This is a genomic window from Aminobacter sp. 01T433 (genome assembly GCF_056398585.1).
This window is the reverse complement of record NZ_JBFTPR010000021.1, coordinates 1-95019: the sequence shown is the minus strand read 5'-3', so window position 1 is coordinate 95019 and position 95019 is coordinate 1. Positions and strand designations below refer to the sequence as shown.

Sequence of the window (95019 nt, the reverse complement as noted above, 5' to 3'; positions counted from 1 at the left end):
GCCTGTTCGTCAAGCGCTCGCTCGGCTCCGGCTATGCCGGCATCGACAACACGCTGTTTTACAAGGACGGCACCATGATGCTGCTCGGCGACGCCAAGAAGATGACGGAAGAAATCGTCAAGGCCATGGATCACTGAGCCAAGCGCTCAGGCGATCTCGCTGCAGCCAGAACTGAAAAAAGCCCGGCAAATGCGCCGGGCTTTTTTGTCGCCATCAGCTGGGTCCTATTGCACCAGTATGTCCGGGCGGCCAAATCTGGCTTCATCCGCTCGACCTTGCCGATGGTGATGCGCGCCGAGCCGGCTGATATCGTCGAACCCATACGGTCGTGGCCGATTTGGAACGAAATTCGCACCACCTAGGGGCATCCGACCTCCGTATCCTTAGTTGTCCCGCTTTTGCCAAGCTGCCTTGGACTTAAGGCTCTGCTGTTGGATGAATGAAATCTGGGGCTCAGTCACAGATGCCGGGCGCTGGTCGAGCTTTGACAACTACGTCTACCAACGTGGTAAGAGGCCAACGAGAACTACGCCGGTGCCAGATGAATCGTAGCCAGGGCTCAGGACAGCCAGTACCGCGTGTCGTGTAATTTTTGTCGAGCCGCGGTCGAACACCCCGTTTGTTCCGTGGCTGGAGACCGCCGAATGGCATTTCGATTTGTACATACAGCCGATATTCACCTCGATTCACCTCTCCGTTCTCTGGCGATGCGAAACCCGGCTCTTGCCGAGCTCGTCGGAGACGCCAGTCGCCAGGCTTTTGTCTCCATCGTGGATCTATGCCTAACAGAAGGTGTCGATGCCCTCGTCATTGCCGGCGATCTTTATGATGGCGATCAGACCTCGATGAAAACCGCGCGGTTCCTAGCATCGCAGATGACACGTCTTCACCAAGGCGGCATCAGGGTTTTCAAGATCCGCGGCAATCACGACGCCATGTCGCGGATATCGAAACAGCTGGTGTTTCCGGACACAGTAACGATTTTCGGCGGTCGTCCCCAGCCCGTGCTCCAAACAGCTGGCGGGCTGGATGTCATGTTTCACGGATTGAGCTTCGCGAGCCCTAAGGCACCGGAAAGTCTGCTCGCCAAATATTCCGCTGCACGCGAAGGAGCGGTCAATGTGGGCATCATGCACACCAGCCTGGCTGGATCGCCCGGTCACGACGTCTACGCGCCGTGCAGCGTCGCTGATTTGCACAACCACGGCTTTGATTTCTGGGCGCTCGGGCACATTCACGTCCGCAAAATCCATCCAGGAGCAAGCACGGTGGTGATGCCAGGAATGCCGCAAGGCAGGGACATCAACGAGGCCGGAGAAAAATCCGTCACTTTGGTAACGATACGTGACGACCGTTCCGTCGAGATTGAGGAAAGGCTGACGAGTGTCGCGCAATTCGAGCGCGTGAACATCGATGTGACCGGGACGATGGAAGGCCCTGAAGTCATCGGACGAATCCGATCCGCACTTGAAGATATCCGGGCGTCGGTCAGATCCCGGCACGTTGTGGTCCGTCTCGGTCTGACAGGGGCGACGCCTTTGTCGTGGGCACTGATCCGCGACAGGGACCTGCTGCTGGCGGAAGCCGAGCAGGTCGCGGAGCAGGCAGGCGACACATGGGTGGAAAAGCTGGAGCTGGACCTCTCTCCGCCCAGGACGGAGGCTTTAGAAGGTATCGCGGATCCGATTTTCGAACTCGCTGAATCCATGCGCGCCAACGCCAGCTCGGAAGCCTTCCGTGCCGAAGCGAGGGCATTGGTCCAAAAAACGATTGCGGATCTTCCCCCCGACGGGCGCGACTTCGCCGGCAAGGATGAGGCTGCGCTCGAATTGTTCCTCGATAGTGTCCTTGCCAGCGGCACTGACCTGGTCACGGCCCGCCTCAAGGCAGGTGGATTGCAATGAGGCTCCGGCGGCTCGATCTCATTCGATATGGAAAGTTCACTGACAGGACGATCGAGTTCGGCCCAAGACCGGAGTCTGGGCCAGACCTGCACATTGTGTTCGGGCTGAACGAAGCCGGCAAGTCGACTGCGCTTTCGGGCTATCTGGACTTGCTGTTCGGCATCGAAGAACGCAGCCGCTACAATTTCCTTCATGAATATAGCGCCATGCGCATAGGCGGCGTGCTCGAATTCGGGGGAGAGGAGCATACATTCTCGCGCACGAAACAACGAAACAACTCGCTGTTGAACGCTCTGGGGCAACCGGTGAGCGAGGTGGCGATAACGGCCCATCTCGCAGGTCTGTCCCGGGACGCATACGGCACCATGTTCTCGTTGGACGACGAGACGCTGGAAGCAGGCGGAAAATCGATCCTGGAGTCGCGTGGGGACCTGGGCAAGCTGCTGTTCACGGCCAGCGCCGGTCTCGGGCAGGCCAGTGACACATTGAACGCGCTCGAAGCTGAAGCGGACGGGCTCTATCGCAGACAGGCACACGGAACCGAACTTGCGCTTCTAAAGAAGCGACTTGCGGAACTGAAGTCTGGGAAGGATGCAATCGACACATTGGCGTCGACGTTCGAGACCCTTGAGGCCGAACGTCTTGACGCGACTGAAAAATACGATGGCAGCATCGCCGAACGGTCGGTGCTGTCGGCTCGGCTCGATACCATTGCGAAGTATCTGCGCGCGGTTCCTATCCTCGCGGATATCCGACGCAAGTCAGCCCGGCTGACTGAATTGCCTGACATCGCTTCACCCCCACGGACTTGGACAGGCAGTGTCGCCGAGATGATCGATGACGACGCAAGCCTGAGAACGCGGCTGTCAGCGAACGTCGACGAGGTCGACCGAGTGACAATGAAAATCGCGTCGGTCGAGATGGACGATATGATTCTTGCGATCTCCGAGCGAGTTCGCGGACTGGCGGATCGCAAGGTGCGATACATCTCGGCCGGCTTGGACCTGCCCAGTCGCAGGACGGACCTGCAAATACTGGATATCGCCGTGGCGACCTGCCTTGCTGCTCTGGGACGGTCCTCCGAGTCGGACCCTGCCGCGCTGCTTTTGCCTGCTGCCATTGTCGGCGCCGTTCGCAATATGGTCGAACAGCGATCAGGGATCGCCACGAGCGTACGCGTCGCACGCGATGAAGCGGCCGCAGCCCATGATGCGCTTCAGACAGCACGAGATCGCGTTGGCGAAGAAAGGGCTGTGCCCGAGCCTGCCAGGGCAAGGCTGACCTCGGCCTTGTCGAAAGCGAGGGGGAGTGGGCACATACGGGAAATCAAGACAGCACGAGAGGTGGAGGACGAGCGCGGAATTCGATGGGAGGCCGCGATCCGCCGCCTGCATCCCTGGGCGGGAGATGCTCAGGCGCTGGCCAATATTTCGGTTCCTAGCGCCCGCCAGCTTGGCGCATGGAAAAGCCGCTCGGGAGAGCTCAAGACGAACAGGGAGGTTCTCTGCGAACGTCTTGGAGAATACCAAGGCAATCACGAATTGCTCTCGGCGCGACTGGAGGCTCTTCGCGCCTCGGTCGATGTAACAGACGATGAAGCCGCCACCGCCATTCGGCGTGCCCGGGACGAGGCTTGGGCAAGGCATCGGCATGATCTTAAGGGTGAAACGGCCGACGATTTTGCGGCAGTGCTGGCTCGTGACGACAATGTTGGAGCAGTTCGCCTGGCCAATGCGCGCGAGCTCGCTGAAATCCGGACGACGATTCGCAGCCTCGCTGAAACCGCGGCAGTCATCTTGCGGGTGCGCGATCAACTTTCGCAGATCGACTTGGACGTGGACGCAATACTTTCGGAAATCCGCGTTGCGGCGAGAGATCTGCTCGGCGAATGCCTGGAGTCGTCGCCTGAGCGTCTGATCGAACTGATCGAGGACCGTATTTCTGCCCGGACCGATGCGCTCGCGGCGTGGGAGGAGATCGAGGTCGCGCGTAAGAAGATTGGTCGGGTGACCGACGAGGAAAACCGCATACGCCTGGAGCTGAGCGGGGCGCTGGAGAGTGTCGGCATAAGGTCGGATGCCCGCGAGAGTTTGGAGACGATCATGGTCGTCACAGAGCTGTTCCTCGACAGGCAGGTCAAAGTCGACGCTGAACGCGCCGAGGCGATCAAAACAGTTAGCGCGCAGGAGGAGTATCTGGCAGCCAGACGACGGGCTGTGGACGTGGCCGAAAGGCGTGAGGACGAATGGCTGGCCGGCGTTGCGGAGGCGCTTAAAGGCACCTGGCTAGAGAATGGGCTTTCGGCGCCCAGTGTCGGCAACGTACTTGATCAACTGGCCGAACTGTCCAAGACCATCCAGGATCGGGATGCGATGCAGCTCCGCATCGCAAAGATGGAGGCAGACAGAGATAGTTTCATTGCCGAGGTTACCGCTGCAGCAGCCGAGGCGGGTGACCTGGCGGACGACGAGCCGGAACAGTTGGTGATCCGGCTTGCTGAGCGCCTGGAACGCGCTGACCGCAGTCGCGAGGCGAAGGCAAGCCTCGTCAACGACCTACAGCGCCTGCGAGATGCTCGTGACACCCTCGATGTCGAAATCGCCGCGCATGAACGCCGCAAGAATGAGGTGTTGGGCGTCTTTGGTGTAACCACTTTATCCGAAGTCGTGGAACGCGACGAGCTGCTGCGCGACAGGGATCGTCTGCGCATGGCCGTGGCCGAACTTGAAGAGCAGTTGTTGGCCGAACTCGCGGTGGAGGAGATCGCGCAGGCGCGTTCGATGTTGGACGCTCTCGACTTAGATCGCCTCGCAATCGAGAAGGCTGAAAGCGAGCAACGGCTCCAGGGTGTCGACGAAACGATCCAACAACAGCTTATCCGGCAGACGCGAGCGGCCGACAAGCTGGACGCCATTGGCGGCGACAGCGCTGTTGCCCGAATAGATGCCGAACGTCGCACCGTCCTTCTGGAAATTGAGGAAAAAGCTGTCCGTTACATCGAGCTGAAACTGGGCGTTATGTCCGCTGGAAATGCTCTGCGCGCATACCGCGAGCGTCATCGCTCCGCGATGATGGCGCGTGCATCGGACGCTTTCGTGCTCATCACGCGCGGTCAATACTCTGGCCTGGCAACCCAGCCTGTGAAAGGCGGCGAGGTCCTGATCGCATTGCAACGCGACGGGCAGTCCAAGGTCGCCGACGCCTTGTCAAAGGGTGCGCGTTTTCAGCTCTATTTGGCCCTGAGGCTTGCCGGCTACTACGAGTTTGCCCAGTTTCGACCCTCAGTGCCATTCATTGCCGACGACATCATGGAAACCTTCGACCATGTCCGATCCGAAGAGGTTTTCAGGTTGTTCGGAGAGATGGCGAGCGCGGGCCAGGTAATCTACCTGACCCATCACCAGCACCTGTGCGAGATCGCCAAAACGGTTGTGCCGGGCGTAACGATCCACGAGCTCGGATAGGCAGACAGAAGGGGCAATCAATGCAGACCGGCCTCACGACCGCACTTGATATTGGCCCCAACGCCGCCAGCGTATCTCGTTTAGAACACTGCCAAATACTTGAGCAGCGATATAATGCCGATAATAATCACGATTATTTGGACGATCTGTCGCGTTCTGCCGTCTATGGGCAGCCGCTGGACGAGGTAAAGGACCAACACGATCACGAGAAATGTGATCAGAATGCCGATTAGGACTGATGACGCCATTTGGCTCTCTCCTTGGAAACCGAACTGTGCGCTGCAATAGCTATGGTCGGATGGTCAATTGTTGCGATCAGGACCAGCGACCACTTGTTTCACTCGAAGCCTTTGCAGCGGCCAAGCCGATCAAAATGCCGACAAAGGCGGCCATGCCGACCAAGGCAGCGGTTGTCCGCGGGTTCTCGCGGGAAGCCTCTGATACCGACTGCGCTTGCGTACGGAGCTGCTGCGCTGCCTGCGACGCACGCCCTGATGCGCTATCATAGACTTCGCTCGCCGTGTCGCGAGCATCGTCCAAAAGTGCCGCACTTCGCTTCGAAATGGATTTGTTGATCTTGGTTATCTCCTTGCGCAGTTCGGAGATCTGCTTTTCGAGCGTCTTTTGGATATCGGCGATGTCAGGGGGATCAACCTTCGGTGCGTCAACCATCATTTTTTCCTTCAATTACAACCTGATAACAACGTAGCGGCGCAGCAATCGTTCCCATCCGCTTTCTCCAAATTCCAGCTCTCGGATGCGGTGGCCAGAGGAACAGGGACGCGGGCTCAATCCTTCATCGGCGCGTCAGCCAAAATCCAGCCTCCCTGCAGGACGTCTCAAAGGGCTCCCCTGCCTTATCGGTCTGGATCCAGTGATGCCGCCTGCAGAGCGTGGGACGGTTGAATAACGCGCAGCCGCCGTTTGCGCGTTGCCGCCTATCGAAATGGCTATGTCGGAAAATTCTCGCGCGGTTTGAGAGGCGCTGGAGCAACAGAAATCGGGATTGTAGTTGATCGAAAAATGCCGGCCGAACGAGCGAAGCCGATAAATGCCAGTCGCCCATCGCCACAGGGCAACTGTGCCTCCTTTGAGGCCCTACAGGCCCTCAATGCCGTCTGATAGATAGGGCCGCGACGTTCTTGGGGCCATCTTTCGAGAAATGTCAGCGCGTCGTGAATAGTGGAAATTTCCCACTCGACGTTGTCCACGTCGCCGACATGAACTGGCAGATTGAAGGGAAGGGCGTTCAAAAAGGGCAACCTCCGCAAATGGTATAGAACAACGCACGCGTGCCCAGTTCGTTGCGGTGGCGAGAAAAATTGATCATTGGAGCTAAATCTGCGCTCTCGGTCGGTCCCCACGGAGTTGCCCGACTATTGTGCGGGTATGATCGTTGCTCGTGGGACGATTTCCCCGCCAGGGACGTTGTTGAGTGTGAGTTGCGGAAAAGTGGGCCGCACGCTCCGCAACCAGAGCGTGGAACCGCGCCGCCAGCTTGAACGTTCTGATATATGTCGGCGTGGCCTGGATGCTCGCATCAGCGCCAAATGCAATTTCGACCACACAATCAGACAGTACAGGTCAGGAATATGGCCATGTCGTCAGACGCCTATGTGAACCGTGTCGCAACCGCTGTGCCTGAACACGAGGTGCATCGTTTTTTTCTCGATTTTGCGGCCTCACTGCTCACCGACGACCCGCGGCGACAGGCAATTTTCGCTCGCATGGCGGACAAGGCAGGCATTGAGCACCGCTATTCATGCTTTGCCCCCACCGCCGATCCCAAAGGCGCGATGCTCGACGTCGGTGAAGTCTTTGCTCGCGGCGCTTTTCCCGGGACGCGCAAGCGCATGCAGATGTTCGAGGCTGCTGCGCCCCAGCTCGCGCGACAGGCCATAGACCGTCTGCTGGTTGGCGAGGACCGTGGACGCATCACCCATCTTCTTGTTACGACATGCACGGGCTTTTCCGCCCCAGGTATCGATCTCGATCTGGTGGCAATGTGCGGGCTGCCGACATCCGTCGAGCGCACGATGATAGGCTTCATGGGTTGTTATGCGGCTATCAGCGCCCTGAAGCTCGCGCGCCACATCGTTCGGTCTGACCCCAAGGCCCGGGTTCTTGCCGTAAACATCGAAGTCTGCACGCTCCATCTCAACGAGACCACCGATTTGGAGAAGTTGCTATCATTCTGTCTTTGGGGCGATGGTTGCGCAGCAGCACTTGTTACATCCGAGCCCCACGGAATCCGCCTCCAAAGTTTCCACGCGGTCGTGGCTGCCGACAAGCGGGATTTGATGACCTGGGGCATCCACGACAACGGCTTCGACATGTTCCTTTCCGGCCAGGTTCCAGCCGCCATCCACGAAGCCTTGACCAACAATGTCAACGACATCCTGGCACACGCCTCAATTAGGGACGTCGGGCTTTGGGCTGTACACCCGGGTGGACGGTCTGTTCTCGACGCGGTTGAGCGGGCGCTGGGCCTCGGCCCGGAAGCATTGAATGCTTCGCGCCAAGTGCTTCGCGAGTACGGCAACATGTCGTCGTCCACAGTGATGTTTGTCGTCGAAAAAATGCTCCGTGGAAGCCGCTCGGGACTGCTGGGCTGCGCCATGGCCTTTGGTCCTGGGCTGACGGCGGAGACCATGATGTTCCACACGGTCAACTGAGCAACACATGTCGACAGAACTCGCATGTCGTCGGATCGCACCGGAAATTCTAGACGGCCTTTCAGCCGACGACCCGAGGGCGATAGCCTCCAGGCGTGACCTCATTCGCATCAACGCGCTGATGTTTCAGGTTGGCGTGATGGTTCGGCTGCTTCGGCGCCATGTCTCGGTGCTGCCAGCGCATATCCTCGAGGTAGGAGCAGGTGACGGGACATTCATGCTGAAGGTTGCGCGCAGGTTGGCGACGCACTGGCCCCGGGTGAAGCTGACGCTTCTGGACCGCTCCGACCTCGTTACTCAAGACTGCCGGGACGACTTTGCAAAGCTTGGCTGGCAGGTCGAATCCGTGACGGCCGACGTCTTCGAGTGGCTGGCTCGTGAGGACCATCCTTGTTTTGATGTCACTACGGCAAATCTGTTCCTGCATCATTTCACGGATGCGGACCTGGCTACTTTACTCTTGAAGTTGCGACCGCAAACAAGGGTTTTCCTCGCCACCGAGCCGCGCCGATGCCGCCTTGCCCTGACCGCATCCCGCCTGCTGCGGGCGATTGGCGCCAACGAGGTCACCCAACATGATGCGCCGGCCAGCGTCCGCGCAGGATTTCGCGGAGCTGAACTCTCCAGTCTGTGGCCAGACGCATCGGGAAGCTTTGTCGAAGAGTGGCGTGCGGGACCATTCACCCATGTCTTCGCAGCGACTGACATTTCGTCGGGGGCGCGCACATGAATTACGATGCGATAGTGATTGGGGCAGGCCCCGCAGGCTCTTCCGCAGCACTGGGCCTTGTCCAACAAGGTTGGACTGTGGCGATCATTGAAAGAACTGAATTCCCGCGTCGCAAGGTCTGCGGTGAATTCATTTCCGCAACCAACCTTGCCTTGTTGGACCGGTTCGGCGTGGGTGATGCTTGGCGGGCCGAGGCGGGCCCCGAAGTTCACCGCATTGGGCTGTTCGTTGCCGAGAGAATGATCGAGGCACCCATGCCGCGCGCTTCGGCGGGAGGGTACGGCCGAGCCTTGGGTCGGGATCTGTTGGACACGCTGCTTCTGAACGCGGCTCGAAAGGCGGGAGCTGAAGTCTTCCAGCCATGGCATGCCGTTGAAATAGTCGCAAACGGCGAGTGCCAGGCCATCCGGATCACGTCGGGGGACAAGGATTTGATGCTTCGCGCTCCCGTGGTCATCGCGGCACACGGGTCATGGGAGCCAGAGAAACTGCCGAGTGGATTGCGCAAGACGCACAGTCCATCTGACCTTTTCGGGTTCAAGGCCCATTTCTGCGGCGCCCAACTTCCCCAGGACTTGATGCCCCTGTTTGTCTTCCTTGGCGGCTATGGCGGCATTGTCTGGTCCGACAATGATCGCCTGTCGATCTCCTGCTGCATCCGGCGCGATGTCCTCGCAAAAGTACGAGCCGCCTCTGGTAGCCAGCCTGCGGGAGATGCGGTGCTGAGGCATATCGTGGCGACTTGTCGAGGCGTGGAGAACACGATCGGCGGAGCAGCTCTTGAGGGCAATTGGCTTGCTGCGGGACCGATACGACCGGGCATCCGTTCCTGCTATACAGATGGCATCTTTCGCGTTGGCAATTTGGCGGGAGAGGCTCACCCAATCGTTGCAGAAGGAATCTCGATGGCGATCCAATCCGGATGGCTGCTCGCTTCGGAACTCACTCGCACCGGTGCCCACGACAAGGTATTGCGAGAGAGTGCAGGTCGAAGATATTCCGCCCTGTGGCGAAGGCAATTTCTTGTCCGCATCCATGCTGCGGGCGCTTTGGCCCGGATCGTTGCGCGCCCGAACCTGGCTGCGGTTGCCGGATCTCTGGTGCAGAACTTTCCGGCACTTCTGACCTTCGGCGCCAAGTTGAGCGGCAAGACCAAGCGTGTTCCAGGGTTCCGCAATGTATGAGCCGTTCCCCAAAACTCCGCTCGGCGCTGTGTGCGAAATCCCTTGCCAGACCGCAAAGACGTCCGGGGGCCTTCGGATGCCGCTCGGAGATGGACGCGCGCCCTAGCGGTTCGCTGTGTGACGCCTACCACTGTGAATGTACCAAAGGAGGCTTACATGACTAAGGTAATTCTTGCATGGATAGCAGTCTTCACAACCATCACATTGGTTTACGCTGGCAGCGGTTCAGGAAGAGAGTGTCGTGAAGTAAACGGCCACAGATCCTGTGTTAAGACGAATGATTCTGAGGGGCGTTGAGGGGAGTCGTCACCGTCGTTGCCTCACCCTGGCGCTAGAAATCGGTCGCGTTGCTTTGCTGCATTTCGTTCGCCAACATCAGGCTCGGATGCAGGGCTATCCGGCTTCAGGGATCGGATGATCTTCAATCCCAGTCGCGAGGCTTGTAGCGGTCTTCCCTCAAACCTTGGGGACTGCCATGCAAGACTATCTCCTGCTGCTGATGCGACGCATGTCGACAACACGGCCATTGCTTTGTCTAACAGCGATCTCAAACCGAATGTTTCCGCGCCATGCCCGATAGATGAAGAACCTACCGCGGCAGTCGACACGGCGGATATCTCGGAAGCCACGATTGCGAAGTAGCCTTTCGCCCTGACTGCAGGTTATCCCCCTGCCTCTGTTGAGATTGGTGCCAATGCTGATGTTAACATTGACATTGGACTGGGCGCTTGCCTCAGGTGGGAGCGCCATTGGTGAGGCTAGCAGGACGATAGCAAGTCCAGTCGACAGATACCAAGATCTAAGCATTGCAATCTCCTGATAGGCTTCCATCGAAGGTAATCAGACGTGGGGCCAACTGACAAGCAGCAGCGCTTCGTCGCCGAATGCGCGGAATGGACCGCTGGGGATCAATTGAAGATGCTCCCAAACGTTGCGCTAGGCAGCGTCAAGGATGAAGGACACGCTGGAATAGGCACTCATCCTGAACTCGCTCGGGTTTCTTCGCTTCCGTCGGTTTCGTGGGCGAGTTCTCCGGCAACGCCCAAAGCTATTCGGGCAAGGCCAAGTTCGGGGTCAACTAGTGAAGCGACGGGAAAAGGTGCCCCACCTGAGAGCCATTGGGAGAGGCGTCGGCGCGGGAGTATTACGCGAGCGGCTTGCGAACTCGACAATGCAAAAAACCATGGGCGGGGCGGGCGCCCATGGCTTCGCGGCAGCCTGGCAGGCCGCCTGCAGCGGAGATCCGTGGGGATCAGATCTACCGCAGTACGCTGGTGACCTTGTCACCTTCGTCGTTGAGCTGAATCGAAACTTTTTCGCCGACCTGCAGGGCCGGAAGGGCAACATCGCGCGGAATGGTGAAGCTCTTGCCGCTCTCGAGCGTAACGACGCGCGTATACGGGTTGAACTTGGCGATCATACCGTTCGAGGACGACGCCAAGGCGGCGCCGGACATGAAGGCGAGTGAAGCGGCTGCGAGAACAAGGGTCTTCATTGAGTGTTTCCTTCTTGGGAGGTGACGCCAACATCGGCGACGTCTCATTTCTAGCGGGCCTCTGTTTCGTGCCGTTTTCTGGGCTGGGCAATAAATGTTTCGTTTGTTTCAATCGGGCTAAAAACGAAGAAAAATGAAAGGACAGGCCGTCACAAAGATGTTTCTGTAGGATCCGGAAATGATCTCACGCCGAGCTTCGCGTCGGAGCCAAGCATCATGGCGGCCGAGCGGACGTGCGGCGCGGCGGGCCGTCAGATTGGGCGAATTGGCTGTGTCGCTGGGTGCGTCTGCGGCGGGGCAGTGGCCCCGCAGGCATGTCGGTTTGGCGCACGAGCCGTTGTGTAGACTGGTGGCTGGATGTGCAATCGCTGGGAGGCAATTCAGGCGACGGGCTTTGCGCTGTCAACCAAACGGCGTGCGGCCGTTAGGTTCCTTTTATCGCGCCGCTGAACTCCAGGCGCGGGCCGTGTGCCACGCCTGCAAATCGCGCCTTGACCGATCGGCAGCTGTCAAATGAGCGGCGATCATGGGATCGATGATATGGGGATCGGTTAGCGGCGCCATATGTCCCGCATCCGGGACCATCACCAGGCGCGCGTCTGGAATCGTTTCCGCGACCATCTCTGTGACCCGCAGACTGGCGAGCGGGCTTTCAAGCGCCATCACTGCCAGCGTCGGGCAAACCAGTTGGGCGCAATTCCCCAACGGCCATGATTTGGTAAGCGAAGCGGCGAGATCCGAGGCCACCTGCGCCGCTTGCGCGGCAAGTTTGTGGCGAAGGGCGCCACTGGAATTCTCCCAGGCGCCTTGGCCATGCCAGAAGTCGATATATACGCGCATGGCCGCAGCCGGCTCATTGGCACCGACAGCGGCATCAATTTCTTCCGCCAGTTCGGTAAGCTTGGCAAGCAAGGCCACGTCGTTTGGATCGCCGTCGCGCAGCAGATGATAAACCGCGGGCTCGATGAGCGTAAGGCTACGCACTAGATCCGGCCTTGCCATGGCGATTTGCATAGCGAGTGCCGCGCCGTGCAGATGGCCGACGACGTGAATTGGCGTGTCGTTGCGCTGCATGACTGCGATCAAGCTTGCCGCGATTTGCCCGAGGCTGTGCGCAGCATGCGTATCGCCATATCCGGGCAAATCTGGTGCGTGCACCCAATAGCGGCCCCTGAGGTAATCCGAGAGCCCGTGCCATTGCTGCCCGCTGCTGGCAGCACCGTGGAGCGCCAGCACAGGTGGCCTGAAGTCAACCTCAGCGACATCAAGCCTGTTCAAGTCAGCCCAGGTCGTCTTCATGGCCACGCCTCCGGCCGGCGGAAGAACCATGGGCAAGCCAATCTATTTCGCACCTGGGAACGCCAATATCCTTCAGCAGGAAGTCGTCCAGTTCGGACAGATGCTTGACGGCGCGGTAATGTGCCTGCCTTGCGCGGTATGCCTGAAAGGCAAGGCGAAGTTTTGCAACCCAGGTTGGGGCAAGAGCCGAAGCTGGGGATCGAATGGTGAGCGTGGGCATTTTGGGACCTCCGTCCGTGAACGACGCCAGACCAGCGACATTTCTGTTCTAGTTCATTCCTATTTCAGCTCGTTTTCTGGAATTGGTGAGCAGTGTTTCGTTTGTTTCAAACAGGTGACGGGCGCGCCTTTCGCTATCGGGCTTAGTCAGCACGCGGCGTGCTGTCGGTGCACGGAATGAGCGGCTTGGCGCTAAGACGTGCAGCGCTATCGGTCAGCGTGTCGGAGGACGTGAGGCCGAAGCTGCGCTGTGCACTGCGGGTCGTCGAACGTACCGGTGCTTCCCAAAACAGGTATCGCATCCTTCCCGGCGAACTTCCCAGCGAGGCTTGAGAAGAGAAATCCGAGACCTCGCCTGGCATGGCTCTGTAAGGTGCCGAGTGCGGCTGCCTTACGGACAATCCGTCAAAGCTGGGAAACTGCATGAGCGAGCCGAAATCGTTGGCTTGTGCTGCGCCGAATGTCGGCAAGATTGCGGATAAGGCGAAAAGGGTCAGTCTCATCGTCCATCTCCTCGTGGGTGTAGTCGGTTGACTTCGTGCGCGCCCTGTCGTTCGCGTGCCCCATCAACAGAGCTCAGGTTTTTTGGTAGACTCCTTCGGCTGCAGCGCGGCCGAGCGAAGTCGACGCAGTGAAAGCTAACCCAGCCTTGTTTCAGCTAGCCCTCCAAAATGGAGGAAAAATGTTTCGTTTGTTCGCGTAGTTGGCGCGCATATCGGAACAATTGAAACAAAACAGAAGAGGTTCGACCTAAAACCGAAACACAGGGCTTGTATTCAGCGAGCGGCTTTCACGCCGCCGTGAAGACGATGCGGAGGCTTCTGCCTGATGTCGAGGAGATGACGCATGCAAGCTGACGGCAAGAAGGCCGAGGCGGTTGAACGCGAAGCGACTGTCCTCATGCAAAGGGTGCTCGATGCCTGCCCGGTGCCGACGCGCATGTCGACCATTGCCGGGGAAACGCTCTATCGCAATCCAGCCAGCAAGGAGCTTTATGGCGACCGCTCGCACATCGGCGACTATTACGTTGATCCCGACGACCGCCAGACGCTGGTAAGCGTCCTGCTGGAAAAAGGCTGCATCGATGATTTTCGCGTGCGGCAGTACGATGCCAACGACAATATCTTCTGGGGCTCGATCTCGGCGCGGCTGATCGATTTCCAGGGACGGTCGGTGATCGTCTCCAACGCGACTAACATCACCGACATGATCGTCGCTCAGGAGCAGACCCGGCAGGCCAACGAGCGGTTGGCTGACGGCATCGAATCCCTGGCGGAAGGTTTTGCGCTCTACGACAAGGACGATCGCCTGGTTCTGGCCAACAGCCAGTACCGAAAGATGCATTCCGTCAGCGCCGACGTGCTGGTTTCGGGAGTCAATTGGTTCGACTTCCTGCGGGTGACCGCGCAACGCAACCAGTTTCCCATTTCACAGGATAGAATCGAAGACTGGCTGGCCGAACGGGCTAAGGATCGCCGGGAATTCCGCCAGCAGGAATTCCAACACAGCGATGGAGGTTGGTTCTTCGTTTCGAATTGTCCGACACGCGAGGGCGGCTTCGTTGTCACCCGGGTCGACATTACTGAGCGCAAGCGCGCCGAATTGGCGGCGAAGGAGGCTGACGAACTGGTACGCCGCGTTCTCGAGGCGTGCCCCGCCAGCATCCAGATGACCCGGGCGGATGATGGCAGGGTGCTCTATCGCAGTCCGGCCTCGGAGGAGTTGCTCGGCGATGTCGAGCGCGCCTTCGACAGTTACATCAACCCGTTGCATCGGAAACAATTCGTCGAGCGCCTGTTGCGCGAGGGGGTGGTCGACGATTTCGTGACTCAGCTCAAGCGCAAGGACGGGCAACCGTGCTGGTGCTCGATCTCGGCCAAGCTGATCGAATTTCATGGCGAGCAAGTCATTGTCTCGCACACCTACGACCTTTCTGATCGTATGGAGATGCAGCAGCAACTGGAGCGCCAGCGCGAAACGCTGCACCAAAACGAGAAGCTATCGGCGCTCGGCGGGTTGCTTGCGGGCGTAGCACACGAGTTGAACAACCCGCTGTCGGTGGTGCTCGGTATGTCCTTGACGCTGAAGGAGATGGCGTCGGATCCCAAGACTGTCGAGCGGGCCGACAAGATCAGCAAGGCCGCGGAACGTTGCGCAAGGATAGTCAGGACATTCCTGGCGATGGCCAGGCAGCAGCCGGCAAGGACATCGAATGTTGCGATCGACGACATCGTGACGGCGGCGACGGAGGTCGCGGGCTATTCCATCAAGTCTTCCGACATCAAGCTGGTACTTCGGCTCGAGCCCAACTTGCCTGCGGTATGGGCCGACCCCGATCAGCTCAGCCAGGTTTTGATCAATCTGCTGGTCAATGCCGAGCATGCGCTGCATGACTGGGATGGCCAAAAGCAGATTACGGTCTCGACCCAGCTCCACCCGGAGAGCGGCAATATCGTCCTCAGGGTCGCTGATACTGGTCCTGGAATATCAGCTGAAATCCTGCCGCGTATCTTCGAGCCCTTTTTCACGACCAAGGATGTTGGGGCGGGCACCGGTATCGGCTTGTCTTTCTGCCATCGCATCGTCCAATCCCACCAAGGTACTATCCGGGTCGAAACCACTCACGGTGGCGGTTCAACCTTTGTGGTTTCGCTTCCAGCTTCCGACCGGCTCGTTGAACGTGCCGGGTCCATCGCAGCCGAACCGTCCAAATCGACAGGGCGCGTCTGCCTGGTGGTGGAAGACGAAAAGGATGTGGGCGAACTGATCGCTGAGATTCTCGCCCAGGACGGGTTCACGGTGATCATCGCCAAGTCAGGAAAAGAGGCGCTGATGCAGCTGAGGCTGCGCAAATTCGATATCATCCTCAGCGACCTCAGGATGCCCGATATGGATGGCCGCAGGCTCTACAATCATGTCTCTGACTTTCATCCGGCGCAGGCGGACAGGCTCGCTTTCCTAACCGGTGACACAATCAGCCCGGATGCGCAGGCCTTCTTGCGCGCGACAAGGCGGCCTTACCTCGAGAAGCCCGTAAAGCCGTTCGAACTCCGGATGTTTGTCTCAAAACTGGTCGACAGGGACGGCTGAAGCGCGATGGATTTGCCTGCCCTTGCGAAGAGGGGTATTTTCAACCCGAGGTGAGGACGCGTTGAACGCCAACCCGCACATCGTTGTCTGCGATGACGAGCCGGATATACGCGACACGGTCGCGGAGTATCTGGAGCGCAATGGTTTCGCTGTAACAACCGCCGATGCAGGTCCCGCCCTGCGCGCGCTCATCGACGCCCAGCCTCCTGTTGATGTCGTCATACTCGATATCCGCATGCCTGGCGAAGACGGCCTCTCGCTGGCGCGTTTTCTGCGCGAACATTCCAAGGTTGCCATCATCATGCTGACGGGCTCCGCCGAGATCATTGACCGGGTGGTTGGTCTCGAGATTGGTGCCGATGACTATATCGCCAAGCCCGTCGACTTGCGGGAGTTGCTTGCCCGGGTGAAGGCAGTGCTGCGCAGAACCTCAGGACAGGAGCAGGCGAAGGGGGATCATCTGGGTCCGCATATAGCTCAGTTCGGCAGCTGTCGGCTGGACCTGGAAACTCACAAGTTGCTCGACGCCGATGGTGCCGACATTGCTATTACGCCAATGGAGTTCCAGCTCTTGAAAGTGTTTGCCGACAATCGCGGCCGAACGCTCAATCGTGACCAGTTGCTGGAGCTTGCCCATGATCGCGGATGGGATCCCTACGATCGCAGCATCGACATCAGGATTTCTAGGCTGCGAAAAAAGATCGAGCACGATCCCTCCAAGCCGGAGGTGATCAGAACTATCCGCGGCGTGGGATATCTCTACTCGTAGTCAATGAGTGGAGGGTCGTCCGATCGTTGAGGGTATCGGCGCTGTCAGCACGCACTCGACCCCCTCCAGGTTGAAGATGTATTCAACCACGCCGCCGAAATCGACGCCGAGCACGCGTTCAATCAGGAAGGTGCCGAAGCCTTTCCTATCTGGTAGAGCCACGCTAGGCCCGCCGATCTCACGCCACTTCCAGACGAAGGTGGAATCTTCAGAAATAGAACCTGGCTGCGCAACAGACCAGTCGATAGTCACTTTTCCGCCCAAGGTGGACAGAGCTCCATATTTCAGCGAGTTGGTTCCCAGCTCGTTTACGGCAAGCGCCAATGTTAGTGCCATCTTCGGATTGATGGCTATTTGCGGGCCCGAAATTGTGATCTGTCCAAGCGGAAATACTGCTACCGCACCTTCAACGACCTTGCCGATCGATGCATTTGTCCAGCGCGTGTCGTTCAAAAGATCATGGGCGTTCGCTACCGCCCGGATGCGTTCGTTGAGTGCGATGCGTGCCACCTCCACATTTGCCGCATTCCGAAGCGTCTGAGAGGCTATCGCGCCTACCATGGCAAGGATGTTCTTGATCCTGTGCTCCAGCTCGTATTTAAGCATCTCCTGCCGCGCTTCAGCTTCTTTCCTGTCGGTGATGTCTTGCATAACGCCAAACATCTTGATCGTCTTTCCAGAGGCGTCCCGGACAAAGTCGATGTGGCGAGAAAGCCAGCGCAGTTCACCTGTATCGGGGCGCCGAATACGATATTCGACATTGGCAAGTGCTGTCCCCTGTTCGCGCGTCTCGGGATTCGAACGAATGTCCTTGTCGGCTTCCAAGACGATGGATTCGAGTTCGCTGACATGAACGAAGGGCTGAGGGCTCAAGCCCCATAGATCCCAAAAGCCGTCGGACCCGAAGACGTGCCCTGTGGCGATATCAACTTCCAATGAAACGATCCCCGCCGCGTTCTGCGACAGCTGCAACCGCCGCTCGCTCTGAGCAAGGGCCTGTGCAGCGCCCTTTTGGTCGTCAATGTCTGTATTCGTCCCGATCCATTGGAGACGATTGCCATTCTGGTCGAGAATGGGAACTGCTCGTGCAATGTGCCAGCGAAAAACTCCGTCGTGGCGGCGCAGTCTGAATTCGGTCTCATAGAAGACGCCGTGCAGGATGGCTTTTTCCCAATTCTCGGCTGCGTCAGCTATGTCATCGGGGTGGACGATTTTTGCCCAGCGGTCACCGTCAAGCTCACCAGGGCCAGCCCCACTGTACTCATAGACGCGCGGATTGAACCACGTCAGTTGTCCGTCGGCTGTCGAGGTCCATACATGGTTCGGCATTGCCTCGGCGAAAGTGCGGAATTGCGCCTCGCTGTTTCGCAGGGCCGTTTCAGCGACGAGACGCTCGGTAACGTCGTTGCCTTGTACGAATATCCCAATGATTTCCCCACTGGGGCTTCGGACCGGTTGATAGACGAAATCGATGAGGCGGTTCTCTTCAGGGGCACCTTGCATGCGCTGCAACGAGGCCTTCACCGACGATCCAAAGAAGGGCTCACCGGTGACATAGACTTGATCCAGGAGCTCGATGAAACCTTGGCTCGCAATTTCAGGCAACGCATCTCGTACCGTCATGCCCAAGACGTCCCGATGGCCGATGAGTTGCCTATAGGCTGCGTTGGTGAGTTCGAATACGTGATCTCGGCCAGCCAGCATGGCAATGAAGCCGGGGGCTTGTTCGAACAATTGACGCTTGCGGTCGAGTTCGCTCATACGCCAACGCTCCGCAGCCACCTTGGCCGTTGTCTCCACAACAATGGCGATCACGCCGGCGGGGCGGCCGCTTTCGTCGAGGATTGGCGAGTAGTCCAAGTTCATCCAGACTTGTTCGGCTTTTCCTGAACGGTTGAGCGTGAGTTCCTGATCACGATATGCGAGCGTCTCGCCAGCGAGTCCGACTTTCATGACATGATCGTTGAATTCGGCGACTTCGGGCCAGCCCTCGCGCACCTTGCTGCCCAGAATTTGAGGATGGCGGCGATCAGCAAATACTGAGTAAGCGTCATTGTAGATCATGACGCCGTCCTCCCCCCACAAAGTGACGATTGGCACTGAAGAACGGAGTATGAGTGAAACCGTCGATTTCAGTCCCTGGGACCAATTTTCAATCGGCCCAAGCGATGTACGCTCCCAGGCAAGCGCGGCAATCAGTTTCCCAACTTCTCCACCGCCCGACAAAAATGCCAATCGTATCTCCTCTGGAGCGGCAGCGGCGACACCTAGCATGTTGTATCCATTATTTGATTTTCTATGTGAGGATCATTGCTAGTAATTGAATTGAAGGCAAAATTCTTTTTATGGTGACAGGATACTTGGATATTATCCCACGCAGTGGAGCAATTATAGAGCTGTGTTTATGACAACCTCTACAGGGGCGTCGAGAGTCCAAATATCCCCACTGGTTGAAAGATCAAAAGGTCGAAGCCGCCAAGTGCCTACGGTGTCACACGCTCGAGCACAATTTTTCCTAAACCGCTTCGTGACGCCTTCTCTACTGTACGTAAGTGATCCACCTCTAGGCGTCGGTGAGATAGACCGCTGTTGGTAGCGCGCCGCGCAGGTCATGGCGTGGGGTGCCGGCATCCGATGTTTTCATACTCTCGACGACAAAAAAATTGCCCGAAGTCACACTTCGGGCGCTTATCAGTGATGCTCAAGATCATAAATGTACAAGGTCGTTTAATGTTCCGCAGGAATTTTCAAAACTTCGTCTCGCTCGAACGCGGGATCTAGCGCCCACTCTTCCCGGTGAAAGCACGCGGCCAGCCTTGCAATCCGCATTTGCGACGATTGCCATGTAGATGGCGGCTTTGACGATGCCTTGAGCCAAAAGCGGCTTGGCCTCCCCGGTGGATATTCCGCTCGGGGGGAGCCTGTCGTCAATTTGTTGCAGCTTTGTGGTCGGCTGTAGGTTATCTGATTGCCGACAGTTTTCGACAAGGAGTCCTGACCGATTGAGCGTAGCATTTGCCAAGGATGAAAGCGCGGAGGCAGCCTCGGAAACCATCCTGCCGGCGCGCCCTATCTCCGATCGGATCAATCTCGTCACGGAGGCGGGCCTCAAGATGCTGCAAGATGAATTGGCCCGCTCTCGGCAGGCTCTCGAGGCCGCTAACGTGCTGGAAGATGTTAACGAGAGGCGACGGCAGTCGGCGGTCCCGGTTCGAGACATGCGCTACTATGCCGAGCGCATCCGTACGGCTCAGCTTATGTCGGTGCCCACGTCCAATGAAGTGATCGCCTTCGGTCATACGGTTACCTTCGAGCGTGAAGATGGCCGCACTCAGACCTTCCGCATCGTCGGTGAGGATGAGGCCAACCCGTCGCAAGCTTCGATATCGCATGGTTCACCGGTTGCCATCGCGCTGATTGGCAAAGCTGTTGGCGACGTTGTTCTGCTAGGGCAGCGCGAACTTGAGATCCTGTCCATTTCATAGTTGGACATCAGACTAGGGGCTCGGCTGCATTCAGCCTTTGACCGCGGCCCCATCCTCCCCCCAACAGGCCGCGGGCGATCGGCGCGTCAACCTTGCTCGCTCCTTCCACCGACGCGCCGATCGCAAATGCCCGCCGGGGCCAAAGAAGGAGCGGCCGATGCCCGGCGCTCTTGCCAGGGACTGAAGCTCTGGCCGGCTTCTTGGCAGCAGCCAGTACAGCCTTCGCTTATCCCAAGCTACGCTTGCGCAGCGCATGGGCCTTGCTGCGGAAATTGGCTCTGATTTCCGCCTCGTCTATGCCGGCGACGATGCGGTTCTCCATCAGTATCCGGCCAGCGACGATCGTATGCAAAACGTCGTCGGCGCGGCTGGAATAGACCAGTGCCGCAGCAGTGTCATAGACCGGCAGCGTGTGTGCCTTGTCGAGGTCGACGACGATGACATCGGCAGCCATGCCGGGCGTCAGGGAGCCGGTTTCGGGCCTGTTCATCGCCTTGGCACCCTCGGAAGTCGCCATCTCCAGGATATCGGTTGTCCTTAGGAATTCCGGGTCAGCGGTCTTGTCCTTGTGGATGAGGCCGGCGAATTTCATTTCCTGGAACATGTCGAGCGTGTTGTGGCTGGCTGGCCCGTCGGTTGCAAGGCCGACCGTGACGCCATGCTCGCGCACGCATTTGAGCGGTAGTGTGCCGGAGGCGACCTTGGCGTTGCAGCACGGGCAATGCGCAATCTTGGTATTGGTTGCAGCCAATATCTTGACGTCGTCCTCATCGAGCTGTGTGCAGTGGGCGGCAGTCACGTCGGATTTCAAGAACCCCAGCGAGTGCAGCCAACGCACGGCCGAAGTGCCGTAGGTTTCGGCGACGTAGACCGTTTCCTGCGGCGCTTCGGCGAGGTGGATGTGGATCGGCACATGATGCGCGTCGGCTACCTCGCGCGACAGGCGAAACATTTCTGGCCCGCAGGAATATGTGGCATGTGGCGACAGCCCGATCTGGAGAAGCCCATTTTGCGACTTGTGGTGCTTGGTGACGAGATCGCCGAAGCCGTGCAGCGTTTTCCACGACCAGTCGGTGATCGACGCGTAGACCCCGCGATCGGCGAAGCCGTAGCCGAGAGTGGCGCGCAGCGGTATCTTCTTCAGCGCCTCGATTTGCGGCTCGACGGCATAGGCATCGAAATGCTCGTTGAAGGAGGTGACGCCCGACTTCACCATTTCGACAAGGCCGTTCAGGTTCGCCCAGTACAGAGTCTCGGGATCGAAGTTGCGCTTGAGCTGCCACATGGTGGACAGCCACTCGAAAAGCCGCACGTCTTCCAAAAGCCCGCGCAGGAGAAGGTTCGAGGCAATATGCGTATGACTGTCGCAGAAACCCGGCATAACCGCGCAATTCGAGGCGTCGATGACTTTTGCCGCGCCGCCGATGTCGATGGTTTCCTGCGGGCCCACGGCTTGGATCTTGCTGCCGCTGATGGTGATCGTTCCGCGCTCGATCGGCTTGCCGCCGCCCATGGGCATCACGGTGCCGTTGATGATGGCTATATCGATAGTCATGCGTATGCTCCCACGCGATCCATTCTGGGATCCGGTTTCAGATTTTCAGCGAAGGTCCCGAAAATAGGGTAAGCCGAGCGCCGCCGGAGCCGCCGTCGCTTGCCGCATGCGGCGCCAGACCATGGCTGGAACGATGATGAAGCAGAGCGTGCCGAGATAGGGCAGCATGCCGAGCAGGGCCGGCGCGATCGGCCAGTTTCGCGCCTGCCCGACATAGCCGAGTGCGGTGATCAGGCCGAAGAGCAGCGCGACGAGGACGACGTTCAGCGGCTGGTAGCGGGCAAAGATGACCAGCGCGACGGCGATCCAGCCGCGTCCCGCCACCATGCCGTCTGACCACGATGGGACAAAAGCCAGCGTGAGATAAGCGCCGGCGCCGGCGGCGAGAGCTGCGCCAAGCGAGACGTACCAGAAGCGCATCGCCAGGACCGGTACGCCGGCCGCATCAGCGGCAGCCGGGTTCTCTCCGGCCGCACGCATGTTGAGCCCGTGGCGCGTCTTGAACATCAGATAGTGAAGGCCGGCCGGCAGGATGATGAAGATCAGGTAGACCAGCGCGTTCTGCGAAAAGAAGGCCGGCCCGATGACTGGTATCTCGCTGAGGTAAGGCAGGGCCACCGGCTGGAAGGTCGCCTTCGCCGGCATGCCGGAAAAAGCCCGGCCGACAGTCGCGGCGAGGCCTGTTCCCATCAGGGTCAGGGCCAACCCGCACAGCACCTGGTTGGCGCGAAAGAACACGGTCGCCACGGCGAAAATCATGCCGAAGCCCAGCCCAACCGCAAGTGCTGCGACGAAGCCGACCGACGGGCTCGGGACACTCATGGTGACGGCGATCGCAGTGACTGCACCGAGCGCCATCAGTCCTTCGACGCCGAGATTGACCACCCCGACCCGCTGGCAGATCACCTCGCCAAGTGCTGCCAGTGCCAGCACTCCCCCCGCCAGCACCGCGGTCGTCAGCAGTCCCGTTATGATGTCCATGACTGCATCCTATGCTGCGGCTCGGTCGGCGCGGACGAGCCGGTAATGCGCGAACTCGTCGCCGATGGCGGTGAACAGCAGGACCAACCCGGTAAGAGCGATGATCGCGCTGGTCGTCAGACCCTGCGTCTGAAGGATGATGCCGGCGTTGAGGATGAACGCCATCAGCGCCGCTGCGGCGAGCACGCCGAGGCAAGAGTTGCGGGCGAGCACGGCCACGATGATGCCGAGATAGCCGAAATTATTGGAGATGCCGCCCTGCAACCGGTGCACCGTTCCAGCCACTTCGAGCATTCCGGCAATGCCCGCGACCGCGCCAGAGAGAAGCATCACCATGATGATACGCCGCCTGACCGGAATGCCGGCGTAGTGGGCGTTCTCCGGATTGGCGCCGCTGATCCGCACCTCGTAGCCCCAGCGCGTGTAGCAAAGCACCGCCGCGACGATGAGCGTCAGCACTACCGCGACGGCAAAACCCCAATGGACCATGCCCCAGAATTCGGGAATCTCGTAGGGGATGCGGGGGGTGGAGGCGATCGTGCCGGCGCCGCGATCCCGCCAAGGGCCGGTCGCTACGTAGTAGACGAGCAAAGTCGCCACGAAGTTCAACAGCAGCGTGGTGATGAGCTCATTGACGCCGGCATAGGCGCGGGCGAGGGTCGGGATGGTGATCCATGCCATTCCGCCGGCCATGCCCGCCAAGAACATGATTGGGATGATCAGCCAGGCCGGACCTTCCACGAACAGGCCTATCGCTGCCGCCGCCAAAGCGCCGGCGTAGAACTGGCCCTCCGCACCGATATTCCACAGCCCTATCCGCCGGGTGATCATGACGGCTAGGCCCGTCAGGATGAGCGGCGTCACCAGCAGGCCGAGATCTTCGAGCCCGAAACCCGAGCCGAAGGTCGAACTGATAACCTGGCCGCCTAGGTCGAGTGGATTGAGTCCAGAAAAAGCGACGATGACGCTACCGACAATGAGCGCGAGGACGATCGCCGCGACGCGAACGGCTAGCGCGACTGAAGGTTTCGCCGAAGGAAAACGCTGAAGGCGCCAGCTCATTGTGCTGCCTCGACCCGGTTCGTAGACACGCCGGACACGGTCTGCCCACCCATCAAAAGACCGATCGTTTCCATGTCGGCATTCTCTGCGTCAAAAGTCGCCATGATCCGGCCTTCATAGAGAACTGCGATGCGGTCTGAGAGACTCAGCAACTCCTCGAGATCCTCCGAGATCAGCACTACGGCGACGCCCTGGTTCCGAAGCTCGACGAAATAGCGCATCATCGTGTTGATCGCACCGATATCCAGGCCCCGGCTCGGATAGGCGGCGACCAAGACCTTGTCGGCGATGCGCATCTCGCGCCGGGCGACGAGGCGCTGCTGGTTGCCGCCGGACAGGTTTCGGACAGGCATGCCGAAATCGGGGATCGTGACCTCGGCAGCCGCCGCGATCGTTCGGGCAAGCCGGTTGGCGGCGCGCGGATCGAAGAACGGGCCGTGGGACACCGCTTCGGTCTTGTACTCGCGGATCACAACATTGTCGTCGATTGACAGCGATGGTGCCAGGCCACTGCGCAGCCGGTCTTCGGGGATATGGCCGATGCCAAACGCGGCGAAGGCGGTCGCATTTTGGCGGCCGACAGGCTTTCCGCCGAGCAGGATCTCGCCCGACGCGGGCGGTCGCATTCCGGTCATCACCTGGCTGAGTTCGCGCTGGCCGTTGCCGGCGACACCAGCGATTCCGAGTATCTCGCCGGCCCTGATGTCGAGGTCGACGCTGCGTAGCGCCGGCACACCCCGCTCGTCATCGACGCAGACTTTGGCCAGCTTCAGGACCGCGGCGCCGTCGTCACGCGGTTTTTCGACGGAGCGGTCGCGATAGTTGCCAAGTACGATTTCGCGCCCGACCATCAGCCGTGCGAGCATACGATGATCGCAATCGGCGGTTGGGCGCGTCGCCACCTTGCGACCGCTGCGCAGCACCGTCACCTGGTCGGAAATCTCCAGCACTTCATGCAGCTTGTGGCTGATGAAGATGACCGCATTGCCGGATTTGCGAAACGCATCGAGCGCCTTGAAGAGCTCGCGCGTTTCGCTCGGCGTAAGCACAGCGGTCGGCTCGTCGAGGATAAGCACGCGCGCGTCGCGCGCCAGCACGCGCAAGATTTCGACACGCTGTTGCTCGCCCGCGGATAGCGCATGGACGCGGGCGCCGGGGCGGACCGCAAGGTTGAACTTGTCGGCGATTGCTTGCGTTCGCGACTCGAGCTGGACGGCAGAGGCCAATCGAGGCGTTTGCCTCCATCCGAGATGGACGTTTTCCGCAACGGTAAAGGCCTGGACCAGCTTGAAATGCTGATGGACCATGCCGATGCCAGCCGCGATCGCCTCAACTGGGGAGGCGAAGCGGACCGGTCGCCCATCGACGGCAATCTCGCCGGCGTCCGCCTGATAGATGCCGGTGAGGATGTTCATCAGCGTAGACTTGCCGGCGCCGTTCTCGCCGAGCAACGCGTGAATCTCGCCGGCCCGGATGTCGAGGTCGACGTCCGCGTTGGCGACGACCCCAGGAAAATACTTGGCGATGCCGCGCAGCGACACGATCGGCGTTGCGCCATCGCCGCCCACGGGAAGAACTTTCGGATCAGGCATTGCAGCGTCCATCGATCAAGGCGATCCGTTTTACGTGCTAAGCCCGGATACGCCTTCGACAGACCAGTCCCAGTTGTAGAGCGCGAATTCGTCGAGCGTTTCGCCCGCCTTCACCCGCACCGCGCCGGTCGTGTCCTTGATCTCGCCGGTGAACGGGCTCCAGCCGCCCATGATCTTGTCGCGCACAGCGTCGGCCTTGGCCGCTACGTCGGCCGGAACCGTCTCGCCCCAGGCATCGCGGTCAATGCCGCCGCCCAACGGCAGCAGGGCTTGGCCACCACCCGACCAGGTGCCTTCAAGCCGCTTTCTTACCTGATCGACATAGAACGCCGTCCAGTCAGGCACGATCGAGCTGACATAGGCATTTTTGCCATAGCGCCGCATGTCGGAGCTCCACATCGCCGCCCGCACGCCACGCTGTTCGGCGACCTGCAGATAGGAGGCCTCGTTCATAACGCCAAAGAGGAAGTCGCAGCCATTGTCGATCAGCGCGCTTGCGGCCTGGTTGGCGCCTTGCGGGTCGAACCAGGAGTTGATGCTGATGACCTGCAGGGTGGCCGATGGATTGACGGAGCGCGCTCCCATCAGGAACGCATTGCTCGATGAGATCGCCATCGGCACCGGGAAGGAAGCGATGAAGCCAAGTTTGCCGGACTTGCTGAGCAAGCCGGCTGCCACGCCGATCACATAAGTCGGATGCCAATGCGCGGCGTAGTACCAACCGAGATTGTCGGCGACGTTGCGCCCGTCCGCCTCGAGAAAAGCGACTGCAGGCGAGCGTTCGACGACAGACGAGAAGAAGTCTCCATAGTTAGAGGTTGAGAACACCATCTGGGCGCCCTCCTGAACGAATTGCCGGAACGTGCGGCTGGCATCGGCGGAGAAGGGAATGCTTTCGACCACCAGTGTCTTCGCCTTCGGGAAGGCCGCCTGGAGCGCCTTGATCCCTTCATTGTGCTTGGTGTTCCAGCCTTCGTCCGAGACCGGTCCAGTCAAGCCAAAGGCGATGACCGCATCCTCTTCCTTGATGCCCGCGAGAGGGGCTGCACGAGCCTGGCTGATCCAGTGCGGCAAAATCAGAGATGACGTGGAAGCTGCCGCTGAAAGAGCCAAAAACCGACGACGAGAAAATGTATGCTGATAATTCATTGAATTCCCCCCGAAATCGAGGCGAAGGCTATTTTTTCAAACCTTTGTTGACCAGCGAATATTTGCGTTCTTAGTGTATCAAAAAAATGCACAGTCGCGTTTCAGGTGTCGAGAATGCCCTTAATTACACAAGGCGCGAAAGCGCTGGAAATGGTCGCTCGATATGGGTCGATCCGCAAAGCGGCGGAACAGATGAATGCCACACCTTCTGCTGTGAATCGCCAAATACTGAATCTTGAGCTGGAATACGGTCAGCCACTTTTCGAGCGGTTGCCGCGCGGTATGCGGCCGACGGAAGCCGGTCGAATCCTGGTGGGCCAGGTTCGGAAACTACAGCAGGAGATTCTCGCTGCCGGCGCCGAAGTGGAGGGCCTGCGGCCCTCGCACGGCAGCAGCGTGAGCGTCGGAATCATGGAGTGCCTGTCGACAGGGTTCCTGCCAAAGGCTTTTCGGGCACTTCAGGCCCAGCATCCCGGTGTCAGCCTGCGGGCATATGTCGATGGCACCAACATCATACTTGAGAAGGTCAAATCCGGTTCCGTAGATTTGGCGGTTGCATTCAATACACCTCAGGACATCGGATTAAATATCGCGAAGACGGTTCATTTGAAACTTGGAATAGTTGCTCACCCGTCGCACAAATTGATGCGGAGAAAAAGCGTTGATATCGAAGATGTATTGAACGAATATTTTCTGTCGACGGACGATAGCTTGACCATTGGGCCTATGGCCGACCTCCTCATTCAGAGGTTGAGATCGCCAATACACAAGATTGCCGTTTCCAATTCCATCGCACTTTTGAAAGCAATAGTTCAAGAAGGACTGGGATTAAGCATACTGACCTTGATTGATGTCTACGAGGAAGTGGAAAGTGGAAAACTCGGCTTTGTGCCTCTCTCAGGCCCTCGAATGTCGGCAGCGCTGTCTCTCTCTTCACGCGATTTGAACGCGCTGACCGATGCTGGCAAGGCAATGGCTGGCATCATCGCCAATTCATTGGATGAAGTCCAAGCGCTGTCACTCAACAACGCTTGAGCGGCTTGCCGTGCGCATCGCAAACCAATTAGGAACCGGCGAAGGTTATCGGCTGCTCAAGATTTGTCGATAAAGCGTCCGCGCGTGAACGGTGTGCAGCCGCGCTGCCTTGGCTGCCTCATTGGCGTCGCCAGCGCGGATCGCTGCGAGGAGCTGCTCATGCTCGTTGACGATTTCAGGGCCGCGTTCCTGATGCACCGTCATCAGCCGGCGATAACGTTCTAGCCCGATCATCACCTGAATACTTGCACACATGCTTCGATTCATGAATGTTTCAGCTGTGCGGCTCGGCACTACGTCGTCGCAACCTGCACTGGAGATTTTGACCGATGCCCGAACGCTATCTTTCTCCAGCTCTCCGAGGTCTCAGTGCCATCGCTCTGACAGCACCATTGGTCGGTGTTGAGGCACAGATCTACGACCGGCTGTGGAACGCCATTCTTGACCGCAAGATTCGCCCGGGCACCAAAATGGCGGAAGACGAGATTGGAGCTGCCTTCAACATCAGCCGCACTGTCATCCGCAAGGTGCTGGTCATCTTGGAGCAACAGGGGGTTGTTCATCTGCCAGCCAATCGAGGTGCCTATGTCGCGGCGCCAACGCCTGACGAGGCGCGAGAGGTGTTCGAGGCCGCTCGCGTGATCGCTCGCCATGTCGTCGCTGAACTTGCAGCAAATCCCGACCTGCTGGGCCATGAAGAGCGAGCGCGTCTTGAGGAGCACGATAAGGTCGAGCAACAGACTGCGGCGGCACAGGACCCCCATACTACGAGGCGACTCGCGGTAGAGTTCGATATCCTTTTGGCAATGCTCTACGGCAACAAGACGCTTGCCGCAGCGCAAGAGCGTTTGCTGATGCGCTGCATGATGGCCATCACGCTTTATCAGGAACATCAGGTGTTGTGGCCGCCTTATGCAGTTCACCAACCACTGGTCGAGCTGATTTATGCCGGACAAGTCGAGCAGGCAGTCGCGCATGTCGATAAAGTGTATCGCACACTTGAAGCGAGTTTGCGACTTGCACCGCTAGACCAGGCCATCGATCTGCGCGCCATCCTCAGCGGCGATGACAGCCCGACCTTGTCTGTCGTCTCCGAATCTTCAACTGCGGCAAAGGCTGAGGGCAGCAAGCCAAAGCCCCGTCTGAAGCCTACCAAGGCATCTCTGGGCGGGGCTAAAAAAGCGCGCTCCTAAAGTTACGACTATCGAAAACTCGACTACGCCTCGCCGATGGGGTTTTGGCACTCAGCCATTACTCAGATAATTCTGACGGCGGTTTGAGGCCAGTGCGCTTGTCTCTGGCATGCAGCCATGCTCGGACATGGTCTGGGTGACGCTCGGCCACCCAGACCGAGCGGGCGAACTGATCGAAGGCTAGAATCAGCTCCAGCTGCCCCATTGGCGGTGCCAACCTATCCCGGCCTCTGGCTGTCGGATGGCGCCTACGGCATGACGGGCGCTCCTCCGAGCGGCCGTCTTGTTGCCGAACTGATCCTGAAGCGCACACCTCAGATTGAGGCTGCGCCCTGTTCATTATCTCGCTTCTGAGCCATCAGCGAACTGCATGAACCCAGTTTCGTTCGTCGTTCGCCAACCCTCGCTGTATCCCGACCAACTCACTGCGCAGCCTGTCGGTAACTGGACCCACCTTGCCGTCGGCTATGGCAAACGACCCTCCCGAAAAGCGTACAGCACCGATTGCAGCGACGACCGCTGCAGTGCCGCAGGCAAACACCTCCCTAAGCCTGCCGCTTGCGGCGTCTGCTTGCCATTGATCGAAGCTGTAAGCCGTCTCCTCGACTGCCATGCCGGCGTCACGAGCGATCGCGATAAGAGAGGCCCGGGTGATGCCGGGTAGGATCGTGCCTAGAGGCGGCGTTACAATGCTGCCGTCGTCCATGACGAAAAAGATGTTCATGCCACCGAGTTCTTCCACCCAGCGATGTTCCGCGGCATCGAGAAACACAACTTGGTCGCAGCCATGCTTGGTCGCGTCTGCTTGTGCGATCAGACTGCCGGCATAGTTGCCGCCACACTTGGCGGCTCCGGTGCCACCGGCAGCTGCCCGACTGTAGTTGTCCGAGACCCAGACGGTAATCGGTTTCTCTCCACCCTTGAAATAGGCGCCAACTGGGGATGCGATGACACAGAAGATATAGTGAGACGCGGGGCGAACTCCCAGAAACGCGTCGCTTGCGAACATGAAGGGCCGCAAATAGAGACTGCCTTCTCCTTCTGGAATCCACTCGCGGTCAATCCCAACGAGTGCTTCAACCGCTTGGACAAAGACAGGTTCAGGCAGCTGTGGCATAGCCATGCGTTCGGCCGAACGATTGAATCGACGCGCATTTTCCTCGGGACGAAACAGGGCAATCTCTCCCCCGCTTGTCCTGTAGGCCTTCATGCCTTCGAAAATTTCTTGGGCGTAGTGCAGTACTGCGCTGGCTGGATCGAGAGAAAACGGCTCGCGCGGCCTGATGCGTGCGTCGTGCCAGCCTTCGTCGGCTGACCAGCTTATCGTCACCATATGGTCGGTGAAAATCCTGCCGAACCCAGGGTTTTCCAGAAGCTTCGCGCGTTCCTCCGAAGGAACGGGGTTTGTTGCCCGTGTGGTACTGAACAGGAGGGTTTTGTCCATAGCAGTCTCGTTCCTAGTAGGTCATTTGGGAGCCGTTCGAACGGCGCCATCCACTCTGATCGTTTTGCCGTTCAGCGTGGTTCACGATGATACTCTCCACCAAAAGCGCAAATTCATCAGATTTACTAGGCCAACCTGCATGATGAACCTGTTTGCCAAGCGAATTTTGCGCCGCATGCGGCAGACCGGCAAGCATCAACGCCACGATAGGTCGATATGGAAGGCGAGGAGGGCCTCCAGCTCATCGGGTCCCGCCCCAACCGCGACTGACTGGTCGATCCCGGGCCGCCCGCAGGCGGGCGCCACATCTCGGGTGGTCCTTCCTGGCGTTAGGGTCGTTTCCTCTTAATCCCCGCTGTCCGGCTTCGGCACGCCAGTTGGCGCGCGGTAGCCCCGCCGCTTCTTCTTTGTTTCGATACGCCCAAGTACACTTTGAGCCTCGTCGGATTCGTCGAAGGTTTCGATCATGACTTGTCCGCTGGTACCGATCCGCCCCCAGTTGCGAATGACCGATACGCCGCCAAATAAGGTCGGCTGGAGAGTGAGGCTGTAGAACCGGCGCATGTTGAGAGACGCATCGATCCGGTGCAAATGAATGTCGTTTCTGGCGTGGGGCATGGCCGAGAGTCTCACCGCGACAGCGAGCCACGTCCAACGACATATTTGAATCCAACGGCCGAGATCGATTCATTTCGGTAATGTTTTTCGACGGACCGCAGGGGCCGTCTTCACTCTTGCGGTCATGCGAGAGAGCAGTGATCGAGCCTTTAGTTCGCTTTCCGTAGTCCACCGCGCCGGCGCGCCGGGCGGTTTCCTGCCGTAGCGGAAATATCAGGTTGCGCTGGTGATACATCAGTTGTACGTAGTCATTGCCGATTAGACCATCGGCTCGCCTGCGGCCCTCGTCGCTTCAGGGATTAACAGGACCGTCAAGTGCGGCTCGGGAAAGCCGCACTGGCGCATGGGGAGTGGCATGCCTTCAATCAGTCGTCGTGATCTCATTGCAGCAGCGGCTGCCGTCGCTCTGGCGTCTTCGTTCGCCCTGCCGGCCTGGGCGCAAACGCAGCCGAAGCTCGAGTTCCTCTATTCGCCCTACGCCGACTACGCGCCGTTCTTCGTTGCCAAGGAATTCGGCTACTTCGACGAATTCGGCGTCGATGTGACGCTTTCGCCGAAGGGCGACACGGCCGAGACAATCCAGATGCTCGCCTCCGGCAACATCGAGGCCGGCGGCGCGACCTGGGGCGCCAGCCTCTTCAACGCACTCGACCGCGGCGCAACCGTCGCAATCATCGCCACCTTGGCCCGCATGCCGGCCACGGTTCCATCGCCATCGCCCTTCATGGTCTCGCAGAAAGCATGGGACGAGGGGATCAAGACTGTCGCGGACCTCAAGGGCAAGCGCGTCGGCATTCCAGGTCCGGGCGGCTTCGGCATGTATTCCACGGCCAAGGCCCTGGAGAAGGGCGGACTAACGATCGAGGACGTCGAGGCGGTCTTCCTGCCGCCGCCCGCGACCGCAGCCGCCTTCGCCAATGGCGCGCTTGAAGCCGGCTGGAGTATCGAACCCTTTGCCCAGCAGCTAGAGAAGCAGGGGCTTGGCCGCCGTCTGGTCGAGGACCACACCTTCGGCACCGAGCTCGGCCTGATCGCCTTCAACCAGGATTTTGTCGCGGCCAACGAGGATCTCGTAGTGCGCTTCATGGCGGGCTATCTCAAGGCCGCTCGCCTGCTCGACAATGGCGGATGGCAGGACGACAAGGTTGTCGCCGTAGTGTCGAAATACACCGGAACCGAACCCGATACGCTGCGCGGCATCCCTTATACCGTCCGCTCCGAGGACGGTGCTATCGACATGGCTTCGGTGCGCGAGCAGGAGGAGTTCTTCCGCAAGCGTGGCACGCTCGAATATGAGGGCCAGGCCAAGATTGACGCCGTCTATCGTCTCGATCTGCTGAAGCGCGCCAACGACCTGCTCGCAAGCAAGAAGTGATGGCAGTCGTGCGTGAGGCAGTGCATCCGTCCGCGGCGGAAGCGGCTCCGCCGGCTATCGAGGTCAGTCATCTGACCAAGGCCTTCTACGACAGCGAAGGCGACCGCGTGACCGTGGCCGTCTCCGATGTCAGCTTCTCGGTGGCACGCGGCGAGTTCGTCTGCATCGTCGGGCCTAGCGGTTGCGGCAAGACCACGGTCCTGCGCATCCTCGCCGACCTCGAGCAGCAGCTCGGCGGCACGGTGAAGCTGCACAGCGCGACCCCACCGGCCATGGTCTTCCAGGAGGCGTCCGTGCTGCCCTGGCTGACGGTGTCGGAGAACATCGCCTTTCCGCTCAGCCTCAAGGGCGTCTCTCGGGCAAAGCAGGAAGCGCGCGTCAGCGAGCTTTTGGCGCTGACGGGTCTTACCGACTTCGCAAACGCCCGCCCGCACCAGCTCTCCGGCGGCATGAAGCAGCGCGTCTCGGTGGCGCGCGCCTTGGTCGACGACCGCGAGATCCTTCTGATGGACGAGCCGTTCGGCGCGCTCGACGAGCAGACCCGCCTTGTTCTGCAACAAGAGCTGCTGCGGATTTGGGAGACGACCGGCAAGACCGTGGTCTTCATCACCCACAGTGTCGATGAGGCGCTGACGCTGGCCGACCGCGTGATCGTCATGTCGCCGCGTCCCGGCACATTGGTCGCCAATCTGACGGTTCCCTTCGAGCGGCCGCGCGACGTTGTCGAGATGCGGCGCGACAAGCGGTTCTGGGACATGACTTACGAGGTCTGGCGTCTGCTGGCCTCTCCTGCGGGAGCCTGAGATGAGCGCCACTCCCTTGACGCTGACGGAAGAACAATGGCGCCGGCTGAAGGCGCCGGCGCGCCGCGAACGGATCTACCGCATCGCGTCCTATTTCAGCCCGCTGCTGCTGCTGCTGTTGTTGTGGGAACTGTGCAGCCAGTTCAATCTGATTGACCGGCGCTTCTTCCCGGCGCCGAGCGCGATTGCAGGCACCGCCTGGCGCATGATCGTAAGCTTCGAACTGTTCGACCATATCGGGGCTACGCTGCGTCGCGTCGGCATCGGTTATGTCATGGGGGCCGTGCCCGGTATCATCATGGGGCTGATCCTCGGCCTGTCGCGACCGGCCCGCCGGATGCTCGGACCGATTTTCGCGGCGCTCTATCCTGTGCCGAAAATCGCCATTTTGCCGCTGATCCTGCTGATCTTCGGCGTTGGCGATGCGTCGAAGTTCGTCGTCATCGCCATCGGTGTGTTCTTCCTGATGTTTTACAACACCATGGGTGGGGTGATGCAGACGCCTCAGATCTACATGGACGTCGCCAAGAATGCCGGCGCGACCAGGCTGCAGGTTTTTCGGCGCATTGCTTTCCCGGCAGCGCTGCCGAGCATCTTCACCGGGCTGAAGCTCGCAGCCGGTTCGTCCTACATCATCATCGCTGCCGCCGAGTTCCTTGGCGCGCGTAGCGGCGTCGGCTTCTTCATTTGGGCATCATGGCAGACGTTTGCGGTGTCGCGCATGTTCGTCGGCATCGTGGCGATCTCGGCCATGGGCTATCTCACCATCCTTGCGCTTGAGGCGCTGGAGCGGCGTTTCGTGCCCTGGGCGAAGCATTGAGGGGCTGAGGAGCACAAGCTCATGACCATCGATGCTGACCCAACCTCCCATGCACCTGTTTCGGAGCGTATCTACCTGGCGCTTCGCCAGGAGATCATGCGCTGCGAGATCGTGCCTGGGACGACGCTGGATGCAGCTTCCATTGCCAGCCAGTACGAGGTCTCGAAGACGCCGGTGCGCGATGCCATGCAGAAGCTCGCCGCCGACGGGCTGGTCACGATCCTGCCGCGCAGCGGCTATCGCGTCGCCCCTATCACGTTCCAGGCCGTGCACGATATTCTCGATATGCGCGCTGCGATCGGACCGCATGCAGCTCGGCAGGCGGCACGCTACGCCACGCCCGCCGAAATAGCTCTGCTGCGCCAGATCGTCAGGGAATACGACGCGCCGATGGATATCGGCACCATGCAACAGGTTGCACGCCGCTTTCACCTTGCCATCGCCCGCTGCAGTCGCAACAAGCGCGTCGTTGCTCTTTCGGAGAGCCTGTTTGACGAGCTCGAACGCCTCTTGCGTTTCGCCATCGATTTCACGGTCAAGACCGGCGAGCATTCCGACGAGCACACAGCACTCGTCGATGCAATCGAAGCTGGCGACGGCGAGAAGGCCGCCGCAATCGAGTTCGCTCATATCAAGCACAGCCGGGAATTCCTGATCGAGCGCCTGATGACGTTGGGCTACCTGTCGGAAAGCGAGATCCGGCTTGGCAGCACTGCGCGGAGCCCGGGCAAATGATTGCGATCTCTGATGCGCAAGACGGGCTGTCGGCCGCCCTTGGCGGCAGCCGCGCAGCGAAGCTCGCGGCTTCGGCTTTGGTCGAGGCTGATGCGCTTGGCTTGCCGCGCTTTGGCATCGCCATGCTCGATGAATGGACCGCCGATGCTGCCCCAGTGCCTAGGGGCGAGGGCTCGCAGGCCATTGCCTGGCTCGACTGCTCCTGCTGCTTTGCGCCGCTCGCGGTCGCCAGCGCCACGCTCGGCTTGGCCGACACCGCCCGGCAATTCGGCGTCGCTGCCGTCTTCCTGCGCGGTGTCAGGGGCTTTGGCCGGCTTGCCCCCTTCGTTCGCCATCTCGCTGATGCCGGCCTCCTGGGCATCGCCGGCGCCGAAGGCCCGCCTTTCGTCGCCGCGCATGGCGGCAATCGTCCGGTGATCGGCACCAACCCGCTGGCGCTTGCCATGGGGCAGGGCTCGAACCGCGTCGTCATCGACGTTGCCACCGGCAGCGCTACCATGGCGGATATACGCAATGCTCGTGCTTCCGGCGCACCATTGCCTGAAGGGATCGCACTGGACGGCGAAGGACAGCCGACCAGTATCGCTGCCGAGGTTGCGGCTCTGCTGCCGCGCGGCGGTCAGATTGGTTCGCTTCTCGGGCTCGTGGTCGAGCTCATGGCAGGCGTCGCCGGCGGTGGCAGAGGGGATCCGAAGGGGCGGGGCGTGTTCATCCTCGCTTTCGATCCAGCACGGGCTGAAGACCGCATCGACTGGCAAGCAAAACTTGCCGGGTTGAAGAGTGATTGGACGGATGGCGGTGGTCACTGGCCACGCGGCGGCAGTCTGTCGTCAGAAGCCGTACTGGATGGTGATTTCGCACGGCGTCTCGACGCCTATCTCCGCCACATGACCAGCCGGGCCGCCCGATGATCGCGCCGGCCACTTACCTACAGAGTTTATGATCCAGATGACGACAAAGCCAGTTTCCGCGCCTGTCCTTTCAGTCGAGCCTGTCGATGGCCTCATCGACGAGCCGCGCCGAATTGTCGTCTCCGGTCTTGCTCCCGACGAACTTGTCGCCATCTCCGCCCGCACTGAGCGAGCGCGTGGCGTGGCATGGATGAGCCAGGCGACCTTCATGGCCGACGCGCAGGGCGTGGTCGATCTGACCCGTGACGCTCCCGTCGGCGGTGATTATGCGGAAGTCTCGGCAATGGGCCTGATCTGGAGCGAGCAGCCGGTCGACATCGCGAGCGCTGAACTCTTTGCCGACGATGTCATGCAGCCCCTGCAGACGATGTTGACGGCCGAAACCGCCGATGGCGCCCAGGCCGAGTCCAAGCTCTACCAGGGTTTTGCCGCACCAGGTGTGGAGCGGCAGGAAATCCGCGAGGACGGCCTGGTGGGTACGCTGTTCACGCCGGTCGGGCCGGGTCCTCATCCTGTCGTGGTGGTGCTTAACGGCTCCGGTGGCGGCATCAACGAACCGCGCGCCGCTTTGCTTGCATCCCGTGGCTACCTGGCCTTTGCGCTCGGCTATTTCAAGGCGCCGGGCCTGTCGCCATTCATCACCGAGACTCCACTCGAATATCTCGAGACCGGCCTGCGCTGGGCACGCCGGGAACTCCAGCCAAAAGACGGCTTCGTTGCGGTCAGTGGCCAGTCGCGCGGCGGCGAACTCGCGCTCCTGCTTGGCGCCACCTTCCCGGACCTGGTCTCCGCGGTGATCGCATTCGTGCCCGGTGCCGTGGTCCATGGCGCACAGGGTGCGGGCGATCCGACGCGTGGCGGCTGGCAAGGTACTACTTGGACCCGGGACGGAATTCCCCTGCCGCATCTGTGGCAAGACAACAGTGCCGTGCATTGGCACCCTTGGGCCGGCGACGCTCCGCCCAGCCGGCACCACTCTGTCTTCTTCGAGGGGCTAAAAGACACGGCGCTTGTGGCGCGCGCGCGCATTCCGGTCGAAAACATCGCAGGTCCGGTGCTGCTGATCTCGGGGCGAGATGACCGCGCCTGGCCGTCCAGCCTCTATTCGCGCATGGTTGTATCGACGCTCGGCCAGCACGACCATCCTCACTTGGTCCGCCATCTCGACTTCGATGATGCCGGGCACGCCATCAACCTGCCGATCGTGCCGTCGACGCAGCTGAGCCGCCTGCACCCGGTCTCGAAGGTACCCTACACCAACGGCGGCACGCCCTCCGGCAACTCCAGAGCCGACGACGGTTCCTGGCGCGGCATGCTCGCCTTCCTGGGAGAGGTCACCGGCTCCGCCGGTCAAGACTGAGCCGGAACCCTCATGCGCAAGCAGACAGCTGAATTCTTCGAAAGGGAGACGAACATGCCCACAAGAGAGCATCTAGAAGGCCAGTGGCGCGAGTGGCGCTACGCTCATGTCGCCAAGATGTTTCGCCCATATGGCTGGACTTCGCTGGTTGCCCAGTATTGGCTAGAAGCAGATGACAAGGACGTCAGTTTCGACCTGCTTCCCGGCACCTGGTCGGTCGAAGGTGGCAAGGTCATGTTCACCCCGCCCGTCTCAGGGCCGACGCTTTCGGTTGATGGCACGTATCCCACGGGGCCGGTCGAAATCATCCCCGGCCGCAACCAGACCTACGGCCACGGCAAGAGTGAGCCGGTCTACTTCGGCGTGAACGAGGTCGAGGCGATCTTGCGCAGTAAGAATGATGGCCAATCCCTCTACGGCGTGCGCGTGCGCGACCCCAGGGTGGCGACGTCTGTGGAGCAGGCTGGTGTCACCGCTTTTGACTACGACCCGGCCTGGCGTATCCGCGGCGTCTACACGCCGACCGCGCACACCGAGTACGAGGCAGAGACCGTGGAAGCTGGCGTGCGCGAATCGACGCCGCGCATCGGCACCTTTGCCTTCGAGCACAACGGCAAGAGCTACAGCATCGAGCTGATTGGCAAGGACACGGCAACAGGTGTCCAGCCGGTGGCACATGTGCGCGACAAGACCAGCGGCCCCGTCACCTACGGCGCCGGGCGCGTCATCGAGCTGCAGTTCGCCGATGATACGAACACCCGCATTGACTGGATCGATTTCAACTACGCGGTCGCGCTGCCATGCGCCTTCACGAACTTCGTCACCTGTCCGCTGGTTCCTCGTGAGAACCAGCTCGATTTCGAGGTGCTCGCAGGCGAGAAGCGCCCCTCGCAGGATGTGGCGAGGACAATGACCTACCAAACCAGAACAGACGGCGCTTCCTGACGCGCATCGCGGCTCACTCGAGGTGTTCATCAAGAACTGATGGACACCCGCCCGTTGCGGCCGTCATAAGTGGTTTTACGGGAGTTCCTGCCACTGCAAAGAGATCGCGCCAGGTAGCCCGAGGCAGGGGATTCGATTTCTTCGGCGTCGGCTGCCCGTTCGGTCGGTGAAAACGTCAAGAGCCCAGTAGCTCGGACATGGCGCCCACTGCTGTTGGATAGCCGTTAGGCCCAAGGCCAGCGATCACCGCGGTCGCGATCTTCGATACGAAGGAATTGTGATAGTAGGCCTCGCGCCGGTGGATATTGGAGATGTGCAGCTCAATGATAGGGCCTGTACACATCTTCAGCGCGTCGAGAATGGCAATAGAGGTGAAAGTAAAGGCGGCGGGGTTGATGATGACGCCCGCCCTCTCGTCGATCGCCTCGTGGATCCAGTTGATGATCTCGCCTTCGAAGTTCGACTGATGAAAGCGCAGCGGCCGCGCCCCGGCCGCCTTGCGGCACATGGCCTCCACCTCTTCAAGCGTGGTGGTTCCGTAGATTTCGGGCTCACGCTTGCCGAGACGGTTGAGGTTCGGACCGTTAATGACAAAGATCGGTCTAGGCATTTTGGTCTCCATCTAGGGTCAGCCCTGGTAGCCGAGCAGCCGGGGCAACCACAGTACGAGTGAGGGGAAGAAAGTGATCAGCGCCAGCGACGCGATCATTGCCCACAGGAACGGCAGCACATCGCGCACGATGTCCTTTAGTGGCACCTCGGCGATGCGCGTCATGATGAACAGCAGCAGGCCGTAGGGTGGGGTCACCAGGCCGAGCATGATGTTGACCACGACCATCACGCCGAAATGCACCATGTCGATGCCGAGCGCCTGGGCTGTCGGGATCAGCACTGGAACGATGACGAGCAGGATAGTGGTGCCTTCAAGCACGCAGCCAAGTAGCAGCAGTAGGATGTTGACAAGGATCAGGAAGCCTGTCGGCGACAGATCCCAGCTGGTGAAGATGACCTTCAGCGAGTCCGGGATGTTTTCGACCGTCACCACGTAGTTGAACACCAGAGCGCCGGCAATCAGCATGCCGATCGAAGCGCTGGTGCGCGCACTTGCCAGCACCGAGCGGTAGAAATCGACGAAGCTGACGGAGCGATAGAGAACGACGGAAATGAGCAGGGCATAGGCGGCGGCCACCGCTGCGGCCTCGGTCGGCGTCGTGATGCCAGAATAGATGCCGCCCAGAAGCACGACTGGCATCATCAGCGACGGAAACGCCCGCCAAGTGATGCCCGGCAGTTCGCGCAGCGGCGTCGGCGCTTCTACAGGGAAGTTGTGGCGCTTCGCCTGGTAGGCGACGATGCCCATCTGCGATGCCGCCATCAAGAGGCCTGGGATCATGCCGCCGAGGAACAGGTAGCCGATGGAGGCATCGGAGACGAGCGCGTAGATCACCATTGGGATCGAGGGCGGAATGATCGGGCCGATCACGGCCGTCACCGCTGTCAGCGCTGCGGCGTAGCTCGGCGTGTATTTACCGTCCTTGGTCATCATCATCTGCATCATCTTGCCGGTGCCGGCGGCATCGGCGATGGCCGAACCCGACATGCCAGCGAAGATGATGCTCTGGACGATGTTCACGTGCGCGAGGCCGCCGCGGAAGCGGCCAACGATGGCATCGCAAAAGCGCAGCAAGCGTTCGGTCATCGAGCCGATGTTCATCAACTCGGCAGCCAGGATGAACAGCGGCACGGCAAGGATGATGTAGTTGGAGTACATGCCGTTTAGGAGCTGCTCGGCAGCCGTGCCCATATCGAGCCCCGCGAGCAGCAGGTAGAGGATCGACCCGGCGATCATCGAATGGCCAATGGGCAATCCAAGGAACGCTAGAACGGTGATCGCAACAACGGAAAGGGAAAATGGACTAGCGAGGTTCATACGCCCGATCCTGCCTTGGTGGGGTCGAACTCTTGCGGCGCCTTGCCGAACACGGCTTGCCAGGACAGCCAGAGGTAACGGGCGATGACGGCAATGACGAAGATGATGTAGATCGAAAACAGCCAGTCGATACGGATCTTGAGATAGGCTGTCTTTTCGACTTTCATGAACAGCACGTAGTCGAGCACAGCTGGCAGCGAGATGGCGTAAAGCACGAGGAGCGAGAACGCTGCGATCAAGAACATGATGCGGCGGACGCGCGGGGTTGCCGCGGCGTAGAATAGGTCGAAGCGGATCTCTTCTTCCTCGCGCACGACGAAGGCCGCGCCCCACAGCACCAGCCATATCCACAACACGACGCTGAGCTCGTTGGTCCAGCCGATCGGCAGGTTGAGCAGGTAACGGAAGATGATCTGGAGCAGGAACGCCGCGAACATGGCGACCAGCATTGCGGCCAGCACGTTTTCGCCACGACGATAGAGCCAGCCGCCGAGGCTGCGATATGAAGGGGGCAAGGGATCCTCCCGCTTGGGCCGATTTTTTCGGAGACAGGGCGACGGGCGGCGGGCATCACTGCCCGTCGCCCGTCGGAGGACTACAGCGCGTTGATCTTTTCGACCATGCCCTGCGGCCAGTCTTTGGCCATGTCCGAAGCCAGGTACTTGTCCTGTGCGAACTTGCGGAACGCGGCGACATCGGGCTCGTAGATATTCAGCCCCTTGGCCTTGAACTGTTCGACCAGTTCCTTCTCGCGGGCGAGGTGCTTTTCAGTGCTGAAGTCGATTGCAGCATCCGCTGCGGCCTGGAACTTCGCCTGCTGCTCTGGGCTCAGCGCGTTCCAGACCTTGTTCGACACCACCAGCAAGTCGAAGCCGACGAGATGCGACGTCAGGACGATCTGCGACATGACTTCGTAGAACTTCATGTTCTCGACGTTGGGTAGCGGATTGTCCTGGCCATCGATCGCTCCAGTCTGCAGGCCGGTGTAAACCTCGGCATAGGCCATGGCCGTCGGGTTGGCACCGAGTGCCGAGCCCAGGAACTGCCATGCGTCGCCGCCGGGCATGCGCAGCTTCACGCCTGCCAGGTCAGCGGGCGTGGTGATCTTCTTTTCGGGCTTGAGGCCAACCTGGCGTGCGCCGAAATAGGTTGGGCCAAGAACATGGATGCCGAGCTGGTCGGAGGCCATCTTCTTCAGTTCCGCTCCAAGATCGCTGGCAAAGAAGGTCTTGAGGTGGGCAGCGTCACGGAACAGGTAGGCGGCGGTAACGATCGACCAGGCAGGCACCTGCTTGGCGATGTCCTGCGGTGCGATGTTGCCCATCTCCAAGTTGTCGCGTTGCAGCGCCACGAGTTCGGTGCCCTGCTTGAACAGGTTGCCGCCGTAGTAGCCCTCGAAGACGAAGCCATCCTTGGTGGCATCGGCGAACATCTTCATCATGTCGGCGCGGATGTCTTGCTCCGAAAATACCGCCGAAAAGCGCAGCTTCGGCTTGTCTTGTGCAAACGCGGGCCATGCCATGGTTGTCGCGGCAAGCGCTGTTCCGATCAGAAATTGTCTGCGTGTGGCATTCAGTGTCATGGTTTTCCTCCCTTGAAATCCATTCCGTTGCTCAAGCGCCGTCAGAGCGCATTGATCTTTTCGACCGTCCCCTCCGGCGCCTTGAACAGCGCATCCGATTTTGGCCGGCAAATCATGACACAGCCTCGAAATGGCCGGCCATGGCCGCGCGGTCGGGTGCAATGCCGGTGAATAGTTCGAAGGCGCGAACCGCCTGGTAAACAGCCATGCCCGTTCCCCCGAGTGCGCGGCAGCCCAGCGCCTTGGCCTTTCTCAATAGTTCCGTTTCCTCCGGGAAGTATATGATTTCGGCGACCCACTGATCGGGTCGCAGAAAGCCGGACGGGAAGGGCACGCCGGGATATTTGGACATTCCAACCGGTGTCGTGTTGACGATGCCAACGGCGGCATTGACCGTAACGGCCACATCGGTCTTTGCCATAACCTGCTTGCCAAAGCGTGCTGTCATCCGCTGTGCCAGCTGTCGCGCTCGTTCACCGTCGCTATCGACGATGTGCAACTCACGGACACCGAGCTCAATGAGCGCATAGGCAACGGCCGCACCCGCACCCCCGGCACCAAACTGCACCACGCGGCTAAGCGAGCAACCTATCATCCCCTCGCGGAAACTTTCGGCAAAGCCCCATGCGTCGGTGTTGTGCCCTTTTCGCGCGCCACCGGAGAAAACCACCGTGTTGACGGCACCGATCGCCGATGCCTCGGGTGCCAACCAACCCAAATGCTGGATCACGCTCTGCTTGAACGGGTGTGTGATGTTCAGCCCGGCAAAACCCATCTGCTCGGTTGCGGCGATGATGCTCCCCAACGCGCTGTCGGGCAGGCCAAGTCGGTCGAAATCGATCAGCACGTAGTTGTAGCTGATGCCAAGGCGCGCGCCTTCGCGCTCATGCATGATGGGCGAGCGGGACATCTGGATTCCGCGTCCGGCCAACCCGATCAGCACCGCGCCAGGCACAACTGCGTTCGCGGCTTCGGGCTTCGCCAAGAGGCGCCCGAGCATGTCAACGAACGATCCGTCCGAATACTGCAACCTTTGTTCCCTCGCCGCGTGAGTGATGCGGTCAGGCAGCGCTGGACGCTGCTCTTGTTTTTGTTCGGGCTTGGCCGGTAAATGGCTGCGCCTGATTTGATGCACAATGTACGAACTGGTTAGTTTAGTCAACGACCAGAACCGAGGGGCGTGATGGACAGTGAAATGAAGGCGGACAAGCCCAAGGGCCGGCGCAAAGCAAAGGGTTCAACGACGCGCACCCAGGATCCCGAGGGCACCCGGCAAAATATTCTGGAAATCGCCTCGGAAGAGTTTGCGCTGAACGGGCTTTCAGGCGCCCGCATCGACGAAATTGCTGCGCGCACCCGCTCCAGCAAGCGCATGATCTATTACTATTTCGGCGACAAGGAAGGCCTGTATCTCAGCGCGCTGGAAAACGCCTATCGTCTGGTGCGCGAGGGCGAAGCCAAGCTCGACATAGAAGGCCTTTCCCCTGTCGAGGCGCTGTCGCGGCTAGTCGAATTCACGTTCGACCATCACCACCAGCATGAAGAATTCATTCGCATGGTGATGATCGAAAATATCCACCACGGCCAGTTTCTGGAACGCTCAGAAGCCATTCGCGAATTGAATGTGACGGCCATCGACCATATTGCACGCATCTATGCACGTGGCGTGTCGGACGGTGTGTTTCGAGAGGGCATCGACCCGGTCGAACTGCATTGGCAGGTCAGTGCGCTGTGCTTCTTCAACGTCTCCAACCGGGCGACCTTCTCCAAGATCTTCGGTCGCGACTTTGGCACCGAAGATCAATTGGCGCGGCTCAGGCGCAATTCCGTCGATATGGTGGTTCGCTTCGTGATGCGCGAAGCGGCCTGAGCGCGCAAATAGACACAGCTTGATACCCCTTGCGCATGCGCATATTATAAACGAACTAGTTCGTACATTGTGCGCATACGGGAGGATCAGGTGAAAACTTCGATCGCGACGGTCTCGATCAGCGGCGATTTTGCCCAGAAGCTGGCGGCCATTGCCGCAGCCGGCTTTGACGGCATCGAGATATTCGAAAATGACTTCCTCGCCTTTGACGGCTCGCCAGCCGACGCCGGCAAGATGGCGCGAGACGCTGGTCTTGCCATCACCTTGTTCCAGCCGTTCCGCGATTTCGAGGGCCTGCCCGAACCGCAACGCAGCCGCGCTTTCGACCGCGCCGAACGCAAGTTCGACGTCATGCATGAGCTTGGCACCGACCTTATGCTGGTCTGCTCCAGCGTGTCGCCGGTGTCCCTGGGCGGCATCGACCGCGCAGCGGCCGATTTTCGCGAGCTTGGCGAACGTGCCGCCAAACGTGGCCTGCGTGTTGGTTATGAAGCACTCGCTTGGGGCCGACACGTCAACGACCACCGCGATGCCTGGGAGATTGTGCGCCGAGCCGACCATCCCAACATCGGTCTGATCCTGGATTCTTTCCATACGCTGGCGCGCCGGATCGATGTCTCCTCGATACGGTCGATCCCCAAGGACAAGATCTTCATCGTCCAACTCGCCGACGCGCCGGCGATCGACATGGACCTGCTCTACTGGAGCCGCCATTTCCGCAACATGCCGGGCGAAGGCGACATGCCGGTGCGCGAATTCATGCAAGCCGTTTCGGCCACCGGCTACGACGGCTTCCTCTCGCTCGAAATTTTCAACGACGCATTCCGGGGCGGGGTGGCTAAATCTATCGCTCTCGATGGACGCCGTTCCTTGGTCAATCTGATGGATCAGGTACGGCGCGCCGAACCCGCATTGCAGGTCTCGATGCCCGAGATGCCGGATCGCATCGCCACATACGGCGTCGAGTTTGTCGAATTCGCCGCCGATCAGGCAGGTGCCGTCGAACTCGACCGCTTTCTGAATTGCCTCGGCTTCAGCAAGGCTCGCCGCCACGTCTCCAAGGACGTAGCGCTCTATCGTCAGGGCGATATCAATGTCGTGGTCAACACCGAGCGGGAAGGCTTCGCCCATTCGTCTTTCCTGGTGCATGGCACCTCCGTCTGCGCCATCGGGCTCAAGGTGGAGGATGCTCAGGCGACAGTGGACCGTGCGCGCCAGCTGGGTGTCGATCCATTTGAACAGCCTGTCGGTTTAGGCGAGCTTCACATTCCGGCTATTCGCGGCGTCGGCGGCAGTTTGCTCTACTTCATCGACGACAAATCCCGGCTGTCGCAAGTCTGGGAGATTGAATTCCGCTCATCGGACATCGCGCCGACGCTGGCATCGACGGGGCTGACCCGCATCGATCATGTCGGACAGACGATGGACTACGGCGAAATGCTGACCTGGCTACTGTTCTACACATCGATCTTCCAGACGCGCAAAGCGCTTCTGGTCGACGTGATCGACCCTTCCGGAATCGTCCGCAGCCAAGCGATCGAAAACGACGACGGTTCGCTTCGGCTGACGCTCAACGGTGCCGAGAACCGGCGCACCCTTGCCGGCCACTTCATCGCCGAAAGTTTCGGTTCGAACGTGCAGCATCTTGCCTTTGCCTGCGACGACCTCTTCGAAACCGCTGTCGCCTTGAAGGCGCGGGGCTTCGAACCGCTGCAGATTTCGCCCAACTATTATGACGATGTGGAGGCACGTTTCGGCCTTGAGCCGGAACTGGCCGACAAGCTGCGCGAACACAACATGCTCTACGATCGCGACGACCACGGCGAATATTTCCAGCTTTACGCGCCGACCTGGGGCGAAGGCTTCATCATCGAGATTGTTGAACGGCGCGGCGGCTACAAGGGATATGGTGCCCCTAACGCTCCGTTCCGCCTCGCTGCCCAAAAACGGAATATGCGCCCGAAGGGCATGCCGCGCCAGTGATCCAATCACAATGGATCCGCCGGCCGAAACTCAGCGGGCGGTGCGGCGATTTTCTGGGTGAAGCGTCTTGCCGAGGATCGTCCCGTCGCGTCCGATGACGTGGGCGCTGGCACCTACGATGAGTGGATCGTGGGCTTCCACGGTGCGTGGGCCATCGCCGTGATAGGGCAACGCGTTCAGGAAATGCCGCATACAGTTCAATCGCGCCCGCTTCTTGTCATCGGATTTGATGATGGTCCAAGGGGCGTCGGCCGTGTCGGTGAAAAAGAACATGGCCTCCTTCGCTTCAGTGTATTCGTCCCACTTGCTGAGGGATGCCTTATCGATCGGTGACAGTTTCCATTGCTTCAACGGATCCGTCTCCCGCTCGGTGAAGCGGCGCGCCTGTTCATTTCTGGTGACCGAAAACCAGTATTTGAACAGCCGTACGCCGGAGCGAACGATCATCCTTTCGAGCTCAGGGCATTCGCGCATGAATTCGAGATATTCATTCGGTGAACAAAACCCCATCACCCGCTCAACGCCAGCGCGGTTGTACCAGGAGCGGTCGAAAAACACGATCTCGCCTGCTGCTGGAAGATGCTGAAGGTAGCGCTGAAAAAACCATTGCGTTCTTTCGCGTTCGGTTGGCTTTTCAAGCGCCACGACCTTGGCAGCGCGCGGATTGAGGTGTTCCATATATCGCTTGATCGTGCCGCCTTTCCCAGCAGCATCGCGTCCTTCAAACAGGACAACAATCTTCTGGCCGGTCTCCTTGGCCCAACTTTGGGCCTTGAGGAGTTCGACCTGAAGGCGGCCCATCTGCTCCAGATAGAGCTTGTTGCTCAGTCCTACGCGATACGGGTACTCGCCCGTTTCAAAGGTGTGACGTATGGCTTCGGGATTCCTCCGAAGTGAAGGAATGTCGATGTGGTGTTCGTTCAACGATGGTGCTGGAGCCGCATCGACATGGCTGGTCGCTGTTTCTGCTGCCAGGGGCTGGTCTTGACTTGAAGCGGTCGGATTGACGTCGTCCACGCCCAGCTGTGTGCGTGCGATCAATGTCTCATCCGAGCTGGGAGCTGTTGTTTCGACCATAATGCGCACCTTCTCCGTTTTCACGATGATTGAAGAAGGTTATCGCAACCATCAGGTATGGAGTTGATCTGGATCAACGGAGGTGTGGGTCCGCTCGCAGTTCGCGTTCGGGCTGGCCATGATGGCATCGCGCTGGTGAAATCTTCGTGAGAGCCGCCGTCGTGGACCCTGTGGCGATATCCCCCAGGGCGGCAATAGAACTAGCGCTCGTTGGGATGAAAGCGGTGAGTTGCTCAAGAAACTGAAAGGGGAGCAAGCCTGGGGCGATCCAGGCTTGCCCCTCCAAAGGGTGCTAAACAATGCCCCGCGGGGGGTGGTGGCGGGGTGCGAAGCATCAGCTAGCAATCGAATTGTACAGGAATATGAATCAGTTTCAATTGGTTTGTGGACATATCTGAATTATTTTCCTATTGTCTTTTTGTTGGCTACCCGGGGGATTGGGTGGTCAATCAGACTCGAGTTGGGGCTTGCTCGGTAGTCTAGAGGAAGAGGTCCGGCATCTACGGGTGCTGGACCTCTTCTTTGGTATGAAAAGCCAAGCATCTCGCATCGGCACAAGCTCAATCGGCGCCGCTGGACTTCCTCAGCGGTGGATGCTTTCGCGCACACGCGATTACCCTCGAGGCCAACATCCAAGCCATATCACTGTTGATCCACACGGCAGGGAGAAGTATTTCTCTTGTCGACAAAAGGATTCCAGATGACCAATACCGAAACCAATTCCATTCCCGAACGCAAGCGAGGCTCGGGCGTAAAGGTCGTCTACGACCTCCTACGCGACGAGATCCTTGATCTGGTCCTGCTGCCAGGCAGCCCGATCGACGAGGTGCAACTGGCCGAGCGTTTCAAGATGTCGCGCACGCCGATCCGTGAGGCGCTAGTGCGGCTGGCGGGTGAGGGGCTGATCGCTACGCTGCCCAACCGCTCGACAATGGTGTCGAACATCGACTTCCTTAATATGCACACCTATTTCGACGCGCTGGTGCTGATGTACCGCGTGACGACACGGCTGGCGGCCCAACATCACCGCGCCGACGACCTCAAGATCATTCGCGCCCACCAGGCCGAGTTTGCCGCCGCCGTGCAGGCGCAGGACGCACTCGCCATGATCGCCACCAACGCAGCTCTGCACCAGGCGATCTCGGAAGCGGGGCGCAATCCCTATTTCTCCAGCCTGTTCAACCGGCTGCTCGACGAGGGGCGACGCATCCTCAGGCTCTATTACCAGTCCTACGACGACCGGCTGCCGCAGCGCTTCGTCGACGAGCATGAAGACATGATCGCAGTCATTGCCGCGCGTGACGTCGAGGCCGCCGACCGGCTGGCCAAGGCGCATGCCGAGCAGATCGTGGACCAGATCCAGAAGCTTTTCACCCGCAATGAGAGGCTCGAAGTGGCGTTGTGAGTTTCATTCGAATTCTTGTCGACAAATAAAATGCAAAGCGTATAATCGATGGCGAGGGCACGGAAACGGCGCCGTTTTGGCGTGGCGGTCGTGCCGATATCACAGCCCCAGAGGAGTTTGAGATGAAGGCGAAGATTTTCACCGGCGTAATTCCCGCACTGATGACCCCTTGCAAGGCGGATCGCACCCCTGACTTCGACGCGCTCGTCCGCAAGGGCAAGGAGCTGATCGCGCAGGGCATGTCGGCGGTCGTCTATTGCGGCTCCATGGGTGACTGGCCGCTACTGACGGACGCCCAGCGCATGGAGGGCGTGGAACGCCTGGTGAAGGCGGGTATTCCTGTCATCGTCGGCACCGGCGGCATCAACAGCGCCTCGGCGGTGGCCCACGCGGCGCACGCCCAGAAGGTCGGCGCACAGGGCCTCATGGTCATCCCCCGCGTGCTTTCGCGTGGTTCTTCGCTCACCGCCCAGAAGGCGCATTTCAGCGCAATTCTGTCGGCGGCTGCGGATCTGCCCGCAGTCATCTACAACAGCCCTTACTATGGCTTCGCCACCCGCGCCGACCTGTTCTTCGCGCTGCGCGCCGAGCACAAGAACCTCGTCGGCTTCAAGGAATTCGGCGGCAATGCCGACATGCGCTATGCCGCCGAGCACATCACCAGCCGCGATGACGGCGTTTCCCTGATGATCGGCGTCGACACCGCCGTCTTCCACGGCTTCGTCAACTGCGGCGCGACCGGTGCCATCACGGGCATCGGCAACGTGCTGCCGAAGGAAGTGATCCACCTCTGCAACCTGTCGCAGGCAGCAGCCACCGGTGACGTTGATGCCCGCCAGCGCGCGCTGGAGCTGGAGCAGGCGTTGGCCGTGCTGTCGTCCTTCGACGAAGGCGCCGATCTCGTCCTCTATTTCAAGCACATGATGGTGATGAAGGGCGACAAGGAGTACACGCTCCACTTCAACGAGACCGATGCACTGACCGACAGCCAGCGCGGCTACTGCGAGGCGCAGTTCAAGCTGTTCAACAGCTGGTACGGCGAGTGGAGCAAGCTCCCCGGCGCGGTCGAAAAGTACAAGGGCTGACCTATACCCCTGGAAACGAAAAGGCCCTCCCGAGCGATCGGGAGGGCCTTTCTATTTGAGGTGAGGCTTGGCGGCGCATCTCGCCCTTGAATGGCCGTTTCCTATGAAACGGCGTCGAGTCCTTGTGCGAGAAGGCGGTCGAGTTGCTCGATCTCGGCGGCGGTGAGCACGATGCCTTCGGTCTTGGATTTGGCGCGCGCGATATAGCGGCGCTGCGAGGGCAGGCGGGCACCTTGGCCGGCGATCGCCTCAAACAGCGTCTCCGCCCTGGCGAAGGGATTGCCGGGACGGCCGGCGGAGAAAGCTTGCGGCGAAAAGGCCAGAATGAGTTCGCCATGCGGCGGGGCGAGTGTGGTTGTGCCGAGATATTCCAGCACTTCCGGGCTGGTCAGGTCGCCGATCATGATGCCGGCGAGCAGCTCGATCATCGTGCCGATGGCCGAGCCCTTGTGCCCGCCGAAGGGCAGCATGGCGCCGGCGAGTGCTGCCGCCGGGTCGGTGGTCGGGTTGCCCTCAGCATCGATGGCCCAGCCCTCCGGCAACGGCTTTCCGGCACGGCGGTGCAACTCGATCTCGCCGCGCGCGGCGACCGAAGTGGCAAAGTCGAAGACGTAGGGTGGCTTATCCTCGCGCGGCCAGCCGAAGGCAAAAGGGTTGGTTCCGAGCAGTGGCTTGTTGCCACCGGCGGGCGCCACCGATGCGTAGCTGGGGCACATGACGAGACCGGCAAGACCTTGTTCGGTGATGGCCTCGACCTCGGGCCAGAGGGCGGAGAAATGGGTGCAGTCGTTGATGACGAGGGCCGCGAGGCCAAACGAACGGGCGCGCTCAGTGAGCGCCGGTAGGCCAAGCTCGAAGGCCGGGTTGGCAAAGCCGCTCTTGGCGTTGACCCTGACGATGGCTGAACCTTCCTGAAGCAACAGTTCCGGCACGGCGTCCGGCCTGACCTTGCCAGCTTTCACCGTACGCAGGGTGCCTTCGATACGGTAAATGCCGTGCGACTTGCAGGCGTCGCGCTCGCCAGCGACGATCACGCGGGCGAGGGCGCCCGACTGGACGGCGTTCAGCCCTGCCTTGCGGAAGATTGCCTCGACGCGTTCGTGCAGCGCGCTGATCGGCAGGGCGGTGGTCTCACTCATATTGTCTCTCTCATCGAAGTCGCGCCCGATGGGCGGTCGTGGCGGTTGAAATTGTGCATACATAGAGTATACAAATACTCGACAAGTGCAAATCGACTGCGTGCCGATCGTCGCCGATCCCGCGCGTGATCATCAGAAAGGAACCTCGTATGGCCTTTACCCCCAAAGGAAAACACCTCGTTGCGGGCGAATGGCTCGACGGTGTCGGCACCTTCGAAAGCTCTCCAGCGCACGGCCCGGTGCATCAGTTCGCTGCCGGCTCGGTGCATCTGGTCAACCGTGCCTGCGAAGCCGCCGAGGAAGCCTTCTGGAGTTACGGCTACTCGACACGCTCTGATCGCGCCGCCTTCCTGCGCGCCATTGCCGACGAGATCGAAGCCCGCGCCGATGCGATCACCGAGATCGGCAGTCAGGAAACCGGCCTGCCGGAAGCGCGCCTTCAGGGCGAACGCGGTCGCACGACCGGTCAGCTCAGGCTGTTCGCCGACCATATCGAAAAGGGTGATTATCTCGACCGTCGCCTGGACGCGCCTCTTCCCGATCGCCAGCCCGCACCGCGCCCGGAGATCCGGCTTATCCAGCGGCCAGTGGGACCGGTGGCTGTGTTCGGTGCCTCGAACTTCCCGCTCGCCTTCTCGACCGCTGGCGGTGACACGGCGGCAGCACTTGCCGCCGGCTGCCCTGTCGTGGTGAAGGGCCACTCAGCGCATCCCGGCACGGGCGAAATCATCGCACAGGCCATTGAAGCCGCTATCCGCAAGACCGGTGTTCACCCAGGGGTTTTTGCGTTGATCCAGGGCGGCAGCCGCGAGGTCGGTCACGCTCTGGTCCAGCACCCGCTGATCAAGGCGGTGGGCTTCACCGGTTCGCTCGCCGGTGGACGCGCGCTGTTTGATCTGTGTGCAGGGCGGCCGGAGCCGATCCCGTTCTTCGGCGAACTCGGCTCGGTCAACCCGATGATGATGATGCCCGAGGCGCTGAAGGCGCGGGCCGAGGCGCTGGGCCAGGGTTGGGCAGGTTCGCTGGCCATGGGTGCCGGCCAGTTTTGCACAAACCCCGGCATTGCTGTGGTGATCGATGGTTCTGACGCCGACCGTTTTACAAGTGCTGCGACCGAAGCGCTCGCCAAGGTCGGCCCGCAGACCATGCTGACCGACGGCATTGCCAAGGCCTATCATGAAGGCACGGCGCGCTTTGCCACGCGCAACACTGTCAAGCCGCTGCTTATGACCGAATCGTCGGGCCGCAGCGCTACGCCCAACCTGTTCGAGACCACGGGCGCGCAGTTCGTCGCCGACCATCTTCTGGGCGAGGAGGTCTTCGGGCCGCTCGGGCTGGTGGTCCGGGTCGACTCGCTCGACGAGATGGAGCAGATAGCGCGCCGCTTCGACGGCCAGCTGACCGCGACCATCCACATGGATGCTGGTGACCTCGAAGCCGCTCGCCGCTTGCTCCCGGTGCTTGAGCGCAAGGCTGGGCGGGTGCTGGTCAATGGCTTCCCAACCGGGGTCGAAGTGGTTGATTCCATGGTGCATGGCGGGCCGTATCCGGCCTCGACCAATTTCGGTGCCACCAGCGTCGGCACCATGTCGATCCGCCGCTTCCTGCGCCCGGTTTCCTACCAGAACATGCCGGAAGGCCTGCTGCCCGAGGACTTCCAGGGCTGATCCAGCGCGCTCACAGACGCGGGCGGGGCTTTCCGCCGGGAAGGCCTGCCCGCTGCCGCGCCGAAATGCCGCACTCATATACTTTTTGTATACGCCTTGTATTTTTGATTTGATTTACGCTCTCTGACGCGAAATAGTGCGCCGGCGTCATCTGACGAACCTACTCAGGGAGAGAGTGTAATAATGAAGACCTCGGTCCTCGCCTTCGGCCTCATGGCCGCCACCGTACTGACCAGCCAGGCTCAGGCCGACAAGTTGGACGACATCATCGCGGCAGGTACGCTGCGCTGCGCTGTCGTGCTCGATTTCCCGCCAATGGGCGCGCGCGACGAGAACAACAATCCGATCGGCTTCGACGTGGATTACTGCAACGACCTGGCCAAGGCGCTCGGCGTCACTGCCGAAATCGTCGAGACGCCGTTCCCCGAGCGCATCCCTGCGCTGATGTCGGGCCGCGTCGACGTGGGCGTCGCCTCGACCTCGGACACGCTGGAGCGCGCCAAGACCGTCGGCATGACGATCCCCTACTTCGCCTTCGAAATGGCTGTTACCGCCAACGACAAGACCGGCATCAAGTCGTTCGAAGACATGAAGGGCAAGGTCGTGGGCGCTACTGCCGGCACCTACGAGGCCATCGCTCTGGAAAAGCAGGTCAAGGAATGGGGTGCAGGCGAGTTCCGTCCCTACCAGACGCAGGCCGACGTGTTCCTGGCTCTGAGCCAGGGCCAGCTCGACGCCACCGTCTCGACCTCGACCGTTGCCCAGGCCAATGTGAAGACCGGCAAGTTCCCCGGCATCGCGGTGGTCGGCAAGGCGCCGTTCGATATTGACTATGTGGCTCTCTTCACCAATCGCGAGGAATACGGCCTCATCAACTACCTCAACCTGTTCATCAACCAGCAGGTCCGCACCGGCCGGTATGCCGAACTCTACGGAAAATGGGTGGGCGGCGAAGTGCCCTCCCTTGCGGTGAACAACGTCTACCGTTGATCTGACCGTTTCTCTGGCGGCGCGAGGCAATCACCTCGCGCCGTTTTCCCTCTCAGTGCGAGACGGTAATGTTCCACTACACCTTCCATTGGAACCAGGCGTTCAAGGCATTGCCGCAGATGCTCGATGGCGCGCTGGTCACGCTGCAGATCGCGCTCCTGTCGATGGTCATTGGCATGGCTATTGCGCTTTGCCTGACCCTTTTCCGCCTGTCGGGCAATCGTATCCTCGGCGGCTTCGCCACGGCTTGGGTCGAAGTGGCGCGCAATACGCCGGCACTGTTCCAGATCTACATGGCCCATTTCGGCCTCGGCAATTTCGGCATCCACCTGAGCCCGTTCGTCGCGCTCCTGGTCGGCATCGCCTTCAACAATGCGGGCTATCTGGCCGAGAATTTTCGGGGTGCGCTGAAGGCGATCCCTGACACCCAGGCCCGTGCCGGGCGTTCCCTTGGCATGACCTCGTTGCAGGCTTTCCGGTTGATCGTGCTACCGCAGATGCTGCGTATCGCCTTCCTGCCCGCTACCAACCAGATGGTATGGGCAATCCTGATGACTTCGCTTGGCGTCACAGTCGGCATGAGCACCGACCTGGCGGGCGTCACGCAGGCGCTGAATGCCCTCTCTTTCAGAACCTTTGAGTTCTTCGCGATCGCCGCGGTGATCTACTACGTCATCGCCAAGGCGGTGACTCTGGCCGCCCGGGCATTTGCCTCGCGCATGTTCCGCTACTGAGAGAGGCAAGAGATGTTCAACACTGCCCTCACCTGGGGTGACCTCGCCTTCCTTGCGCAGGGCGCGGGGATGACGCTTGCCGTCACCGCCGTCTCTGTCGCCGCCGGCACTGTGCTTGGTGTCCTCTTTGGCGTCATCCGCTTCCAGCTCGGCCCTTACTGGGCCGCACCGCTGACCTTCGTCCTCGACGTATTCCGCTCGGTACCCTTGCTGATCCAGCTGGTGCTCGGCAATGCCCTGCAGGCCATCATGAAACTGGGTTGGGCCCCGTTCACGACCTCCTGCGTGGTGCTGTCGCTCTATACGGCCGCCTATTGCACCGAGATTGTGCGCGGCGGCATTGAATCGGTGCCTGGGACCACCCGCCGTGCCGCCCGCTCGCTCGGCATGAGCTGGTCGCAGGACATGCGCTATATCGTGGCGCCGCTCGCCATTCGCGTTTCGCTTCCTTCCTGGATCGGGCTGACGCTCGGCGTGATGAAGGATTCGGCGCTGGTGCTCTGGCTTGGGCTGATCGAGCTGCTGCGCGCCTCGCAGATCCTCGTCACCCGTCTGCAGGAGCCGCTATTCATCCTGCTGATCTGCGGCGCCATCTACTTCATCATCAGCCTTCCCATCGCCCGACTTGGCGGGTATCTCGAGAAACGGTGGTCCCCCAATGATTGAGATCGAAAACGTCCGCAAATCCTTCGGCCAGCTGGAAGTCCTCAAGGGCATCGACCTCACCGTCAAGAAGGGCGAGGTGGTTACCATCATCGGCGGTTCCGGTTCGGGCAAGTCGACGCTGCTTACCTGCATCAACGGCTTGGAGCCGATCGCTGCCGGCCGGGTGGTGATCGACGGCACCGACGTCCATGCCAAGGGCACCGACCTCAACAAGCTGCGCCAGAAGGTGGGCATCGTCTTCCAGCAATGGAACGCCTTCCCACACCTGACCGTGCTCGAAAATGTGATGCTCGCGCCGCGCAAGGTGCTTGGCCTGCCCAAGGAAAAAGCAGAAGAGATCGCGGTCAAGCAGCTGACCCATGTCGGCCTCGCCGAGAAGCTTTCGGTCTATCCGAACCGCATGTCGGGCGGCCAGCAGCAGCGCATGGCGATTGCGCGTGCGCTAGCCATGTCGCCCACATACATGCTGTTTGACGAGGTGACTTCGGCGCTCGATCCGATGCTGGTGGGCGAGGTGCTGGACACGCTGCGCATGCTGGCGTCCGAAGGCATGACGATGATCTGCGTGACGCACGAGATGAAGTTTGCGCGCGAGGTTTCCGATCGCGTTGCCTTCTTCCATCAGGGCGTCATGGCCGAGATCGCATCGCCCGAGCAGCTGTTCGATGCGCCTCAGCACCCCGAGACCAAGAAGTTCCTGGCCGCAACGCATTGAGGGCATGATGAAAGAGCAGGCGCAGGCCGACGTCATCGTTATCGGGGCAGGGGTCGTCGGGCTTTCGGCGGCGATTGCCGCGCAGGGGCGGGGACTGTCCGTCACGGTGCTGGACCGCGAAGGTCCGGCTGCTGGCGCCTCGACTGGCAATGCCGGAGCCTTCGCCTTCACCGATATCCTGCCGCTAGCATCACCGGGTATCCTGAAAAAGGCGCCGAAATGGCTGCTCGACCCGCTTGGGCCGCTGTCGGTGCCACCTGCCTATGCCTTCCAGATCGCACCGTGGATGTTCCGCTTCTGGCGGGCCTGCTCGGCGAAGCACGTGGCACATTCGACCACAGCCCAGACGGCCTTGATGGACCTGTCCAAGGCCGAGCTTGAACCCTTCCTGCGCCAGACCGGCACGGCACCGATGCTGCGCAAGGAGGGTAATCTCCAGGTCTATGAAGGCGAGGGTGAACTCAAGGCGTCGCTGCCGGGCTGGCAGGCGCGCGAGGAGCATGGGATCGAGTTCCATCACCTCAACGCAAAAGAGATGGCCGAGATCCAGCCAGGTCTCGCCACGCGCTTCACCCATGGCACGTTCACGCCGGGCTGGTTTTCGATTTCCGATCCCAGGCTCTATGTGCTGGCACTTGCCGAACATTTCCTCACGTCAGGCGGTGCCATCGAGCGTGCCGAAGTAACCGCATTGCGTCCAGTCGAGGGCGGGGTCGAGGTCGTGACATCCGACGGCAGCGTCCTTCGTGCAGGCAAGGTGGTGCTTTCCGCCGGTGCCTTCTCGCACCGGATCGCCAAGACGCTCGGAGAGAGCATCCCGCTGGAGACCGAGCGCGGCTACAACACCACGCTTCCGTCTGATGCCTTCGACGTGCGCACGCAGGTCACATTCGGCGGTCACGGCTTCGTCATTACCCGCCTGTCGACCGGCATCCGCGTGGGCGGCGCTGTAGAGCTTGGTGGACTGAAGCTGCCGCCGAACTTCCGCCGCTCCGAAGCCATGCTGAAAAAAGCGCAGGCCTTCCTGCCGGGCCTCAAGCCAGGGGGCGGCGTACAGTGGATGGGATTTCGTCCGTCGTTGCCGGACAGCCTGCCGGCCATCGGCGCGGCGCGCGCCACCGAACGGGTCATCTACGCATTCGGCCACGGCCATCTTGGCCTGACCCAATCGGCGGGTACAGCCCGAATCGTCGCCGATCTCTTGACCGGCAAGACGCCCGCGATCGACATTGCATCTTTCTCGCCTCAAAGATTCTGACAGGGGTCTCGACCATGGCCAACTATACTTTCTCTTGCCTCGACGGGCACACATGCGGCAATCCCGTCCGCCTCGTTTCGGGCGGCGGCCCGCGCCTTGAGGGCGCGAACATGCTGGAAAAGCGCGCGCACTTTCTGCGCGAGTTCGACTGGATCCGCACCGGGCTGATGTATGAGCCGCGTGGCCACGACATGATGTCGGGCTCGATCCTCTATCCGCCGACGCGTCCCGATTGCGACGTTGCAGTGCTGTTTATCGAAACGTCGGGCTGCCTGCCGATGTGCGGGCATGGCACCATTGGCACCATCACCATGGCGATCGAAAACGGCCTGATCACCCCGCGCGAACCGGGCAAGCTGTCGATCGACGCGCCGGCCGGAAAAGTCGACATCACCTACCGCCAGGAAGGCCGTTTCGTCGAGGAAGTGCGCCTGACCAATGTTCCCGGCTTCCTCTATGCCGAGGGCCTAACCGCCGAGGTAGATGGCCTGGGCGAGATCATCGTCGACGTCGCCTATGGCGGCAATTTCTACGCCATCGTCGAGCCTCAGAAGAATTTTCGCGACATGGCCGACCATACCGCCGGTGAACTGGTGGGCTGGAGCCCGAAACTGCGCGCGGCCCTCAACGCCAAGTACGAATTTGTCCATCCGGAGCATCCGGAGATCAAGGGCCTCAGCCACATCCAGTGGACTGGCAAGCCGACCGTCGAGGGGGCCCATGCGCGCAACGCCGTGTTCTACGGCGAAAAGGCCATCGACCGCTCGCCCTGCGGCACCGGCACCTCGGCCCGGATGGCGCAGCTCGCTGCCAAGGGCAAGCTGAAGGTCGGCGACGAGTTCGTGCATGAATCGATCATCGGCTCGCTATTCAAGGGGCGAGTTGAAGCGGCGGTGAAAGTTGCAGACCGCGACGCGATCATCCCCTCGATCGCCGGCTGGGCGCGGCAGACCGGCATCAACACGATCTTCATCGATGACCGTGATCCCTTCGCGCATGGTTTTGTCGTGAAATGAACCAGCAGGCCTCTGCTCGCAGTATTCTTGGTGGCACCGCCAGCGGGCCCATCATCGCCACGCAAGAAGCGCTGAGCTTCTGGGGTGGGGTTGATCCCGCAACGGGATGCGTGATCGACGTTCACCATCCGCTGCACGGAGTCTGCATCACCGGCAGCATCCTGATGATGCCATCCAGCCGTGGCTCCTGCACCGGCTCCGGCGTGCTGCTCGACCTCGTGCTGACCGGGCGGGCGCCTACGGCGCTGGTGTTTTCTGAAGCCGAGGACGTGCTGACGCTCGGCGCGCTGATCGCTTCGGAGCTGTTCGGAAAGCCGCTGCCGGTGCTCCGCCTGGAACCCGATGCCTATGAAGCGCTGTCTCGGGACGAGTCCGCGCGGATTACCGACATTGCGATCGAAGCCGATGGCCTGACACTGCCCGTCAGCCCACCCGCTATGTCCGCACTCGAACTTACCGAAGCCGATCGCGCCATGCTCGACGGTCGCGATGGCCCAGCTGTACAGCAGGCAATGCGCATCATCTCGGCCATGGCGGCGCAACAAGGTGCGCGCGGACTGGTTGATGTAACGCAGGTCCATATCGATGGCTGCATCTATGCCAGTCCTGCCAACCTGACTTTTGCCGAAAAGATGGCCGACATGGGTGCGCGCGTCCGTGTGCCGTCAACGATGAACGCCATTTCAGTCGACCGCGCCAACTGGCAAGTGCAGGGCGTGCCTGATGCATTCGGCGATCCCGCAGCACGCCTCGCAGACGCTTATGTCCGGATGGGCTGCCGCCCGACGTTCACCTGCTCGCCATATCTGCTCGACAGTGCACCTGGACGCGGCGAAACCATCGCCTGGGCCGAATCCAACGCCGTGATCTTCGCCAATACGGTTATCGGCGCCCGGACGGCGAAGCACCCCGACTTCCTCGACCTCTGTATCGCGCTGACCGGACGCGCACCGCTGTCCGGCGTCTACCTCGACATCCACCGCAAGGCACGGCGCGTCATCGACATTGAACTGCCCGAAGGTGTGGACGACGCCTTTTGGCCGCTGATCGGCTATCTCGCCGGCCGTGCAGCGCCCGACCGCATCCCGCTGCTGCGCGGGCTGGCAGCCGGGAACCCCTCGCGTGACGATCTCAAGGCACTGTGCGCGGCCTTTGGCACCACGTCCGCCGCACCTATGCTGCATGTCGAGGGCGTGACGCCAGAGGCCGGCGGCACTGCGGCCGCCGATGCGGACAGGGTCGCGATCACGCGGGCCGACATGGCTGCCGCCTGGAAGGTCCTGAACGCTGGGCCGGAAGAGGTGGAACTCGTCGCCATTGGCAGCCCGCATGCCTCGCTCGACGAATGCCGCAGGCTTGCTACCGCACTCGCCGGGCGCAAGCGCCATCCAGAAGTCGCGGTGATCGTCACCGCCGGCAATCAGGTGATATCGGACGCTCGCGCGGACGGTACGCTGGCACAGCTCGAAGCGAGCGGCGTGCAGGTACTCCCCGACTTGTGCTGGTGCTCGATTTCCGAACCGGTGTTCCCGACCCGAACCCGCGCGCTGATGACAAATTCCGGCAAATACGCCCATTACGGCCCCGGTCTCTCCGGCCGCGCCGTACGCTTTGGCAACCTGGCCAATTGCGTAACTGCAGCCTTGACTGGGCAAGTGCCTGAGCGCCTGCCGGACTGGCTTTCATAGAGTGTTTTTACGCGGTTCCAGATGGAAAACTGCTTCGCACTTTTCCTGGAATTGCTCTGAGGAGGTATCATGCGCAGCACCAAAACCATCCACGTGGTCTCGGCCCATGCCGAGGGAGAGGTCGGCGACGTCATCGTCGGTGGCGTGACACCTCCGCCCGGCGACACCATCTGGGAGCAGAGCCGCTGGATCGCTAAGGACAACACGCTGCGCAGTTTCGTGCTGAACGAGCCGCGCGGCGGCGTGTTCCGCCACGTCAATCTTCTGGTGCCACCGAAGCATCCTGATGCGGATGCGGCCTTCATCATCATGGAGCCGGAAGATACCCCACCCATGTCCGGCTCGAACTCGATTTGCGTGTCCACGGTGCTCCTGGACAGCGGCATCCTGCCTATGCAGGAACCGGTGACAGAAATCACCCTCGAAGCCCCGGGCGGTCTCGTGCGTGTGCGGGCCGAGTGCCGCAACGGCAAGGCCGAGCGCATCTTCGTGCAGAACTTGCCGAGCTTTGCCGAGCGGCTGGATGCGAAGCTGGAGGTCGAGGGGCTAGGCACGCTCACTGTCGACACGGCCTATGGCGGCGACAGCTTTGTTATCGTCGACGCCGCCGCCTTGGGGTTTGGGCTCAAGTCCGATGAGGCACACGACATCGCCAAGCTTGGCGTCAAGATCACCAACGCGGCCAATGCCGCGCTCGGCTTCCATCACCCTGAAAACCCCGACTGGAAGCATTTTTCCTTCTGCCTGTTCGCCGGCCCGGTCGAGCGCACGGTAGATGGCCTCCGCGCCGGTGCAGCCGTGGCCATCCAGCCCGGCAAGGTCGACCGCTCGCCCACCGGCACCGCATTGTCGGCGCGGATGGCAGTGCTGCATGCCCGCGGTCAGATGGGACTCGACGACCGGCTGACGGCGGTGTCGCTGATCGGCTCGACCTTCTCCGGCCGCATCCTTGGCACCAGCAGGGTCGGCGACCGCCAGGCCATATTGCCGGAAATCTCCGGCCGCGCCTGGATCACCGGGACCCATCAGCACATGCTTGACCCCTCCGATCCATGGCCCGAGGGCTACCGGCTTAGCGACACCTGGGGCGCGCGCTAACCCCAGCAAGGTCGAGGCTTTCGTACCGCAGGGAGACTTGAGCATCGAGGGAGCTGGCGGTAGGTGCCGGGGTACAGATAGGCCTCGGCCCTTCCAATGGAGCGACATCGCCAGGATGCCGCATCCCATCCTGTCATGGCATTGGCTTGCCGTATAGGGCGGGGGTACATCGCTTCGCCGAGATTTACTCGATCTCATCCTATCTTGTCGTCTTCGCTTTTAGGGATTGGCCCCAATGAGTGATGCCAGCGCGCGTATGCCTCGTTGAGCTGACGCCGAAAGAGCTCCGGCGCCGTTCCAGCCCGTCAGACTTCACCCGACTTGGTGTCTATCCGCGCTTTTTGGAAGGTGGAATGCTGGTCGCCGGCGGCTGCGTACCATGGAGACGCACGATGGAGCCTGACGATAAAGCTGAGCGCGACGCGATGGTCGAGCAGGACGGCGCGGATGACGTCAACGAATCCGGCGACGACAACGACGACACCGTTGAGGATGTGGACGACATCGACCTCGACTTGAATCAAGACTCAGAGCTCGACGACGATGTCGATATCGATGTGCTCGTCATCGGTTCGCACCCCGCCATCGTCGAGCTCGACACCGAGATCGATCAGAACGGCGAAATGGATCAGGATGCCGATGTCGATAGCGACGCTGGCGGCGAGGAAGGGTACGACATCGGCGTTTCAGGTGAACAAAGACCTGAGGTCGATCAGCGGATCGAAGTCGATGTCGAGGTCAGCGAAGACAGCGACGGCAACATCATTGTCGAGATCGATGCCGAGGTCGAAGACGATGTCGAAATCGAAAGCGACCTGGATGTCGACGTGGACGATGATGACGAAGATAGCATCGATGCCGAACTCGACCAGGACACCGAAAGCGACGGGAATGTCGATGTCGACATAGAGATCCGCGATGATCTGGAAGCCGACGTGGATGTGGACATAGCCTCTCTCGTCGACACCTTGGTGCGTGGGCTTATCGATCTGGAAGAGGATGACGACGGGACCGACATTGGTGTCGATCTCGAAGACGAAGCTAGCGCTGACGCCGATGTCGACATCATCGTCGATTTGACTGACATCGACGCCTGAACTCCGTTTTCAGCCAAGCAAAGCAAGCGGGCGCGATCCCGCTTCGCCAATATTGTGTCATCCTTGATTGGGTTCATCCAAAACGGTTAACCGCTTCGGGTTGCTGTCACCTGATCGGGCGAACCAATTGGAACCTTGTTCAACCCAATTGGGCAAGGTGCATATTGGCAACTATTCTCCAAAGCCTTGAACAGGGATGCTTGGTCGCATCGATGGATTGTCGCCGGGTCTGACTGACCGTCCCGGTAGCTGTCGATCCGCTCCGGAGGCAAACGCTCGCCAGAGCGGCTTTGCTCAACAGGGAGGGTAACCCCATGGCTGACATCAAAGACAATGATTTCGACATCGATATCGATGCCGACATCGATCAGGACCTCGATCAGGACCAAGACCAGGACGTCGACGTCGATACCGACCAGGACTCAGACGTCGATATCGATAACGACAACGATTCGGATGTCGACAACGACACCGATCAGGACGCAGACACCAACAACGATGCACATGCGGACGCTGATGCTGATGCTGACGATGACAGCGACGCGGACGCTGATGCCGACGCTGACGCCGACGGCGATGCTGACAATGACAACGACACCGACACCGATGTCACGCAATCCAACGACAACGACGTAGATGTCGATCAAGATCAGAACGTCGACGTGGACGTCGACCAGGATCAAACCGCAGATCAGGACGCTGATATAGATATCAATTTCGACTTCGACTTCGCTTGATTGTGTTTGCTGACATGAGGCGCCCGGACTCTATCCGGGCGCCGGTTCGCGCCACCATGGCCGCGAGCCGTGCCGGGCCTGATTTGCACGTTCCCCAGGTGCCGGTCCCAGTGGTGTGACGCCCTCGCGGAGACATTTATGGCTCTATCCAAGGACCGAACGATTACCGAAGTCGAACGTGCGTTCCGTCGCTGCAGAGCTTCTCTGGCGATGGTCTTCGGGCTCAGCTTCTTCGTGAACCTCCTGGCCCTGACGGTTCCGCTCTACTTACTGCACGTCTATGACCACGTCCTGTCGAGCCACAGCCTCGACACGCTGGTGATGCTCACCTTGATGGTGGTTGTGGCACTTGCTGTGCATGCCACGCTGGAGGCCCTGCGCCGGGCGATGCTCGTCAGGATTGGTATATGGCTCGACGATCGCGTCCAGCCATCGGTACTCATTGCAGCCGTGCAATCGGCCTTGCGCAACGATGCGGCCGCGGCCACCCAAGCCTGGCGCGACGTCAGCGGCTTGCGCTCCTTCTTCGGCGGCACCGCAAGCACCTCCCTGTTTGACCTTCCATGGACACCAATTTTCATTCTCGCGATGATCCTCGTGCATCCGCTGCTCGGGACGATCGGCCTTGCCGCGTCGCTTATCCTGTTTGGGCTGGCAATGCTGAACGAGATGGTGACGCGCAAGCCGTTCGCTCGTGCGAGCGCTGCCTGGGGCGAGAGCCAGCACCGGTTTGAAGCGCTGTTGCGCAATGTCGAGGCGATCAGCGCCATGGGCATGTTGCCGGGGGTCGCCCGCCTCCTGCGCAACGGTCAATCCGAAGCCAAGGAGGCTCAGCTCACTGCCGCAGCTCGCGCCAGCGTCATCCAGTCGCTTGCTCGCTTCGTACGCCTTTTCGCTCAAGTCATTGTCATGGCATGCGCCGCCTGGCTGGTGATCTTGAACAGCGTCAGTCCCGGAGCAATTTTCGCAGCGTCGATCCTGCTTGGGCGCTCCCTGGCTCCGGTAGAAGGAGCCATCGGAACCTGGAAGGCCGTCACCGGCGTGCGCCTGGGCTATGGCCGCCTGCGCAAGATCTTGGCAGCCGCGCCGCAGCCGCGAAAAGCCATGGAATTGCCGCGCCCCAATGGGCAGCTCTCCATCGAACAAGTGACGTTCGTTCCGCCCGGTGCGTCCACACCTGCCTTGCGGCGGGTGACCTTCCTGCTCAGCCCAGGAGAAGTGCTCGGCGTTGTCGGTCCCTCTGGTGCAGGAAAGTCGACACTTGGTCGCCTCATCGCCGGAACCATCGACCCCACTGCCGGGCATGTCCGTCTCGACAATGCCGACATGGCAATCTGGCTGGCATCCGGGGGACATCGCTACTTCGGCTATCTCCCCCAGGATATCGAACTCTTCGGCGGCACTGTCAGGGAAAACATAGCCCGCCTGCAGGATGCAGCGCCCGATGATGTGATCGCAGCCGCCTCCATGGTGGGCTTACATGAGACGATCATGCGGCTTCCCTTGGGCTACGAGACAGATATTGGCGACAGCGGCACGAGGCTGTCGGGTGGGCAGCGTCAGCGGCTCGGCCTGGCGCGCGCATTCTTCGGCCATCCGCGCATCATCGTCCTGGACGAGCCGAACGCCAGTCTCGACGCCGAAGGCGAAGAGGCGTTGCGGGAAGCGATCCAGAACATGAAGGCGCGGGGATCAACGATCATTATCATCGCCCAGCGCCTTCAGATCCTGAGCCTGTCCGACAAGATTCTGGTACTCGACAACGGCATGATCAATGCCTTCGGTAACCGCCGCGACGTCGCCGGCAAGATCAAGAGTGGGCGGACCGCCATACCGGTCAGGCGCCCGCAGATCATAACTGCCCGCAAGAGCGTCAAGCAATTGGGACACAAAGGCTTCCCGCGATCGCCTGAGATGGCGAATGGCCATGCACCGGCAGGGGAAGCCGAAAGGGGCGGGGCATGAAACGGCAGAAAAGCCACACCAAGAAGGACGCCAAAGCCACAAATGCGGTGAGCGACGAGGCGCCCCCCAAGCAGCTACTCGCAAAGACGCGAGCCGGGCTTTCCAGCATCGCCGCCCGTATTACTGCATCCACCGCCCTAGCGCTGGCAACCGGCCGACGTGGCGGCCGGGCAGCCGCCGCCGCATGGGGTGACGTATCGGCACGCATCGTCGTCACTTTAAAGGAATGGGGCGCTGCCGGACAAAGCCGGGCCACGGGGGGCCTTGTAGCCGTAAAGTCGGCGACACAGGGCTCATTCGAGCGATACTATCCCCTCATCCCTGCTGCTGTCGGCGCCACGGGCGGCTTTGCAACCAATTGCGGCGCAGCTTTCGGCAAGTTGCTGCGCTTGACCCGTGGTTCCCTCGAATCGTGGCTTTCGTGGTCATGGGATGGGCTCACAGTCCTTGCTGCAGAGTCTGCCTCGTCCCTGGCCACCATGACGATAGCACTGTTTCGCAGGCTTGGACGTCCGCTCGCAAGGCGCCGAGAAGAACGCCTCATAGACGCCTCGAACCGGGCCAGCATGCATGACCTTGCGGCAGCACCATTGCTGCCTGCGACGCCGTTCCATCGGCTGCGCTACCTCGCCGCGAGTGCTTTCGCGATTGTTGGAATGTTTGTCATTGGCTTCGGCGTCTGGTCGATATATGCGCCGCTCGAAAGTGCCGCCATTGCCGGGGGCGCCATCGCGGCTGAATCGAGCCGCAAGACTATCCAGCATCTGGAGGGAGGCATCATCGGGCGCATCCTGGTGCAGGACGGCGATGTGGTGGCTGCCGGCCAGTCCCTCATCGGCCTTGATGACACCAAGGCGCGCGCTACTGTCCAGATGCTGCAGGGGCAGCTCTGGGACGCACAAGCCCTGGAGGCGCGCCTGGTGGCCGAGCGCGACAATCGCGAAACCATCTTGTTCCCAAAAGACATGCTGTCGGTCGCACAGCATAATCCAGCCGTGGCCGGGATAGTCATCGCGCAAAACAGGATCTTCGACACTCGTCGCAATCTCCAGGCGTCGCGGATCGAGATTATCGAGCAGCGCAAGGCGCAGACCGAGCAGGAAATCGCAGGGCTTCGCTTTCAAGCCAAAGCGGCCGCGGCGCGGGCGGCCATCATCAAGGGAGAAATCGCGGCAGTCGCCCCACTGGTGGCCAAGCGGCTGCAGACGCGCGCGCGCCTGTTGCAAATTGAGCGTGAGCAAGCCGAGATCGACGGCCGGATCGGTGACACAATGTCCCAAATGTCACGCGCAGGACAAGCCATTGGCGAGTCGCGGGCGATGATCCTCAAGCTTGAAAGCGATTATCAGTCAGAGGTCGCAGAGGACCTGCGCGAAACCCAGTCCCAGATCCTTCAGCTCGCCGAGCGCTTCCAAGCCGCGAGTGACATTCTCACCCGAACCATTGTGCGCGCGCCTGAGGCCGGCACGGTTACGGACCTGCGCATCCACACGACTGGAGGCGTCGTGGCAGCGGGCGAGCCGCTCCTTGACCTCGTCCCGAGCCAAGACCGCCTGATCGTTATGGCCCAGGTCAAACCGGAAGATATCGACCTGGTTCATCCCGGCCTCACGGCGCGCGTCCGCCTGTTGTCGTACAAGCATCGCCGGGTTCCTCCCGTAGAAGGGGTTCTCACCTATGTCTCAGCCGACCGCCTTATCGACACTGAAACGAAGCGGGCATTTTACACTGCGCGCATCCGCATCACCGAGGCATCGCTTCGTGCGCTGCCGGAAGTGGAAATCATGGCGGGGATGCCGGTCGAAATTTTGATAAACACCGGCACTTTCACCGTCGCCCACTATGCCCTCCGCCCCGTTTTCGACAGCTTCAACCGGGCTTTCAGAGAGGACTGAGACCAGATGGTCCCTTTCGACAAGGGCACGCGCGATCTGTTGCCGCTCTTCGACGCCGGTCCGCGAGAAATCATTGGCGCTGTGTCGGAGGAGGGTGGTGCCCCTGCCCATGCAGAAGGGGCCCCACCTCCGCCGCCGCCGTCAAACGTGCATCGCCCTGCAGATCTACCTGTGGCTGAGCACAAAGGCGATGGCGAGCACAGCACCCTGCCGATCAAGGGACCGGCATCGTCGGTCGCTGCATCGCATGGCCTGGAGATGTCCGGCAGAGAAGCCGAGGGATTTCACGTCATAGCCATATCCTTGCCACGCGACCTGCATCTGACGAAGCTTCCCGGCTCCTCCTTTTCGGAAGCTGGGCGCGTTGACGCTCATCACGAGGTGGCACAGGGCGAGAAGCCCGAACCAGGTAACGATGGAGGCGAAACTCCAAGCCGCGAGCCGGGTGAGGAAAACCGCGTCTTAGACGATGGTGGCCACAGCATTCGGGTGACACAGGTCGCGGAAGTCGACCAGGACGCGAGCATCATCGTCGAGGGCTATGTCGGCGAAGTCGTGGCGCGACTGCACATCGATCAGGACCTCATGATGGACCAGGACGTGGACATCTCCTTCACTATAGACGGTGAAGGGCGCTTCGCGATTCTGGTCGATCAAGACATGCGTATAGATCAGGACACCCAGATCGACGTTGATTTTTACGACGACAACGGTGTGCTCTACGTCGATGTGTTCCTGCACGACTCCATCGCGGTAGAGCAGGACACTACAGTCGACATGCAAATCAGCGACGGGCCCCCCGGAGGGACTGTCGACGTTCAACAAGACATAGAGCTTTATCAGGACGTCAACATTGACATCGACATAGAGGATGAACTCCAAGAGCGCTATGTCATCAAGCTTGACGTTGAAGTCCTTCAGGACGTTGACGCAGCACAAGATGCGATTGTCGACATCACTGACCGAAATGGCGAGATCGAGATGGATGTGGAGGCGATGCAAACCGCATCGGTCGATCAGGAAATCATAGTGCGAGCCGACTTTGCCCTAGCTTAGCAAGCTTAGGGAAAAAGCTGACAGAAGTTATTGAAATCGTTGCTATCGGGTGCCGGCTATTTCCGAGGCATTTGTATAAAATCCAACCATTTTAACCATAAGAGAAATTAGTTGTAGATTAGCCGCTACTAATTCTGTTATATGATCTTGGGCGGCAATAACGGGGAAGCGATTGACTATCTCGTTTACGGCCGAACAGAACGGCTTCGCTCACGAAAGTCCTTCCATAGTCGTTGTCGACTGCAATTCGCTTTCGCGAAGTTGTCTTGCTCGGATACTTCGGAACGAATTCCAAGAATTCGTCATCCTGGAAATCGAGACTGGGCACGGCTTTGACGCTAACATGGCCGGGAGGCAGGTCTCTCTCGTTGCTCTCAATATACAAAGCTGCGTGATGACGGATACGCGCGTGATCGAGTGTCTCGCCCACATTCATCAATTGCTTCCTGATGTCCCTCTGGTTCTTCTCACGCAGCTCGATGAGGCAACAATCTCCGATGCCACGATCTCCGAAGTGACCCGATATGGCGTCAGAGGCTACCTTACGGTTTCCGCCTCCATCGAGATCGCCGTGGCCGCGGTTCGGCTGGTATTGGCCGGGGGGCTCTACTTCCCGCGGTCAGTTCCAATGGACTGCGCGAACGCCGCGCCCATGCTAACCGAAAACAGCTTCGCCTTGCAGCCGCCATCGCCCCTGAACGGGATGGCACCTGATCTTCCCGCCATCGCCGGCCGGACCGACGTCGCATTCACGGAGCGAGAGCGTCAAGTGCTCGCAACATTGTTGCGGGGCCTGTCGAACAAGGTGATAGCGAGCGAGTTGAACCTGTCGCAGAATACAGTCAAATCACACATATCGCACATCATGCGAAAGCTGCATGCGACGAACCGAACCGAGGCAGTCGTTCTTTCCCAATACAACGGCCCAGCAACAGCGTAGAAATATTCCATGCCACACGTGACGGCGCGTAGTATCTCTGCCGGGGCTTGAGCACGGGTCTGCAATCCTGCATGGATCGGCGCCCAGACCTATTCGCTCAATCGGAAATTTCGGATCCGGTCGAACAGCACGGCAAGCACGATGGCCCCACCAATGAAGGTACCCTGCCAGAAGGCGTTGATTCCGAGCAGGCCGAGACTGTTGCGGATCACCTCGATCAATGCCGCGCCGATGATCGCGCCGAAGGCAGTGCCGACACCGCCGGCAAGATTGGCGCCGCCGATGACTGCGGCGGCAATGACCTGAAGTTCCATTCCAGCACCGATATTGGTGGTGACGGCACCAAGCCAGCCTGTCTGGATGATGCCGGCGATGCCAGCCGAGAGCGCCGAGATCATGTAAACTGCGACCTTGATCTTCCGCACTGGGACGCCGGTCAGTGTCGCTGCGTGCTCATTGCCGCCGATGGCAAAGACGTAGCGGCCAAATCTCGTCCAGCGCAGAACAAAGCCAGTGAGTAGCGCCAGCACGATCATGTAGAGCACCGGATTGGCGATGCCGAAGAACCAGGCGCCGCCGCCCAGCGCCAACAGCTTGTCGTGATCGGGACCGAACTGGAAAACGACCGTGTTGTTGGATGCGACCATAGCCAGGCTGCGGGCGATCGACAGCATGCCGAGAGTGACCACGAAGGGTGGAAAGTCGAGATAGGCTATCAAAATGCCGTTAAACGCCCCGATCACCAGCGCCGTGCCAATGGCCGCCGCGATGCCGATCTCGATGCTGTAGCCCGCATGCATGACGACCGCCAGCACCATGCTGCACAGGCACAGCACCGAACCGACTGAGAGATCGATGCCGCCTGTAATGATGACCAGCGTCATGCCAAGCGCGATGATCGCGACGAAGGTGACATTGCGCGTGATGTTGTAGAGGTTTTTCGTTGTCGCGAAGGAGTCGGTGGCGAAGGACAGGAAGATGCAAGCCAAGATGACGGCGACCAGGACCCAGAAGGTCTGGCTGCCAAGGACCGCCGCCAGCCAGCTTTGCTGTTTCTGCGAAATCGTCTGGTCAAGGGTAATAGCCATCGTCGACCTTCGTTTCGTTCCGATGCGACCAACAGAGTTGATTATACCTGTTCGATGGCGCCGGTGATAAGACCCGTCACTTCCTCCGGCGAACTCGCCGCAATCTGCTTGTCTGCAACCTTCCTGCCACGCCGCATCACGATAACCCGATCCGCGACCGTGAACACGTCAGGCATACGGTGGCTGATCAGCACCACCGCTATGCCGCGATCGCGCAACTGACGGATAAGGTTCAGGACTTCGGCCACCTGGCGGACTGAAATCGCCGCCGTCGGCTCGTCCATCAGCACGATCTTGGCCTCGGAAAGCATGGTGCGGGCAATGGCTACCGCCTGCCGCTGCCCACCCGACATCTGCCGGACGAGGTCGCGCGGCCGGGTCTCGGACTTCAGCTCCCTGAAAATCTCGCCGGCTCGCTTGTACATTGCCTTGTAGTCGAGGACGCGCAGTGGTCCGAAACCGCGGCGTAGCTCGCGCCCAAGGAAAACATTCCCCGCCGCAGTCAGATTGTTACACAGTGCCAGATCCTGGTGGACGATCTCGATGCCATGCTGCCGCGCTTCTATCGGGCGATGCATGATCAGTTCGGCCCCGTCCAGGCGCATGCTGCCATGGCTCGGCCGAAAGTTACCGGCGATCATCTTGACCAAGGTCGACTTGCCGGCGCCGTTGTCGCCCATCAGGCCGACGACTTGTCCCGCCTCAAGCGAGAACGAAACGTCGTTGACCGCCTGGATGGCGCCGAAATGCTTGGAAATGTTGGCGAGTTCGAGAACTGCCACCAGCCTCTAGCCTCCCGAAACATTTTCGCTGACGTCCCGCACTGTCTCGGGCCGGCCGGGCGACTTCGATCTCCCGGTAACCTCCCGGGGAAATGCGAAGATCTGCATTTACGCAAAACGCCGCGACAGCGTCAATCAATTGTCAGACGAATCCGATACCTGATGTGACAAAAATCTGTTTTGTCTGACAAATAGACGTTGACGGCCGCGCCGACTGGATATTAGCTAAGCGTGGGAGGATGAGCATGCTGATCCTTGTCACCGGTGCCACGGGCAAGGTCGGTCGCCACTTCATCGCAGGGCTGCTTGACGATCCGCGATTTTCCAACACTCGCATCCGCGCGCTTTGTCACAACCGCCTGTACGACGAAACCGACCGCGTCGAGGTGTTCCGCGGCTCGATCGCCGATCGCGACATCGTGGCCAAAGCCCTTGCCGGCATCACCCACGTCGTTCACCTCGCCACCTGCAAGGAAACGCCGGCGGACGTCATGGATGTGACGGTGAAGGGATTGTTTTGGCTGCTCGAAGAATTTCGGGCAAGCCCAACCGCCCGCCAGTTCATTCTCATCGGCGGCGACGCGGCGATTGGCCATTTCTACTACCGCAACGAGGCGCCGCTCACCGAAGCGGCACGGCATCAGGCTTATCCAGGCAGCTACGCGCTGTCCAAGGTTCTGGAAGAGGTGATGCTGGAGCAGGCCGGCATTCAGCATGGCATCAACTGGTGCTGTCTCCGCGCACCGTGGATCATGGAGAAGGACGACTTCAGATTTACGCTGTCCTTCGGCGATGATGTCTTCGGAGGTCCAGACTGGAAGACGCTGGTGCCGGAATTCGACGCCAAGCGCTATGCCAGGGAAAACACAGTGCCATTGTTGCGGGACGCCGACGGGCAGCCACTGAAGCGCAATTTCGTGCATGTCGATGACCTGGTTTCAGCAATCCTGGCGGCTATCGATCATCCGCGCGCCATGCGGCAACTCTTCAACATCTGCATGGATCGCCCCGTCGACTATGGCGAGGTCGCAGCCTACCTCGCCCGAACGCGGGGTCTCGGATCCATCGACATACCAAGCCAGCATCATTCGAACTGGATGGACAACTCCAAGGCCAAGCACCTGCTCGGCTGGCAACCAAAATACGACCTGGAATTACTCATCGACTCGGCCTGGCAATACGAGCGTTCGGAGAATGACCCTCGCATCGTCTGGTATCCGGGTTGATTTCGCGTGGCGGGCACGATGTGCCCGTTTGTTCAAAAGGGAGGAAACAATGAGGAAGGCATTATTGCTTGCAGCAGCAGTCCTGGCACTCAGCGCTGGAAACGCGCTCGCCAAGAAGCAACTCGTCATCGTCGTCAAAGGCCTCGACAACCCGTTCTTTGAAGCGATCAACCAGGGTTGCCAGAAGTGGAACAAGGAAAACGCCAGCTCGGAATATGAGTGCTTCTACACCGGCCCGGCATCGACCTCGGATGAAGCCGGCGAAGCCCAGATCGTTCAAGACATGCTGGGCAAGGCCGACACCGTTGCGATCGCAATTTCGCCTTCGAACGCCAAGTTGATTGCCCAGACCATCAAGACCGCGAACCCAACTGTTCCTGTTATGACGCTGGATGCTGATTTGGCCGCAGAGGATGCGGCATTGCGCAAGACCTATCTCGGCACCGACAATTACCTGATGGGCGCGCGCATCGGCGAATACATCAAGAAAGCCAAGCCCAATGGTGGCAAGATCTGCACTATCGAAGGCAATCCAGGCGCGGACAATATCTTGCGCCGCGCCCAAGGCATGCGCGACACGCTGACCGGCAAGAAAGGCTTGACCGAGTTGAAGGGGGAGGGCGGCTGGACCGAAGTTGCTGGCTGCCCTGTCTTCACAAATGACGATGGCGCCAAGGGCGTTCAGGCCATGACCGATATCCTCGCCGCCAATCCCGACCTCGATGCCTTCGGCATCATGGGCGGATGGCCGCTGTTTGGCGCACCACAACCCTATCGCGACCTGTTCAAGCCATTGGCCGCCAAGATCGCCAGCAATGACTTCGTCATCGGGGCTGCAGACACGATCGGCGACGAAGTGGCGATCGCGAGGGAAGGCTTGGTTACCGCACTCGTCGGCCAGAGGCCCTTCGAGATGGGCTACAAGGCACCATCAGTCATGATCGACCTGATCGAAGGCAAGAAGGTTGAAGATCCGGTCTTCACCGGCCTCGATGAATGCACGAAGGATACGGTCGACACGTGCATCCAGAAGTAGGCCAGAAGTAGGATCGCCAGCTGGAGCGCTCGGCACGCGTGCGCTCCAGCAAGCCAATGCGGATATGTGCAGTGCCGCGCGGATCTCGCGCGCACAATTGCCTGTTGCGCACATTGGAAACGGAACTGATCCAGACGAGATCAACTCGGTCTAATGCCGGACGGAAAATCAAAAAAACCTCGGGAGCCGGTCTTCGACCGCCCGCCTGCGATGCGGCGGCCCAACGCCGTGCGCATGAGCGGATCGAGCGTGCATGCCTGGCTCGCCAGCGAGATCGGTCTTAGGATCGTGCGCGGCGACTATCCGCCAGGAACAATCCTGCCCAACGAGGCAAAATGGTCGGAAACCTTCGATGTCAGCCGCTCGGCGGTGCGCGAGGCGATCAAAATGCTGATGGCAAAGAGCCTGCTAGCATCGCGCCCCAAGGTCGGCAGCTGGGTCGAGCCGAAGGATCGCTGGAACCTGCTCGATCGTGATGTGCTGAGCTGGTACGCCGCCTCACCTGACCGCGAGGTCTTTTTGCGCACGGTGCAAGAGTTCCGCCACATCATCGAGCCTGAAGCAGCGGCCTTCGCCGCCGAACGCCACAGCGAAGCGCAGATGGGAGAAATCAGCCAGAGCTGCCGAGAAATGGGCCAGGCGACGTCGCTGCAGGAACGTACTCTGGCCGACACGCGCTTCCACCTTGCCATACTGCGTGCATCTGGCAACGACCTGCTGGTGCCGCTTGGCGTGCTGATCGAATCCGCGCTCAATCACCTTTTCACCTTCGTCACACAAGAGATCCAGGATGAACGCGCCCAAGGCCTGCATGAGGTGATCGAGAGGAACATCCGGCTGCGGCGCCCGAAGGCGGCGCGCAACGCGGTGCACAAGCTGCTGGCCAATACCGACGAAGTGATCGCCCGTTCGGGAAGGTAGATGTCTGCCGCGACCTGGGTTGAATCAGGTCCGTTCAGGTGGCGTCAGGTCGACGCCGTTGATGCGCCCGATATGCGTCGCCAGCATAGGCACATAAAGTTCGGACCCGCCGGCGGCGACGGCACCTGCGAATGAATTCTTGGCGGCATTGCCCAGCGGGTTCGCCATGCCGACGGAATCGGCCATCGATTCCAGATAGGTCAGGTCCTTGACCGCATTGGCGAGGGAGAATTTGTGGGCATCAGGGTCACCTTCCAGCGTCCAACGCATGAAGGTCTGGTAGAAACCGCAATCCATACGGCCGTTACGGATAACGCTGTCGAAACGGGCGGGCGAGATACCAACCTTGCCAGCCAGCGCCAGCGCCTCGGAGTAGAGTGCGGCATAGCCGAGCGACAGGAAATTGTTAAGGAGCTTCATGCGGTGGCCATCGGCCGTTTGGCCGACATGCACGACGCGCCCAGCCCAGGTGTCGAGCACCGGTTTCAGCCTGGCAAACATCGCATCGGAAGCTCCGACCATCGTGTCCAGCGTACCTTCCCACGCCTCCTTCGGCGTGCGGCTCAACGGCGCGTCGACCAATGTGACATCGAAAGCGGCAAGCTCGGCCGCCAGCGCCATCGTCGAAACGGGATCGGAAGTCGAACAGTCGACAACGACCGAGCCCGCCTTCAGAGCCTCCTTGAGCCCCTCTGGGCCGCGAATGACCTCCTCGACCTGGCGTGAACCTGTGACGCAGATGAAAATGACGGTCGAGCGGGCGGCGACCTCGGCAGCAGTCGAGACCTCGAAAGCACCGCGGGCGATCATATCATCAGCCGGGCCGCGGTTCTTGCGGCCGAGAAAGGTCAGCGGATAACCTTTCTCGACGATGTTCTTGGCAATGCCATGGCCCATGAAGCCGAGGCCGATAAAGCCGATTTGCTCGCCTGCGTTTGCGCTGGTTGCCATTTTCCGTGCCCATCTGTTCGCGTGTTGAATTCAGCTCTGTCGTCACCGATGATATTGTCTGACAATATCTACCGATCTGGCACAATGTGGAGGACAAAATGTCGAAGCGGATCATGTTCACGGGCGGCAGTGGTAAGGCTGGCAGGCATGTGGTGCAGTACCTTGTGGAGCAGGGGCACCAGGTGCTCAACCTCGACGTCAAACCACTCGACAATCCGAAGGTGCGGACGCTGATCACCGACATCACCGACAGCGGTCAGGTCTTCAATGCGCTGTCGAGCTATATGGGGCTCCACGAGTTCGACCCGTCGCTGCGGCCGCAGCCGGTCGACGCCGTCGTGCATTTCGCCGCCATCCCCCGCATCATGCTCACGCCAGATAACGAGCTATTCCGCATCAACACGCTCGGCACCTACAACGTGATCGAGGCGGCGGTGAAGCTCGGCATCCGCAAGATCATCATCGCCTCGAGCGAAACCACCTATGGTCTTGTCTTCGCCAATGAGCCGCGAAGCCCGCAGTATTTTCCGCTCGATGAGGAATACGATGTCGATCCGATGGACAGTTACGCCCTGTCCAAGGTCGTCAATGAAAAGACAGCACGCGCCTTTGCCCTGCGCAGCGGTTTCGACATCTATGCCTTGCGCATTGGCAATGTCATCGAGCCGCATGAATACGAGCTGTTTCCGAAGTGGTTTGCCGATCCAGGCTTCCGCAAGCGGATCGCCTGGAGCTACATCGACGCACGCGACCTTGGGCAGATCACCGATCTCGCTGTCAAGAAGGACGGTCTCGGCTATCAGGTCTTCAATGCGGCGAACGACGACACCTCGTCCGACCTGCCGACGAAGGAGTTGATCGACCGGTTCTATCCTGGCGTGCCGCTGAAGCACGAACTTGGCGAGTTCGAGACACTGCTGTCTAACCGCAAGGTCAAGGATGTTCTCGGTTTCCGCAGCCAGCATGGCTGGCGGAAATATGTGCCACAAGGTTGATTGACGGCCAAGCTTGACAGGTTTCGCTGTCGGGGCAGGCAAGGAGCGAATGGCGGCGCCAGTCGCTGCCAGTGGATAAAGCAGGAACGACGAGGAAGCATGCCGGAACTGAAATCCAAGGAAATCTCAAGCCAGCCCGACCTGTCCGTAGAGGACAAGCCGCTCACGACCCGTCGGGCGAATGCCACCCGCATATCCGGATCGAGTGTGCATGCTTCATTGGCCAGCGAGATCGGCCTCAGGATCGTGCGCGGCGACTACCCGCCGGGAACGATCCTGCCGAACGAGGCCAAGTGGACCGAGATCTTCGATGTCAGCCGCTCGGCGGTGCGCGAGGCCATCAAGATGCTGATGGCCAAAAGCCTGCTTGCCTCTCGCCCCAAGATTGGAAGCTGGGTGGAGCCCAAAGAGCATTGGAACCTGCTCGATCGCGACGTCCTGAGCTGGTACGCTGCCTCACCTGACCGCGAAGGCTTTCTCAGGACTGTTCAAGAGTTCCGCCATATCATCGAACCGGAAGCAACGGCTCTGGCTGCGGAGCGTCGGACCGATGAACAGATGGCGGAGATCAGTCAGGCGCTGCACGATATGGCCAATGCCGCCTCGCTGCAGCAGCGGACAGAGGCCGACACGCGATTTCACGTCGCGATCTTGCGCGCTTCGGGCAACGACCTGCTGGTCCCTCTCGGCGTGCTGATCGAATCCGCGCTGAATCATCTGTTTGTTCATGTGACCCGCGAGGACAGCAGTCTGCAGCGGGCGCAAAAACTGCATGAAAACATCGAGAGGTGCATTCGACTGCAAAATTCAAATGCGGCGCGGAATGCGGTTCGCAAGCTTTTGGCGAATACCGACGAAATTATCGGCCGACGATCAAGATAGAGGTCGCATCGCTGAGCTGGAATCCACTTTAGGCCTGCAGGCCGCCGTCCTTTCGGCTGTACGACAATCGGCGCCGATATGTAGGAGTTGGGGCTTCGTTTCAACCGGAATGACCGCTCCGGAACTCGCCTTGCGGTCAGGGTTCAGCGCAGCGCACGTCAAATAGCCTTCTCGTCCCAACCATCGGACTTGGATGATCGCACGCGCCAGCAACGGCGAGGCGTCTCTAGTGCGATAGATTCCAAACCGCTGCGTGGTTCGAGCAGCTTCTTTGGCGGCCGGCCGACCAGGCTATGTGATGACGGTGCACTTCGTTGGCCCGAACCAAACGACGTCCTCCTTCTTCACGCCATAGAGGTGGTTGCCGATGAAAGGTTCGATTGCCCAAGCCCCGGTCATCGGGGTTTCGTTCCACGCATCAATGTAGCCTGCGTCGTAGGAAGAATCGACGCTTAGCGAATGACCGATGTTCGATAGGCGATCCAGCAGCAAGAAGGGGGTCTTCGCGAGTTCCGATTTGAAGACTGCGAAGAGGTCGCAGGCACGCATGGTTGGTCTGACTGAGTCCAGAACAGCTGCATGAATGGCCTCGACGGCCGCCAAGGCCATGCCCTGGGCAACGCTATCCCCTCGTTGAAATGTCCGCGTACAATCGCCCCACCATCCATCCTTTGTAATCGGGTGAACGTCGATCATGCCAAGGTCTATGTTCCATAGTTGACGGATGCTCGGCCGATCGGTTGGAAAACAACTCAGGGTTCCGACCCCGAACCCGATGATGGTGGGTGTCCAGACATCCTTTCCGCCGAATTCACGCACATATCGGTCCGCGCGGTCGCGGACCTCTATCTCAGTCTCTCCCGTAACTGCGTCGGTGGCGATGGCCTCGGCAATTCTGATGGCCAATCTCTGGGCCTCGACCAAGCCGGCAGGTGGCGTATCATCCATTGTATCGTCCCTATTGCTCGTTCTTTTTGTACCGACATCGACAGCGCAAGCCGTTGGCCGCCGACGTTAAGCCTCAACACATCAACGCGCGGTTGGCGGGGCACTCAGTTCGTTCATCGCTTCCAGGGTCGACCGAAGCAGCATGCGTGCACCGATGACCGAATGTTCGGGTTCGACATACTCCGCCTCGTTGTGGCTGAGCCCGTCGCGGCAGGGCACGAAGATCATGGCCGAGGGAGCCACACTATTGATGAAGAGCGCATCGTGAAATGCCCCCGACAGCATGCGTTTTGCCGGAAGGCCGAGCGATCTAGCAGCCCGGTCGAGGCAACCAAGCAACCTCTCGGGAAACGCGGCCGGCGCCATGTCGAAGAATTGCCGGATGTTCACCTCGCAGCCGGCGGCATTTGCCTGTGCGGTACAGGTGTTGCGCACCTGTGCCTCCAGTTCGTCAATTGCCGGGGTTTCCGGATGCCTGAGATCGACTGAAAACGTGACCGAACCCGGTATGGCGTTCACTGATCCAGGCTGGACCGCGAAGCGCCCGACGGTGAAGCGGGCCCGTTCGTCTCCAGGCATGATGCCCTTGAACAGTGCGTCGAGGGCCGCTGACGCCGCCACCATCGGATCGCGGCGAAACTCGAGCGCCGTGGTCCCCGCATGTGCCGCCTGGCCGGAGATCGTCACCTCCAGCCAGCGGGTGCCCTGAATGCCGTGGACGATACCGACTGGAATATTGTCGCGTTCGAGAGACGGCCCTTGCTCAATATGAAGTTCCAGATAGCCGCAGATCGGAAAGCCGAGCGGCCGCATATCCACCTGTGAAAGGGCGTCGAGCGTCGCCTTGAGTTCCTCCGTGAAGAGCGCTCCGTCGCTGCCGCGAAGGTCGGACCAGGCTTCTGGTATCGCACCCGCAGCGAAGGCCATGGAGCCCATCGTGCCGGGCGCAAAGCGGCTTCCTTCCTCGTTTGTCCAGGCAGCCACTTCGAGCGGAAGATCCGTCTCCATGCCAGCGTCTTCCAGGCTTTCCATGACTTCGAAGGCCGTCAGTGTACCGAGCGCGCCATCGAAACGCCCCCCCGTCGGCTGGCTGTCGAGATGGCTGCCGATCACGAAAGGCGGCCGATCGGTGAGGCGACCTTCTCTGCGGATAAAGAGATTGGCCATCGGATCCTGAAACACCCGAAAGCCGCGTGCCAGCGCCAGTTCGGCAAGCACTCGGCGTGCCTGCCTGTCTTCCGGCATGAGTGCTTGGCGGTTGACGCCGCCTGCAGCAGTTCCGCCGATCCGGGCGAAATCGTCAATCCGTCGCAACAGGCGACCGCCATTGATCTGAGCGTCAAAATTCATTGTCGGCTACCAGGTTCAGTGATGGATCAGCGATAGGGCGCGTCGTGGAAGGCTATTTCGAGCCGCTGTGCACGTCCGAAAATATCGCTCAGACGTTTGCGCTCCACGGCATCGAGTTCGTTGCCGGCGTCATCGAGCTGTTGCTTGAGCCACTTTGCTTGTGCTGCGAAATCCTCACGGGCATGCATATCCACCCATTCCTTCAGCAGTGGGTCACTGATCGCACGGCTTGCGGCCTCTCGCGACCAGGTCCAGTACATCCACTCGGCGGCAAACATCGCCGCGACTGTATCGAGGAAGTCCCCATCACGGGCAATCTCCAGCATGCCGGTTCGGAATTCTTCTACCTCGGGAAGGTCGAGATCAAATACGGCGGGGTCGATGCCTCGGTCGGCAAAGGTCTTTTCGAAGTAGGCGATCTGTTGGTTGGCAAGCGCATCGAGTACGGCGATCAGCCAGCGTTTCTGCTCGATCGTCTGGGCTTTCGCGGCCGCATAGGCGAAGATTGAGATCGCTGTATCGACGAACGCGCCCTCATAGACGAGATAGCGTTCGAAAGCCTGTTTGGTGAGCTGGTCCTGCTTGATGTCTTCGACGAAGCGATGGTGGACCATCGCTTCGAAGACGTCCGCGTTTTCCCGCAGGATCTGCTCGGAAAGGGTCTCCTCCGACACTCGTTCAAGCCTCCAGTGCGGGGGCGGCGGCGGCGCGGAACGCCTTTACCCGCTCGATATCGACGGGGTTCCACCATACGCCGTCGAACTTCAGCGACGAAGCGACGATGACGCCGTTGGTGCGCTTCAGGATCTCGACGATGTTGTCTTTGGTCACGCCGGAGCCAACGAGCAGCGGCAGGTGCGTGGCCGAACCGATCTCCTCGATCTCCTCAATCGTCGCCGTGTTGCCGGTGCGCTGGCCGGTGGCGATAACACCGTCGGCGTCGAAGAAGGCGAGGTCGCGGGTCAGTTCCTGGATAGACCGGTCGGCGACGATCGCGTGAGAGCCGTGCTTCACGTGGCTGTCGGCGAAGACCTTGATATGTTCGGCGCGCAGCAATGAGCGGTAGCGCATCGCTTCAGCTGCTCGGCCTTCCATGAAGCCCTCGTTGGCGACATAAGCGTTTGCCCATTGGTTGACGCGGATAAACTTGGCGCCGCCTGCCATGGCAATCGCGAAGGCCGTGATGGGGGCGTTGGCAAGCACGTTGACGCCGAGCGGTACGCCGATCGCACGTGCGATCCTGTCGGTCACCACCGACATGAAGGCAGCTGTCTCCTGGCCGATATCTTCGGGCTTGGAGAAGGGGACATCACCGTGGTTTTCGATCATCAGCCCGTGCATGCCGCCTTCAATCAGTGCTTCGGCGTCTCGCATGCAGGCATCGTAGATCGTCGACATGTCCGCGCCGCGATAGCGCGGTGCGCCTGGGAAGGCCGGGCAATGGATCATGCCTATCAGAACCTTGTCAGTTCCGAATATTTCCCTTACGGCGCTTGATGACATGTTGGAGATTTCCTGCATTTCTTTCCCTTTCGAAAGTCTGTTCATGCACGCTTACGTAATCGGTAATGTCGCTGTCGACGAAACCATCCGGATCTCGGAGATGCCCGCTGCCGGCGCATCCATTCATGGCAGCCAGCAGTCCCGCGACCTTGGCGGCAAGGGCGCCAACCAGGCTGTCGTCATGGCCCGCACGGGTCTGCCGACAAGCCTTGTGGCAGCCTTCGGCGACGGCTTCCGCGCGGAGCTGATCCGCGAACACCTGGCGAAAGAGCCAGTGATCAGCAGGCTGTTTCCGCTGGCGGGCAAATCGACCGATTTCTCGATCGTCTTGACCACACCGGACGGCGAAAACGTGAACATCACAACGACCGATTCCGCCCAGAATTTCACTCCTGCCGATGCCATCGCCTCGCTTGCCGGTGCCGCTCCCAAAGACCTTGCAGTCCTGCAAGGAAACCTTTCGGATGAAACGACACGCGGCGTGCTGGAGGCTGCTCGCGCCCGTGGCATGGTCACCGCCTTTAATCCCTCTCCCCTTCGCCCCTTCTTCGGCAGCCTGTGGCCTCTGGTCGACATCGCCTTCCTCAACGAGGGAGAGGCGTTGGCGTTGACCGGTGCTGGCGGCGAAGATGCTGCGAGCAAACTGCTTGCCGCCGGCGTTCGTGAAGTCGTCCTGACCTTCGGCGGCGACGGCGCAATGCTCGCGACGGGCGAAGGGCTTGTCCGCGTTCCCGCCGTGCCTTGCGACGTCGTCGATACGACCGGCGCGGGCGACACCTTCATGGCGGTTGCCCTTGCCTCGGCGGCGCTTCGCGGAACTCGTCTCGACCGCACGTCGATCGAGCATGCGACCCGTGCCGCTGCGATCACCGTTGCCCGGCCCGGAACCCTGTCGGCGTTTCCGTCAGCCGAACAATTGGCCTCAATCTTGGCCGCGCGCTGAGTTTTCACCCAGCGCGGGCCATGATCAAGCTCAGCGGGCGTTTTCCGTCATCCAGCCGAGAATGTTCTTCCACAGGCGGCCATAGCCTTCCCACTCGCAGAACGCTGGCGAAAGCCAATGCGGGCCGATATCGGAAGTCCAGGCAGCGGTGCGGCCCTTGCCGTGGCTGCCGAGCACCAGCAGCGGATGACCACCTTGGTCCTGCGGCAGACGGGCGATAACCTCGGCGCCGTCACGTACCTCCACTTCGTTGACACCCAGCAGAAGAGGCCACTTGCCGCCAAGACCCGCCATGACGGGGTGATCCGGCTGGACAATATCGGCGACCGCGCCTTCCGGCATTTCCACCCGGTCGTCATAGGGGAGGCAGGTGACCGGCAAGGTGTCTTCGACCGGCGTACGGCGCCAGCGGGCCTTGCCGTCGATGCCCTGGAACGAGAAGTATCCGCCGACCATCAGCAGCGCGCCGCCCTTTTCGACCCAGGCCTTGATGAGCTTCAGGCGGTTCGGAACTGTGCGCGAGTGCAACCACACGTCCGGAGGCAGCAGCAGCGAGTTTGCGCCGATGTCAGAGAGGATGATGGCATCGTATTCGTCGAGCCCGGCCATATCGTAGGGGAATTTGTCCACGGCGTCGTGAGCGGTCATGTAGGTCAGCTCGAATTCGCTGCCCTTGAGCACCTTGACGAGCGGTTCGGCTCCCAGGTGGAACGTCACGCTGCCGAACTGGTCGAAGCCCTTGTAGTGGGTTGCCGAGCTGATCCAGCTTTCGCCGACGAGAAGTACTTTTTTTGTCATGGTGTATCCGTTTTAGTTGAACGCGTGGAGGGCCGGAAATCAGGCCCCGGCTTGGAATACGGAGCGGGGATTTCCCCGCATCATTTGGTCAACTGCAGCATCAGCCAGTCCATGGCGTTTCAGGCGCGGCAGGAAATGGCGCAGCACATAGGCATAGCCATTGCCGCCATAGTGGCTGAGCATCATCTTCAGGAACACATCATGCGACAGCAGGATCCGGTCGAGATGACCAGCTTCCACCAGCCGGACGATGGCTCGGGCCGCCTCTTCGTCGCTGGGGCACTGGACCTGCTGGTCGGCATAGAAGAAATCCATGCCGATCATGTCGTATTCGATGAAAGCGCCGCGAGCGGCGAGCTCGCTCTGGTAGGCGAAATCGTCGTGCGACGGGTTCATATGGCAGAGCACTGTGTGGCGTAATTCCGCGCCTTCCTCGGCAACGATGTCGAGCACCTTGTGGCCGAGCCGGAACCAGCCCGGCAGGTGCACCATCAGCGGCAGGCCGGTTCGGACTTGAGCGCGCGCGGCTCCACGAAGCGATTTTTCTTCCTCGGAGGTAAAATCGGCTGAAACACCGATCTCGCCGATGAGGCCGATCTTCACGTCGGTGCCGTCGACGCCTTCGAGCGCTTCGACCACGATCTCGTCGGCAATCTGGTCGATGGTCATCCCGGCAACCTTCGCTGGATGGGAAGAGCCGAGGTAATAGCCGGCTCCCATCACGAAATTGAGACCTGTGGCTTGCGAGATCCGCCGAAGGGCGAGGGGATTGCGACCGATCCCATTGCAGGTGGGTTCGACCACGGTCCGGCCGCCTTCGGCAGCGAACGCCTTTAGTTCGGCTATCGCCAAGGGCTCGTCATCAAGGGTGATGTTATCCTTGTTGACAAAGGGGTCCTGCCTCAGCTCGCCGAGGATTTCTATGCAGACGAAACCTTCGGCGAGGTATTGCCGCTCCTTAGTTTTCGGTGCATGCCACCAGCAGCGACAGTCGTTGAGGGTGTGCTCGTGCATCAAAGTGATGCCGAGGCTCTCCGCCGCGACTGGCCCGTTCACGGTCATGACCTGACCGGAGCGCACATGGCCTTCGGAAAGCTCGTGGCTCATTCCGCTCACCTCTTCTTCCCGCCGAAGCGGAAGTTGGCGGTGAAGATGCGGGTGTTGAGCCATATCGCGATGAGGATGATCGCGCCGGTGACGATCTGCGTGAAGAACGGCGAGATGTGCATCAGAATCAGTCCGTTGCCGATCACAGCGATAGTGAGCGTCCCAAGGACGGTGCCAAGGATCGTGCCGCGACCGCCCATCAGGGAGGTTCCGCCAAGGACGACAGCCGCGATCACTTGCAGTTCGAAGCCGACTGCTGCGTTCGACGAGCCGGAACCGAGACGTGCGGCGATCAACAGGCCCGCAAGCGCACAGGCAATGCCAGCAACCATATAGACCGAGGCGATGATCCATTTCGCCGGCATGCCAACGCGGCGCGCCGCTTCCATGTTGGAGCCTACCGCAACCACCTGGCGGCCATATTTTGTCGAGGAGATCACTACGTAGCCGATGATGGCGACAGCAATGGCGATCAAAGCAGGAATCGGGAAACCAAAGAGCTCGCCACGACCGAGTGCAAAGAAGCCCGGAACATCCTTGATCGGGATGGAATAGCCCTGTGTCAGATAAAGCGCGAAACCGCGCAGGATCGAAAGACCGGCGAGGGTTACGATAAAGGCTGGTATGCCCTGAAAGGCGGTGAACCAGCCCTGTACGAAACCAATGAACGCGCCAAAGGTGAGCATGGCAATGACCACGACCGGCCAGGGGTAACCCATGGCAAGAACGATTGCTGCCACGGCATTGACGAGGGCCACCTGTGAGCCGACCGAAAGGTCGATGCCACCAGTGATGATGACGAAGGTCATGGCGACTGCGACGATGAGGATAGGAGCAGCCTGACGGATGACGTTCAGGATGTTGCCGAGCGTCATGAAGGTATCGGTGGTGAATGCAAAAAATAGCACGCAGGCGAGAAAGAAGAAGGTGATCGATAGCACTTGGGCGTGCTCGGACAGGAAGTCTGCCGCGGGCGAGCCCTTGGCGCGTTCGGTATAGCCGTCATTACCTGGCTCCCTCTCCGACGATCAGTTTGACGAGGTCTTCAAGATTGGTATTGCCGATTTCGCGTTCGGCAACCTTTGTGCCCTCGTACATGACTGCGATACGGTCACAGACGCGGAATAGATCCTGCAAACGGTGAGTGATGAGGATCACCGAGACGCCCTTGGCCTTGACGCGGTTGATCAGGGCCAGGACGGCTTCCACCTCCGCCACGGCGAGAGCAGATGTCGGCTCGTCCATGATCAGGACCTTGGGATTGAACGAGGCGGCGCGGGCGATGGCGATTGCCTGTCGCTGTCCGCCGGACAGCTGGGCAACCTTTCCGGTCAGCCGCGGGATGCGGATTTCCAGCGCATCCAGCATCTTGCGAGCCTCTTCGAGCATGGTCTTGGTATCGAGGAACGGGCCCTTGCTGATCTCGCGGCCGAGAAAAAGATTGCCGACGACATCTATGTGGTCACAGAGGCTCAGGTCCTGAAACACCATCTCGATGTTACGGCTGCGCGCGTCGGCCGGACCGGTGAAGCGAACTTCCTCGCCCTCAAGCGTGATCGTCCCGCCATCGGGAATGTAGGTTCCCGAGATGATCTTGGTCAGCGTCGACTTGCCGGCAGCGTTGTCGCCGACCAGGCCGAGGCATTCGCCCGGATAGATATCGAGGTCCACGCCGCGCAGCGCCTGGTGCGAACCAAATGCCTTGCGGATTCCCTTCAAGGATATGCGCGGGCTGGAACCAGCGCGGGAGGGCATAGCCCCCCCGACACCGGCGACAGCGGGAGGATGCTGTCTGTTAGTCGTCATCATTTGAAGATTGCCCGGTATGGCTCGACGTTGTCCTTGGTCACGATGGTCACCGGAACGGCGATCGTCTTTTCCACACTGCCGCCATCGGTGACTTTCTTGAGAGCGTCGATGGCTGCGGCGCCCATGGCGGACGGATCCTGCTGGATGACGGCGGCAACGTAGCCCGCGTCAATACCGGCGATCGCCTGCGCCGTCAGATCCCAGCCGAACACCTTAACGCTGTCCTGCTTGGCCTGACTTTCGACGGCGGCGATAGCGCCCATCAGAGCCGGTTCACCAGTCGCGTAGATGGCGGTCAGGTCAGGATTGCCGGTGATGAGATTTTCGGCAGCGGAAAGTGCCGTGTCCTGGACATTTTGGCCATCGACGACGCCGGCGGATGCCACGCCATCGACCTTGACGGTCTTTTCGAAGCCTTCCTGGCGGACGTTCTGGATGAACGAGTTCAAGGCGCCAACGACGCCGATCTTGGCTTTGCCATCGGCATTAGCCTTGATGTAGTCGAGGAAGAACTTGCCCATGTCAGCGCCGGCGGCTGCGTTGTCCACGCCGATTTGCGCCTTCTGCGGACCCTCGGGCAGGATTGCGTCGATGGCAACGACCGGGATGCCTGCTTCAGCAGCCTGGTTGACCGCGGGCATAATGCCGTTCACGTCGATGGCGACAACGGCAATGCCGTCAACTTTCTGCTGAATATAGGTTTCGATGGCACTGTTTTGGGCAGCTGGGTCGTTGTTGGCGTTGAAGATCACCAGCTTCACGCCGGCGGCGTCGGCAGCCTTTTGGGCACCTTCATTGATCTGGTTGAAGAAAAGCGCCTGCTGATTGATCTGTACCAGGGCGAAGGTCTTTTCGGCTGCGGCCGCAGGGCTGAATGCAGAGATCGAGGTCAGCGCGGTGAAGCCGAGGGCGGCAACGAACGTTCTGCGTTTCAAAGTCCAGGTCATACTCTTATCCTCCGAGAGTTTTTCCATTGCGGGGTTATCGTTTCGCCGGCGGAGCAACGGATTTCCGCACGATGATTTCGACCGGCAGGAGCACTTCGGGCGAAGAAGCGTCCGTTTCCTGCCAGTTTGTTTCTAAAAGCAGCGACACTGCGCGCTGTCCGATGGCTCGAACCGGCTGGCGGATCGCGGTCATGGCCGGCGCGAAGAGGTGCAGCGGCCCAACGTCGTCGAAGCCGACCACCGAGACGTCGTCCGGGATCGAGACGCCTTCGCCCCGGAAAACCTCGATGAGACCGATGACGATCTCGTCGGAACTCGCAAAGATTGCCGTCGCAGGCTTGCCTTCGGCGATAAAGCGCTTCGCCGCCTCCCGACCGAAGCCGACGGTGTAGTCGCCGGCATATTTCGTCAGCTGGGCGTCGGCGCCGAAACCTTCGCGCACGGCGTCCTCAAGTCCACTGAAACGGCGACGGGAGCTGATCATCTCGTCTGGTCCGCCGATGAACAACACGTTGCGGTGACCGTGTTCTACGAGATGCTTGCCGGCCAGATATCCGCCCTGCCGGTTGTCGCAGAACAGTTTCGGCGTGCGGGCGCCGGGTACGTCTTCGTCGGCGACCACGACCTTTCCGGTGCGGTTGATGAGCGACGCGAGTTGCCCGTCGTCGGGATGGTTGGTGACAAAGATCAGGCCGTCGACATGATTGCGGTCGATCAGTTGCAGGTAAGCGATTTCGCGACCGGCGCGATTGAGCGTCGCATAGAGCGAAACCGCAAGCCCGCGATTGTCGGCCTCTTCTTCCACAGCAGCAACGAGCGTTGCGAAAAATGGGTTGGCGATATCGGGGACGACAAGACCGATCGTGTCGGAGCGGCCGCGGCTTAAGCGTCGTGCATGCGGGTTCGGCTGGTAGTTGAGATCGCGGATCGCATCTTCGATGCGCTTCTTGGTTTCATGCGGCAAGTCAAGCGAACCGTTCAGCAGCCGCGAAACGGTGGTTACGGAAACACCCGCCACACCCGCGACATCCTTCAGGCTTGTAACCTTCTCCCTGCCCACCCTGTCGCGCTCCCTACGTTTGTAAAACGCTTTACTAAACCGCTTTACAATAAAGCCGCAGACTCAAGCCGGCTGTCAAGAGGCCTTTGTCAAAGCCATCTAAAAAGGAGGTTGGAGCGCTCCGCGAGCACCTGACAGCACTGATCGCCAGCGGCGGCTAGCTCGGCCAGTAAATGGCGTCGCAACGTGCTGTCGTCTGTAAGTGCTATCTCGTCCTATGCGATAGCGACACTCAAGCCCAACATCGTGTAGTGGCAGCCCGGAGAATGGATCGGAGGTCGATCTCGCCATCGTCGTTTGGAGCGTGCAATGTCCGCCGTACAGCTTCGCTATTGGCAACAAGACAAGCCACAGCCGTTTCTGGATCACCGTTGAGAATGTGGCGCGTCAGTTTGGCCGAAAACTCTGCGGAACGTTCGGTTGCCGGCGCGGCCTGATAGGTGGAAAGGCCAGTGGCAAGTCGCATAAGGTTGCGCTCCAGCGCACGCGCAATAACAAGGTTGCCGTGAACCAGCGATAGCAAGAGCAGATACTCGATATGCAACCGCCGTGTCGTATGGAAGTCTTGGACAACGTCGGCCACCTCTTCGATTATGGTATGCGTATCCAGATTTTGGCGCTGCTCGTCGCTGATCCGAGATGGTTCCAAAGCTAGTCGGGTAACGATATGGGTCATTGCTGCATCGACGGCCTCGAGCAATTCCTCCACATCACGAAGTGTCAGTGAGGCGATATAAGCGCCGCGATTGGACGGCAACGTCACAACGCCTTCTTGCTCCATAATGGCCAGTACCTTGCGGACAACCGTCCGGCTGATCCCGTAGATCTCGCTCAAGGCAATCTCTTCGAGTTTGGTGCCAGGCGGCAACTTCCGGTCGATGACGGCATTCCAGATGTCATTGTAGATTGTTGCCTCCACGCCAACGAGCGGGACCAGCAGCAATGCCATGGCGTCCTGGTCGTGCATGGCAGGCGAAAGATAGCGATTTGGCACGGGGTCCTCCTGCGCGTTTGACATGTGAATTCTGCCCAAGCCTATCCGGGCAATTAGCTTCCACATTCGCAGGCCTAGTCGCCTCTAAAGTCACGCAGGCAAAGCCGGTTGGCAAACCCGCTTGCCACAGCCAGCCGGGCCGCTCGCTGCTCCGAACCGGATGGTTCGGCTCCTTGAACATCGAACTTTGAGCTGATCGTCTCGAGCAGCAGCGTGTCTTCCGCTGCAGCAACGAGTGCGGCGACGGCGAGGGGATCGACGTCGATATCCACGAGATGCATGTCAGTTGCCGCATCGGCATAATGTTTCAGCATCGCTCGGATCAAGTCCTTCTTGGATGCGAAGTGATGGAGCAGCCCGCCTTTGCTGACGCCTGCCTGTCGAGCAACCGCATCTAGCGTGACTTTGCCAAAGCCATTTTCTAGCGCAACATGAATGGCCGCGCGGAACAGGCGCTCCTTCGGCCCGCATCCTCGCTCCGGAGCCGACCTATCTGCGGCCGGCTCCCTGTTGGAACTATTCATTCGGCCGGAACCTGCACTCCCTCAGGCGCATCCCCGCTTGCCTGTTGTTCAGGTTTACTGCGTCCGAACATCTTCATGACGAAGACGAAAAAGACCGGAACGAAGAAGATGGCAAGGACGGTTGCCGAGATCATCCCGCCCAGCACGCCGGTGCCGATGGCGTTCTGGCTGGCGGCGCTCGCGCCTGTGGCGATGGCCAACGGCACAACACCCAGACTGAAGGCCAGTGACGTCATGATGATCGGCCGGAAGCGGAGCTTGGCCGCCTCGACCGTCGCGTCGATGAGCGACATTCCCTCCTTGCGCAAGTCCCTGGCGAACTCGATGATCAGGATCGCATTCTTGGCGGAGAGCCCAATGATCGCGATCAGGCCGACCTTGAAATAGACGTCGTTCGGCATGCCCATATACATCACCGCCAGCACCGAGCCCAGAACGCCCAGCGGCACCACCAGGATCACGGAAACCGGTATGGCCCAACTCTCGTAAAGTGCTGCCAACAGCAAGAACACAAACACGATGCTGAGCGCGATCAGAGCAGGAGCCTGCGAGCCGGACTGGATTTCCTGGAGCGATTGACCTGTCCATTCATAACCAAAGCCAGCTGGCAATTCACTCACCAGGCGCTCCATTTCCTCGATCGCAGCTCCCGACGAGTGGCCAGGTGCCGACTGGCCGCTGATGCGCACGGAGGGATAGCCGTTGTAGCCAACGACCTGAGCCGCTCCCTTTTGCCATTCAACGCTGGCGAAAGAGGACAGAGGCACCATGCCGCCATTGGCGTTTCGTACGTTGAGGTTCAGCAGGTCTTCGGTCTGCATGCGGCGCCCGGAGTCGGATTGCACCGTCACCCGCTGCATCCTGCCGGCGTTCGGGAAATCGTTGACGTAAGCGGACCCCAGATTGGCCGATATCGTCGAATTGATGTCGGCAAAGGTAACGCCGAACGTGTTCGCTTTTTCGCGGTCGATCAGGAGATTGACCTGGGCTGCGTCGGGCATGCCTTCAACCCGCACGCCGGTGATGACCTCGCTCTTTGCGGCAGCCGCGAGCAGCTGGTCGCGGGCGGCGGCGAGGGCGACCTGACCACGGCCCGACCGATCCTGGAGACGGAAGCTGAAACCGTTGGACGTGCCAAGGCCTTGGATCGGCGGTGGCGAAAGCGCGAAAGAGACCGCATCCTTCATCTGGAAGAGCGCACGGTTGGCGCGCCCAGCGATGGCCGCGGCCGAGTTCTGTTCGTCGCGCTCGCTCCAGTCATCGAGGGTAACGAAAGCAAGACCGGCATTCTGGCCCGCGCCTGAGAAGCTGAAGCCGTTGACCACGATCATGCGGTCGACCGCTTCCTCGCCCATGAAGATCGTCTCGACGGTTTCGGCAATAGTCCGCGTGCGGTTGCTGCTCGATTCCGGCGGCCCCTGGATATCGACGATCAGAAAGCCTTGGTCTTCGTTCGGCAAGAAGGAGGTGGGGAGCTGAATGAAGGACCAACCGAGACCGACCAGCAGCGCCAGGTAGATGATCATGAAACGGCCGGTCCGCTTCACGATCCAACCGACGCTCGAAGTATAGCTGCTCGTCGTCCGGTCAAAGCCGCGGTTGAACCAACCAAAGAAGCCCTTCTTCTCGTGGTGCCCCTTGCTGACCGGTTTCAGGAAACTGGCGCACAGCGCAGGTGTCAGCGATAGTGCCAGGAATCCGGAGAACATGATCGACACGACCATCGTCAGGCTGAACTGCCGGTAGATGACGCCAACGGCTCCCGGGAAAAACGCCATGGGCACAAAGACGGCCGTGAGAACCAGCGTGATGCCGATGATCGCGCCGGAGATCTGCTTCATGGCCTTGCGCGTCGCGTCCCTTGGCGACAGCCCTTCTTCGGCCATGATGCGCTCGACATTTTCGACCACGACGATGGCATCGTCGACCAGGATGCCGATCGCCAGCACCATAGCAAACATCGTCAAGACGTTGATTGAGAACCCCGTGGCCAGCATGACCGCGCAGGTTCCGAGCAGCGCCACCGGAACGACCAGTGTCGGGATGACCGTGTAGCGGAAGTTCTGCAGAAACAGGAACATCACCGCGAAGACGAGCACCATTGCTTCAAGAAGCGTATGGATGACCTTTTCGATCGACACTTTCACGAACGGCGAGGTGTCGTAGGGGATGGCGTATTCCAGGCCTTCGGGGAAAAAGCGCGACAGCTCCTCCATCTGCGCCCGGACGGCTTCGGATGTCGCCAACGCGTTGCCCGTCGGTGACAGCTGTACCGCGATCGCTGCGCTTGGCTTGCCGTTGAGCCTGGTGGAGAAGTTGTAGTTTTCCGCGCCGACCTCGACGCGCGCTACGTCCGACAGCCGGACCGACGAACCGTCGGGATTGGCGCGCAGCACGATCGAGCCGAATTCTTCGGCGGAGGTCAGCTGGCCCTTCACCAGGACGGTGGCCGAAATCTGCTGCGTGATCGGGTTGGGATCAGCCCCGATGCGGCCAGCGGCAACCTGCGCGTTCTGTGACCGGATCGCATTGGTGATGTCGTCCGATGTGAGCTTCAATCCGACCATCTTGTCAGGATCGATCCAGATGCGCATGGCGCGCTGCGTTGCAAACAGCTGCGCGCGGCCGACACCGTCGATTCGCCGGATTTCGCTGAGCACGTTGCGGCTAAGATAATCACCAAGCCCGACGACATCGAGGGAGCCGTCTGTCGACGTAAGGGCGACCATCATGAGGAAACCACTGCCGGCCTCTTCAACCTGGATGCCCACCTGCTTGACGACCTGCGGCAAGCGCGGCTCAACGCGGCGAACGGCGTTCTGGACGTCAATGGATGCCTGGCCGCTGTCGGTCCCAGGAGCAAAGGTCGCGGTTATGCTGACCATGCCTGAGGAATCGGACGTCGATTCGAAATAGAGGAGCCCGGCGACGCCATTCAGCTCTTCTTCGATGGGCCGAGTGACACTTTGGTAGATGTCTTCGGGTGCGGCGCCGGCATAGGTAGCGGAAATGGAGACCTGCGGTGGGGCTACATTCGGATATTGCGCGACCGGCAGGAACGGAATGGCGATGACGCCGGCGAGCATGATGAAGATCGCCACGACCCATGCGAAGATGGGTCGATCGATGAAAAACTGAGGCATGTTTTCTGTCCTTAGCCGGCCTTGGGCTTGCTAGCCGGCTCCACCGAGCCGGCGCTGCCAGTTGCTGGCGCCGTATCCTGGGGCTTCCATGTCTGGGCGGTCACCGGAGCACCGGGCTTGACCTTCTGGAAGCCTTCGACGACGACCTTGTCGCCTGCCTTGAGGCCTTCTTCCACGACCCAACGGTCACCGGTCACGCGTCCAACCCGAACCGTCCGAAGGTCCGCCACGTTGCTGTCAGTCACGACATAGACTTGCGATCGCCCGCCTGAATCGCGCTGGATCGCCTGCTGCGGAATCGCGATGGCGTTCTGCTGGATGCCTTGCTCGATAAGTACGCGGACATACATGCCCGGCAGCAAGTCCCCTTCAGGATTGGGGAACTCGCCACGAAGCGTCACCTGTCCGGTGGTGGCATCTACTGCTGCCTCAAGGAACAGGAGTTTGCCAGGGTGCGCATATTCACTGCCGTCATCCAGTCGAAGCATAACGCGAGCAGCACCCGCCTCGGCATTCGTCAATGCGCCGTTTTCGAGCGCGCGCCGAAGCCGGAGAAGCTCGTTGGCCGACTGGGTAAAATCGGCATAGACCGGATCGATCTGTTGAATGGTGGCCAGGCTTTCAGGGCCATTGGCGCTGACGAGCGCGCCTTCCGTGACCATGGCACGGCCGATGCGTCCGGAGATAGGTGCCGTGATTTCGGCGTAGTCCAGATTGAGTTGCGCCGTCGTAAGTCCCGCGGTGGCAATCGCCACATCGGCGTCTGCCTGTGCGAGTGCCGCCACCGCGTTGTCGAGCTGCTGGCCACTGGAAACGTTGCGTTCGCGCAGCTCGTTCTGCCGGTCAGCCTGCTGGCGGGCCTGAAGTTGGACGGCTTGCGCGCGCTGCAGCGTCGCCTCCGCGCTCGCCACCTGTGCGCGGAACAGCGCCGGGTCGATGCGGTAGAGCACGTCGCCTTCCTTCACCAGGCTTCCCTGTTCGAAGACGCGCTCGAGCACGATGCCCGAGACACGTGGCCGCACCTCGGCGATGCGGGTTGGGGCAATGCGTCCCGGCAGCTCGTTCAAAATGGGAAGGGTTTCTGGAACAACCTCGATGACGCTCACGGCGGGGGGAGGAGGGGCAGCCGGCTGCGCCTCGGCAGAGCTTTTGGCATCACTGCACCCTGAAATGAAGGCGAAAAGGGTGGCGGCCGCTGCAAGTTTCAGCGGCAAAACGTAAGTGCGCATGAGAGAATCCAGAAAAAGTTGACGTTTGCCGGGACGGCTAGCGAGGCCGTGGCGATGAATGGCGGCAGCTGTGAGCGATCAACCGCCAGCCGGTGAATTGGTGTCTTGGGATCGCAGGTGTTCTGCGTCGACCAGCCACTGGATGTCGCGGAGAATGCCTGCACGTTCGGCGTCAGACCAGGGGTTCAGATTGTGCAGTTCGAGCCTCTTGAGCCCCTCGAGCGCCAGAAACGCCAGGATGGCACCACGCGGGTTTTCCGCCGTTTCCGTGACCGAATCGATCGATCGTCTATAGGTGGCCTGCACATAGCCACGCGCTTCGGCGTTCTGGGCGAGGGCGGCGACCAGATTTACAGCGACGGCTCGCACATCATCACGGATCGGTTCGGCTGCCGCCGCAATAAGGCCATTGATGGACGCGCTCGAAACCGAACCCAGGCTGTCCGTGGTAGCTCTGATCCGCTCTGCTTCAGCTTCGAGGCGCCGCCGTATAATGGCATTGATGAGCTGCTGCTTGGATTTGTAGTCGTAGATGACACTCGCTTTGCTGATCCCGGCTTCGGTGGCGACGGCATCAAGCGTCAGATGCGCGGCGCCATCGCGGACAACCACGAGCTCCGCCGCATCCAGTATGTCGCTCTGTTCGATTACCCTTGGACGGGCCATACGTTCACGCCTGCGCTGCCTAGAATTAATTTCCGACTGGTTGGTTATTATAGGTGCGGCGCAACAGAAAGTTCAATTCACCAATTTGTGTACCGACTGGCGAGCCACAGCATGCCGGTGCGCTCGCAGTCTGGGTCATAGCTGCGATGTCCGGATGTGACAGGATGGCAGGCCGCAAGCAAAGGCGCGCTGTGCTCCTCGGAGGGTCCGTTCGCTATGTTGGTTCCATAATTCCCATTACGCGGCAATAGGTAATCATTTTAATTACTTATTAGATTTCAGGCCTTTCGCCCATCATCTGAACTCGCTGCCACGAAAGTGCCTCGGATACAGGACGCCGGCAGAGATGGCGCATTTGCGAGAGGCAGGCTTATCCCCTAACCTCCCAACCGGCAACGTAGGACGCCGAGTGAGGTGCCGTTGGTCAGGTTCAGTCGCAGGCTCCCCAGCATCGACCGCCCGCTGGGCCTGGTGGAGATCGGCATGTCCAGGGCAGCGAACAAATGCGCGCAATTTGCTCAAAGGTTGAAGGCGGTGATGAGGGGAACGCCAAATAGCCGGGCCCAGGATGTGGCACTGGCTTTCTGGATGGCTACAATTGAAGTGCCCGCAGTCCACCAGCCATTGCCGGTCGCGACGACAACTTCAGGCGAATGCAGCATCGACTGCAGGACAGGCCAAAGGATGAGCTGCTCGTAGCAGATCAGCGGCGCAATCTCACGCCCGTCTAGCTCGACCGCTGGATTGGCGAACAAGTGCGCCCGCGCCCCACCGCCCTGTCCGGACCATGCAAGCCAGGGCTGCCACATGGAGACCGGGACCGGCATGCGCTCGCGATAAAGCACGCGGGCGCGCTCGGCCGAAATCGCGACCATGACATTGTCGTAGGCTTGCAAATCGGCGATTGCCGCGCCGGCGATTACGGTAATGTCGATACCATGCAGCTCGTCGCGCCAAAGCCGCTCGACCGTTGGTGTCCAGAAACCGAGAGTGCTTTCAGGTAGGACAACCACACGGGCTTCCTCGCCAGCTGCTTTCACCGTTGCGATCAGCTGACGGTGCTGCTCCAGTCCGACGACGCGACCGAGGTTTTGGCCCAGTTCAAGGTCTACACCTATCCAGCCGTCTGGTACGGTAGGTGGCATCCAGGTCGTGACTGACCATGCGCAAAGTCCTCCCAATACTGCGGCCGCGAACGGCCACCTTCTCCCTGTCATGACCAGCATGATGATCGCGGCCACACCTAACCCGGCCCACCCCCAACCAGGAAACAATACACCGGCTGCCGTCAACGGGTGAGCCCAGCCGACTATCCCGAACGGTGGCACCGCCAAGAGGAGCGATGCCAGCCCAAACCGCGCTGGCCGCTTCCCACCAGGACGATTTGTCCAAAGCACCGCATGAACGGCAACGAAGGAGAGCGACGCGACGATCCAAAGCAACAGGCCGTGCCAGAGATTGGATGCGTAAAAGTTGGTAACGCCCTGCGGCAGGCCACGCGAGGCGGCAAGGAAATATCCTAGCGACACCATAGCCGCGATCACGCGGGACGGCGACCAAGCCCAAAGTGCTGGAGAGGCGAAGGCAAGCGGCAGGGTCAGCGGATTTCCGCTCCAGGCGACGCCGCCGACCAACACTGCAGCTGCTATCAGCATGACGCCACACACAGAGTCAGGGATGGAAGATGAGGACCGGACGGGCGCGCCCGAGGAGGCCAGATGCAGGGATCGGCCCGAAATATCGGGAGTCATATGAGCTCGCCATGGATGAGTGGAGGAAGATGTAGCCCGGCGGCACGATGCCCCCGGCAAACGGCGCAATCGCTCTGCCGCGGCCGTCCTTGTGACGAATGTGCGACGCATCAAGCGGTCTGCTATCGACGATGACATCGGCGTCGACCTGGACAAGCTGGCCAGGAAGCGCCACGATTGTCTTAAGGAGCGGCGCCAGCCCGCCAGGGCAAGTGCCGCGACGGAGATAGCCGCGGCCGAACGCATCGACGAATATACCTGTCGCCGGGGGGCAGATGAAGACCAGGTCTCCAACGACCGTAGGACGGTTCATCGCCTCGATGCGCCATAGGCCGATGGGCGCGCTGGGTGTCAGGTTTAACCTGTAGCCGCCGACCCAGCCAATCACCGCAAGCGATGCCGCGCCGGCTGCGGCGATGCCGAAAACGGTTACGATACGCCCTCGCCTCATAGCTTCCATGCTGTGCTCTGGCGCTGCGCCAGTTGTAACTGCTCGGCCTGTTTCAATGTCTGCGTTGTGCGCTCATGGGCAGCGAGCTGTTGGGCCGCCCGCATCACCGGCCAGGCCTCACGCAGCTTTTCGCGCTCGCCAGGGCGAAGGCCCTCGGCGGCATTGTCGAAGAGGCTACCCGACGGCTCTCGGGCGGCATTGACGAGCAAGGCCCGCTCGCCGAAGCGTTCAGTGACGGCACGGTTGAAGCCATCGATCTCGAGCTTCGCCTCGCGATTGTCGAGGGCAAGGCCAAGAGCGGCGGGAAGATCGTTGCGGTCGATGGCGGTGCGGATGTTTTCCAGCACTGACCTTGCGGCTTGCGACAGCGCCGGGATGTCGATCGAGACACGATGACGAAGCACCTGCTCCTCCTTCTCGATCCTTGCGG

Annotated in this window: 86 protein-coding genes and 1 pseudogene; 43 read left to right on the top strand and 44 right to left on the bottom strand. The window is 60.4% G+C overall.

Annotation, left to right across the window (positions count from 1 at the left end):
* From AC1DLV_RS26420 to AC1DLV_RS26410, 3 genes are all read left to right on the top strand, one after another.
* A partial coding sequence (locus tag AC1DLV_RS26420; RefSeq protein WP_476802739.1) for an NAD(P)(+) transhydrogenase (Re/Si-specific) subunit beta occupies positions 1 to 137 on the top strand: 137 nt, incomplete at its 5' end.
* Between the two features lie 507 nt (positions 138 to 644).
* Positions 645 to 1904 (top strand): metallophosphoesterase family protein, encoded by a 1260-nt coding sequence (locus AC1DLV_RS26415; RefSeq protein WP_476803003.1) that lies wholly within the window; start codon positions 645 to 647, stop codon positions 1902 to 1904.
* The gene (locus AC1DLV_RS26410) at positions 1901 to 5368 is read left to right on the top strand and encodes an ATP-binding protein (RefSeq protein ID WP_476803002.1); all 3468 of its coding nucleotides are present in this window, start codon (positions 1901 to 1903) and stop codon (positions 5366 to 5368) included. Before AC1DLV_RS26415 ends, AC1DLV_RS26410 begins: the two co-directional genes overlap by 4 nt.
* A gap of 80 nt (positions 5369 to 5448) precedes the next feature.
* Here AC1DLV_RS26410 and AC1DLV_RS26405 read toward each other — a convergent pair whose 3' ends face one another.
* The 3 genes from AC1DLV_RS26405 to AC1DLV_RS26395 all read right to left on the bottom strand — a co-directional run bounded on the left by AC1DLV_RS26405 (position 5449) and on the right by AC1DLV_RS26395 (position 6579).
* Complete coding sequence (locus AC1DLV_RS26405) at positions 5449 to 5616, bottom strand: Thivi_2564 family membrane protein (protein WP_476788468.1); 168 nt, start codon at positions 5614 to 5616, stop codon at positions 5449 to 5451.
* 67 nt (positions 5617 to 5683) lie between these two features.
* Positions 5684 to 6040, bottom strand: a complete 357-nt coding sequence (locus AC1DLV_RS26400; RefSeq protein ID WP_476803001.1) for a hypothetical protein — start codon at positions 6038 to 6040, stop codon at positions 5684 to 5686.
* Positions 6041 to 6318: 278 nt separating this feature from the next.
* Entirely contained in the window at positions 6319 to 6579 is a 261-nt protein-coding gene (locus AC1DLV_RS26395) for a DUF982 domain-containing protein (protein ID WP_476803009.1), read from the bottom strand.
* Between the two features lie 387 nt (positions 6580 to 6966).
* On the opposite strand from AC1DLV_RS26395, the gene AC1DLV_RS26390 reads away from it, so the two are divergent.
* Genes AC1DLV_RS26390 through AC1DLV_RS26380 form a run of 3 tightly spaced genes read left to right on the top strand, consistent with a single transcriptional unit; the run spans position 6967 to position 9957 of the window.
* Positions 6967 to 8043: a type III polyketide synthase gene (locus AC1DLV_RS26390; protein WP_476803000.1), complete on the top strand. Its 1077-nt coding sequence runs from the start codon at positions 6967 to 6969 to the stop codon at positions 8041 to 8043.
* 7 nt (positions 8044 to 8050) lie between these two features.
* Positions 8051 to 8773, top strand: a complete 723-nt coding sequence (locus tag AC1DLV_RS26385; RefSeq protein WP_476802999.1) for a methyltransferase domain-containing protein — start codon at positions 8051 to 8053, stop codon at positions 8771 to 8773.
* Positions 8770 to 9957, top strand: coding sequence for an NAD(P)/FAD-dependent oxidoreductase (locus AC1DLV_RS26380; protein WP_476802998.1), 1188 nt, complete (start codon positions 8770 to 8772; stop codon positions 9955 to 9957). Before AC1DLV_RS26385 ends, AC1DLV_RS26380 begins: the two co-directional genes overlap by 4 nt.
* A 1258-nt stretch (positions 9958 to 11215) precedes the next feature.
* Here AC1DLV_RS26380 and AC1DLV_RS26375 read toward each other — a convergent pair.
* The 4 genes from AC1DLV_RS26375 to AC1DLV_RS26360 all read right to left on the bottom strand — a co-directional run bounded on the left by AC1DLV_RS26375 (position 11216) and on the right by AC1DLV_RS26360 (position 13473).
* On the bottom strand, positions 11216 to 11452 hold the full coding sequence (locus AC1DLV_RS26375) for a DUF1344 domain-containing protein (protein WP_476802997.1): 237 nt from the start codon (positions 11450 to 11452) through the stop codon (positions 11216 to 11218).
* 435 nt (positions 11453 to 11887) lie between these two features.
* Positions 11888 to 12751, bottom strand: coding sequence for an alpha/beta fold hydrolase (locus AC1DLV_RS26370; protein ID WP_476802996.1), 864 nt, complete (start codon positions 12749 to 12751; stop codon positions 11888 to 11890).
* Positions 12732 to 12971: a DUF1127 domain-containing protein gene (locus AC1DLV_RS26365; RefSeq protein WP_476802995.1), complete on the bottom strand. Its 240-nt coding sequence runs from the start codon at positions 12969 to 12971 to the stop codon at positions 12732 to 12734. The genes AC1DLV_RS26370 and AC1DLV_RS26365 overlap by 20 nt, the downstream gene beginning before the upstream one ends.
* 142 nt (positions 12972 to 13113) lie before the next feature.
* Positions 13114 to 13473, bottom strand: coding sequence for a hypothetical protein (locus tag AC1DLV_RS26360; RefSeq protein ID WP_476802994.1), 360 nt, complete (start codon positions 13471 to 13473; stop codon positions 13114 to 13116).
* 343 nt (positions 13474 to 13816) lie between these two features.
* Here AC1DLV_RS26360 and AC1DLV_RS26355 point away from each other — a divergent pair, with 343 nt between their 5' ends.
* Both AC1DLV_RS26355 and AC1DLV_RS26350 read left to right on the top strand, forming a co-directional pair.
* Positions 13817 to 16060, top strand: coding sequence for an ATP-binding protein (locus AC1DLV_RS26355; protein WP_476802993.1), 2244 nt, complete (start codon positions 13817 to 13819; stop codon positions 16058 to 16060).
* A 61-nt stretch (positions 16061 to 16121) separates the two neighbouring features.
* Positions 16122 to 16829, top strand: coding sequence for a response regulator (locus tag AC1DLV_RS26350; protein ID WP_476802992.1), 708 nt, complete (start codon positions 16122 to 16124; stop codon positions 16827 to 16829).
* On the opposite strand, the gene AC1DLV_RS26345 is transcribed toward AC1DLV_RS26350, so the two are convergent.
* The gene (locus tag AC1DLV_RS26345; protein WP_476836291.1) at positions 16830 to 19103 is read right to left on the bottom strand and encodes a PAS domain-containing sensor histidine kinase; all 2274 of its coding nucleotides are present in this window, start codon (positions 19101 to 19103) and stop codon (positions 16830 to 16832) included.
* Positions 19104 to 19831: 728 nt separating this feature from the next.
* On the opposite strand from AC1DLV_RS26345, the gene greA reads away from it, so the two are divergent.
* Positions 19832 to 20314 carry a transcription elongation factor GreA gene (gene greA / locus AC1DLV_RS26340; protein ID WP_476802990.1) on the top strand — a complete coding sequence of 161 codons (483 nt, stop codon included), beginning with the start codon at positions 19832 to 19834 and terminating at the stop codon, positions 20312 to 20314.
* A gap of 226 nt (positions 20315 to 20540) precedes the next feature.
* Here greA and AC1DLV_RS26335 read toward each other — a convergent pair whose 3' ends face one another.
* From AC1DLV_RS26335 to AC1DLV_RS26315, 5 genes are read right to left on the bottom strand one after another with little or no spacing between them, the layout of a single operon-like run.
* Complete coding sequence (locus AC1DLV_RS26335) at positions 20541 to 21869, bottom strand: amidohydrolase family protein (RefSeq protein WP_476802989.1); 1329 nt, start codon at positions 21867 to 21869, stop codon at positions 20541 to 20543.
* Positions 21870 to 21914: 45 nt separating this feature from the next.
* A complete protein-coding gene (locus AC1DLV_RS26330) occupies positions 21915 to 22850 on the bottom strand; it encodes an ABC transporter permease (RefSeq protein ID WP_476802988.1) in 936 nt (311 codons plus the stop codon).
* Between the two features lie 9 nt (positions 22851 to 22859).
* Complete coding sequence (locus AC1DLV_RS26325; RefSeq protein ID WP_476802987.1) at positions 22860 to 23912, bottom strand: ABC transporter permease; 1053 nt, start codon at positions 23910 to 23912, stop codon at positions 22860 to 22862.
* Entirely contained in the window at positions 23909 to 25504 is a 1596-nt protein-coding gene (locus AC1DLV_RS26320) for an ABC transporter ATP-binding protein (protein ID WP_476802986.1), read from the bottom strand. The genes AC1DLV_RS26325 and AC1DLV_RS26320 overlap by 4 nt, the downstream gene beginning before the upstream one ends.
* 30 nt (positions 25505 to 25534) lie before the next feature.
* A complete protein-coding gene (locus AC1DLV_RS26315; RefSeq protein ID WP_476802985.1) occupies positions 25535 to 26653 on the bottom strand; it encodes a BMP family ABC transporter substrate-binding protein in 1119 nt (372 codons plus the stop codon).
* A gap of 114 nt (positions 26654 to 26767) precedes the next feature.
* Here AC1DLV_RS26315 and AC1DLV_RS26310 point away from each other — a divergent pair, with 114 nt between their 5' ends.
* A complete protein-coding gene (locus tag AC1DLV_RS26310; RefSeq protein ID WP_476802984.1) occupies positions 26768 to 27688 on the top strand; it encodes a LysR family transcriptional regulator in 921 nt (306 codons plus the stop codon).
* 45 nt (positions 27689 to 27733) lie between these two features.
* On the opposite strand, the gene AC1DLV_RS26305 is transcribed toward AC1DLV_RS26310, so the two are convergent.
* Positions 27734 to 27955, bottom strand: coding sequence for an FCD domain-containing protein (locus AC1DLV_RS26305; protein WP_476836290.1), 222 nt, complete (start codon positions 27953 to 27955; stop codon positions 27734 to 27736).
* A gap of 62 nt (positions 27956 to 28017) precedes the next feature.
* Between AC1DLV_RS26305 and AC1DLV_RS26300 the strand changes: the two genes are divergently transcribed.
* Entirely contained in the window at positions 28018 to 28881 is an 864-nt protein-coding gene (locus AC1DLV_RS26300; RefSeq protein ID WP_476802982.1) for a GntR family transcriptional regulator, read from the top strand.
* A 358-nt stretch (positions 28882 to 29239) separates the two neighbouring features.
* Here AC1DLV_RS26300 and AC1DLV_RS26295 read toward each other — a convergent pair whose 3' ends face one another.
* A complete protein-coding gene (locus AC1DLV_RS26295) occupies positions 29240 to 30325 on the bottom strand; it encodes a branched-chain amino acid aminotransferase (protein ID WP_476802981.1) in 1086 nt (361 codons plus the stop codon).
* 345 nt (positions 30326 to 30670) lie between these two features.
* Positions 30671 to 30943 (bottom strand): WGR domain-containing protein, encoded by a 273-nt coding sequence (locus tag AC1DLV_RS26290; RefSeq protein WP_476802980.1) that lies wholly within the window; start codon positions 30941 to 30943, stop codon positions 30671 to 30673.
* 355 nt (positions 30944 to 31298) lie between these two features.
* Here AC1DLV_RS26290 and AC1DLV_RS26285 point away from each other — a divergent pair, with 355 nt between their 5' ends.
* The 7 genes from AC1DLV_RS26285 to AC1DLV_RS26255 are packed head-to-tail and all read left to right on the top strand — an operon-like array spanning position 31299 to position 37892.
* On the top strand, positions 31299 to 32318 hold the full coding sequence (locus tag AC1DLV_RS26285; RefSeq protein WP_476836289.1) for an ABC transporter substrate-binding protein: 1020 nt from the start codon (positions 31299 to 31301) through the stop codon (positions 32316 to 32318).
* Entirely contained in the window at positions 32318 to 33121 is an 804-nt protein-coding gene (locus tag AC1DLV_RS26280; RefSeq protein ID WP_476788481.1) for an ABC transporter ATP-binding protein, read from the top strand. Before AC1DLV_RS26285 ends, AC1DLV_RS26280 begins: the two co-directional genes overlap by 1 nt.
* Position 33122: 1 nt before the next feature.
* Positions 33123 to 33941, top strand: a complete 819-nt coding sequence (locus AC1DLV_RS26275) for an ABC transporter permease (protein ID WP_476802978.1) — start codon at positions 33123 to 33125, stop codon at positions 33939 to 33941.
* Positions 33942 to 33962: 21 nt separating this feature from the next.
* On the top strand, positions 33963 to 34676 hold the full coding sequence (locus tag AC1DLV_RS26270; RefSeq protein ID WP_476802977.1) for a GntR family transcriptional regulator: 714 nt from the start codon (positions 33963 to 33965) through the stop codon (positions 34674 to 34676).
* Positions 34673 to 35587 (top strand): Ldh family oxidoreductase, encoded by a 915-nt coding sequence (locus AC1DLV_RS26265; RefSeq protein WP_476802976.1) that lies wholly within the window; start codon positions 34673 to 34675, stop codon positions 35585 to 35587. Before AC1DLV_RS26270 ends, AC1DLV_RS26265 begins: the two co-directional genes overlap by 4 nt.
* A gap of 37 nt (positions 35588 to 35624) precedes the next feature.
* Positions 35625 to 36947, top strand: a complete 1323-nt coding sequence (locus AC1DLV_RS26260; RefSeq protein WP_476802975.1) for an acyl-CoA thioesterase/BAAT N-terminal domain-containing protein — start codon at positions 35625 to 35627, stop codon at positions 36945 to 36947.
* 12 nt (positions 36948 to 36959) lie between these two features.
* Entirely contained in the window at positions 36960 to 37892 is a 933-nt protein-coding gene (locus AC1DLV_RS26255; RefSeq protein WP_476802974.1) for a DUF1684 domain-containing protein, read from the top strand.
* A 175-nt stretch (positions 37893 to 38067) separates the two neighbouring features.
* Here AC1DLV_RS26255 and AC1DLV_RS26250 read toward each other — a convergent pair whose 3' ends face one another.
* From AC1DLV_RS26250 to AC1DLV_RS26230, 5 genes are all read right to left on the bottom strand, one after another.
* Positions 38068 to 38502: a type II 3-dehydroquinate dehydratase gene (locus AC1DLV_RS26250; RefSeq protein ID WP_476802973.1), complete on the bottom strand. Its 435-nt coding sequence runs from the start codon at positions 38500 to 38502 to the stop codon at positions 38068 to 38070.
* Between the two features lie 18 nt (positions 38503 to 38520).
* Positions 38521 to 39822 (bottom strand): TRAP transporter large permease, encoded by a 1302-nt coding sequence (locus AC1DLV_RS26245; RefSeq protein ID WP_476802972.1) that lies wholly within the window; start codon positions 39820 to 39822, stop codon positions 38521 to 38523.
* Positions 39819 to 40337: a TRAP transporter small permease gene (locus tag AC1DLV_RS26240; RefSeq protein WP_476802971.1), complete on the bottom strand. Its 519-nt coding sequence runs from the start codon at positions 40335 to 40337 to the stop codon at positions 39819 to 39821. Before AC1DLV_RS26240 ends, AC1DLV_RS26245 begins: the two co-directional genes overlap by 4 nt.
* 80 nt (positions 40338 to 40417) lie before the next feature.
* Positions 40418 to 41404 carry a TRAP transporter substrate-binding protein DctP gene (gene dctP, locus AC1DLV_RS26235; RefSeq protein WP_476802970.1) on the bottom strand — a complete coding sequence of 329 codons (987 nt, stop codon included), beginning with the start codon at positions 41402 to 41404 and terminating at the stop codon, positions 40418 to 40420.
* Positions 41405 to 41516: 112 nt separating this feature from the next.
* Positions 41517 to 42404 carry a shikimate dehydrogenase gene (locus AC1DLV_RS26230; RefSeq protein ID WP_476802969.1) on the bottom strand — a complete coding sequence of 296 codons (888 nt, stop codon included), beginning with the start codon at positions 42402 to 42404 and terminating at the stop codon, positions 41517 to 41519.
* Between the two features lie 195 nt (positions 42405 to 42599).
* Here AC1DLV_RS26230 and AC1DLV_RS26225 point away from each other — a divergent pair, with 195 nt between their 5' ends.
* Both AC1DLV_RS26225 and AC1DLV_RS26220 read left to right on the top strand, forming a co-directional pair.
* Positions 42600 to 43274 (top strand): TetR/AcrR family transcriptional regulator, encoded by a 675-nt coding sequence (locus tag AC1DLV_RS26225; RefSeq protein WP_476803008.1) that lies wholly within the window; start codon positions 42600 to 42602, stop codon positions 43272 to 43274.
* Positions 43275 to 43364: 90 nt separating this feature from the next.
* Positions 43365 to 45257, top strand: coding sequence for a bifunctional sugar phosphate isomerase/epimerase/4-hydroxyphenylpyruvate dioxygenase family protein (locus AC1DLV_RS26220; RefSeq protein WP_476802968.1), 1893 nt, complete (start codon positions 43365 to 43367; stop codon positions 45255 to 45257).
* A gap of 30 nt (positions 45258 to 45287) precedes the next feature.
* Here AC1DLV_RS26220 and ppk2 read toward each other — a convergent pair whose 3' ends face one another.
* The gene (gene ppk2 / locus AC1DLV_RS26215; protein ID WP_476802967.1) at positions 45288 to 46334 is read right to left on the bottom strand and encodes a polyphosphate kinase 2; all 1047 of its coding nucleotides are present in this window, start codon (positions 46332 to 46334) and stop codon (positions 45288 to 45290) included.
* Between the two features lie 700 nt (positions 46335 to 47034).
* On the opposite strand from ppk2, the gene AC1DLV_RS26210 reads away from it, so the two are divergent.
* Both AC1DLV_RS26210 and AC1DLV_RS26205 read left to right on the top strand, forming a co-directional pair.
* A complete protein-coding gene (locus AC1DLV_RS26210) occupies positions 47035 to 47739 on the top strand; it encodes a GntR family transcriptional regulator (protein WP_476802966.1) in 705 nt (234 codons plus the stop codon).
* A gap of 122 nt (positions 47740 to 47861) precedes the next feature.
* Positions 47862 to 48824: a dihydrodipicolinate synthase family protein gene (locus AC1DLV_RS26205; protein WP_476802965.1), complete on the top strand. Its 963-nt coding sequence runs from the start codon at positions 47862 to 47864 to the stop codon at positions 48822 to 48824.
* 101 nt (positions 48825 to 48925) lie between these two features.
* Here AC1DLV_RS26205 and AC1DLV_RS26200 read toward each other — a convergent pair whose 3' ends face one another.
* Positions 48926 to 49963 carry an Ldh family oxidoreductase gene (locus AC1DLV_RS26200; RefSeq protein ID WP_476802964.1) on the bottom strand — a complete coding sequence of 346 codons (1038 nt, stop codon included), beginning with the start codon at positions 49961 to 49963 and terminating at the stop codon, positions 48926 to 48928.
* 149 nt (positions 49964 to 50112) lie between these two features.
* Between AC1DLV_RS26200 and AC1DLV_RS26195 the strand changes: the two genes are divergently transcribed.
* From AC1DLV_RS26195 to AC1DLV_RS26125, 15 genes are all read left to right on the top strand, one after another.
* The gene (locus AC1DLV_RS26195; protein ID WP_476802963.1) at positions 50113 to 51630 is read left to right on the top strand and encodes an aldehyde dehydrogenase (NADP(+)); all 1518 of its coding nucleotides are present in this window, start codon (positions 50113 to 50115) and stop codon (positions 51628 to 51630) included.
* 183 nt (positions 51631 to 51813) lie between these two features.
* Entirely contained in the window at positions 51814 to 52620 is an 807-nt protein-coding gene (locus AC1DLV_RS26190; protein ID WP_476802962.1) for an ABC transporter substrate-binding protein, read from the top strand.
* A 68-nt stretch (positions 52621 to 52688) separates the two neighbouring features.
* Complete coding sequence (locus tag AC1DLV_RS26185) at positions 52689 to 53354, top strand: amino acid ABC transporter permease (protein ID WP_476802961.1); 666 nt, start codon at positions 52689 to 52691, stop codon at positions 53352 to 53354.
* A gap of 12 nt (positions 53355 to 53366) precedes the next feature.
* Positions 53367 to 54020: an amino acid ABC transporter permease gene (locus tag AC1DLV_RS26180; protein WP_476802960.1), complete on the top strand. Its 654-nt coding sequence runs from the start codon at positions 53367 to 53369 to the stop codon at positions 54018 to 54020.
* Positions 54013 to 54735 carry an amino acid ABC transporter ATP-binding protein gene (locus AC1DLV_RS26175; RefSeq protein ID WP_476802959.1) on the top strand — a complete coding sequence of 241 codons (723 nt, stop codon included), beginning with the start codon at positions 54013 to 54015 and terminating at the stop codon, positions 54733 to 54735. The genes AC1DLV_RS26180 and AC1DLV_RS26175 overlap by 8 nt, the downstream gene beginning before the upstream one ends.
* Positions 54736 to 54742: 7 nt before the next feature.
* Complete coding sequence (locus AC1DLV_RS26170; protein ID WP_476802958.1) at positions 54743 to 55993, top strand: NAD(P)/FAD-dependent oxidoreductase; 1251 nt, start codon at positions 54743 to 54745, stop codon at positions 55991 to 55993.
* Between the two features lie 14 nt (positions 55994 to 56007).
* Positions 56008 to 57009, top strand: coding sequence for a 4-hydroxyproline epimerase (locus AC1DLV_RS26165; protein WP_476802957.1), 1002 nt, complete (start codon positions 56008 to 56010; stop codon positions 57007 to 57009).
* A complete protein-coding gene (lhpI, locus tag AC1DLV_RS26160; protein WP_476802956.1) occupies positions 57006 to 58697 on the top strand; it encodes a cis-3-hydroxy-L-proline dehydratase in 1692 nt (563 codons plus the stop codon). Before AC1DLV_RS26165 ends, lhpI begins: the two co-directional genes overlap by 4 nt.
* 69 nt (positions 58698 to 58766) lie before the next feature.
* Positions 58767 to 59795, top strand: a complete 1029-nt coding sequence (locus tag AC1DLV_RS26155; RefSeq protein WP_476802955.1) for a trans-3-hydroxy-L-proline dehydratase — start codon at positions 58767 to 58769, stop codon at positions 59793 to 59795.
* Between the two features lie 392 nt (positions 59796 to 60187).
* A complete protein-coding gene (locus AC1DLV_RS26150; RefSeq protein ID WP_476802954.1) occupies positions 60188 to 60892 on the top strand; it encodes a hypothetical protein in 705 nt (234 codons plus the stop codon).
* Positions 60893 to 61206: 314 nt separating this feature from the next.
* Complete coding sequence (locus tag AC1DLV_RS26145) at positions 61207 to 61629, top strand: hypothetical protein (protein ID WP_476802953.1); 423 nt, start codon at positions 61207 to 61209, stop codon at positions 61627 to 61629.
* Positions 61630 to 61767: 138 nt separating this feature from the next.
* A complete protein-coding gene (locus AC1DLV_RS26140) occupies positions 61768 to 63594 on the top strand; it encodes a type I secretion system permease/ATPase (RefSeq protein ID WP_476802952.1) in 1827 nt (608 codons plus the stop codon).
* A complete protein-coding gene (locus AC1DLV_RS26135) occupies positions 63591 to 65489 on the top strand; it encodes an HlyD family type I secretion periplasmic adaptor subunit (protein ID WP_476802951.1) in 1899 nt (632 codons plus the stop codon). The genes AC1DLV_RS26140 and AC1DLV_RS26135 overlap by 4 nt, the downstream gene beginning before the upstream one ends.
* Before the next feature lie 6 nt (positions 65490 to 65495).
* Entirely contained in the window at positions 65496 to 66545 is a 1050-nt protein-coding gene (locus AC1DLV_RS26130; protein ID WP_476802950.1) for a hypothetical protein, read from the top strand.
* A 172-nt stretch (positions 66546 to 66717) separates the two neighbouring features.
* Positions 66718 to 67485 carry a response regulator transcription factor gene (locus AC1DLV_RS26125; protein ID WP_476802949.1) on the top strand — a complete coding sequence of 256 codons (768 nt, stop codon included), beginning with the start codon at positions 66718 to 66720 and terminating at the stop codon, positions 67483 to 67485.
* 89 nt (positions 67486 to 67574) lie between these two features.
* On the opposite strand, the gene AC1DLV_RS26120 is transcribed toward AC1DLV_RS26125, so the two are convergent.
* Positions 67575 to 68573 (bottom strand): ABC transporter permease, encoded by a 999-nt coding sequence (locus AC1DLV_RS26120; protein WP_476802948.1) that lies wholly within the window; start codon positions 68571 to 68573, stop codon positions 67575 to 67577.
* A 41-nt stretch (positions 68574 to 68614) separates the two neighbouring features.
* Positions 68615 to 69358: an ATP-binding cassette domain-containing protein gene (locus AC1DLV_RS26115; protein ID WP_476803007.1), complete on the bottom strand. Its 744-nt coding sequence runs from the start codon at positions 69356 to 69358 to the stop codon at positions 68615 to 68617.
* 242 nt (positions 69359 to 69600) lie between these two features.
* Here AC1DLV_RS26115 and AC1DLV_RS26110 point away from each other — a divergent pair, with 242 nt between their 5' ends.
* From AC1DLV_RS26110 to AC1DLV_RS26100, 3 genes are all read left to right on the top strand, one after another.
* Positions 69601 to 70581, top strand: a complete 981-nt coding sequence (locus AC1DLV_RS26110; protein ID WP_476802947.1) for an NAD-dependent epimerase/dehydratase family protein — start codon at positions 69601 to 69603, stop codon at positions 70579 to 70581.
* Between the two features lie 49 nt (positions 70582 to 70630).
* Positions 70631 to 71617, top strand: coding sequence for a substrate-binding domain-containing protein (locus AC1DLV_RS26105; RefSeq protein ID WP_476789151.1), 987 nt, complete (start codon positions 70631 to 70633; stop codon positions 71615 to 71617).
* A gap of 153 nt (positions 71618 to 71770) precedes the next feature.
* The gene (locus AC1DLV_RS26100) at positions 71771 to 72538 is read left to right on the top strand and encodes a FadR/GntR family transcriptional regulator (RefSeq protein ID WP_476802946.1); all 768 of its coding nucleotides are present in this window, start codon (positions 71771 to 71773) and stop codon (positions 72536 to 72538) included.
* A 24-nt stretch (positions 72539 to 72562) separates the two neighbouring features.
* Here AC1DLV_RS26100 and AC1DLV_RS26095 read toward each other — a convergent pair whose 3' ends face one another.
* Positions 72563 to 73519, bottom strand: coding sequence for an NAD(P)-dependent oxidoreductase (locus tag AC1DLV_RS26095; RefSeq protein WP_476803006.1), 957 nt, complete (start codon positions 73517 to 73519; stop codon positions 72563 to 72565).
* A gap of 68 nt (positions 73520 to 73587) precedes the next feature.
* On the opposite strand from AC1DLV_RS26095, the gene AC1DLV_RS26090 reads away from it, so the two are divergent.
* Positions 73588 to 74484: an NAD-dependent epimerase/dehydratase family protein gene (locus AC1DLV_RS26090; RefSeq protein ID WP_476802945.1), complete on the top strand. Its 897-nt coding sequence runs from the start codon at positions 73588 to 73590 to the stop codon at positions 74482 to 74484.
* A 99-nt stretch (positions 74485 to 74583) separates the two neighbouring features.
* Positions 74584 to 75366: a FadR/GntR family transcriptional regulator gene (locus tag AC1DLV_RS26085; RefSeq protein WP_476802944.1), complete on the top strand. Its 783-nt coding sequence runs from the start codon at positions 74584 to 74586 to the stop codon at positions 75364 to 75366.
* Positions 75367 to 75657: 291 nt separating this feature from the next.
* On the opposite strand, the gene AC1DLV_RS26080 is transcribed toward AC1DLV_RS26085, so the two are convergent.
* From AC1DLV_RS26080 to AC1DLV_RS26065, 4 genes are all read right to left on the bottom strand, one after another.
* Positions 75658 to 76314, bottom strand: a complete 657-nt coding sequence (locus tag AC1DLV_RS26080) for a M24 family metallopeptidase (protein ID WP_476802943.1) — start codon at positions 76312 to 76314, stop codon at positions 75658 to 75660.
* Between the two features lie 81 nt (positions 76315 to 76395).
* Positions 76396 to 77664 (bottom strand): Zn-dependent hydrolase, encoded by a 1269-nt coding sequence (locus tag AC1DLV_RS26075; RefSeq protein WP_476802942.1) that lies wholly within the window; start codon positions 77662 to 77664, stop codon positions 76396 to 76398.
* A 26-nt stretch (positions 77665 to 77690) separates the two neighbouring features.
* Positions 77691 to 78338 (bottom strand): TenA family protein, encoded by a 648-nt coding sequence (locus tag AC1DLV_RS26070; RefSeq protein WP_476802941.1) that lies wholly within the window; start codon positions 78336 to 78338, stop codon positions 77691 to 77693.
* Positions 78339 to 78342: 4 nt separating this feature from the next.
* Positions 78343 to 79185 carry a BtpA/SgcQ family protein gene (locus AC1DLV_RS26065; protein ID WP_476785208.1) on the bottom strand — a complete coding sequence of 281 codons (843 nt, stop codon included), beginning with the start codon at positions 79183 to 79185 and terminating at the stop codon, positions 78343 to 78345.
* 25 nt (positions 79186 to 79210) lie between these two features.
* Between AC1DLV_RS26065 and AC1DLV_RS26060 the strand changes: the two genes are divergently transcribed.
* Positions 79211 to 80110 carry a ribokinase gene (locus AC1DLV_RS26060; protein WP_476802940.1) on the top strand — a complete coding sequence of 300 codons (900 nt, stop codon included), beginning with the start codon at positions 79211 to 79213 and terminating at the stop codon, positions 80108 to 80110.
* Between the two features lie 30 nt (positions 80111 to 80140).
* On the opposite strand, the gene AC1DLV_RS26055 is transcribed toward AC1DLV_RS26060, so the two are convergent.
* The 14 genes and pseudogenes from AC1DLV_RS26055 to AC1DLV_RS25990 all read right to left on the bottom strand — a co-directional run.
* Positions 80141 to 80908 carry a glutamine amidotransferase gene (locus AC1DLV_RS26055; RefSeq protein WP_476802939.1) on the bottom strand — a complete coding sequence of 256 codons (768 nt, stop codon included), beginning with the start codon at positions 80906 to 80908 and terminating at the stop codon, positions 80141 to 80143.
* Between the two features lie 39 nt (positions 80909 to 80947).
* On the bottom strand, positions 80948 to 82015 hold the full coding sequence (locus AC1DLV_RS26050) for a phosphotriesterase family protein (protein ID WP_476802938.1): 1068 nt from the start codon (positions 82013 to 82015) through the stop codon (positions 80948 to 80950).
* A 5-nt stretch (positions 82016 to 82020) separates the two neighbouring features.
* A complete protein-coding gene (locus AC1DLV_RS26045) occupies positions 82021 to 82974 on the bottom strand; it encodes an ABC transporter permease (protein ID WP_476803005.1) in 954 nt (317 codons plus the stop codon).
* 46 nt (positions 82975 to 83020) lie between these two features.
* On the bottom strand, positions 83021 to 83821 hold the full coding sequence (locus AC1DLV_RS26040; RefSeq protein ID WP_476802937.1) for an ATP-binding cassette domain-containing protein: 801 nt from the start codon (positions 83819 to 83821) through the stop codon (positions 83021 to 83023).
* Entirely contained in the window at positions 83821 to 84771 is a 951-nt protein-coding gene (locus AC1DLV_RS26035) for an ABC transporter substrate-binding protein (protein WP_476802936.1), read from the bottom strand. Before AC1DLV_RS26035 ends, AC1DLV_RS26040 begins: the two co-directional genes overlap by 1 nt.
* A 34-nt stretch (positions 84772 to 84805) precedes the next feature.
* On the bottom strand, positions 84806 to 85831 hold the full coding sequence (locus AC1DLV_RS26030; protein WP_476802935.1) for a LacI family DNA-binding transcriptional regulator: 1026 nt from the start codon (positions 85829 to 85831) through the stop codon (positions 84806 to 84808).
* A gap of 232 nt (positions 85832 to 86063) precedes the next feature.
* Positions 86064 to 86825, bottom strand: a complete 762-nt coding sequence (locus tag AC1DLV_RS26025) for a GntR family transcriptional regulator (RefSeq protein WP_476802934.1) — start codon at positions 86823 to 86825, stop codon at positions 86064 to 86066.
* 74 nt (positions 86826 to 86899) lie between these two features.
* Positions 86900 to 87349, bottom strand: coding sequence for a TetR/AcrR family transcriptional regulator (locus AC1DLV_RS26020; protein ID WP_476802933.1), 450 nt, complete (start codon positions 87347 to 87349; stop codon positions 86900 to 86902).
* The gene (locus AC1DLV_RS26015) at positions 87346 to 90492 is read right to left on the bottom strand and encodes a multidrug efflux RND transporter permease subunit (RefSeq protein WP_476802932.1); all 3147 of its coding nucleotides are present in this window, start codon (positions 90490 to 90492) and stop codon (positions 87346 to 87348) included. Before AC1DLV_RS26015 ends, AC1DLV_RS26020 begins: the two co-directional genes overlap by 4 nt.
* An 11-nt stretch (positions 90493 to 90503) precedes the next feature.
* Entirely contained in the window at positions 90504 to 91721 is a 1218-nt protein-coding gene (locus AC1DLV_RS26010; protein ID WP_476802931.1) for an efflux RND transporter periplasmic adaptor subunit, read from the bottom strand.
* A 78-nt stretch (positions 91722 to 91799) separates the two neighbouring features.
* Positions 91800 to 92387, bottom strand: coding sequence for a TetR/AcrR family transcriptional regulator (locus AC1DLV_RS26005; protein WP_476802930.1), 588 nt, complete (start codon positions 92385 to 92387; stop codon positions 91800 to 91802).
* A gap of 518 nt (positions 92388 to 92905) precedes the next feature.
* The gene (locus tag AC1DLV_RS26000) at positions 92906 to 94042 is read right to left on the bottom strand and encodes a conjugal transfer protein TraB (protein ID WP_476802929.1); all 1137 of its coding nucleotides are present in this window, start codon (positions 94040 to 94042) and stop codon (positions 92906 to 92908) included.
* 16 nt (positions 94043 to 94058) lie between these two features.
* Positions 94059 to 94589: a conjugative transfer signal peptidase TraF gene (gene traF / locus AC1DLV_RS25995; RefSeq protein WP_476803004.1), complete on the bottom strand. Its 531-nt coding sequence runs from the start codon at positions 94587 to 94589 to the stop codon at positions 94059 to 94061.
* Positions 94586 to 95019 (bottom strand): annotated as a pseudogene (locus AC1DLV_RS25990) (Ti-type conjugative transfer relaxase TraA); the annotation flags it as partial. The gene traF and the pseudogene AC1DLV_RS25990, both read right to left, overlap by 4 nt.

What these genes read in the sequence shown, in the direction of transcription:
- AC1DLV_RS26415 (WP_476803003.1), top strand. Translation starts at nt 645, where the DNA reads ATGGCATTTCGATTTGTACATACAGCCGATATTCACCTCGATTCACCT.
- AC1DLV_RS26410 (WP_476803002.1), top strand. Translation starts at nt 1,901, where the DNA reads ATGAGGCTCCGGCGGCTCGATCTCATTCGATATGGAAAGTTCACTGAC.
- AC1DLV_RS26405 (WP_476788468.1), bottom strand. Translation starts at nt 5,616, where the DNA reads ATGGCGTCATCAGTCCTAATCGGCATTCTGATCACATTTCTCGTGATC.
- AC1DLV_RS26400 (WP_476803001.1), bottom strand. Translation starts at nt 6,040, where the DNA reads ATGGTTGACGCACCGAAGGTTGATCCCCCTGACATCGCCGATATCCAA.
- AC1DLV_RS26390 (WP_476803000.1), top strand. Translation starts at nt 6,967, where the DNA reads ATGTCGTCAGACGCCTATGTGAACCGTGTCGCAACCGCTGTGCCTGAA.
- AC1DLV_RS26385 (WP_476802999.1), top strand. Translation starts at nt 8,051, where the DNA reads ATGTCGACAGAACTCGCATGTCGTCGGATCGCACCGGAAATTCTAGAC.
- AC1DLV_RS26380 (WP_476802998.1), top strand. Translation starts at nt 8,770, where the DNA reads ATGAATTACGATGCGATAGTGATTGGGGCAGGCCCCGCAGGCTCTTCC.
- AC1DLV_RS26375 (WP_476802997.1), bottom strand. Translation starts at nt 11,452, where the DNA reads ATGAAGACCCTTGTTCTCGCAGCCGCTTCACTCGCCTTCATGTCCGGC.
- AC1DLV_RS26370 (WP_476802996.1), bottom strand. Translation starts at nt 12,751, where the DNA reads ATGAAGACGACCTGGGCTGACTTGAACAGGCTTGATGTCGCTGAGGTT.
- AC1DLV_RS26365 (WP_476802995.1), bottom strand. Translation starts at nt 12,971, where the DNA reads ATGCCCACGCTCACCATTCGATCCCCAGCTTCGGCTCTTGCCCCAACC.
- AC1DLV_RS26360 (WP_476802994.1), bottom strand. Translation starts at nt 13,473, where the DNA reads ATGAGACTGACCCTTTTCGCCTTATCCGCAATCTTGCCGACATTCGGC.
- AC1DLV_RS26355 (WP_476802993.1), top strand. Translation starts at nt 13,817, where the DNA reads ATGCAAGCTGACGGCAAGAAGGCCGAGGCGGTTGAACGCGAAGCGACT.
- AC1DLV_RS26345 (WP_476836291.1), bottom strand. Translation starts at nt 19,103, where the DNA reads ATGCTAGGTGTCGCCGCTGCCGCTCCAGAGGAGATACGATTGGCATTT.
- AC1DLV_RS26335 (WP_476802989.1), bottom strand. Translation starts at nt 21,869, where the DNA reads ATGACTATCGATATAGCCATCATCAACGGCACCGTGATGCCCATGGGC.
- AC1DLV_RS26330 (WP_476802988.1), bottom strand. Translation starts at nt 22,850, where the DNA reads ATGGACATCATAACGGGACTGCTGACGACCGCGGTGCTGGCGGGGGGA.
- AC1DLV_RS26325 (WP_476802987.1), bottom strand. Translation starts at nt 23,912, where the DNA reads ATGAGCTGGCGCCTTCAGCGTTTTCCTTCGGCGAAACCTTCAGTCGCG.
- AC1DLV_RS26320 (WP_476802986.1), bottom strand. Translation starts at nt 25,504, where the DNA reads ATGCCTGATCCGAAAGTTCTTCCCGTGGGCGGCGATGGCGCAACGCCG.
- AC1DLV_RS26315 (WP_476802985.1), bottom strand. Translation starts at nt 26,653, where the DNA reads ATGAATTATCAGCATACATTTTCTCGTCGTCGGTTTTTGGCTCTTTCA.
- AC1DLV_RS26310 (WP_476802984.1), top strand. Translation starts at nt 26,768, where the DNA reads ATGCCCTTAATTACACAAGGCGCGAAAGCGCTGGAAATGGTCGCTCGA.
- AC1DLV_RS26305 (WP_476836290.1), bottom strand. Translation starts at nt 27,955, where the DNA reads ATGAATCGAAGCATGTGTGCAAGTATTCAGGTGATGATCGGGCTAGAA.
- AC1DLV_RS26300 (WP_476802982.1), top strand. Translation starts at nt 28,018, where the DNA reads ATGCCCGAACGCTATCTTTCTCCAGCTCTCCGAGGTCTCAGTGCCATC.
- AC1DLV_RS26295 (WP_476802981.1), bottom strand. Translation starts at nt 30,325, where the DNA reads ATGGACAAAACCCTCCTGTTCAGTACCACACGGGCAACAAACCCCGTT.
- AC1DLV_RS26290 (WP_476802980.1), bottom strand. Translation starts at nt 30,943, where the DNA reads ATGCCCCACGCCAGAAACGACATTCATTTGCACCGGATCGATGCGTCT.
- AC1DLV_RS26285 (WP_476836289.1), top strand. Translation starts at nt 31,299, where the DNA reads ATGCCTTCAATCAGTCGTCGTGATCTCATTGCAGCAGCGGCTGCCGTC.
- AC1DLV_RS26280 (WP_476788481.1), top strand. Translation starts at nt 32,318, where the DNA reads ATGGCAGTCGTGCGTGAGGCAGTGCATCCGTCCGCGGCGGAAGCGGCT.
- AC1DLV_RS26275 (WP_476802978.1), top strand. Translation starts at nt 33,123, where the DNA reads ATGAGCGCCACTCCCTTGACGCTGACGGAAGAACAATGGCGCCGGCTG.
- AC1DLV_RS26270 (WP_476802977.1), top strand. Translation starts at nt 33,963, where the DNA reads ATGACCATCGATGCTGACCCAACCTCCCATGCACCTGTTTCGGAGCGT.
- AC1DLV_RS26265 (WP_476802976.1), top strand. Translation starts at nt 34,673, where the DNA reads ATGATTGCGATCTCTGATGCGCAAGACGGGCTGTCGGCCGCCCTTGGC.
- AC1DLV_RS26260 (WP_476802975.1), top strand. Translation starts at nt 35,625, where the DNA reads ATGACGACAAAGCCAGTTTCCGCGCCTGTCCTTTCAGTCGAGCCTGTC.
- AC1DLV_RS26255 (WP_476802974.1), top strand. Translation starts at nt 36,960, where the DNA reads ATGCGCAAGCAGACAGCTGAATTCTTCGAAAGGGAGACGAACATGCCC.
- AC1DLV_RS26250 (WP_476802973.1), bottom strand. Translation starts at nt 38,502, where the DNA reads ATGCCTAGACCGATCTTTGTCATTAACGGTCCGAACCTCAACCGTCTC.
- AC1DLV_RS26245 (WP_476802972.1), bottom strand. Translation starts at nt 39,822, where the DNA reads ATGAACCTCGCTAGTCCATTTTCCCTTTCCGTTGTTGCGATCACCGTT.
- dctP (WP_476802970.1), bottom strand. Translation starts at nt 41,404, where the DNA reads ATGACACTGAATGCCACACGCAGACAATTTCTGATCGGAACAGCGCTT.
- AC1DLV_RS26230 (WP_476802969.1), bottom strand. Translation starts at nt 42,404, where the DNA reads ATGCTCGGGCGCCTCTTGGCGAAGCCCGAAGCCGCGAACGCAGTTGTG.
- AC1DLV_RS26225 (WP_476803008.1), top strand. Translation starts at nt 42,600, where the DNA reads ATGAAGGCGGACAAGCCCAAGGGCCGGCGCAAAGCAAAGGGTTCAACG.
- ppk2 (WP_476802967.1), bottom strand. Translation starts at nt 46,334, where the DNA reads ATGGTCGAAACAACAGCTCCCAGCTCGGATGAGACATTGATCGCACGC.
- AC1DLV_RS26210 (WP_476802966.1), top strand. Translation starts at nt 47,035, where the DNA reads ATGACCAATACCGAAACCAATTCCATTCCCGAACGCAAGCGAGGCTCG.
- AC1DLV_RS26205 (WP_476802965.1), top strand. Translation starts at nt 47,862, where the DNA reads ATGAAGGCGAAGATTTTCACCGGCGTAATTCCCGCACTGATGACCCCT.
- AC1DLV_RS26200 (WP_476802964.1), bottom strand. Translation starts at nt 49,963, where the DNA reads ATGAGTGAGACCACCGCCCTGCCGATCAGCGCGCTGCACGAACGCGTC.
- AC1DLV_RS26195 (WP_476802963.1), top strand. Translation starts at nt 50,113, where the DNA reads ATGGCCTTTACCCCCAAAGGAAAACACCTCGTTGCGGGCGAATGGCTC.
- AC1DLV_RS26190 (WP_476802962.1), top strand. Translation starts at nt 51,814, where the DNA reads ATGAAGACCTCGGTCCTCGCCTTCGGCCTCATGGCCGCCACCGTACTG.
- AC1DLV_RS26185 (WP_476802961.1), top strand. Translation starts at nt 52,689, where the DNA reads ATGTTCCACTACACCTTCCATTGGAACCAGGCGTTCAAGGCATTGCCG.
- AC1DLV_RS26180 (WP_476802960.1), top strand. Translation starts at nt 53,367, where the DNA reads ATGTTCAACACTGCCCTCACCTGGGGTGACCTCGCCTTCCTTGCGCAG.
- AC1DLV_RS26175 (WP_476802959.1), top strand. Translation starts at nt 54,013, where the DNA reads ATGATTGAGATCGAAAACGTCCGCAAATCCTTCGGCCAGCTGGAAGTC.
- AC1DLV_RS26170 (WP_476802958.1), top strand. Translation starts at nt 54,743, where the DNA reads ATGAAAGAGCAGGCGCAGGCCGACGTCATCGTTATCGGGGCAGGGGTC.
- AC1DLV_RS26165 (WP_476802957.1), top strand. Translation starts at nt 56,008, where the DNA reads ATGGCCAACTATACTTTCTCTTGCCTCGACGGGCACACATGCGGCAAT.
- lhpI (WP_476802956.1), top strand. Translation starts at nt 57,006, where the DNA reads ATGAACCAGCAGGCCTCTGCTCGCAGTATTCTTGGTGGCACCGCCAGC.
- AC1DLV_RS26155 (WP_476802955.1), top strand. Translation starts at nt 58,767, where the DNA reads ATGCGCAGCACCAAAACCATCCACGTGGTCTCGGCCCATGCCGAGGGA.
- AC1DLV_RS26150 (WP_476802954.1), top strand. Translation starts at nt 60,188, where the DNA reads ATGGAGCCTGACGATAAAGCTGAGCGCGACGCGATGGTCGAGCAGGAC.
- AC1DLV_RS26145 (WP_476802953.1), top strand. Translation starts at nt 61,207, where the DNA reads ATGGCTGACATCAAAGACAATGATTTCGACATCGATATCGATGCCGAC.
- AC1DLV_RS26140 (WP_476802952.1), top strand. Translation starts at nt 61,768, where the DNA reads ATGGCTCTATCCAAGGACCGAACGATTACCGAAGTCGAACGTGCGTTC.
- AC1DLV_RS26135 (WP_476802951.1), top strand. Translation starts at nt 63,591, where the DNA reads ATGAAACGGCAGAAAAGCCACACCAAGAAGGACGCCAAAGCCACAAAT.
- AC1DLV_RS26130 (WP_476802950.1), top strand. Translation starts at nt 65,496, where the DNA reads ATGGTCCCTTTCGACAAGGGCACGCGCGATCTGTTGCCGCTCTTCGAC.
- AC1DLV_RS26120 (WP_476802948.1), bottom strand. Translation starts at nt 68,573, where the DNA reads ATGGCTATTACCCTTGACCAGACGATTTCGCAGAAACAGCAAAGCTGG.
- AC1DLV_RS26110 (WP_476802947.1), top strand. Translation starts at nt 69,601, where the DNA reads ATGCTGATCCTTGTCACCGGTGCCACGGGCAAGGTCGGTCGCCACTTC.
- AC1DLV_RS26105 (WP_476789151.1), top strand. Translation starts at nt 70,631, where the DNA reads ATGAGGAAGGCATTATTGCTTGCAGCAGCAGTCCTGGCACTCAGCGCT.
- AC1DLV_RS26100 (WP_476802946.1), top strand. Translation starts at nt 71,771, where the DNA reads ATGCCGGACGGAAAATCAAAAAAACCTCGGGAGCCGGTCTTCGACCGC.
- AC1DLV_RS26090 (WP_476802945.1), top strand. Translation starts at nt 73,588, where the DNA reads ATGTCGAAGCGGATCATGTTCACGGGCGGCAGTGGTAAGGCTGGCAGG.
- AC1DLV_RS26085 (WP_476802944.1), top strand. Translation starts at nt 74,584, where the DNA reads ATGCCGGAACTGAAATCCAAGGAAATCTCAAGCCAGCCCGACCTGTCC.
- AC1DLV_RS26080 (WP_476802943.1), bottom strand. Translation starts at nt 76,314, where the DNA reads ATGGATGATACGCCACCTGCCGGCTTGGTCGAGGCCCAGAGATTGGCC.
- AC1DLV_RS26075 (WP_476802942.1), bottom strand. Translation starts at nt 77,664, where the DNA reads ATGAATTTTGACGCTCAGATCAATGGCGGTCGCCTGTTGCGACGGATT.
- AC1DLV_RS26065 (WP_476785208.1), bottom strand. Translation starts at nt 79,185, where the DNA reads ATGCAGGAAATCTCCAACATGTCATCAAGCGCCGTAAGGGAAATATTC.
- AC1DLV_RS26060 (WP_476802940.1), top strand. Translation starts at nt 79,211, where the DNA reads ATGCACGCTTACGTAATCGGTAATGTCGCTGTCGACGAAACCATCCGG.
- AC1DLV_RS26055 (WP_476802939.1), bottom strand. Translation starts at nt 80,908, where the DNA reads ATGACAAAAAAAGTACTTCTCGTCGGCGAAAGCTGGATCAGCTCGGCA.
- AC1DLV_RS26050 (WP_476802938.1), bottom strand. Translation starts at nt 82,015, where the DNA reads ATGAGCCACGAGCTTTCCGAAGGCCATGTGCGCTCCGGTCAGGTCATG.
- AC1DLV_RS26040 (WP_476802937.1), bottom strand. Translation starts at nt 83,821, where the DNA reads ATGACGACTAACAGACAGCATCCTCCCGCTGTCGCCGGTGTCGGGGGG.
- AC1DLV_RS26035 (WP_476802936.1), bottom strand. Translation starts at nt 84,771, where the DNA reads ATGACCTGGACTTTGAAACGCAGAACGTTCGTTGCCGCCCTCGGCTTC.
- AC1DLV_RS26020 (WP_476802933.1), bottom strand. Translation starts at nt 87,349, where the DNA reads ATGAATAGTTCCAACAGGGAGCCGGCCGCAGATAGGTCGGCTCCGGAG.
- AC1DLV_RS26015 (WP_476802932.1), bottom strand. Translation starts at nt 90,492, where the DNA reads ATGCCTCAGTTTTTCATCGATCGACCCATCTTCGCATGGGTCGTGGCG.
- AC1DLV_RS26010 (WP_476802931.1), bottom strand. Translation starts at nt 91,721, where the DNA reads ATGCGCACTTACGTTTTGCCGCTGAAACTTGCAGCGGCCGCCACCCTT.
- AC1DLV_RS26005 (WP_476802930.1), bottom strand. Translation starts at nt 92,387, where the DNA reads ATGGCCCGTCCAAGGGTAATCGAACAGAGCGACATACTGGATGCGGCG.
- AC1DLV_RS26000 (WP_476802929.1), bottom strand. Translation starts at nt 94,042, where the DNA reads ATGCTGATAGCAGCTGCAGTGTTGGTCGGCGGCGTCGCCTGGAGCGGA.
- traF (WP_476803004.1), bottom strand. Translation starts at nt 94,589, where the DNA reads ATGAGGCGAGGGCGTATCGTAACCGTTTTCGGCATCGCCGCAGCCGGC.